Here is a 113200-nt window from a genome sequence, read left to right as displayed (position 1 = left end):
CCGGAAAGCCGCGATGCCAGAGGTCCATCAGCAGGAAGGCCAGATCGTAAAGCACATCGATGCTGGCGATCTGGTCGTTGAATTCGATGCAATCGAAGAGGCGGGGCTCTCCGTCGAAGAGACAGATGTTGCGCAGATGCAGATCGCCGTGGCATCGCCGGATCTTGCCTGCCGCTTCCCGCCGGTCGAGCAGTTCGCGATGACGGGCAAGGGCGGTGCTGAAAATCCCGGTGAATGCGTTGATCTCGGCTTCGTCGAAAACATGGCTGGTGGCAAAGCCGGCTTCGTTGATGGCGAGCACGCCTGCCAGGTTCGAGGATCCGCTGCCCTTGTGGACCTCCGGCGCGCCGCGATGATAGCGCACGATCATGCGCGCGACCGCCGTCATCAGCGCAGGCGTCAGTTCACCACCGACTGCCATTCGATCGAGCAGCTTCGACTGGTCGAAGCGGACCATTTCGATCGTCGCATCGACCAGTTCGCCGCTCCCGTCGAAGGCGAGCTTGCCGTCGGCCTCTCGCGTGACGCGCCGCACACCCAGATAGAGGCCGGGCGCGGTCTTGGAGTTAAGCTCCACCTCCTTCTCGCAAGCGGCGAGCCGCAGCACCGGGGTCGAGAAGTCGACATAGGGCAGCTTTACAGCTCGCTTGATCTTGTAGGCGCGCTGGCCAATCAGGAAGATACGCGAGATATGGGTTTCGATCGCCTCGACCGGCCCAATCTCGCCATATGCGGCAGGGTCCATCAACATCGCGACCACGGATTCCTGATCTTCGACGATCATCGGACGCCTCTTTGTCTGTATCCACCCTGGAATCCGATTGGCGTGGTCGCTGAAATTCCGCGCCATCGGGCCCTTCCTGCTGCAGCGTCTGGATATAACCAGCCAAGTCACGGATGCGTTCCCTAGTGCGACTTCTCCGGCGTTCGGCCGTATTTGTTGGCGTCCTTCGGAAGACCTTGGCGGCCCCACAACGGCATATCGCGATCGCCATGTTTCGGCACGACGTAGCGGCCTGCGCCTGTTAGCGTCGGCACGTGGGCATGTTGATACGGATCAAAATGATGCGCGGCGACGTTCTTGTCTCAGCGCTAGGAACGCGCCGAGCCGTCTCGCTGTTGTTGCAACGACGATTGGACTTTGAGGATCGGGAGCAGCCGCTATGGCTTTCAGGACGATACTTACCGTTGCGGGACCGAACAAGGGTGACGGTGATCTCAAGCTCGCCGCCGGCCTGTGCACCGAAATCGGCGCCCATCTTGCGGTTCTGGTCGTTGCCGTAGCTGCGCCGCCACCGGTCGGGGAGTATGCCGCAGTCGTTTCGGAAGCCTGGCTCGAGGAGCGTCGGGCCGACGAGAATCTGTTGAAGAAGCGAACCGCTGCCGTGTCGGCTTTTCTCGCCGGCAGGGTGCTTTCGGCCGATGTCTCCAACGAATATCCGGAAGCCGGCTGGGCCGACGACACCATTGGCCGCCGTGCCCGCTACGCCGACATTACGGTTATTGGACCGGAGTTGCTTGCCAATGAAACGCTGAAAAGCAAAGCGATCGAAGGCGCGTTGTTTTCTTCAGGAAAGCCCTTGCTGCTCATCCCCGTGGGATCGCGGCCGACACTGAAGCCGAAACGCGTTCTGATTGCATGGGACGCTCGTCTGGAGTCGTCGCGTGCCGTCCGCGAATCTCTCGACATGCTGCCAGGTGCCGAAGAGGTGCACCTTCTCATGGTCGATCCGGTGGAGGACCAGTACCGTCACGGGGCCGAACCCGGAGCCGACGCCGCTGCCTATCTCGCGCGGCATGGCGTGAATGTCACGGTCGACCGGCTGCCCAGCTTGGATCATTCAGTCGCCGACGTGCTTCGCAGGCACGCGGTCGACATCGCCGCCGATCTGATGGTGATGGGCGCCTATGGTCATTCCCGGTTGCGCGAGCGCATCTTCGGCGGCGTCACCATCTCGATGCTTGAAGACCCGTCGATGCCGATCCTTATGGCGCGTTAACCGCCGGCCAATACGGCATGGTCAAGCCCGAAAACGCGCAGAAGGGTTGGGCTTGCGAGTGAGTCTCAGGTAGGGTTTCAGGTGGGAGGCGCTTCGGGAAAAAGCTAAGTGCTTGTTTTTTCTGGCTCGGAGTGGCAGGATTTGAACCTGCGACCCCATCGTCCCGAACGATGTGCGCTACCAGGCTGCGCTACACTCCGTGACCAGACCGCGGGCTTATAGCCGCCGCACTTCGTTCCTGAACGCGTCGGGTCAGAAGCCGCGACCAATTGACCCGACACCCGCGCTTGCGCTGGCACGGGACAGGCCTAGGCTCCCCTTCGGGATCAAGCGTTGCCACGGAACATTGCCGATGACCGACAAGACACATTTCGCGCAGAAACCTGTTCTGGCGCTGAAACCCCTCAATGCTCCGGGCAACAGCTTTACGGGTCTCTTCTCCGGCCACATCGACGGCACAAGCTTCGAGCGGGTTCCGTTCGACTGGGAGCACCTGGGCCGCGGCCGCTACGACATCGTCCTCTTCCACTGGCCGACTGAATTCTTTCGGCCGAGCAGCCGCAAGGCGACGCTCAAGCTTCTCGGCCGCATGCTCTGGGACAGGGTCTTTCACGGAACCAGGTTTCTGTGGGTGGTACACAACCTGGAGCCCCATGACGGCGGCAGCTTGAAATCGGGGCTGACCACCTACCTGTTTCTGAAGCTGCTCGACGGCGTGATCCTCCTCTCCGAACATTCCCGCCGCGAGTTGCATCGCCTGCATCCCGCGGCCCGTTCGCTCGCCACGCTGGTCACGGTCCATGGTCGTTATGAATCGGTCGCCGAACCGCCGCGGGACGCCAGACCATCCGAGCGACACAACAGGCTTCTCTTCTTCGGACTGATCAGGGAGTACAAGAACGTCGAAAAGCTGGTTACCGAGGCCCGCAAGGCGACGGCCGCGTTTTCGCTCACGGTGATCGGCGTTTGCCCGGAAGAGGATCTCGAACGCAGGATCCGCACAGCCGCGGGCGACGACAAGCGGATCAAGCTGGACATCCGAAGGGAGTTCGTGCCGGACGACGAGTTAGAGCGCGTCATCGATTCACACGACGCCGTCGTGCTGCCATACCGCAACATCCTGAACAGCGGCGTCGCCTTGCATTCACTCGGGCGCAACAAGCCGCTCCTGGCCCCGCGGATCGGCAGCCTGCCGGAGCTTCAGGAGGTGGTCGGAGCCGAGTGGGTGCATCTGTTCGACGGCGAAATATCGGCCGCCACTCTCGAGAGCTTCCTCGCCGCACTCCGCAAGTCCACGTCGCCGCGCCCGGATCTGTCGCCATTTGAGTGGACGAGGGTCGGATCGGATGTCACGCGCTTCCTGAAATCGCTGACCGCGCGGCGCGCTGCTGTCGAGCCGACCCCGACGGCCTCTCAGCAATCCCAGAGATCGTAGGGGAAGCTCGCCTTCAGCCTCGCGAGATCTGGCCGGGCCGTGCCCATCGGGCTCGCGCGGACGGCCTCCTCGCGCGATCGCGTGATGTCCAGTCGCGCGCGGCCGACGCCGAGGACATAGTCCTCATATTTCAGTGTGTTTTCTTCTTCCGACAGGCGCAGATACGTACAGGGAATGCCGAACGCGTCGGCAATAACCAGCCCGTGGAGCGAGCTCGAGATGACATGGCTCGCTTCCGAAATGCGCCGTACCACGCTCGCCCAATGGTCGAGTGGAGAGACGACGTTTTCCCATCCCTCCATCTTCGGCAGGTCGTGCAAGTTGGGGACGAACGCGACCGGCGTCTTGCGCTCGGCAGGTTTCGGAAAACGGGAACCCAGAAGATCGGCAACGAGGATCCCGGGGTCGCCGAACACCTCGGGCACGTCGATGCCACGCCGCATGAGAAAATCGCGGGTGAGGGGACCACGGACGGCGCGCACGTCGAGCGAGCTGAACACGTGCCGTTCGTCTCGGATCTTGCCGTTGATGCCGGAACCCCAGACGACGTCGCCGTTGCGCGCGAAATGCAGGATCGAGCCTATGCCCAGGAGCCTCACCGGCCTCGGACGTTCCTCGTCCAGGAAGCAGCCGGCGTCGGCCGCCATCTTGTTGACAATCACCGAGGAGAGATAGTCGCCGAAGTTCACGCCGAGGGGCGACTTCCAGTAGAACAGCTCGATCGTGTTCGGCTGGAACGGGGGAGGGGGCACGTAGCCTCTGTCCCGTCGAGCAAGACCGCGCACCTTGCGGACAATTTTCCTCACACCTTGAGCCACGGCGGCCTCTTCCAGCAAAACGAACACCTCTTCCCTCGGGCTTGCTCTCTGCCAGACCCGCCACCGGAAGCGGTGTAGCACATTCGACCGCGGGTGTTGCCTCATTCTCGACCAACGCGAGCCGTTGTGCAGTGCGGCAAATCGGCGCCACCGCAAATGTGAAAAATCCGCTCCGCGCCGGCTCTCCACGGTAATTGTGCGGTGCGGCAAATGGGCGCTGATCTTTGTTCTCGTTACCCGTCTTCGTTCGCGGTATAAGCGCTGCGGCTCGGGGTGCAACAAGAGCGCCAAATGGCGCTGAGAGTATCGGGAATCGCCTGCAGCATGAGCAGTATCACCGGGCGGCTCATCAAGGGAAGCATGTGGCTCAGCCTGTCGCGAGCGATCGTGAACGGGCTGGCGACGCTCAGCACCTTCGTGCTGGCGTGGTACCTCTCGCCTGCCGATTTCGGCCTCGTTGCATTGGCGACGACGATGCTCCTGATCGTCACCACAGTCACCGAACTCTCGCTCACCCAGGCGCTCATCCGACATGAGGCGCCCACCGAATCGCATTTCAGCGCTGCCTGGACCCTCAATGCCACGCGCGGACTGATACTGTGCCTTTTCTTCGCGGCCTGTGCCTGGCCGGCATCGGTGGTCTATGAAGACCCGCGCCTGTCCGGCGTCATGGTTGCGCTGGGCTTCAGCGTGCTGCTCGGCAGCATGACGAATCCGCGGCTGATCATGCTGCAGCGCAAGCTGATCTTCTGGCAGGAATTCGTGCTGAGCGTTTCGCAGAAGTTCGTCGGGGTCGTCGTGGCGGTGGCCATCGCGATGATCTTCCACAGCTACTGGGCCCTCGTGGTGGGTACCCTCGTGAGCCAGGCGACCTATCTCGTCACCTCCTATCTGGTGGTGCCGTTCCGCCCGAGGATCGTCTTCAAGCACATGCGGGAGTTCTTCTCTTTCTCGGCCTGGTTGACGGCCGGCCAGATCGTCAACACGCTCAACTGGCGCTTCGACCACCTGCTGATCGGCAAGGTGCTCGGCAATGCGCAGCTTGGCTACTACACCTTCGGCAGCAATCTCGCCCGCCTGCCGACACGCGAGGCGACGGCGCCGCTCACCCAGACGATCTACCCGAGCTTCGCCACAATTCGCGACGACCCAGGCCGCCTCGCCGCCGCCTATCAGCGCGTCCAGGCACTTGTCGCCGCGATCGCGCTTCCTGCCGGCATCGGCGTCGCGCTGATCGCCGATCCCCTGGTCAGGCTGACGCTGGGTGAAAAATGGGCGCCGGCAATCTTCATCATCCAGTCGCTCGCCTCGGTGTACGCCCTGCAGACGCTGGGCTCGCTGGTGCAGCCGCTCGGCATGGCGAAGGGCAAGACGAGGCTTCTATTCGTCCGGGACACGCAGATGCTGTTCGTCCGCGTACCGATCATCTTCGGCGCCCTCATGCTCTACGGGCTCGAAGGTGTCATCTACAGCCGAGTGTTCACCGGACTGCTCGGAGCGCTCGTCAACATGGTGCTGGTCAAGCACTTCATCGGCGTAACGGTGCTGGAGCAGCTGGCCGCCAACGGGCGTGCGCTCGCAAGCATCGCGATCATGGCCGCGGGCGTCTTGTTCGCCTCGACCTGGCTGCCCGCGGCGAACGACAGCGTGGGGCTTGCCTGGCAGCTGGCGATCCTCGTTCCGTTGGGCGCGGTCCTCTATTGCGGGTCGAGCTTCGGGTTGTGGCTGTCGATGAAGCGGCCCGACGGCCCCGAGCGGGAAATCCTGAACATCTTGGGCAAGATACTGTCGAAGGTTCGCCATGGCTGAAGCTAGCACGTCGGATTTGCTGCAACACGAGCCGAACGGTCGGCCAGATGGAGGAAGAGGAATGCCAGTGGAAACGCCTCCGGTTCTGATCGACAGGTTGCAGGACATGATCCATGACTGCCTGAAGGACTATGTCCGGGCGGACGAGCCGCTGGCGATCCTCGACTTTCCGGATATCCGTAATTGCGGCGACTCAGCCATCTGGCTCGGCGAGATGGCCTACCTGAAAGACCGCTGCGACAAGCGACCGGCCTATGTCTCGCGCATGCGCGACTTCTCGGCGGAGGATCTCGAACGGGCCGTCCCGACTGGACCGATCTTCATCCATGGCGGCGGCAATTTCGGCGACCTCTGGATCACGCATCAGGATTTCCGCGAGCGCGTGCTCGAGCAATTCCCCAACCGCCGGATCATCCAGTTTCCGCAATCGATTCACTACAAGTCGCAGGAGCGCCGCGAAAGGAGCGCGCGCATCATCGGCAGGCACAAGAACTTTGTTCTCCTGGTGCGCGACGAGGAATCGAAGGCGTTCGCGGAGAAGCACTTCGATTGCGAGGTGCGGCTTTGCCCCGATATGGCATTCTGCATCGGCGCGCTCGAACCGGAAGCATCCGAGTTTCCGGTGCTGGCGATGTTGAGGGCGGACCTCGAGAAGGCAGGTGACGCGGATCGCTCGGCCTATCCCGACATTCCGATGGAGGACTGGATCACCGAATCTGCGCGGCAGGTGCGCGTCGCCAAGGCGATTGGTGCTGCCTCCGCGCTGCTGGCGCTCAAGCCGGCAGAGGTGCGGCTGCGCAAGCTGGACGCGGCCGCGCACAATCGCTTCCGGCGAGGCATCCGGCAGATTTCGCGCGGGCGTGCGATCGTCACCGATCGCCTGCACGTCCATATCTGCTCGCTGCTGATCGGTCGGCCGCATGCGGTCCTCGACAACAGCTACGGCAAGATACGGCGGTTCATGGCGGCATTCTCGGGGGGATCCGACCTTTCCTACAAGGCGACCTCGCTCGACGACGGGATCGGCTGGGCGCGGCAGGCAGCCGCTGTCGCCGCCTGATCTTTGGCACGCAGAAGACATTTGCTGAGGTTGAGATGACACTCGTCACCTTCATCATTCCCGTGCGCCACCAGGACAATGCGCGCGACTGGAGTAGGCTCAAGGCGAATCTCGCCCAGACGGTTCGCTCGATATCGAGCCAGACCAACGACGACTGGCGGGGCATCATCGTCGCAAACGAGGGCGCCGATCTACCAAATCTCCCCGAGCGCTTCAGTGTCGAACGCGTGACCTTTCCGCCAAACGATGCGCATGAGCGCGGTGGGGCGAGCAAGGAGGACTTCTACGACGCCTTCCGCGTCGACAAGGGCCGCCGCGTGCTGAAGGGCATGCTGCGGGCACGCGACAGCCGCTTCTTCATGATCGTCGACGACGACGATTTCGTGAGCGCCCGCCTTGTCCAGCACGTGTCGGAGAACCGAAACGCAAACGGATGGACCATCGACCGCGGCTATGTCTGGGACGACGGCGGCAAGCTCCTGCTCGGCTATGACGACTTTAACCATCTTTGCGGGACGTCATTGATAATCCGGTCGGACCTCTATGGTCTGCCCGACCGTTACGGGGATGCCTCTCCCGACTGGATGAAGTCAATGCTCGGCAGTCATATCCGGATTGCAGACATTCTGGCCGAGCGCGGTACGCCTCTGGCGACGCTGCCGTTTCGCGGCGCCGTCTATCGCGTCGCCCATGCCGGCTCGCACAGCAGGACGCCCGGTATCATGGCCAAGTATTTCCTGAACTGGGGCGCGCTCAAACGACCCAGGCGACTGCTTCGCAATGCCTCACGGCTGCGGCTGGTCGGTGAGGCCGCGAAACGCGAGTTCTTCGGCAAAACCGCTGTTCGCCGGGATACATGATCACCCCGGGCAGGCCAACTTGATGGGAGAGGAGAGGAGCTTCTGGTCGGAGTGGCAGGATTTGAACCTGCGACCCCATCGTCCCGAACGATGTGCGCTACCAGGCTGCGCTACACTCCGTGACCAGACCGCGGGCTTATAGCCGCCGCACTTCGTTCCTGCAAGCGCCAATGGCGGCGCTTCTGTCGCATTTCTTCCGCTTTCGCTTTAAGGTCATACAGGTTTCAGTTTCCTGCGCGATAAACACTGCTTAAAGGCTCGTGTATAGGTATCGGCCACCCGCCTTGAAACACCCTGATTCCAGCCGCTTGGAGTTGCTGTCTTGCCCCTGAAGATCGTTAGCGAAGCCCGCCCCAACACCTTCGAGTTTGAAACCTCGGCGCTGATCAAGGCGTCCGGCTTTCGTGAGTATGATGCGCGCTGGTGGTTCGGCCATCCTGGCTCTGCGGAGCCGCCTGAGCTCAACCTGATCGGTGTCCAGGCGCTGGGCATGGGGCTCGGCACGCTGATCCGGCGCCTGGGCGCCGGGCCGGATATCGTGACCGGTCATGATTTCCGCTCCTATTCGCTTGCGATCAAGCTGGCGCTGGTTTCCGGGCTGATGGCCGCCGGCGCGCGAGTTAAGGATATCGGGCTGGCGCTGTCGCCGATGGCCTATTTCGCCCAGTTCGCGCTCGATACGCCGTCCGTGGCTATGGTCACCGCTTCTCACAACGAAAACGGCTGGAGCGGCGTCAAGATGGGGGCGGCGCGCCCCTTGACCTTCGGTCCGGAGGAAATGAGCGCATTGAAGACGATCGTCCTTGCCGGCGACTTCGACCTTGTCGGCGGCGGCTCCTATGACTTTGTTGCGGATTTCCGCAAAACCTATCTGGACGACCTGACCCGGGACAAGCGCATAGCAAGAAAGCTCAAGGTGGTCGCCGCCTGCGGCAACGGCACCGCCGGCGCCTTTGCACCTGAAGCGCTGGAACGGATCGGCTGCGAGGTGATTCCGCTCGATGTCGAGCTCGATCATACGTTTCCGAACTATAATCCGAATCCCGAAGACATGAAGATGCTGCACGCCATCCGCGACAAGGTGCTGGAAACGGGAGCCGACGTCGGGCTTGGCTTCGACGGCGATGGCGACCGCTGCGGCGTGGTCGACAATGAAGGCAACGAGATCTTCGCCGACAAGGTCGGCGTCATGCTCGCCCGCGACATCGCGCGACTGCATCCCGGCTCGACCTTCGTCGTCGACGTCAAGTCGACCGGATTGTTCAACACCGACGCCGCCCTGCGTGCCGACGGCGCCGTCACCGACTATTGGAAGACCGGCCACTCCTACATAAAACGGCGCGTGGCCGAGCTCGGCGCCATCGCCGGGTTCGAGAAATCCGGTCATTTCTTCTTCAATCCGCCGATCGGGCGCGGCTATGACGATGGTCTCATCACGGCTATCGCCATCTGCCAGATGCTGGATCGCAGCCCGACCAGCAGCATGGCCGATCTCTATCGCGCCCTGCCGCTGACCTTCGGCACGCCGACCATGTCGCCGCACTGCGCCGACGAGCTGAAATACGGCGTGGTCGAGCGAGTCGTTTCCGACTTTCAGGCAATGAAGCAGGATGGCACTGTCTTCGCTGGCCAGAAGATCGCCGATCTGATCACCGTCAATGGCGTTCGCGTCGTTGCCGAGGACGGCACCTGGGGCCTGGTACGGGCGTCGTCGAACAAGCCGGAGCTGGTCGTGGTGGTAGAGAGCCCGGTGTCGTCCGAGCGGCGCCGGCAGATGTTCGAAGGCGTCGATGCGGTGCTGCGCCGCAGCCCTGAGGTCGGCGCCTACAACCAGACGTTCTAGGTTCTCTCATTTCATCGCGGCGCGAGAAAGGCCACGATGGGGAAGCGGATCACGGGTTTCCGGTTGCAGCTGGTCCGCTCCCCCAGGTTTTCATCGGCCGATGATCTTTACAGGAACTCAGGCAGCGGAATAAGCCCGCTCAAGGCCACGCCAGTCGAACTCCCGCGCCCAGTCGGCAAAACTGTGCCAGCGGACCTCCGGGAAATCTCGGTGTAAAGCCGCGATATCGACGTCATAGCCGACGCGGTCGAACCACTCGAACATCAGCGCCGTATCTTCGCTTTGTTGGCGGGCCACCGCGATTGGAATTGCCGATAGTTGATCGGGCGGCCGATGGACTGCGAAAGGATCTTGGCCTGGTCTTCGCCGGACAATTCGCTCCCGGCGAAATCGAAGCGCTTGCCGAACACGCGCTCGCGCCGCTCGACCAGGGCGGCAACGAAGGCTCCGATATCGGCAAGTGCGACCAGCTGGAGGACACGTTTGGCAGGCATCGCAAAGGCATGCGTGCCTTGGATGAGCGCGCCGATCGACCACGGCGCGACGATATTCTCCATGAAGGCAACCGGCGCGCTGATCGTGTAGGGGATGCCGAGCCCGGCGACATGTTGCTCGACAAGATATTTGCTCTCGAAATGCGGAATGCCGGTGTTCTTGTCGGCGTCGGCAACGGATGAATAGATCAAATGCCCGACGCCGGCAGCCTTCGCCGCGTCGGCGGCAAGGATCCCCTGGCGGGTTTCCTGTGCTATGCCAGCCTCGTAGCTGTTGCCCATCAGGAACATGGTATCGACGTCTTTTGCTGCCTTCACAACGGAGGCCGTATCGCCAAGATCGCTGGCCACGATCTCGACGCCTGCCGACGCCAATTGCCGCGCAGCATCGCTGTCCGGCCTGCGCGTTAGTGCCTTGACGCGGTGCCCACTCGACAGCAAGGCACGCGCAACTGCGCCGCCTTGCTGGCCTGTGGCACCGGTCACCAGAACGCTTCGTTTGGTGGTCATGTGTTTGCTCCTTCTTTTTCCGATGGAGCAAAATTAGGGTTTGTCACATTGATGCATAATTGCCTACAATTGGAAAACTTTGTGCCAGGCAAGGATACAATGCTCGATCTTAATGATATCGTGGTGTTCGCTCGCGTAGTCGAAGCTGGCAGCTTCACCGCTGCTGCGCGGCTGCTTGCCATGCCCAAGACGACGGTCAGTCGACGCGTTGCCGCGCTCGAACGTGAGGTTGGGGTTCGCCTGCTGCAGCGCACGACGCGCAGCCTCAACGTGACGGATGCCGGGCGTCTCTATTACGAGCAGAGCAGCCAGGCCCTGCGGACGATCGAGGAAGCAAATCTGCGCCTCGCGGAAGCGAGGGCGGAGCCATCGGGCACAATTCGCATCTCGGCGCCCGTCGGCTTCGGGGGTCATTTCCTCACAGCTGCTGTGGTCGACTTTCTGGCAATGTATCCGAAGACCAAAGTCGAACTTCGCCTGACTGACGACAAGCTCAACCTGGTCGAGGACGGCATAGACCTCGCTTTCCGCACCGGGGTTCTTCAGGATTCGACGCTGATCGCCCGCAAACTCGGCTCCACGCACAGGCTGCTCTGCGCCAGCCCGGACTATCTCGCAAGGCGCGGGATGCCGGAATGCCTGGCGGATCTCGCACACCACCAGTGCGTCATCGCAGGCCCTTCGACCTCGGGCACCCATTGGGTGCTGGACGGGCCACACGGTCAGGAAACGGTCACGGTGGCCGGGCGCTTCGCCGCTAATGAAATGCAGGCGGTCGTTGCGGCCACGCTCGCAGGCTTCGGCATCGCCCAATTGCCGCACAGCATCGCCGAGCCCCTCATCAATGGAGGGCGGCTGAGCCGCGTTCTCCGGGACTACACGACGCCGGTCGGCGGGCTGCATGTTCTATATCCGAGCAGCCGGCATCTTTCGCCCCTCGTCAAGGCATTCATCGTGCTTGCATCCGACCGGATTTCCAGTCGGGCAAATACAGCGGCTGACCAGCAGTAGCCGCGAGCCTCAATACGGGCTCGCCACATCGCCGATCTCGACATAGACCGACTTCAGCTGCGAATAGAGCGCCAGCGCCGCCAGCGAATTTTCGCGGCCGATACCGGACTGCTTGAAGCCGCCGAACGGGATTTCGACGGGGGTCAGATTGTAGGCGTTGATCCAGCAGGTGCCGGCCTGCAGCTCGGCGATGACGCGGTGGGCGCGTCGCAAGTCGCGCGTGAACACGCCGGCGGCAAGGCCGAATTCGGTGTCGTTGGCGCGATCGATCACCTCGTCCTCATCGTCGAATTTCAGCACGCTCATCACAGGCCCGAAAATCTCCTCGCGGGCGATGCGCATCGTGTCGGTGACGCCGGTGAAGACCGTCGGCTCGACGAAGAAGCCGCCTTGGAAACCCTGCAGCGAGGGCACGTTGCCGCCGCAGGCGAGCACGGCGCCATCCTGCTTGCCGGCTTCGATATAGCCGATGACCTTTTCCTGCTGGTCCTTGGAGACAAGCGGCCCCATCTGCGTCTCTTGGTCGAGCGGATCACCGATACGGATCTTCTTGGTCCGCTCGACTAGCCGTTCGACGAAACGGTCGTGGATACCCTTCTGCACGAAGACCCGCGTGCCGTTGGAGCAGATCTGGCCGGTCGAATAGAAATTGCCGAGCATGGCGCCGCCAATGGCGTTTTCGAGATCGGCGTCGTCGAAGACGATCAGCGGCGACTTGCCGCCGAGCTCCATCGTGGCATGCTTCATCTTCGAGCCGGCGAGCGACAGCACCTTGCGGCCGGTCGGCACCGAACCGGTCACCGAGACCTTGGCGACGACATCGTGCCCGACGAGGCCGGCGCCGACATCGCCGTAGCCTTGCACGACATTGAACAGCCCGTCGGGCAGCCCAGCTTCGGTATAGATTTCGGCGAGCGCCAGCGCCGACAGCGGCGTGTTCTCCGACGGCTTGAACACCATGGCGTTGCCCATGGCGAGCGCGGGTGCCGATTTCCAGCCGGCGATCTGGATCGGGTAGTTCCAGGCGCCGATACCGACGCAGACGCCGAGGGCCTCGCGCCTTGTATAGGCAAAGGGTCCGCCGAGATCGAAGGACTCGCCATTATAAGCAGCGACCGCGCCGCCGAAATATTCGAGGCAGTCGGCCGCCGATGGCGCATCCGCCACCAGCGTCTCCTGGATTGCCTTACCGGTATCCAGCGTCTCGATGCGCGCCAGGTCGGCGTTGCGCGCACGCAATATGTCGGCAGCGCGGCGCAGGATGCGCCCGCGCTCGACCGGCTTCAGCCGCGCCCAGGCCGGTTGTGCTGCACGCGCGGCTTCGATCGCGAGTTCCAGCACGTTCGGCGTCGCCGAACGCAGCATCGCGATGGTCTCGCCGGTTGCCGGATAGATCACCGGCAGCGGCGCACCTTGCTCGTCGTCGATGTAGCGTCCGTTGACATAGTGCGATGCCTTTGGCTGGGCGCGCATGGGAGCTTCTCCAAATTGTCTTTCGCCGGGGGCCGGCGGGCGGACAGTCCGCCGGATCGATCGCCTATCTGTCCGACACCTGCCAGCGCGGATTGATCCATGGTTCCTGGTTGGACGGCGCCTGCGGCGTGCGGCCAAGAATGTGGTCGGCGGCCTTCTCGCCGGTCATGATTGACGGTGCGTTGAGATTGCCGTTGGTGACGCGCGGGAAGATCGAGGAATCGGCGACCCGCAGCCCCTCGACGCCGATGACACGGCATTCCGGATCGACGACGCTCATCGGATCATCCTTGCGGCCCATCTTGCAGGTGCCGCAAGGGTGATAGGCGCTTTCGGCGTGATCGCGGATAAAGGCGTCGAGATCGTCGTCTGACTGAACGTGCGAGCCCGGCGAGATCTCCTTGCCGCGATAAGGGTCGAATGCCGACTGGCCGAAGATCTCGCGCGTCAGCCGGATGCAGTGGCGGAACTCGGTCCAGTCGTCCGGATGCGACATGTAGTTGAAGCGGATCACCGGCTTCGACTTGGGATCTGGCGAGCGCAGCGTGACAGTACCGCGCGACTTCGATCGCATTGGCCCGACATGCGCCTGGAAACCGTGCGCCTTCGCCGCCGCCCTGCCGTCGTAGCGGACCGCCGCCGGGATGAAATGATACTGGATATCGGGATAGTCGACGCCGGCGCGCGAGCGCACGAAGGCGGCCGCCTCGAAATGGTTGGTTGCGCCGAGACCCGACTTGAAGAACAGCCATTGCGCACCGATCATTGCCTTGGAGAAGGGATTCAGCACCGAATTCAGCGTGATCGGCTGCGTCGATTCCTGCTGGATGTAGAGCTCCATATGGTCCTGCAGGTTGCGACCGACGCCGGGCCGGTCGGCGATTACCTGAATGCCGTATCCCCTGAGATGTTCGGCCGGGCCGATGCCGGACAGCATCAGGATCTTGGGCGAATTGATCGAGGAGGCGGCAACGATCACTTCACGTCGCGCCTTGACCACCTGAATCCGTTTGCGCGTTTCGATCTCGACTCCGGTGGCGCGTTGATTCTCGACGATCACCCGCCGGGCGAAACCCTTGACCAGGCTAACGTTTTTCCGCCTGAGCGCCGGCCTGAGATAGGCGCTCGCCGCCGACCAGCGGCGGCCGCCGCGAATGGTCTGTTCCATCGGCCCAAAGCCTTCCTGCTTCGCGCCGTTGTAGTCGTCGGTCAGCTCGAAGCCGGCCTGACGGCCTGCCTCGACGAAGGCGCCGTAGAGTGGATTCGTCCTTGAGCCGCGCTGCACGGTCAGCGGGCCGCCGTGGCCGCGCCAGCCATTCTCACCGCCGTTGGCGTCCTCCATGCGCTTGAAGTAGGGGAGCACGTCGGCAAACCCCCAGCCAGTTGCGCCCTGTTCGGCCCAGTGGTCGAAGTCGCGGGCGTGGCCGCGCACATAGACCATGCCGTTGATCGAGGACGAGCCGCCGATGACCTTGCCGCGCGGCGTCGCCAGCACGCGGCCGCCGAGATGCGGCTCCGGCTCGCTGGCAAAGCCCCAGTCGTAGAGGCTCATGTTGAGCGGGATCGACAGCGCCGACGGCATCTGGATCAGCGGCCCGATGTCGCTGCCGCCAAATTCGATGACGATCACCGAATATTTGCCGTCTTCCGACAGCCGGTAGGCCATGGCCGAGCCGGCCGAGCCGGCGCCGATGATGACGAAATCCGCCTCAAGCATGGTTCATATGCGCCATGAAATCGGTGAGCGAGACATTGCCGCCGGTTGCCACCACGAGCACCGTCTTGCCGCTCACATCCACCTTGCCGCCGAGCAGCGCCGCCAGCGATGCAGCGCCCGAAGGTTCCAGCACCAGCTTCATCCGCTCGAAGGCGATCCGCATCGCACAGCGCACCGATTGGTCGTCGACGGTGATGCCGCGAACGCCCGCGGTCCTGACCGCTGCGAAAGGGGCGTCGCCGGGCTTTCGCGCCATCAGCCCGTCGCAGATCGATTTCGGCCCGATCGGCATGGTCTCGATGGCTCCATTCGCGAGCGACGCGCCCATGCCGTTGAAACCTTCCGGCTCGACGCCGATGATCTCGGTCGCCGGCGACAGATAGTGGAAAGCCAGCGAAACGCCGCCGATCAGCCCGCCGCCGCCGACCGCGCAGAACAGCAGATCGGCGCTGGCATTCCTGGCATCGAGTTGCTCGAGCGCCTCCAGCCCCGCACCAGCCTGGCCGGCGACGATCTCGGGGTCGTCGAACGGATGCAGCAGCGCCAGCCCCTCGGTCTCGGCGATCTCGCGCGCCTTGGCGGCGGCAACCTCCTCACGCGCGCGTTCGCCATGGTCGGTCAGCACCACGCGCGCGCCATAGCCGGCCGTTGCGTCGCGCTTGGCGGCCGGCGCGTCGATCGGCATGACGATGGTGACCGGAATGCCCAGCGCCTGGCCGGCGGCGGCCAGTCCTTGCGCGAAATTGCCGGAGGAATAGGCGACGACGCCCTTCCCGGCTTCATCGGGCGACAGCCGCTTCAGCCGCCAATAGGCGCCGCGCACCTTGAACGATCCCGCCCATTGGAGCGATTCCGGCTTGACGAAGACACGGGCAGCTCCGGTCTCCCTGGCGAGCGCCGCCGATTCCAGCAATGGCGTGACCTGCGTCGCCTTGGCGGTGACGGCATAGGCCTGCCTGAGATGATCTAGGGAGGGCACAAGGGGTGTCATCATTCGCCTCGCGGATACCTTTTGCTCTCTTCGAGATTGTCGAGGTTCATGTGATTGCGCATGTAGCGCTCAGATGCCTTCTGCAGCGGCTGGAAATCCCAGGGGTAATGGGTGCCGTTGCGCAGCGCCGGATAGACCACCCAGCGGCGCGCCTGGCTGGTCCGGACGGCGGCGTCGAAAGCGGCCATGTCCCAGCGCGCCCGGACCTTTTCGGTGAAAGCAGCCAGTAAGGGGGCATGAGCCGGGTCGGCGGCGAGATTGGTCAATTCCCGCGGATCCGAGTCAAGATCAAACAGTTGCGGCGGATCGATCTCGCAATGGATGAATTTGTTTCGGTCGTCGCGGATCGCCACCATCGGCGCGTTGGAGCCTTCGGCCGCATATTCCATCAGCACGGGTGCGGTGCGCGTCTTGCCGTCGAGCAGCGGCAGCAGCGACTGGCCGTCGGTCCATGGCGCAATCGCGCTCATGTCGATGCCGGCGAGGTCGCAAAGCGTCGGGGTGACATCGAGATTGGAGACTGGGGCCTTGATCAGTCCTGCTGGTATGCCCTTGCCGGCGATCATCAGCGGCACCCGCGCCGAGCCCTCGAAAAAGCACATCTTGAACCACAGGCCGCGCTCGCCGAGCATGTCGCCGTGATCCGAGCAGAACAGGATGATCGTATCGTCGAGCATTCGCGTGCGTTCGAGCACCGACAGCAGTTCGCCGACCTTATCGTCGAGATAGGAGATGTTGGCGAAGTAGCCGCGCCGCGCGCTGCGGATCTGCTCCGGCGTGATCTTGAAGCTGTCATAGTCGCTGGCCCGGTAGAGCCGCTGCGAATGCGGATCCTGCTTGTCGTAGTGAATGAAGCCCACCTTGGGCTCAAGCGCCGGGCAGTCCTCGTAGAGATCCCAATAGCGCCGCCGGGTGACATAGGGGTCGTGCGGATGGGTGAAGGAAACGGTCAGACACCATGGCCGGCGCGAAGCGTCGTCGGAGACGCGGGCGAAATCATAAAGCTTCTGCACCCCATGGAAGGCAACCTCGTCGTCATACTCCATCTGGTTGGTGATCTCGGCGACGCCGGCGCCGGCCACCGAGCCGAGATTATGATACCACCAGTCGATCCGCTCGCCGGGCTTGCGATAATCCGGCGTCCAACCGAAATCGGCCGGATAGATGTCGGTGGTCAGCCGTTCCTCAAAGCCATGCAACTGGTCCGGCCCGACGAAATGCATCTTGCCGGAGAGACAGGTATGGTAGCCGGCGGCGCGCAGATGATGCGCATAGGTCGGGATCGACGAGACGAATTCGGCGGCATTGTCGTAGACTCCGGTGCGCGATGGTAACTGCCCGCTCATGAACGAGGCGCGGCCCGGCGCGCAGAGCGGCGAGGCGGTGTAGTTGTTCTTGAAGCGCGCCGAACGAGCGGCCAGTGCCTTCAGATGCGGCGCATGCAGGAAGTCCGCCGGCCCGTCCGGGAACAATGTGCCGTTGAGCTGATCGACCATGACGATCAGGAAGTTGGGTCGCTTGGACGTCACTGTGCGCTCCGCCGGCTGAGTTTCGTTTCGAGATAATCCTCGATCAGTGCGATCGCCGTCGCGGCATTGGGCACGCCGTCCTTCAGCGCGCGCCTGATATAGAGCCCGTCGATCAGCGCCGCTGTCGCCTCGGCGACGCGGTCGGCTTCGCTTCTTGGCAGGATGCCGGTCAACCCGCTCAACAGATTGGAATGCAGGCGCCGCGCATAGACCTTGAGCAGCCGGCGAAGTGCTGCTGATTTCTGCGCCTCGACATAGAAGGCGAGCCAGGCGGCGATCGTTTCCGGGCGGAACTGGACGTCAGAGAAATTGACGGCGACCACCGCCGAAACGCGCTCGCGCGCCGTGCTGGCCGATCGAAGCGCGCGCCGCATATCGGCGGTCAGCTCCGCCAGGATGTGCCGCATCGTCGCCAGCAAAAGTTCGTCCTTGGCGCCGAAATAGTGATGGGCAAGCGCAGAGGACACGCCGGCGCGCCCGGCGATTTCCGACATGGTCACATCAAGCGAGCCGCGCTCGCCGATCGCCGAGATCGTCGCGTCGATGAGCGCCTTGCGGCGCAACGGTTCCATTCCAATTTTCGGCATCTTTGCTCCGGCCTGTGGCGACAAGGTTATTTTTTATTGACGGATCAATCAACAAAAATCCGGGCTGAATTGGTGGCAAAAGTCAGGTGCCGTGACCAGATATCAAGATCAAGCGATTGTGTGCTTCTGGCCCTTCACGAAGTCGCAGGAACGGTTCATGCTTGAACAATGCTTTGGCGCGCCGCGACGTCGCGTAGCCCGGCCCGCAGGATGGAGATAGCTATGACAGCATGCATCGTCGGCTGGGCGCATTCGCGCTTCGGCAAGCTCGAAGGCGAGACGCTGGAGGGCCTGATCACCAAGGTGGCTAGCGAGGCGCTCGATCATGCCGGCATCGGTCCGGACGAGGTCGACGAGATCGTGCTAGGCCACTTCAATGCCGGCTTTTCCGCACAGGATTTCACCGCAAGCCTAGTCCTGCAGGCCGACGACCGGCTGCGCTTCAAGCCGGCGACGCGCGTCGAGAACGCCTGCGCCACCGGTTCGGCGGCGGTCAGGCAAGGCATCCGCGCCGTCGACGCCAATGCCGCCCGTATCGTGCTGGTGGTCGGCGCCGAGCAGATGACGACGACGCCTGGTCCAGAAATCGGCAAGAATCTTCTCAAGGCCTCGTATCTGCCCGAGGAGGGCGACACGCCGGCAGGCTTCGCCGGCGTTTTCGGCAAGATCGCCCAAGCCTATTTCCAACGCTATGGCGACCAGTCGGACGCGCTGGCGATGATCGCCGCCAAGAACCACAAGAACGGCGTCGACAATCCCTATGCGCAGATGCGCAAGGATTTCGGCTATGAGTTCTGCCGGCACGAGAGTGAGAAGAACCCCTTCGTCGCTGGCCCTCTGAAACGCACCGATTGCTCGCTGGTTTCGGACGGCGCCGCAGCTCTGGTCCTTGCCGACACGGCGACGGCGTTGAAGATGCGCCGCGCCGTTGCCTTCCGCGCCAACGAGCATGTGCAGGATTTCCTGCCGATGTCGAAGCGCGACATCCTGGCGTTCGAAGGCTGCGAGCATGCATGGAACCAGGCGCTGAAGAAGGCCGGTGTGACGCTCGATGATCTATCTTTCGTCGAGACGCATGACTGTTTCACCATCGCCGAGCTGATCGAGTATGAGGCGATGGGCCTGGCGAAACCGGGCGACGGCGCAAAATTGGCGCTGGACGGCGAGACGGCGAAGGACGGCCGCCTGCCGGTCAATCCGTCCGGCGGGCTGAAGGCGAAGGGGCATCCGATCGGTGCCACCGGCGTCTCGATGCACGTGCTGAGCGCCATGCAGCTCGTCGGCGAAGCCGGCGGCATCCAGGTGCCGGGGGCCAAGCTCGGCGGCATCTTCAATATGGGCGGTGCCGCGGTCGCCAACTACGTTTCCATTCTCGATCGGATCAGATAAAAGCGGCCCGCCTTACAGCGCCGCGCGCCCTTCCGGCGCGCAAAGGACGCTGTAACACTTTGATTTACGCATGATCCTTTCGAAAATCGATTCCGATTTTCGAGGGTCATGCGCTAGAGCATTTTGCAGCCAAAAAGTGGAATCGCTTGGCGTCGCAGAAATGCGGCTAAACAAAGAGATAGAGCGGGATGCCAAAGTTCCATCGAACGCATCCCGCTCTAGCGGGGAATTCATGACAAATCCGGTTCTGGTCGAAGTTTTGCGCGGCGCCGTGGTCGAGAGCGCGCATCGTGGCGCTATTGCGGTCTTCGAGGCCGACGGAAAGCCGGTCTGGGAAATCGGCGATACGGCTCGCCCGGTGTTTCCGCGCTCGGCGGTCAAGGCGATCCAGGCGCTGCCGCTGGTCGAAAGCGGCGCGGCCGATGCGTACGGTTTCGGCAACCGCGAATTGGCGCTTGCCTGCGCTTCGCATTCCGGCGAGCCGGCGCATGTCGAACTTGCGTGGGCGATGCTGGCGAAGGCCGGGCTGGACGAGACCGCGCTGGAATGCGGCGCCCATTGGCCGTCCAGCCATGCGGCGACAGTTGCGCTCGCCCGTGCCGGCAAGGCGCCAAACGCACTGCACAACAATTGTTCTGGCAAGCATGCGGGCTTTCTCTGCACCTGCGTCCACGCCGGCATCGCCCATCGCGGCTATGTCAAATCAGGCCATGCCTCGCAGGAGATGGTGCGCGACGCAATGCAAGCGGTGACAGGTGCTGCCCATGATTTCGATCATTGCGGCACTGACGGCTGCTCGATCCCGACCTATGCCGTGCCGCTACGCAGCTTCGCGCTCGGCTTTGCCCGCATGGCGACCGGTGTCGGCTTTGAACCCGTGCGCGCCAAGGCCGCAAAGCGGCTGCTTTCCGCCTGCATGGCCGAGCCCTTTCTGGTCGCCGGCACAGGCAGGGCTGATGTAGCACTGATGGAGGCCGCACCCGACCGGATTTTTGTGAAGGGAGGGGCTGAAGGCGTCTATTGCGCGGCACTTCCGGAGCTTGGCCTTGGCATTGCGCTCAAATGCGATGATGGCGCTGGCCGCGCCGCTGAAGTCATGGTCGCGGCATGCATTGCCAGGCTTTTGCACGCCGACAAGGCGCTGGCGGCGAAACTGATCGAACAGGCACATCCGCCCGTCGAAAGCCGGATCGGCGCCAAAGTCGGCGCACTCCGCCCCACCGCCGCATTGAGCTGAGAACGGCTTTAGCTCACATGATTGCGCTCGACAGTCAGATGCGCATAGCCGGCATTGCCTGATGAGGCGAGATCGCCGGTCACCGGCTCGGCCCAGCGGTGGCCGACGATCGCGCCGTTTTGGGCGCCGTCGATGACATTGTCGGAGATGACCGCCGTCCCGGCGCCCTCGACCACGGTGACGGCGATGCCGGTTCCGGCCTTGCGAATGATGTTGGCGGTAGCGACCACATTGCGCATGAACGGCCCCCAGCCGATGTGCATGCCGTAGAGCGGCGCATTCTCGACGACGTTGCCGGAGACCGTGGTATCCGCCTCAACGCTGATGCCGACGCCGAAACCGGGCGCATCTGCATGGTAGGGGCCGCTGGTCGAGAGGTTGCGGACGATGTTTCCGGAACACACGCCCATGCGGCCGCCCTCGTTGAAATTGACGATGGAGATGCCGTTGGCGGCGCCATCGACGATGTTGTTGCTGACGATCGCTCCCTCGAAGGAGAATTCGGAATAGAGTGCCGTTTCGCCGGACCGCGAACAGGTGTTGCCGGTGATGTGCAGATTGCTGGCGCTGTTGGCGCGGATCGCCGAAAACGCGCAGTCCGAGACGATATTGCCCGAGATGACGACGTTGCCGGCGCGGAACGCATTGATGCCGTTGCCGTTCTGGCCGGTTCCCCCGCTACGCGCCTGAATGCGTTCTACGCGGTTGCCGCTGACGATGGTGCCGTCCTCGGCCGCTTGCCAGCGGTGCACCAGGATACCGCCATTGGCGCAGTCGGACACGGTGTTGCCTGATATCTCCAGGCCGGCGGCTTCGACCGAATAGATTCCCGCGTCGGCCGCGCCCGATATTTCCGAGCGCTCGATGCGGCCCGAAGCGTGCTCGAGCGCCAGGCCGCTCTTGCCGCTGCCTGATATCTGGCAATTGTCGATGACGAGGTGAGCGACGCGGCGGAGGTCGAGCAGGCCTTGCGCGTAATCGCCCATCCAGCGGTTGGTGCCGTCGAACACCAGCCCGGTGAATTCGATGTGCCCGGCCTGTTCGGCCATGAGCAGATGGCCGTTGCCGCCATAGACGATCCGCGATGCGCCCGGCACGCCGGAAAGCCTGACGCGGCTGGGCAGCGACAGGTTGGATACGACATAGGTTCCCGGCGGCAGGAACACCGGCATGTCGCGGTCGTTTGCGTCGCGCAGCAGTCTGGCGAAGGCCTTGCTCTGGTCGTCAAGCGCGCTAGGCCGCACGCCGAGGTCGGCAGCGTTGATCGAGCCGCGCATCGAGGCATTGTCGATTCCGGGCAGGCTGCCCGCAGCTGCCTTGCCGAGCGAGAGGCCCAGGACGGTAAAGCCGGCGGTTCGTGCGAGAAATTTTCGTCTGTTCAACATCGGGACAGATCCCCTGCGTTCGGCCGTCGCGCCGCAGGAATCGTGCCAGACCGGATCGGGCGATCCGGTTTGCCGGCAATAGCTTGTGAAGTCGCCGCGCGAGGCATAAGCTCGACTAATGAGCAGAGCCTTCACGCGCGAAGAGGATAGCGAAAACGCCATCGCCGGCATCGGCGAGCGGCCGATCAGTCAGCACCGCAATCTGGTGACGCAACGCGGCCTGGCGCTGATCGACGCCGAACTGGCGGCCCTGCGTGATGATCTGGCCAGAGCGGAAAAGAGGGCCGACCGCGAGCGTATCGCGCTCATTTCGCGCGACCTGCGCTACTGGACCGCGCGGCGTGAAAGCGCCGAGCTGTCCGTGCCGGAATCGGGCAGCAATCTGGTTCGGTTCGGCATGGGCGTCACGCTGGAAGGCGATGACGGCAGGAAGGTACACTGGAAGATTGTCGGCGAGGATGAGGCCGATCCGGGCAAGGGCACAATTTCCCATGTTTCACCGATGGCCCTGGCCTTGTTCGGCAAGAAGGTCGGCGAAATTGCCGTGGTGAACGGCAAGGAATGGGAGATTGTGAAGCTGACTGCCAGTTAGGCCTCGACCTTGACGACATGGTCGCGGAAGAACGCTGCCGCGCCAGCCTCGTCGATCTCGCCGGCCGCGACCATCATGACCAGTTGAATGATGTCCGCCTGCTCGGCTTCGATGCTTAGCCCATTGAAATAAAGAAAAAGATCGGCTGCGGCAAAAGCGGTGCGCTTGTTGCCGTCGACGAATGGATTCTTGACGATGCCGAAAAGATAAGCGGATGCCAGCTCGCAGAGGTTGGGTTCGCCGTAGATCTCCCTCTCCGGTGTCAGCCGACCTGCAGCAGCCGGTCCATCAGCCGATCCGCCGCTTCCGGAATGACCGTGCCAGGCGGGTAGATTTCGGTGGCACCTGCCTGACGTACCGCATCGTAATCCTGCGGCGGGATGACGCCGCCGGCGACGATCAGAATATCGTCGCGGCCGAGCTTCTTCAGCGCGTCCTTGAGTTCGGGAATGAGCGTCAAATGTCCTGCCGCTAACGACGAGGCGCCGATGATATGCACGTCGTGCTCGACCGCGAGCCTGGCGATTTCCTCCGGCGTCTGGAACATCGGCCCAACGGTGACGTCGAAGCCGAGATCGGCAAAGGCCGTGGCGATGACCTTCTGGCCGCGATCGTGGCCGTCCTGTCCCATCTTGGCGACGAGAATGCGCGGCTTGCCGCCGGACTTCTCCTCGAATGCCACGATCTTGTCCTGCAGGCGGTCGACCACGGGATTGTCGCCGAGCGCCTTGCGATAGACGCCGGAGATCGTCTGGACCGAGGCGACATGACGGCCGAAAACCTTTTCCAGAGCCAGCGAAATCTCGCCGACCGTGGCGTTGGCGCGCGCGGCGCGAATGGCGAACTCCAGCAGATTTTCGCCGCTCTCCGCGGCCCGGCTCAGCGCACTCAGTGCGCTCTCGACGGCGCCGACATCGCGCGTGCCTTTCAGCCGTTGCAGTTTCGACAATTGCCGGGCTCTGACTTCGGCATCGTCGATCTTCAGCACGTCGACTTTGATGTCCGTCTCGGGACGATGGGCGTTGACGCCGACCAGTATCTGCTCGCCGGAATCGATCCGCGCCTGCGTGCGCGCGGCAGCCTCTTCGATGCGCAGCTTCGGTATGTTTTTTTCGGTTGCGACGGCCATGCCGCCCAGGCTCTCGACCTCTTCGATATGGGCAAGCGCGCGCGCCGCCAGATCATGCGTCAGCCGTTCGAGATAGGCAGAGCCTCCCCACGGGTCGATGATGCGGGTGGTGCCGGATTCCTTTTGCAGGATGAGCTGTGTGTTGCGGGCGATGCGGGCCGAATAGTCGGTCGGCAGCGCCATCGCCTCGTCGAAGGAGTTGGTGTGCAGCGATTGCGTATGACCCTGCGTCGCCGCCATCGCCTCGATCATGGTGCGCATGATGTTGTTGTAAGGATCCTGCGCCGTCAGCGACCAGCCCGAAGTCTGGCAATGGGCTCGCAGAGACAGCGAGCGCTCGTCCTTCGGCAAGAAGTTCTTCAGCATCAGGGTCGACCACAAAAGGCGGGCTGCCCTCAGCTTGGCGACCTCCATGAAGAAATTCATGCCGATCGCCCAGAAGAAGGAAAGGCGCGGCGCGAAACGGTCGATATCGAGACCCGCCGCGACCCCAGCGCGGGCATATTCGATGCCGTCGGCGATCGTGTAGGCGAGCTCGAGGTCGGCGGTCGCCCCTGCTTCCTGCATGTGATAGCCGGAGATCGAAATCGAATTGAACTTCGGCATGTGCTGCGACGTGTAGGAGAAGATGTCGGACACGATCCGCATCGAAGGCTTTGGCGGATAGATGTAGGTGTTGCGCACCATGAACTCTTTCAGAATGTCGTTCTGAATGGTTCCGGCGAGGTCCTTCTGCGCAACGCCCTGTTCTTCCGCCGCCACGATGTAGAGCGCCATGATCGGCAGCACCGCGCCGTTCATGGTCATCGACACCGTCATCTCGTCAAGCGGGATGCCGTCGAAGAGCTGGCGCATGTCGAGGATGGAATCTATGGCGACGCCCGCCATGCCGACATCACCGGCAACACGCGGATGATCGCTGTCGTAGCCGCGATGCGTGGCGAGGTCGAAAGCGACCGACAGTCCCTTCTGGCCGGCTGCAAGGTTGCGCCGGTAAAAGGCGTTCGACTCTTCCGCCGTCGAGAAGCCGGCATATTGCCTGATCGTCCAGGGCTGCTGGACATACATGGTCGGGTAGGGGCCGCGCACGAATGGCGGCAGGCCCGGATAAGTGTCGAGATGCGGCAACCCCTTGAGGTCGCCCTGGTTGTACAGATGCTTGATGGCCAGTCCTTCCGGGGTCATCCGCTGGCCCTTTACCTCGATCGGCGACCTGCGCGGCGCCGACCAGCCGATTTGGCTAAAGTCCGGGATCATGGCGCTGCTCCGATCGATTGATCGAGGCGGATCGGAAACAGCGGCTCGCACACCGCCACGCCCTCGGTGACGGCAGGCCGCCGCTCCGCCGCCAGCGTTTCGACCGGACGTTCGGTCTTCGAAGGGTGAAGCGTCGTGCCGATGATGGCCCGCTCGCCCGCTTGATAGACAGCATTGCGGCGGGCGGAGGCCGCCTGAACTCGTTTCTGGATGTGTCCTTGCTGCAGGCTGGACAGCACGCCGCCTTCCGCCTCGATCCGCTGGAATTCTTCCCACGCCGCTTCGCCGAGTTCGGCGGTAAGCGCTTCAACAGCGCCCGAACCGCAAGCAGGGTCGGCGACATGATCGATATGGCTTTCGTTGGCCATGATCAGTTGCGTATTGCGGGCGACACGGCGGGCAAAGCCCGTCGGCAGGCCATGCGCGATCGTATGCGGCAGGATGGAGATCGAATCCGCCCCGCCGGCTGCCGCGGCAAAAGCGGCGATCGTGGTGCGCAGGATGTTTGTCTCCGGGTCCGCCAAAGTCATCATGCGGAAGGAGGTCTCGGCATGGATGTTGGCGGTGGACGCGGCGATCGAACATGCCTCCTGGACCCGCGCCCACAGCCTGCGCAGGGCCCTGACCTTGGCCATCGACACGAACTGGTCCTGGTCGACGCTCAGCGCGAAGCCAATATGGGGCGCCGCATAGACAAGCGGCTGGCGCGCCTCCTCGAACATCCTGAGATAGGAGACCGCCGAAGCCATCATGGTGCCCAGCTCCTGCGCTTCGGTGGCGCCGGCATTGTGGAAGACGCGTCCGTCTGCCTCCAGCAGGACCCCTGGCACGCCCATCGAGAAGAAATGCGCCAGGGACTGCGGCATCGACGCCTGCAGGGCCTCGATCGACATGCGCAACCGGCCGGTTCCGGCAAAGATCGCCGCCGGATCGATACCGAAGGACAGGTTGAGCTTTGCCGGGTCTGACCGGCGCTTGCTCAAGAACGCAACCAGCCAGTCGGCCACGGCGCGGCTCCAGGGATGCGCGTCGATGCGAACCTGGATGCGGTTGAGCGGCACGCCGTCGAGCACGGTCTCCAGCGCCTCGGCAGTCCTCGGCAGGCCGTAGCCGAACGCATTCGGCGCGCCTTCGAAAACAAGCGACAATCCGGTGGCGCCCTGTGCGACGTCTTCCAGGGCCTGGGCTTTGGCGCGGCCGATATCCGGATCATCGATACGCTGGCTGACGATCCACGGCGAACCGGGATTTGCCCGCGCCAGAGGCTCTGCGGTGACCGAACGGTCGTAGAGCGGTTCGATGCGGATGCCATCGTCTGTATGCGATACGAGCTTTTCCTCGAAGGATCCGCCGGCCAAGGCTTTTTCCGCAAGGCCCAGCCACCGCTGCCGGTCAGGGTTCGGAAGTTCGGCATCGTGGTTCAAGGCACCGGCGCCCATCCGCTCTCCTCGTCTTCTCGGCCGATAGGCCTGGAACGTCAGTCTACGGTTCCCCGTCCCATATCACAATGCAACACGCGTCCTGCGACGATGAACCGTCAACCGATTGCCAAACATGCGCAAAATCCGCAAGCTCCAAAAACTCAATTTCGACCATGGCCATTGTCGCTGCGCAATGGCGTCATTATACCTGCGGCGAGCCCCGCTACTTTCAATAGACCAGGGCTTCAACACTTCAGGTTTGCGGAGACCGGACACATGGCTGACGACACCAGTATTTTCATAGGAGCCAGCCGAAAGCCCGACGACAGCTACCAGCGCGCCGAAAATCTGCTGCTTCAGTATGGCAATCGTCACGGCCTGGTCACCGGTGCGACCGGTACTGGCAAGACCGTGAGCTTGCAGATTTTGGCGGAAGGTTTCTCCAATGCCGGCGTGCCGGTCTTCTGCGCCGACATCAAAGGCGACCTGTCCGGTATCGCCATGATGGGCACGCCACAGGATTTTCTGGTCAAGCGTGCGGAGCAGGTCAAGCTAGATCCCTATGATTTCCAGGAATTTCCGGTCATCTTCTGGGACTTGTTCGGCGAGCAGGGCCATCCGATCCGCGCCACCGTCTCGGAAATGGGGCCTCTGCTTCTGTCGCGCCTGATGAACCTCTCCGAGGCGCAGGAAGGCATCATGAACATCGCCTTCCGCATCGCCGACGAGGAAGGCCTGTTGCTGCTGGACCTGAAGGACCTGCAAGCGCTTCTTGCCAACATCGCAGAACGCGCCGAAGAAATCGGCGCTCGCTACGGCAACGTGACCAAGCCCTCGGTCGGCGCGATCCAGCGCACGCTGCTGGTTCTGGAGCAGCAGGGAGCGATGAATTTCTTCGGCGAGCCGGCACTACGGATCGCCGACATCATGCGCACCACCCGCGACGGCCGCGGCGCCATCAGCGTGCTGGCTGCCGACAAGCTGATGATGAATCCCCGGCTCTATGCGACATTCCTTTTGTGGCTGATGTCGGAACTGTTCGAGGAGCTGCCCGAAGCCGGCGATCCCGACAAGCCGAAGCTGGTCTTCTTCTTCGACGAGGCGCACCTTCTGTTCGATGATGCGCCGAAGGTGCTGATCGACCGCGTCGAACAGGTGGTCCGCCTGATCCGTTCGAAGGGCGTCGGCGTTTACTTCGTCACCCAGAATCCGCTGGATATCCCCGAAACGGTTCTGGCCCAGCTCGGCAACCGGGTGCAGCACGCCTTGCGCGCCTACACGCCGCGGGAGCAGAAGGCCGTGAGAACCGCCGCCGAGACCTTCAGGCCAAATCCCGACTTCGACTGTGCAACCGTGATCACGCAGCTCGGCACCGGAGAGGCGCTGGTCTCGACTCTGGAAGCCAAAGGTGTTCCGTCCATGGTCCAGCGTACGCTGGTTCGCCCGCCGTCTTCACGTCTTGGCCCGATCACGCCTGACGAGCGCCGCAAGCTGATCACTGAGAGCCCGGTTAGCGGGCAATACGACCAAACCATCGATCGTGAATCGGCTTTCGAGATGCTGCAGAAAAAAGCCAAGGACGCTCTCGACGCAGAGGCGCAGCAGCAGGAGAGCGGCCGCTCACGCTGGACTATTCCAGGCTTCGGCAATGACGATTCCGCCCCCCAACCCACCGGCGGCAGGCGGGCACCGGCGCCGCGATCCTCCAATCGCCAGACGGTGGCGGAGGCGGCGATCAAATCGGTGGTTCGCTCGGTCGGGTCGTCCGTGGGCCGGGCGATTGTGAGGGGTATCCTCGGCAGTCTGGCAAGAGGGCGCTGACAGTATTGGACCCCGGAATTTCCGATGCTCAAGCACAAGAGCGTCGGGTTCAGAGGTACGCCGGCCGCTCCGCTTTCAATCAGCTCAGAAGATCGAGTCCGAGATCGACCTTGCCGGGCCGAGCAGGATGGATCCATCCGGGACGCCCGCATCGATTGGAATGGCTTTGCGGTCTGCCGTGGCAACCAGCTCCTGACCGACACCGGCGGTAACGATCACCGGCGTCTTGTTGGGCACACGGTCATAAAGGTCGATAATGTCCTGATTTATCAAGCGAACGCAGCCAGATGACACCGATTTGCCTATGGAATACCACTCCGGCGAGCCGTGCAGGCGGTAAAGCGTGTCCTCGTTGCCCTCGAAGAGATACAGCGCCCGCGCTCCGAGCGGGTTGGTGAGCCCGCCGGGCATGCCGCCATTTTCGGCGCTGTATTTCGCGAGCTCGGGCTGGCGGGCAATCATTTCGGCCGGCGGGGTCCATTTCGGCCACTTCTGCTTCCACTGGACGACGGCGTCGCCAGACCATTCGAAACCGGCGCGACCCAGCCCGACACCATAACGGATAGCTTGTCCGCCCGGACGCACGAGATAGAGGTGGTGGCCGGCCGTATCGACGATGATGGTGCCGGGCGGTTGGCCGGTCGGATCGGGAACGATCTGACGCAGAAATTGCTCGTCGATTTTCTCGTACGGTATGCCCGGGAGCTCGAACCCACCGTCGCTGACCGGAGCGTACATTGTTGCATAATCCAGGAGCGGCGGCTCGACATTGGTTGGCGGCGGCGGCTCGACCGGCTGCCCTCCCACCGTGGTGCAGGCGGAAACCGCAATCGAGGCGGCACCGAGCGCAGCGGCGTTGAGAAAGCCGCGACGGCTCAGGCGATAAGATTCGATTTCGGTTGTGAACATGGTTGCCTTTTTAGTCTCAAATCGAAACAAAACATAAATATGCCGATCAGTACGGCGCCAGCCCTACCAATGCCTGGCGCGATAGGCGGTTCCGATTCTGGCCTGACGGAGGACAAACAAAGGCAAAGCTGTGACGGGTCCGCCCCTGTTGCGCCGAGGCAACAGGCCTACAGCGCCGTGCGCCCATTTGGACGCGTAAAGGACGCTGTAGCACTTTTACTTTGCGCATGATCCTTTGCAAATCGAACCCGATTTTGGGGTCATGCGCTAGCCCGCAATTCTCACACTCGATGTGGCCTGCGCCGGTCCAAGAAGCCGGCAGGGTAGGAGCCGCGCGCAGAGCGATGCAGTCCCATCGTGCAAGCGCCGCGACACAGCCTGCGGCTTCTTCAACCGGCCCTTCGGGTTACTCTTCGGCGGGCAGATACGGTGTGGCGCTGCTCAACCGTAGGTCTCTATACGCTTTTGGCAGGCCGACACCGTATCTGCCGCGCCGAAGAGCAACGCAGGCGACATGGAGTGTGAGAATTGCGGGCTAGCCTCCGGCCAGCAGGCCTTCGAGCGAGGGCAGGATCAGGGCCGGCGGAAAGTCCCGGTATTCCTCGGGCTGGTTGGAACGGTTGATCCAGACTGTCCGGAAGCCGAACTTGGTGGCGCCGGCGACGTCCCAGCGGTTGGATGACTGAAACGACACCGCACCCGGATAGAGGCGCCAGCCTGTCGTGACCATGTCGTAGACCGACGGATCGGGCTTGAACCGCTTGACGGCATCGACGGAATAGATGTCGTCCAGAACCTGGTCGAGCGCGGCCGATTTGACCGCCGCCTCCAGCATTTCAGGCGAGCCGTTGGAAAGGATCGCCAGCTTTGCGCCCGACGCCTTGAGCGCCTTGAGCACGGCCGGCACCTCCGGATAGCAGTCCAGCCGCCAATAGGCGTCGAGCAAGTTGGCCCTGAGCCCCTTGTCCGCGGAGGGAACCTTGCGCAGAGCGAAATCGAGCGCCTGCTCGGTGAGTTGCCAGAAATCGGTGTAGGCGCCCATCAGCGTCCTGACCCAGGAATATTCAAGCTGCTTGGCGCGCCAGATCTCCGACAGGAGCTGGCCGTCCGGCCCGATCTGGTCGGCATGACGGCGCACGGCGGCATGGACATCGAACAGCGTGCCGTAGGCGTCGAAAACGTAAGCCGCATGGTGCATGGTGATAGTTTTGCGGCGAGGCAAGGCGAGGCGCAAGCACAGATCGCAATTCACATACCGCTGGCCTCAACAAATCTCAGCAAACCCCGTTGACGGCAGACGCCAAAGCATCTTCCAATGGCGAGACAGGACAAGTCTGTAACGGAAACAAGCGATGACACTGGCAACTGCGGCGCAATCCGCGACATGGACCTTCGTGGACGGCGACTGGTATGAAGGCAACGTCGCCATCCTGGGGCCGCGCAGCCATGCCATGTGGCTCGGCACCAGCGTGTTTGACGGCGCCCGCTGGTTCGAGGGCGTTGCCCCGGATCTCGACCGCCACGCCGCGAGGGTGAACGCATCGGCGATCGCGCTTGGTCTCAAACCATCCATGAGCGCCGAAAAGATGGTCGGGCTGACCTGGGACGGGCTAAAGAAATTCGACGGCAAGACGGCGGTGTATATAAGGCCGATGTACTGGGCCGAGCATGGCGGCTATATGGGCGTGCCGGCAGATCCGGCCTCGACCCGTTTCTGCCTTTGCCTCTACGAATCGCCAATGATCTCGCCGGCGGGCTTTTCGGTCACCGTCTCGCCGTTCCGGCGCCCGACCATCGAAACCATGCCGACCAACGCCAAGGCCGGTTGCCTCTATCCCAACAATGGTCGTGCCATCCTCGAAGCCAAGATGCGCGGCTTCGACAATGCCCTGGTGCTCGACATGCTGGGCAATGTCGCCGAGACCGGAACCTCGAACATTTTCCTGGTCAAGGACGGCCATGTCTTGACGCCGGCGCCGAACGGCACGTTCCTGTCCGGCATCACCCGCTCGCGGACGATGACGCTGCTTGGCGAGTATGGGTTCAAGACCACCGAGAAGACGCTGTCGGTGCGCGACTTCCTCGAAGCAGACGAGATATTCTCGACGGGAAACCATTCGAAAGTCGTGCCGGTCACCCGCATCGAGGATCGCAATCTCCAGCCTGGGCCTGTAGCCAAGAAGGCGCGCGAACTCTACTGGGATTGGGCCCATTCGACTTCGACCGGCTGACTGGCGAAAAAGCGAACCGGCGCTTCATTCCGGAGTTGCTCCATATCAATCCAGACCTATGTTAGTCCGGTATCGCACCGGATTTTTCCACGAGGAGTACGACCGATGGCTTTTGAACTGCCTGCCTTGCCCTATGACTACGAGGCCTTGCAGCCTTACATGTCGAAGGAGACGCTGGAGTATCACCACGACAAGCACCACAAGGCCTATGTCGACAACGGCAACAAGCTGGCTGCCGAAGCTGGGCTCGGCGATTTGTCGGTCGAAGAGGTTGTGAAACAGTCCTTCGGCAAGAACCCCGGGCTCTTCAACAATGCCGGCCAGCATTACAACCACATTCATTTCTGGAAGTGGATGAAGAAGGGCGGCGGCGGCAACAAATTGCCGGGCGCGCTGCAAAAGGCGTTCGACAGTGACCTCGGCGGCTACGACAAGTTCAAGGCCGACTTCATCGCCGCCGGAACCACCCAGTTCGGTTCAGGCTGGGCCTGGGTTTCGGTCAAGGACGGCAAGCTGGCGATCTCGAAGACGCCGAACGGCGAGAATCCGCTGGTCCACGGCGCGACGCCGATCCTGGGCGTCGATGTCTGGGAGCACTCCTATTACATCGACTATCGCAACGCCCGGCCGAAATATCTCGAAGCCTTCGTCGACAGTCTCATCAACTGGGACCATGTCCTTGAGCTCTACGAAAAGGCGTAGGCCTAACTGAGTTGCAGAAAAGCCCCGGTAAAACCGGGGCTTTTCTTTTGGCTCAAGATCGGCCGCCCTTTTTCCAGCACAGAACGACTGTCGCAAAAAATTCACACAAGCGTGAGGCGAATTTCCGGAATTTTTAAGCCAATTTTGCCGTTATCGATCAGTGCCGACTTTCATCCGAAACGTCTTCACCATGGAGCCAATTGAATGAGAAAGCTTATCCTCGCCATCTCGACGCTCGCCTTCGCCGGTTCGGCGGCATTCGCCGATCCGATCCAGGAGCGCCAGGCCCTGATGAAGGAACGCGGAAAGATCGCCGGCCAATTGTCGAAAGTGGTCAAGGGCGAGGCCGCCTATGACGCCGCGGCCGTGCTGGTGGCGTTGAAGGCGCTGCAGGCCAACGCCGAGAAATTCCATGCAAACGTCGAGACCCTTTTCCCGGCTGGCAGCGAAACCGGCGACACCACCGCTGCCCCCAAGATCTGGGAGGATATGGCCGGCTTCAAGGCGATTGAGGAAAAATATCTCGCCGACGTCAAGGCTGCGGCGGCCGCCGCCCCGGCCGACGTCGATGCCTTGAAGGCGGGATTCAACACCATAGGCGGCGATTGTGGCACCTGCCACCAGACATACAGGATAAAGAAGGGCTGATCGCGGGCGATGCGCCTGCTGAAAAAGCTCGTCGGCGCCGCCCTCGTCCTGGGCGCCGCCGGCGCTGTCGCCGGCTGGGTCCTGTCGGCGCCGGTCAGGCTCGACACTGGGACCCTGGCGCAGCTCGGCCCCGGCGATGCCGCCAGGGGCAAGCGCATTTTTTATGCCGGAGGCTGCACATCGTGCCATGCGAAGCCAGGTTCACAAGGCGATGCCCGCCTTCAACTTGCAGGCGGTCTCGAACTCAAGACGCCGTTCGGCACCTTCGTGCCACCGAACATTTCGCAGGATGCCAAGGACGGTATCGGCGCCTGGTCGGTCGAAGACCTCGCCAACGCCATGATGAAGGGAGTGTCGCCGAGCGGCGAGCATTTCTATCCGGCGTTTCCTTATGCATCCTACGCGCGCATGAAGCCGGCCGACATTGCCGATCTCCATGCCTTCATGAAAACGCTTCCGGCGGTCGCCGGCAAGGCGCCGGCCAATTCGCTGGGATTCCCGTTCAACATCCGTCGCGGTATCGGGCTGTGGAAACGTCTCTATTTGAGTGACCAGCCGGTGGTTTCCTTCCCCGAGGGCACGCCGGCTCCGGTGATGGCCGGCCGCTACCTGGTCGAAGGGCCGGGCCATTGCGGCGAATGCCACACGCCGCGTGATTTTGCTGGCGGCACCAGGAAGAGCGAGTGGCTGGCCGGAGCCACTGCTGCCGAAGGCAGCGGCATCGTGCCGAACATTACTTCGGGTGAAGGCGGGCTTAGTGACTGGTTGGAGGCTGACATCGCCAACTTTCTCGAGACCGGCTTCACGCCGGATTTCGACACCGTCGGTGGCGCCATGGTCGACGTGCAGAGAAACATGGCCCAACTGACGCCCGAGGACCGGGCGGCGATATCAGCCTATCTGAAGGCCATACCGCCGCATCCCAATGGCTATCCGGCGCGCAAGCAGCCTTCGAACTGACGCGAAAACCGAACGGGATGGCGGCGCGTCAGCGGTCGCCGAGGAAATCGAAGCCGGCTTCGAAGAAATGATTGTAGTTGCAGGTCATTTCCTCGCCGGGCGCGATGTCGCGCGACGCATACGTCTCCTCGGGCGAGGAGACGTCGCAATTCGGGTCATCGGCATGGTTCATGTAGCGTGCGTCGTCGGCTTCGAAGACGATGTAGTTCGGGTCGCGCCGGTCGGGATAGGAATAGCGATCGAGATAGGCTTTGATCGGCCCGGTTTCGCGCTCATAGGTCTCGACGGGAATGCGCCGGTCGTAATTGGGATCGAGCTTCCAAACCAGAGTGCCACGGGGAATGTGGTTCTTGGCAAAGACTCCGATGCCCTGGATACGCGATTTGTCGAGATAGACGTCGACGAGCAACATGGCAGACCTTTGGCGTGACTGGATGATTTTGGTGGCGCGGCTGCGAAAAGCCGCGCATTGGGTAGCGCGCGGCCATCGCAATTGCGAGCGGAAAATCAGCCAGGCCGTGACCGGAAATTGGAATCGATTTTCCGCAGGGGATCGTGCGCAAGATCAAGCTCCTACAGCGCCCTTTGCGCGTCCAAAGGGTGGGTGCCGCTGGTGGTGGCAAGGTCGGCCTTGCCCGCCACCTTCAGCGCAAACGCGTAGGTGAAGGCGATTTCCTCGAGCCTGGAAAACCGGCCGGATGCGCCGGCATGGCCGGAGTCCATGTTGATCTTGAACAGCACCGGATTGTCGCCGGTCTTGCGGTCGCGCAGCCGCGCCACCCACTTGGCCGGCTCCCAATAGGTGACACGCGGGTCGGTGAGACCGGCAAGCGCCAGAATCGGCGGATAGTCGAGCGCGGCGACATTGTCATAGGGGGAGTAGGCGGCGATCGTTCGGTAGTCCTCCTCCGAAGCGATCGGATTGCCCCATTCGGGCCATTCCGGCGGCGTCAGCGGCAAGGTCGCGTCGAGCATGGTGGTGAGCACGTCGACGAACGGAACCTCGGCGACAATGCCGCCGAAGCATTCCGGCGCCATGTTGGCGATCGCGCCCATCAGCAGGCCGCCGGCCGAGCCGCCCTGTGCGACGATGCGGTCATGTTGCGTATAGCGTTCGGCGACGAGGTGGTGGGCGACCGCGACAAAATCGGTGAACGTGTTCATCTTGTGCGTCCGCTTGCCGTCATCATACCAGCCATAGCCCTTGTCCTTGCCGCCGCGGACATGGGCAATCGCGTAGACGAAGCCGCGGTCGACCAGCGAAAACAAATTGGTGTTAAAGGCGGCCGGGACTGTGATGCCATAGGAGCCGTAGCCGTAAAGCAGGCAAGGCGCTGATCCGTCGAGCGGCGTGTCGCGATGGTGGATGAGCGAGATCGGCACCAGTTCGCCGTCGGCGGCGGGCGCCATCAGCCGCCGTGTCACATAATGGTCCGGGTCGTGACCGGACGGAACTTCCTGCGTCTTCAGCAGCACGCGCTCGCGGGTCCGCATGTTGTAGTCGAAGATCTGCGCCGGCGTTGTCATGGACGAGTAGGAAAAGCGCATGATCTCGGTGTCGTATTCATAGGATCCCGACAGGCCGAGCGAGAAGGCTTCCTCGTCGAAGGAGATGAGGTGTTCCTCGCCGCTCTTGCGGTCATGCACGACGATGCGCGGCAGGCCTTCCTTGCGCTCAAGCCTGACCATATGGTCCTTGAAGCCGATCACCGAAAGGATCAGCCGGCCCGCTTCGTGCGGCACCAGTTCCTGCCAGTTGGCGCGCACCGGGTCGCTCGCCGGCGCAGTCATGATCTTGAAATCCTTGGCGCCGTCGGCGTTGGTGAGAATGAAGAAGATATCGCCGCCTTCTTCGAGGTCGTATTGCAGGCCGGTCTCGCGCGCCGAAACCAGCTTCGGTTCGGCGAACGGCTCGCTGGCGCTCATGATGCGATATTCCGAGGTCTCGTGGTCGTTGATGCCGACCATGATCCACTCGTTGGAGCGCGTGCCGCCGACATTCATGAAGAAGCCCGGATCGGTTTCTTCGTAGATCAGCCGGTCGTTCTCAGGACTGTCGCCAAGGGCATGGAACAGCACCTTGGAAGGACGGTGGTTGGGATCGAGGCGGGTGTAGAAAAATCCGTCATTGTCAGCATTCCATACGCCGCCGCCACCGGTAGCCGGGATCCTATCCGGCAACTCCTTGCCGTCGGCGAGATCGCGGACGCGAAGCGTGTAGAATTCGGAACCCTTGTCGTCGAAGGCCCAGAGAAGCTTGCGGTGGTCGGTCGAATGGTCGACACCGCCGAGGCGGAAATAGGCCTTGCCTTCGGCCTCGAGATCGCCGTCGAGCAGGATCTGCTGGTCACCGCCATCGCGCGGCGTGCGGAAATAACGCGGCTGCTCGCCGCCAAGCTTGAAAGATGAGCCATAGGCGTACGGCCCATCCTTCATCGGCACGGAAGAATCGTCTTCCTTGATGCGGCCCTTCATCTCCTTGAAAAGCTGCTTCCGCAACTGGGCGGTGTCGGCCATCAACGCCGCCTGATAGGCGTTTTCGGCTTCGAGATGGGCGCGGATTTGGGCGTCGAGCAGGGACGGATCCCTGAACATCTCTTGCCAATTGTCGGCTCTCAGCCAGGCATAGTCGTCCGTCCGGGTTACTCCATGATGCAGATCGAAGACCGGCCGCTTCTCGGGTTGTGGCGGGCTGACAGTCGGAAATGCTGGGGTTCGGGTCATTGCGTCTCGCTGTGGAAGTTATTTGAATGGAGAATGAACACGCCGATCAGCGCAGGTTCAAGAGCCGGAATATATGTTTTGCGCTGGGCTCCAGAAGATGAGCCGGAGGAGAGAGAAAAATGAAATTCCGTTTTCGCGCTGCCGCGGCTTTCGTCGCGGCTTCGACAGTTTTGGCCTTTACCGGCCAATCTCATGCAACCGTGTTCGCAGCTTGGCAAGTGACCAACGTTCCGTTTGGCGACACGCTCAACGTGCGCAAGTACCCGGCGGGGTCATCCCAGAAGCAGGCCGCCTATCCCAACGGTGCCGTTTTGCAGATGACCGGGAAATGCACCGGCGGCATAAACCTGCTCGACCTCGCCAAGCAACCGGTTTGGAAGCAGGAACAGAAGATCCGCTATCGCTGGTGCGAAGTCTGGCATGATCCGGCACACAACGGCAATTTTGTCACCGGCTGGGTCTACGGAAAATACATTACCCCACATTGATGGATCGGCGCCGATCCGCGGCGCTGATTTCTGGTTTGTTTGCAAACAGCAAATCGCAACCTGTGGTTTTGCAGATTCTGAAAACAACCAGATAGCCTGCGCCACAACCAAGCATAGCCAAGCATTGAGAACTTTTTACTGGCCATCGAGGATGTAACGGCAGCCCGACGGGGCGTCAGCCGTTGCTGGTCGGACCAGAAAATATCGCAAAATTACAGAGTGCACGAAAGGTTGAAGCTGATCGTGGAATATTTTATTAACATCGATGAATACAGCGCAAGAAGCGAATTGACTTACTTGGTTCACTGGCTCATTAGGATGTTGTGACGCGAATCGCAGAGGCTCTTTCCTGCAAAAATTTCGCGCGATGCCCGACCTGTCAAAAATAGGGCGCAGATAGAAACAACTCTCGTTGGGGTCATGAAGCCATGGATATTATCGAAACACCTTCCAGAAATAGTGATGCGCTGATCGAGTTGACGGCCGACGTCGTGGCCGCCTATGTCAGCAACAATCCGGTGCCGGTCGGCGAGCTGCCGAGCCTCATCGCCGATGTCCATGCCGCCCTCGGGCGCGTGGGCGGGACCAGTGAACAACCTCCTGCCGACAAGCAGAAGCCGGCAGTAAACCCGAAACGCTCCGTCCATGACGACTACATCGTCTGTCTTGAAGACGGCAAGAAGTTCAAATCGCTGAAGCGCCATTTGATGACCCACTACGGTCTGACGCCCGACGAGTATCGTGAAAAATGGGGCCTGGACGCAAGCTATCCGATGGTTGCTCCCAACTATGCTGCCGCCCGCTCCCAGCTCGCCAAGAAGATGGGTCTCGGCCGCAAGCGCAAGGGACGCTGATATCGGCTCTGCCCAACGTGGGTTGAACGATCAACGGCGCCTCCGGGCGCCGTTTTGCTTTGGAGGCATTGCTGGTGCAATACGCCTTGGCCGAGGTGCGGGGCTCACTGCCGTGCGGGGGCAATCGCGCGCTGTTGTCTAATCAGGCGGTCTGCCTCAACGCCGCCTCGGCGTCGCGCTTAATGCGCTTGACCATGGAACGAAGACCATTGGCGCGTTGCGGCGACAGGTGTTCGTCGAGGCCAAGTGCCTTCAGCGTGGCTTCCGCGTCGGTCTCCTGGATCTCGCTGGCCGGTCGTCTGGAAAACAGCGCCAGCATGATAGCGACGAGGCCGCGCACGATATGGGCGTCCGAATCACCGGCGAAGGTGACGACTGGATCGGGACCCGGTCCATATTCGGTTGTCAGCCAGACCTGGCTGACGCAGCCGGGCACCTTGTTGGCGGCGTTGCGTTCCTCATCGGGAAATGGCGGCAGGGCCTCGCCCAGTTCGATCACATAGCGGTAGCGGTCTTCCCACTCGTCAAGCAGGGAGAAGTCGTCGCGGATCGTTTGGATCGTCGTGCTCATCACCTCGGATATAGTCATCCGGCGACGCCGCGTCACGGAAAAAGAGGAAAAACACCATAGGCGTCGAGGTGCGGACGGCCTGCGGTGCAGTGACAGATGCGCTGAAAATATCTCAGTTTTTCGCCGGCAACTCGACTTTCGCGGGCAAGTGGACTTTCGCCGGTAAGACGATGTCTTCCGGCACGCTGCCGGTCGTTGTCGCCGTGTCGGGTTCGGCGGTCTTGTCCTCCAACATGGCGGCCGCGATCTTGGCTGTCTCCTTGGCCCGGGCGGTGATCGTGTGCATTGCGGACTTGCCGGTCTGGCAGACGTCGGGCTTGCGCTCGCATATGCCGGCAATATCGCCAACGGCTTCGCGTGCCGCAAACAACGCCTGGATCGGCCCGACGCTTTGGTGGCCTGTCTCGTCGGAGCCGACATTCAGCGGCAGCGCCAGAAGCACCAGCGAAAACCAGAAAGCCATTCTGATCAGAAAGCCCATCTGTATGCCCTCATCTTTGACCGGATCATGCATTCGGCGACATGACCTCTTTTATGGGGTACGATAGTGGCATAGACGCTCAAAGGACGGCTTGCCCGGTCAGCGAAAATTTTCCTCGAATTTTAGGCAAGCTCGAAACGAAGTATTTTGCAATGGACTTGTGTCAAATCCAGCCGATTTTCTTCACTTAAGGTTAACTATCCATCTGTCTGTTTTCCTTAGTTATTTCCCGGAAGCGCGGGCGTGCCGGTGGCGACTGTCAGAGGCGAAAAGGGCGGTCCGCCCGGATAACGCTCCATTTACTATGGCCGCAATTGCCAAGGTTTTGCCGCGCCGGCCTCCCAATATTTCCCTCAGGCTGGGCATTGATCGGTCCCGCCTTATCCATTCCTTAAACGCTGGATGCGAGTTTCAGATCAACAAAAGCAACCTGCGAAGCAGGGCTGTTCACGACCAGGTGCGAGTGCGTTGAGTTGAGTTCGATAAGGGCCAGATACGTTGAGTTGCCCGGCGCGATGGCAGCCGGTTGCGAACGTATGGTTCATCCGTCGATCCTCGGAAAGAACGACCGCCGGTGCCAGGGGCGGTTTATAGGTGTCATGCTGGCCGCTCCGTTCTTTGCCGCAGGTGCAGCAGTCACGCTGGTTACCTCGGGCATGGGCGTGGCCGTGACCATGGCTGCGATCTTTGCGACATTCGGCCTCTGCTGGTTTGCTGCCTTGCTGGTGGCAGCATCGGGCAAGATGGCGTTCGCCGGCCAGGTCGCCCTGGTGATGGGCAGTCTTGCTCTTGCCGGTGTCATTGCCGCGGCGGGCGGGATGGCCTCGCCGGTCGCCATGCTTGTCGTGGCGCTGCCGTTCGAAGCCTGGTGGATCGGCGCGTCTCGTCGCACTGCACTCTGGGGTGCCGCATCCGCATTTGTCGCTATCCTGCTGCAGGCTTTTGCCGGTTCTGTTTTCCCGTTCGGCCCGGCGGAAACCGCTGCTTGGCACTGGCTGCTGCCGCTGGCTTGGGCGCTCACCTTGGTTCCCCGCGTAGCAGCACTTGGCAGCCCGGCCGGCGCGCAGCTAGATCCGGCGACCGATGACCGGCTCGAGAACATCATCGACGCCGTTGTCCTGCGGGCCGGCAGGCATGGCGAGGTTCTGGATGCGTCGGCAAAGGCGCGCACGATCCTGAAGCTGCAGCCTGAACTGCTGTTCGGAACCGGCCTGTTCGACCGTATCCATCTGTCCGATCGCGTCGCGTACCTCAGCGCGCTGGCCGACATGCGCGACGGCGCGTCGGCGCGCCGGCTCGATCTTCGCGTCCGGCTGCCGCAAAACGGCCATGGCCCGACGGCGGACAACTACCGGCCGTTTTCCCTTGAGCTGATGCGGGCGGAGCATGAGGATGTCTTCACGCTCGTCCTGCGCGAAAACGACGAACTCGCCGGCTTGCGCGAAGAGCTTGCCGCTGCGAAAGAGGCGGCCGCGTCTGCCGAAGTGGCGAAGGGACGGTTTCTGGCGGTCGTCAGCCACGAGCTTCGCACGCCGTTGAACGCCATCATCGGTTTTTCCGACATGCTGCTGCATGAGATGTTCGGCACCTTCAAGGATCCGCGCCAGAAGGAATATGTCGGTCTGGTCAAGGAGTCCGGCCAGCATTTGCTTGCCGTCGTCACATCGATACTCGACGTGTCGAGGATCGAAGCCGGCGCCTACGCAACCGAGCCGGAACCGTTCCGTTTCGTGGAAGCCGTCGAAATGTGCCAGTCGATGATGCGGCTGCAGGCAGAGGCAAAGAACATCGATCTGCAAGCTCAGATCGCACCGGATGCAGGCGAGATAAACGCTGATCGTCGTGCCGTGCAGCAGATACTCATCAACCTAGTCTCCAATGCTATCAAGTTCACGCCCGATGGCGGCGATGTCGTCGTCGGCGCCAAGCGGATCGGCTCGCGACTGCATTTCTGGGTCAGGGACACCGGTATCGGCATCGCCGAGGAAGACTTTGCCAATCTCGGCAAGCCGTTCATGCAGATCCAGAACGACTATACGCGCCGCTTCGAGGGAACCGGGCTCGGCCTGTCGCTGGTGAAGGGCCTTGTGGCGCTGCACGAGGGCACGATGTCGATCGAAAGCATGCCGGGCGAGGGCACCACGGTCACGATCAGCTTGCCTGTGAACGGACCGAAGGGACGTTCGACCGACAAGCCCGGGGTGCTGCCGATGCCTGCAGCCAAGGCGGAGACGAAGGGGGACAGGCATGGCTCGCTCCGCAAAACAGCCTAAGGCGGTCAAGCGCCGTGGCAATGCCTTCCAAGGTAGCGCGGTCGCCGTCGGCAGCCTGATCTCGCGCAATCCGGTTCTGGTCGGCGGTTCGACCGCCTTCCTGGTGACGCTGTTCTACGTCTCGGCGAATGCCCTGTGGTATCAGCCTTTTCCTCATGCCGGCGCGTTTTTCGCGACCAGGAGCATCGAGGGCTTTCCTCGAGCCGGCGCCGAGGAACCCGAAACCACCATCAACATCGTGCGGCCGGGCTCGGCTCCGATCAAGAGCGATCCGGTCGTCGAGCAGATCCAGGGCATATTGAAGGATCTGGACTTTTATTCCGGTACCGTCGACGGCATTTCCGGCCCCAACACGCGTAAGGCCATACAAGCCTATCAGCAGAAAGTCGGGCTCAACGCTTCCGGCGAGATCGACAGCGTTCTGCTCGATCAACTGGGCGCCACGCCAACCGCCTCGACGGTCGTGCCGCATCCGGCACCTCGTCCGGACGACATGGCCGCAATTCCCGTCTCCGCTTCGGCGCCGGCAGATGCGCCGGCGCAGGCACCCGATGCCCGCATCATCAAAATCCAGGCCGGGCTGAAGGCATTCGGCAATGACGACATGCAGCTCGATGGCGTGGTCGGGGCCCGCACCAAGGCAGCGATCAAGGAGTTCCAGTCGCTGTTCGGGCTGCCGGAGACCGGCGAGCCCGACGAGGTCGTCTACGTCAAGATGCGCGAGATCGGCCTGACCAACTGAGGCTTTGGCCTACTAATAGTCGAAGCGATCGCTCGCGGATTGGCGATAACCTCGCTAAACAGCATCCGGATCTCGTCCGGAGTCTTGTAATGCGCGTAACCACCGATCTGTGGGTGTCGGCCCTATTGCGCCGGGTTTTCGGCGCCGGCGGATTCGCCGCCGTGGTCAAGCGCGGCGCAACTGAGGCCGGCGCCGTCTTCGTGCTGGCGCGTGGCCGCCTGGGCGAGGTTGCTTTGTTTGGACCGGCGCCGCAGACGAGCTACGATTCAGCGAAACCCGACGACCGTTTCTTCAGTCTGCTCGGCGCCGGCGACGATGCCGCCGTCTTTGACGCGCGACTGGAAAGGGAGAAGAAATTCGATCCCGACATCTGGGTGGTCGAGATCGAGGCCGGCGCTGCTCCCGTCGAGGAGTTTATTTCCGTCAAGTCGCTCTAACGATTAGGGATGAAAACAAAGGCTTAAAGCGTTCGCTTGAATCTCTTTCAGACGTGACGCGCCTTAGGCCTGGCGGCAGCATTATCGCTGTCCGCTTTACGGATGTCGGCGTTTGCCGAGATGGGTCCGGCATTGCGAATGGCCTTCGACAGTATCTCCGCCTTCCAGCCGCGTAGCCTGTCCAGCGCCGCGTCGCGATGCAGCAGTCGGTAGCGGTCGAGAAAGATGCGGATGGCCTGCGGATGCGGAAACTCTGTGGGATAGACGGCGGCGGTGATCAGGAACGCCCTCTCTTCGCCGAAATCAAGCGCGCGCAGGGCGGCCAGCAGCGACGTGTAGTTCTGGTTTGCGGTGAGCGCCCGCGCCGTTGAAAAATCGATTTCGAGCGCGTCGGCCAGTGCTGTCTGGAAGAATGCGGCGTTTCCGGTCAGCGCCGTCTCGCGCAGTTTGACATAGGTTTCAGCGCCGGCGAACGGATTGACGGTCGCGCCGCCGCTCTCAGCATCGGCACGCATCAACGACCGCAGCCGGCGCCGTGCATTCTCGGCGGCGGCGCCGGGCACCTGCTGGCTGTCGGGGCTGGGCGCGACGATTTCGGCGCTTTCAGGCGCCGTCTTGGCCATTGCCTCCGGCTGCCGCACGCGCACCAGCGTCGGCTTTTCAAGCGCCCTGATCAGCTGGGCGATGGTCGGGTTCAGATCCTTGCGGCGCGCGATGGCGCGCGCATGCGGCAGGCCGTGCCGTCCGATCAGCGCGATCAGGTCGATATCGCTGAGCGCGCACGAGCGGATGAGCAATGGCGCGGCAACGTCGACCGGCTCCTGGCAAAGCCGCCGGACCAGCGCAGCGGGCGCATATTCGCATTCGGAAAGGGCGGCGGCGACGTAGCGGCGCGATTCGACCGACACATTGGCGAAAAGCGGAAGCGTCAAATCCTCAAGTTGCGCGATCTCCCGGCGCGAAGGGCGGGTGAGCGAACAGAACGCCGACACCGCGGCGCGGAACAGCCTTTCGGCCTTTCCCGATTCAGCCCGTATAGCGATTTGCCTGAAATCCGAAGCTGACACGAAGGATACGCCCGATACTCGACACAATCTGGACCATGCTCGACCGGGACTGTGTCGGTTTCGCATTTGCCTCGGGTCAAGAATTCCTGACCTCAGAACAAACATCAAATTAGCGGCGATCCGTTAGCGTTCCGTTAACCTACTGCCGTCCTTAATCAGATTGGAGGCGTTGCGTTGTGCTCCGGGGCAACCGAGAGGAATGCACGAACCATGGGCATGGTACTGACTTTCGTGCCGCGAACGGCGGCAACCAATCGAGCAGAACGAAACACCGGAACGCCGGCAGCGGTGATCATTTTCCCCGGCGTCCGCTACGAGCCACGGACGGGCGAAACGCGGCCAGGCGCCGGTCTGGACAAGCCGGGCTCGTCAAGGACGATGCCGGGATCGTCGGGGACGATGCCTGTTCCGCATCATTAGAGCGCCGCGCGCCCTGCTGGGCGCGCGCAAAGGAAGACCTTGAATGAGCGCCGCGGCCCGGTCCGACGCGCAAAGGATGCTCTAACACTTTGAAAGCGGGCCGCGCGCCCTGTTCGGCGCGTACAGGAGGCTCTAACTTTGAATCGCTGCAGGCTGGAAACCGGCCGCCGCATACTTCGGTTGACGTCAGTAGCCCTGCAGTTCGCAGGAACTCCGCTCGAGAAACCGCGACACGATCGGCTTCCAGCTGTCATCGGGCACGAACGAGCGGATGACGAACATGCCTTCGTCGATGGGCGCCTCGACGAAGATTGCTCCTTGCAATTCCTCCGGGAGATCCTTGCGGATCTCGATCATCTGGGCCGGCGTCAGTACGATACTGTCCAGCACCCTTCCGGTCGCACTATGGTCGTTGAAGGAATAGATGTTATGTCCGCTGCGGTCATAGACCGATACGGACCAGAACGGGACGTTTCCCGGTGCCTTCACCCGAACCATCCCTTCGGACAGATCGAACCGGCAAGCCGCAGCATAAAACAGCGGATCGACGGATTTCACCACCGGCGTCCCGCCGGCCTCTGCATCCAGCCTGGTCATCTTATAGAGGTCCGATGCCATGGCCAGCCGCGACCACGCATCACGTTCGGAAAATTCCGGAACGAGCAGCAGCACGACGATGTGCACGATGCCGGCGCCAAGCAGGCCGAGTAGGATCGCGTGTAGCAGCCTACGCATTGCAGCCGACCTTCAGGATCTGCGGCAACGTGATATCCGAAAGACCCGTGCTGCTGGCGACCGGCGTGTCGTAGAATGTCAACACGAAATACATCCGGCCGAAGCCGTCGGAAAGCAGCCAGTTGCCTGGTGTGGGGCGGTTGCTGACGGAAATCGCCACCGAATTGTCGGGCTGGCGCAGCATCTGGTAGGATTGAAGTGCCGCAAGCCTTGGTTTTCCGGTCTCGATCACGCCGAGCGATTCATCGGCGGCATAGAGGGTCCAGAACCGGGATGTGGGAAATCCGCCTTCGATCTCATAGGCGCATTGGCGTTTCAATTGTTCGCCGCCGGAATCGCGTTCGGCGATAAAGGACAGGCCTTCTGTCTGCCCGAGTGCAAGGACACCCTCGCGCGCCACGCGCGCTTTCGAATAAGGATCCGCCGCCCGCGTGCCGGTATCGGGGAACGCCGTCCATGGGCCGATCCTGATCGCGCCGATGCCATCCTGCGTCTTGAGAGCGTACCAGACGCTGCCGCCGCCGCCGCCGATGGCTATGGCAAGCGCGAGGAGCGTCAGGAATGCGTTCTTGAGCATGAAGAGCCGCGGGAAAGAGGAGTGCGCTCGGGGATATCGCGGGGGAGGGGGCCATGGCAAGCGGACCTCTGTGGAATTGCCGGCGCGAGGGTGGCCTGGCCCGTGTGCCGGCATCAAAGCGCCGACAGGGTCTCCGGCGTCGCAGGCGCCTGGAGGACGGGCGCCGACTGGAACAATCTTGTGATGTCCCTGAGCGCCCGCGTGGTTTGGCTGGACAGCACCGGCGGGCGCTCGGCGGCGGCGTCGGCCGCTGCCTGCTCGGCATTCTTCTTTTCCGCTTCCTCGGCCTTGGCGGCGATCTCCTCGTCGACGAAGGGATGATCGAGACCGGGGATCGGCTTGAGGTCGATATTCTGGTGCGCATAGACCATCAGCCGCTGCCAAACCATCGCCGGCAGCGAGCCGCCGGTCATGTTGTTGGTCGTGGTGAAGTCGTCATTGCCGAGCCACACGGCAGCCGTGTAGTTGCCGGTGAAGCCGACATACCAGGCGTCGCGGTAAGACTGCGTGGTGCCGGTCTTGCCGGCCGAAACGATATTGGGAAGGGCAGCGCGCCGCGCCGTACCCATCACCGGCACCGCCGCCAGCATGGTGTTCATATATTTCAGCGCCTGTTCCGAGAGCACACGGTGCGGCGGCGGCGCATCCTTGGCGAAATCGTAAACCACCTCGCCGGTACGAGTAACCAGCTGGGTGACGCCATGCCGAGAGCCGACGAAGCCGTTCTGGGCGAACACGCTATAGCCTGTCGCCTGGTCCATCACGGTCATGCCCGATGTGCCGAGCACCATCGTCTTGTGCGATTCGAGCGGCGATTCGACGCCCATGGCTTCCGCCATCGCCTTGATCGGCTTGATACCGAGATGATTCTTGGCCAGCCGCACCGGCACGGTGTTGATCGATTTGGCCATCGCCGTGATCAGCGTGACATTGCCGGCCGATCCGCCATTGTAATTGTGAGGCGACCAGCCGCCCCAGGAGATCGGCCCGCCGGAAACGACGGAGTCCGGCGTGAAGCCGTGCTCCATCGCCGTCGCATAGACATAAGGTTTGAACGATGAGCCACTCTGGCGCAGCGCCTTGGTTGCGCGGTTGAACTGGCTGGCACCGTAGTCGCGGCCGCCGACGATCGCCCTGACTGCGCCGTTGGTTTCGATGACGACCATGGCGCCTTCGGTGACGTTGTATTCCTTGCCGAACTGGCGGAGATGGAACTCCATCGATTCTTCCGCCGCCTTCTGGATGTTGGCATCGAAAGTGGTGTGAGCGACCAGCGAATGCTGGCCGGACTTCGCCGCGATCTTCTTGACCTCTTCGAATGCCCAGTCGAGGTAGTAATCCGGGCTCTTCTGCTCGCCGCGGTCGACGATTTCGGCCGGATGCAGCCGCGCCTGCAGCACCTGACCCTCGCTCATGAAGCCTGCCTCGACGAGATTGGACAGCACCACATTGGCCCGCGCCCTGGCAGCAGGCAGGTTGATATGCGGCGCATATTTGGTCGGTGCCTTGAACAGGCCGGCCAGCATAGCTGCTTCGGCGAGGTTCAGATCCTTGACGCTTTTGCCGAAATAGAAATCGGCGGCCGCTTCGATGCCAAAGGTACCGCCGCCCATATAGACGCGGTCGAGATAGAGCTGCAGGATCTCCTTCTTCGACAGATTGGCCTCAAGCCACAGCGACAGGAAGGCTTCCTTGACCTTGCGCTCCAGCGTCCGTTCGTTGGTCAGGAACAGGTTCTTGGCCAGCTGCTGGGTGATGCTCGAGCCGCCCTGCACCACGGAATTCGCCCGCACATTCGCGAAGATCGCGCGCGAAAGGCCGAGCGCATCAATGCCGTGGTGATCGAAGAAACGCCGATCCTCGGTGGCTAGCACCGCCTTGATGACCTGGTCGGGCATCTCGTCGACCGGCACCGAATCACGCTGGATGATGCCGCGCTGGCCGATCTCGTTGCCATAGCGGTCGAGGAAGGTGACGGCGAAATCGCCCTGGGCACGCCAATCGCCAGCGGTTTCCTGGAAGGCCGGCAAGGCAAGCGCCAGCATGACGACGATGCCGCCGGCGCCGAGCGTGAAACCTTCGCTCAACAGTTCGATGATGCCGCGGCGCCAGCCGGAGACGCGGAAGCGCCGGAAAAAAATGGTGGCCGCTTCCCAGAACCGGCGTGCCTTGAAGCCGATCTCATAGAGCGAGGAATCGAACCACGCATCTGCCGCCAACAGTCGTGCGGCAATCGGACCTCTTCTCTTGCGTGGTTTCAAAGGACTGGCCATTCCAGAATCCGGCTACGGCTACGCCTCCCACTGCTTGCGGGCAATTTCTGGGCGGCGCGCCAGCCAAGACTATTCGTCCATTTTGGCCCGGCTCACAAGAGCGAGTGAGGCTTTCGCGGTACAGTTCGTCGATACGAAGAGTAGAGCTTGCCACTCGCACCGCTTTCAATATTACCGCGCGGCGATAAAGCGCATGAAATGCGCCACATGGGCGTCGCTTGGCTCCTGGCCGGTGAAGCTGCGCAGATAGGCAGCGAGATGACTGACTCTCGCCTCGACCGGTTCCTTGAGGTCGAGCACATAATAACCGATCTGCATGTAGTAGAGCACGCGGGCGCGGATGAAGGCATCCTCATCATCGTAGCCATGCCGGCGATACATGTCGCGGATCGCGCCGAGGCGGTCATTGTCGGCCTGGTCGATGGCCCGGCGAACGTCGTCGGAGCGACGCGCCCATTCCCGGATGGCGAAGTCGAGCCTGGGATCGAACAGGCGCTCGTCCGCCCAGCATTCGAACACGTTCATGACGCCCATGATGATGCTTTCGGCCGGCCGCTGCGCGCGTTCGACGAGCGCCCTGGTGTTGGTGTCCCGCCAATGGGCAAGCAATCGGTCGAGCAGATCCTGACGGCTCTCGAAGTACCAGTAGAAGCTTGAGCGCGAAACACCGAGCTTCTGGGCGAGCGGCAGCACGCGCACGCTTTCGATGCCGTCTGAAATCAATGTCCGGAGCGCAAGATTGATCCAGTCCCAGCGCGTCACCTTGATGTTGCCGGGCGCCGGCTCGTCCTGCGGAGCAATCATGATCATGGCCGCACAATAGGCATGAGGCGAGCTGCATACAACCGTACTAGACACATATGTACAGTACAAGTATCCTGCCCGCTCCAACGAACTGGGCCGAGCGGCCGGCGCGCGTCATCGCGGCTTCTCCCTACGATCCCCAAGGCAGGGCAATACGGCAAGCGTACGACAATGAGGAGAATCCGCCATGATCGATGACGCCGCACGTGATCTCAGGCGCGAACGCAGGCGCGGACGAACCGGCGAGGCCGGCAGCGAGACCAGCCGCCGGCCGGACTATCGTTCGCTGAAGAACCCGTTCCTGCCGCAGCCGATCTTTTCGGTCGACCAGGTCGCCGCGATCCACGACACGGCGCTGCGCGTACTCGAGGAACTCGGCGTCAAGGTGCTGCTGCCGGAGGCGCGCACCATTCTTGCTCGTGCCGGTGCGCTGGTCGACGAGGACAACCAGATGGTGCGCATCGGCCGCGACATCGTCGCGGCGGCACTGGCTTCGGCGCCGAAATCGATCCGTGTCCACGCCGGCGACCGTGCCCGCGACCTGACGCTCGAGCTCGGCTCGATGACGTTTCTGGCGGGATCCGGGGCGCCGAACGTCACCGATCTAGAGCACGGCCGGCGGCCGGGAACGCTTGCCGCTTTCGAGGATTTCATCCGCCTGGTGCAGCATTTCGACGTGCTGCACATGCTGGGACCCTGCATCGAGCCGCAGGACATCGACAACCGCTTCCGCCACTATGCAGTCAACCGCGCGCAGCTGACGCTGTCGGACAAGTTGCCGTTCGTCTTCGCGCGCGGCACGCCGCAGGTGGAGGACGGCTTCGAGATGCTACGGCTGGCGCGCGGCCTGTCGGAGGACGAATTCCGTTCGGGCGCTCATTGCTACACCGTCATCAACACCAATTCGCCTCGCCAGCTCGACATTCCGATGGCGCAAGGCATCATCGACTTTGCCAGGGCAGGGCAGGTGTTGATCATCACGCCCTTCTGCCTGGCCGGCGCGATGGCGCCGATCACTGTGGCCGGCGCGCTGACGCTGCAGCACGCCGAAGCGCTGGCCGGGCTGACGCTGGCCCAGATCGTGCGGCCGGGTACGCCGGTCGTCTATGGTTCCTTCTCCTCCAATGTCGACATGAAGTCGGGGGCGCCGGCGTTCGGCACGCCGGAGCACGTCAAGGCGACGCTCGGCGCCGGTCAGCTTGCTCGCTTCACCGGTCTTCCTTGGCGGTCCGGCGGCGGCAGCGCCGCCAACATATCGGACGCGCAGGCGGCCCACGAAACGCAGTTCGCGCTGTGGGGCTCGGTGCTTGCGGGTGCAACGGTCTGCATCCATGCCGCTGGCTGGCTCGAAGGCGGCTTGAGCGTCTCTTTCGAGAAGCTGATCACCGACGTCGAGGCGCTGCAGACGGTCGCCGAACTCTGCGCGGCGACGCCCGGCGACGAGGACGCGATCGGCTTTGAGGCTATCGCTGAAGTGCAGCCGGGCGGGCATTTCTTCTCGGCCGGGCACACAATGGCGCGCTACCGCACCGCATTCTACGAGCCGCTGGTCGCCGACTGGTCGAATTTCGGCAACTGGACGCAGGCCGGGTCAAGAACCGCCACGGAGCGCGCGACCGGCATCTGGAAACGGCTGCTTGCCGAATTTCGGCCGCCGGCTTCCGCCGCTGCTACATCAGGTGTTCTCGACGAATTCATCGCGCGGCGCACGGAAGAGGGTGGCGCAGCACCGGTGTCGTGATCTAATTCAGTAACTGCGTCAAAGGGGACGCGGTTGCTGCCAGCGCACGTGAGGTGCCACCGCTCACCTCTTTAGAGCCGATGGCTCAAAAATGTTCATGGGCTGGTTGAAACTGTCGAATAGTATTATTCCGCAGTTTATTTTTACGAATCTGGGCGATCAAAGATAGCTCGGAAATTGAATTTTCTGCTCAGAGCTCCTATTTTACGAGGGAATTGCAATTTCATCACCTCGGTCAAAAGGGATATTTTATCGATGGCGGAATTCAATCAAAGTATCACGGAAAAGGCTGAAGCGCGCTTCATGGAGAAGCAGAAGAAAACTGCGGAGCGAAACCAGGCTACGGCCGAATATGTCTCCGAGGCCAAGGCCAGGACCATTAAGACCCAAAAGTTGCGGGCGCTGCGGCTGGCCAAGGAAGAGGCCGACCGCGCGGCGGAAGCCCTCAATCCCGTCGCTCCCAAGAAAAAGCGGGCCGCAGTCAAGAAGGCGGGGGCCGCTTGACGGCCGTCAAGTCATGAGCCTGACATTTCCAAACCTAAGCCGAAGCTACGACGAGGCGAGCCGACGGATCCGCTTCGTCGGCTATGACGGCATGTCCCAGATTTCTTTCTTTATCGATGCAGCCGCCATCTCGACGGCACCGCCGGGGACGGCGACAGCCGAAGCCACATATCTCGCCGCTTTCGATTCGGCCGTCGGTCCCATACATGACGTCGCAAGGAATGCTTATGCCCGTACCGGCAAGAGCATGTATGTGCTGACCGCAGCCGATTTTCGATAATTCCGACGGTCCGCGCGATCGGGGCCTTGGAAATCCCGTGATCTGGCGCCAGAACTTCAACGCGGCTACGATGCAAGCGGAAATCGCTGACGGGGTGAAGGCCTGTTCAGCCGTGACGGGCGAGGGAGAAGACTATGACCGCGCCGGCTGCCGCGCTGCAGAAGGCCTTGTTCGAAGCGCTGAACGGTGACGGTTCCCTGTCAGCGGCATTGGGCGGCGCAAAACTATTCGACCATTCCCCGGAAAATGTCCCGTTTCCCTATGTGACCTTCGGTCGGACCAGCGTCTACGACTGGGCAACAGGCGCGGAGAACGATGCCGAGCAGCTTTTCACGCTGCATTTCTGGTCGAAGTCCGAGGCCAGGAAAGAAATGCTCGATGCGATGGACCTAGTCAGCACCCGCCTCCAGGACGCGGCGCTCGCGCTCGACGAACATCACCGCGCCAATCTCAGGCTCGAATTCACCGAGGCCCGTTACGACGAGGATCTTTCAGCCTATCACGGGCTGCTGCGCTTTCGCGCCGTGACGGAAGAAAACGCCTGACGCGCTTTCAATATGGCTGCAACACAGTCTAGACTGGCACTTGGATGAGTTTGCCGGGTTAGGGCGGCGAATCATAGGGTCGGTTGTCTCGCGTTTCAGGGGGGTGAGATAGGCATGTGTTGCAGGCGTTCACTGTTCATTTCACGTTCAGCACCGATGCGTTAGGACGCTGATCATGAAAACGCTTCGCTCCCATTTCCGAACCGCGACACTGGCGCTCTGCGCTGCCGGTCTGTTTGCGTCGCAGGCGACGGCGCTGCCGGTCGTCGTGCCCGAGCAGAACCGGCCGATCGTCCTGGCTGCCTCCGACTGCTACGCGATCGGTCAGCAGGTTGCCGAGCAGAATGGCGGCACGCTGGCCAAGGCGTCGCAGTCGACGCGCGGTGGCCAGCCGGTCTGCGTCATCGTCGTGCTGGTCCCGGGCAAGGACGGGCAGCGTCCGCGCCGCACCGAGATCGTCATTCCGCTGAACTGATCCCTGCCGTTTCCCAGGCGCTGGAATCGGCCTATAGATGACGCCCAGTTTCTCGACAGGGCAGCCTCTCAAATAGGGCAGCTCTTCAACAGGCCAGTTCTTCAACAGGTATGATCCCCGCATGCGCGTACTCGTTGTCGAAGATGACAAGGATCTCAACCGGCAGATATCGGACGCGCTGGTCGATGCCGGCTATGTCGTCGACCGGGCTTTCGACGGTGAGGAAGGGCATTTCCTCGGCGACACCGAACCCTATGATGCCGTCGTGCTCGACATTGGCTTGCCGCAGATGGACGGCATCAGTGTGGTCGAGCGCTGGCGGCGCGGCGGCCGCAAGATGCCGGTCCTGATGCTGACGGCGCGCGATCGCTGGAGCGACAAGGTATCCGGCATCGACGCCGGCGCCGACGATTATGTCACCAAGCCGTTCCACATCGAAGAGGTGCTGGCCAGGGTCCGAGCGCTGATCCGGCGCGCGGCCGGCCATGCGTCGTCCGAGTTGACCTGCGGGCCGTTGCGGCTCGACACCAAGGCCTCCAAGGCCGATGTCGACGGCGTGCCGCTGAAGCTGACGTCGCTCGAATTCCGCCTGCTTGCCTATTTGATGCACCATATGGGCGAGGTCGTGTCCCGGACCGAACTGGTCGAGCATCTTTACGATCAGGATTTCGACCGCGATTCCAACACAATCGAGGTCTTTGTCGGGCGGCTTCGCAAGAAGATGGGCATCGACATGATAGAAACCGTTCGCGGCATGGGCTATCGAATGCGTGAGCCGGAGGCGTAAGGCGGAACCGCTCAAACAGACTGCAAGAACGCCGCTTTCACTGCGGTTCTGGCCGCGTTCGCTGGCGTTCCGGGTGATTGCCTTTTCCACAGTCTGGGCGATACTCACCCTGATTGTCATCTTCACGCTGATCACAACCCTCTATCGCCAGGCGAGCGAGCGCGGTTTCGACAGCCTGCTGTCGGCGCATCTGTTCAATCTGATCGGCTCGGTCGGCGTGTCCGAAGGCGGTTCGCTGACCGGCGCTCCCGACCTTGGCGACCTCCGGTTCTCGGAGCCGAATTCCGGCTGGTACTGGTCGGTGGAGCCTGCGTCGGAAGGCGTACGCGGTGAGCTGCACTCCTCCTCGATGACCGAGGCAATCCTGTCGCCAAGCGTCGCCGAGGTTCCTTTCAATGCCAGCTTCCAGCGCAGCTATGCGACAGAAGGCATCGATGGCGAGGAACTGGAAGTGTTCGAGAGCGAATTCGTTCTCGACGCGAAAAATCGCGCAGCGCGCTTCCGTGTCATGGGCAACAAGACCGAGCTCGAGCAGGAGATAGGCGCCTTCCAGCGTCGCCTGCTGACCTATCTTTCCCTGTTCGGCGTCGGCATGATCGCCATCAACGCCATCGCGATCCTGTTGGGCCTGCAGCCATTGCGCCGGGTCAGGAACGCTCTCGCTATGGTGCGCGAAGGAACCGCGCAAAGGCTCGACGGTCGCTTCCCGGCCGAAATCGAGCCGCTCGCCAACGAGACCAACGCGCTGATCGAAAACAACAAGCGTATTGTCGAGCGCTCACGGACGCAGGTCGGCAACCTCGCCCATTCGCTGAAGACGCCGCTGGCGGTGCTGATCAATGAGGGGCGGGCGCTCGGCGGCGCCAAGGGCCAGCTCATAGCCGAGCAGGCCGCGTCGATGCAGAAGCAGGTTGACCATTATCTGCAGCGCGCCCGCGTTGCGGCACAACGCGACAGCGTCGTCTACCGCACGCCGGTGGCGCCGCTGGTCCAGCGCATGGTACGCGTGCTGCAAAAACTCAACCCGCAGACCGCTCTCTCGCTGTCGCTGCCCGCAGTCGATATCGTCTTTGCCGGCGAACGCGAGGATTTGGAAGAATTGCTTGGCAATCTGCTCGACAACGCCATGAAATGGGCAAAGAGCGCGGTCGCCGTGTCGGTGGCGCCGATCTCCGGCAAGAAGAGTGGCGTCGGCAAGGAGGGTGCTGTCGATCTGTTCGAGATCAGCATCGAAGATGACGGCCCGGGCATTCCCGAAGACAAGGCGCGCGAGGCGCTGAAGCGCGGACGGCGGCTCGACGAGACAAAGCCGGGGACCGGGCTTGGACTTGCCATTGTCGCCGACCTGGTCAACGAGTATGGAGGCGTTCTGGCTCTGGAACGGTCGAGCATGGGCGGGTTGAAGGCGGTGGTTCGATTGCGGAGCCTTCACTAGACTTATGCTTTTGCTGGGCTAGTCGACATTGATCGACCGTGCGTGATATTGCGGCATGTCGACTGGTCCCGGAGCCGTCGGCCGCGGCCAAATTTCCGACAAACATCGACACTATGGCCACGCCGACTTCCCCCGATGGCGCGGCCCAGCTCTAACTCAAGAAAACTGGTTGTTGGCATGAAGATTCGCGTCGCGCTCGTTTCCGCACTGCTGGCCGTTTCCGGCTGCACGACGCTGGGCAGGAGCCCTGGCTCCACGGTGGCGCCGCAGCCGGCCGCCACGCCGCAAAGTGACGGCAAGATCGCGACGACGATCATTTCCGCCATGGGGGGCGGCCTCGTCAGCGGATCGATCGGTACCGGCTTGAGCGATCCCGAAAAGCGCAAGGCGCTGGAGGCGGAATACAGGGCGCTGGAGTACACGGCGAGCGGCCAGAAGGTGAGGTGGAAAAGCGATCGGTCGGCGCATTACGGTGAAGTCGTGCCCGCCCAGCCCTATCGTGTCGGCTCGCAGGATTGCCGGCAATACACCCATACAGTCTTTACCGGCGCCGCCGGCGCCACCGCGCGCGGAACCGCTTGCCGCAACGCCGATGGCAGCTGGACGCCACTGACATAACGACCGGCCGAATGCTCCGGTTGACATCAATCAAGGACATGCGACGCTCCTGCCGTCAAAGCGTCGCAGGACCGCTGTGTTGGCAGGGCAGGGCTCTGCCGTTATTGGAATAAGCATGCTGTTCTGGGTCATAGCTGCCATTCTCACGCTGGGTGCAAGCCTGGCGGTTCTGATACCGCTGGCCAGCGGCTCGAAGGGTGGTTCGGCAAGCAGCGATCATGACCTTGAAGTCTATCGCGACCAGTTGTCCGAGCTTGACCTGGACGTGGCGCGTGGCCTGATCCAGCCGGCGGAGGCCGAAGAGGCGCGTGCGGAGATCGCCCGCCGGATCCTTCGACTTGACAATGCCGCCGACAAGTCAGCGGCGCGGCAGCCGTCAATGGCGACCAGGCTGGTTGCGACGGCCGCGGTCCTGGCGGTTCCGCTGGTCAGTTGGGGCTTGTACAGCCAGCTCGGCTCGCCCGATCTGCCGTCGCAGCCGCTCAGCGAGCGGCTGGCCAAGAATCCCGCCGATAGTTCGGTGGACGAGCTGGTGGCACGCGCCGAGTCCCACCTTGCCGCCAATCCGTCCGATGGCAGGGGTTGGGATGTTCTGGCGCCGGTCTATCTGCGCATGCAGCGGTTCTCGGATGCAGTGACGGCCTATCGCAACGCCATTCGCCTCGACGGCGACAGCGCCGCCCGCCAGGCCGGCCTCGGCGAGGCGATCGCCAGCGCAGCGGGCGGCATTGTCTCGGCCGACGCTCAGGCCGCTTTCGAGGCGGCGCTGAAGCTCGATCCGGCAAATCCGAAGGCCAGCTTTTATCTGGCGATGGGCATGGCACAGGAAGGCCGCATTGAGGAGGCGACAGCGGCCTGGCAGAAAATGCTAGCGGCCTTGCCGCAGGACTCAGCCTGGCGTGGCGCCGTCGAGCAGGCGCTGGCCGAATCCGCCAAGCGGACCGTCGCTTCGGGAGAGCCTGCAAAAGGCCCGGACGCCGGGGATGTCGGTGCCGCCTCGTCGATGTCGCCGCAGGACAGGGAGGCGATGATCAACACCATGGTTGCGGGACTTGATGAAAGACTTCGCCAAAACCCGCGCGATGCGGAAGGATGGATGCAGCTTATTCGTTCCTACGTCGTGCTGGGCAAGGCCGATCAAGCACGCGACGCGCTCAATCGCGGTATCGCCGTTTTTGGCTCAGATAGTGAGGAAGCGAAGAAATTCACCGCCTTTGCCGTCTCGCTCGGCCTGACGGCGACGGAGTAAAACATGACGCGCAAGCAGAAAAGACTGTCGGTGATCGCCGGAGGGTTGGCCTTCCTCGGTGCCGCCACCGGCCTGACCTTCTACGCGCTCGGCCAGAAGGCCTCCTACTTTTACATGCCCGCCGATCTGACCACCGCCAGCCTGCAGCCTGGGCAGCGTATCAGGCTCGGCGGCCTCGTCGAAAAAGGTACGATCGAGCGCGGTCAGGGGGCTACCGTCGCTTTTTCGGTGACCGACAACCAGAAGCAGGTCAAGGTCACCTACACCGGCATTCTTCCCGACCTTTTTCGTGAGGAGCAGGGCGTCATCACAGAAGGCACGTTTCGCCCGGACGGCGTCTTCGTCGCCGACAGCGTGCTGGCCAAGCACGACGAGAACTACATGCCCAAGGAGGTGGCCGACGGCCTCAAGTCCAAGGGCGTGTGGCAGGAGAGCAAGAGTGACTAGGCAGGTTCCGCAAAAGTGTCTCACGGTTTTGCGGCAAGAACCTGTGGCAAAACGAAAACCTGGCGGGCGCCACAATGGTTGAAACCGGACATTTCGCGCTGGTCCTGGCGTTCGCGCTGTCTTTGGTGCAGACGCTGGTGCCGATGTTCGGCGCGCACATGAACAACCAGAAGATGATGGCCGTCGGCGGTCCGGTCGCGGTGACCGGCTTTACCTTGACCGCTCTGTCCTTCGCGGCGCTGGCCATAGCCTATGCGACGTCCGATTTTTCGGTGGCCAACGTCTGGGACAACTCGCATTCGCTGCAGCCGCTGATCTACAAGATCACGGGCACTTGGGGCAATCACGAGGGCTCGATGCTGCTCTGGGTGCTGATCCTGACCTTTTTCGGCGCCCTCGTCGCGGCTTTCGGCCGCAATCTTCCCGCGACCCTTCGAGCCAATGTGCTGGCCGTGCAAGGGGCGGTCGGCGCCACCTTTTTCCTGTTCATCCTGGCGACGTCAAACCCGTTCGCCAGGCTCAATCCGGCGCCGATCGAGGGCCGCGATCTCAATCCGATCCTGCAGGATCTCGGCCTCGCCATCCATCCGCCGCTGCTCTATCTCGGCTATGTCGGGTTCTCGATCTGCTTTTCCTTCTCGGTCGCCGCCCTCATCGAAGGCCGCATCGACGCGTCGTGGGCCCGCTGGGTGCGGCCATGGACGCTGGTCGCCTGGATGTTCCTGACCGGCGGCATCGCCATGGGTTCCTACTGGGCCTATTACGAACTTGGCTGGGGTGGTTTCTGGTTCTGGGATCCGGTCGAGAACGCCTCCTTCATGCCTTGGCTGGGGGGCACGGCGCTGCTCCATTCGGCGATCGTCATGGAAAAGCGCTCGGCCCTGAAGATATGGACACTGTTGCTGGCGATCCTGACCTTCTCGCTGTCGCTGCTCGGCACCTTCCTGGTGCGCTCAGGCGTGCTCACTTCCGTCCACGCCTTCGCCACCGATCCGACGCGAGGCGTGTTCATTCTCTGCATCCTGACACTGTTCATCGGCGGATCGTTGGCGTTGTTCGCCCTGCGCGCCTCGAGGTTGACGGCCGGCGGCCTGTTTCATCCGATCTCGCGCGAAGGAGCGCTGGTCCTCAACAACCTGTTCCTGACCACGGCCACTGCCACCGTGCTGATCGGCACATTGTATCCGTTGGCGGTCGAGGCCGTTTCAGCCGATAAAATTTCGGTCGGCGCGCCGTTCTTCAACCTGACATTCGGACCGCTGATGGTGCCGCTATTGGTCGTGGTCCCGTTCGGACCACTGCTGGCCTGGAAGCGCGGCGACATCTTCGCCGTCGCCCAGCGCCTGATGGCGGCCTTCGCCGCAGCGCTTCTGGCCGTGCTGGTAACGGCCTTGTTCATCGATGGCGCCTCGGTGTTCGCGGCACTTGGCGTCGGCCTGGCCTTCTGGCTGATCTGCGGCGCGCTCACCGATATTGCCGTCAAGTCCGGCTTCGGCACTGTCGCGCCCGGCGTCATGCTCAGGCGCTTCGCCGGCCTGCCGCGTTCGGTCTTCGGCACCGCACTCGCCCATCTTGGCCTCGGGCTGACGACGCTGGGCATCGTCGGCACGCTTTGCTTCGGCACCGAGAAGATCTTGTCGATGCATGCTGGCGAGACCGTGCAACTGTCCGGCCACATGCTGCGTTTCGAAGGGCTCTATCCGGCCCAGGGACCTAACTATAGCGAGGATCGCGGCCGCTTCGCTCTGCTCGGCGTCGATGGAAGCACTACCGCTGTAATCACCTCCGCCAAGCGCTCCTATCCGGTCCGACAGATGACGACGACCGAGTCCGGTATCAAGACGATCGGTTTCAGCCAGCTCTATCTCTCGCTTGGCGACGAGGGGACCGACGGTTCCGTCGTGGTGCGGCTGTGGTGGAAGCCGCTGGTGACGCTGATCTGGGGTGGCGGCCTTGTCATGATGGCGGGTGCCGCGATGTCGCTCATGGACCGGCGCCTGCGCGTCGGGGCACCGTCCCGCCGTCGCAAGTCGGCGGGCGCCGTACCTTCCGCGAGCCTGCTATGACTGCAAGATTTTCACTGGCCTCCTTAGTCTTGCTGCTGACGCTGTTGTTTGCCGGCGCCGCACTTGCGGTGAAGCCCGACGAGGTTCTGGCCGACCCGGCGCTCGAGGCGCGGGCGCGGACGCTTTCGGAGCAGCTGCGCTGCATGGTTTGCCAGAACCAGTCGATCGACGAATCCGATGCCGACCTTGCCCGCGACCTGCGCGTGCTGGTGCGCCAGCGCCTCGTCGCCGGCGACACCGACCGGCAGGTGATAGACTACATCGTTTCCCGCTACGGCGAGTTCGTGCTGTTGAAGCCGCGCTTCAGCCTGCGCAATGCGCTGTTGTGGGGTACGCCGGTGTTTCTGCTCTTTGCCGGCGGGATTTTCATAGTATTGACCGCCCGGTCGCGCCGATCGACGGCAACCAATGCGTTGACCGCCGAGGAGCAGGCGGAGCTGGACACTATTTTGCACCGGGACTGAAGGCGGCGGCCGCCCGCAAACATTACAAAAGTTTCATGCACCGGAAATGGCGCCGTAATGTGCGCGCCCCTATTTCTCTTGCCCGAGGATGCCGACCGAAGCGCATCCCTTGAAAGAGGATACGAGACCCATGAATATTGCCCCCAATTCAAATCCCCGCACCCGCAAACGCCTGTTGGCTGCCGCCGCTTCAGTGGCCATTGCCGGCGCGATCGGCTTCGGCGCGGTTGCCACCGGGACAGCCCCGGTCCTGGCCGAGGCGGTGCGTGTCGAGGCACCGCAGGTCCCGAGCTTCGCCGACGTGGTCGAGCGCGTTTCGCCGGCGGTCGTCAGTGTCCGCGTCAAAGCCAAGATAGAAACGACCGCCGACGACGGCTCCGACCTGCCCGACGCCTTCGGCAATCTTCCCGACGATCCGCAATTGCGCCGCTTCTTCAGGGAGTTCCGTGGCTTTGGCGATCAGGATGGCCGGGATGGAATGCGGCGTTTCGAACGCCGTGACCGCCAGCCGCGGCCGGTCGCCCAGGGTTCCGGTTTCTTCATCTCCGAGGATGGCTACCTCGTCACGAACAACCATGTCGTCGGAGACGGCTCGTCCTTCACGGTGGTGATGCATGACGGCAAGGAACTCGACGCCAAGCTGGTCGGCACAGATCCGCGCACCGACCTCGCTGTGCTCAAGGTCGAAGGCGACGGCAAGTTCACCTATGTCGACTTCGCCGACGATTCCAAGGTTCGCGTCGGCGACTGGGTCGTGGCCGTCGGCAATCCGTTCGGCCTCGGCGGCACGGTCACCGCCGGCATCGTCTCGGCCCGTGGCCGCGATATCGGCGCCGGCCCCTATGACGACTTCATCCAGATCGACGCCTCGGTGAACCGCGGCAATTCGGGCGGCCCGACCTTCAACCTCAACGGTCAGGTTGTCGGCATCAACACCGCGATCTTCTCGCCGTCCGGCGGCAGCGTGGGCATTGCCTTCGACATTCCCGCCTCGACGGCCAAACAGGTCGTGCAGGATCTGATGAAGGACGGCACCGTCCAGCGCGGCTGGCTTGGCGTCGAGATCCAGCCGGTCACCTCAGAAATCGCCGAATCGCTCGGGCTGAAGTCCGATAAGGGTGCGCTCGTTTCCAGCGCGCAGGAGGATGGTCCCGGCAAGAAGGCCGGCATCACCGCCGGTGACGTCATCACTCAGGTGGACGGCAAGGACGTCGCTTCGCCGAAGGAACTCGCCCGTCTGATCGGCGCCTACCAGCCCGGCAAGCCCGTCGACGTCACGCTGTGGCGTGACGGCAGGAGTGAGACCGTCAAGGTCGATCTCGGCACGCTGCCTTCGAGCGACAAGCAGGCTTCGGCCGACCAGCAGCCTTCCGCTCCGGCAAAGGCCGATACGCTGGCCGATCTCGGTCTCACCGTCACCAGGTCCGACGATGGCAAAGGGCTTGTGGTAACCGATGTCGATCCCGACAGCGATGCCGCCGATCGCGGCATCCAGCCCGGCGACGTCATCACCTCGGTCAATTCGACGGAGGTCAATGGCACCGACGACGTCGCCAAGGCCATGGCCGATGCGGTGAAGTCGGGCCGCAAGGCGGTGCTGATGCAGATCACCCGCGACGATAGCAACCGCTTCGTCGCGCTGCCTGTCGCCAAGGGCTGAGGTCCAAACTTTTCCGGTGCGGCGGTTTCAAACATCCCCGGGGCCGCCGCACGGGAAAGCACGGGGCTTGAATACATTAGTTAGTCAGTCATCGTGTTCCGCCCCAGCGGCAGCGGGCGATGGAAGCCCGCTGCCGCTCGAACAATGCATGACGGCATGTCAAACAACAAAGCAGGTCGCCCAAAAGCCCGCCTCGGGCTTGATCCGAGGGTGCCGGCGGCTCGGCGTCAGCGACATTCCAAAACAAAGACTTACTGCGTATCCTTGAATCACTTTGTTCGCGAAACGCCCTGATGAAGGCCACGATACATACGCCGGCCACTCAATCTTCCAGCGAAATCGCGTATAACGGTCCCATGAAGATTCTCGTCATAGAAGACGATCGCGAAGCGGCCGATTACCTCCAGAAAGCCTTTACCGAGGCCGGACACACCGCCCATGTCGCCGGCGACGGCGAAACCGGCTTCGCGCTCGCTGACTCCGGCGACTATGACGTGATGGTCGTCGACCGCATGCTGCCGCGCCGCGACGGCCTGTCGGTCATCGCCGGTCTGAGATCCAGGGGCAACACGACGCCGGTGCTGATCCTGTCGGCGCTCGGCGAAGTCGACGACCGGGTCACCGGCTTGCGCGCCGGTGGCGACGACTATCTGACCAAGCCCTATGCCTTTTCCGAGCTTCTGGCCCGGGTCGAGGTGCTGAACCGGCGCGCCAGCGCCAGGGAAGCCGAAACCCTCTACCGGGTCGGCGATCTCGAGCTCGACAGGCTCTCTCATTCGGTGCGACGCGCGGCGCGCGAAATCACGCTGCAGCCGCGCGAGTTCCGCCTGCTGGAATATCTGATGCGCCATGCCGGCCAGGTGGTGACGCGCACCATGCTGCTGGAAAATGTCTGGGACTATCATTTTGATCCGCAGACCAACGTCATCGACGTTCACGTCTCGCGGCTGCGCGGCAAGATCGAGAAGGGCTTCGACAAGCCGATCCTGCACACGGTTCGTGGCGCCGGCTATATGCTCAAGAGCGGGTAGCATGGCTCTTTCCATGCCGGCCATCATGAAGACGACGGCAGCGCGGCTTTCGGCGCTCTATCTCCTGCTGTTCGCCATATGCGCGGTGCTGCTCGTCTTCTACATGACTTCGCTGTCTGCACGCATGCTGACCGGCCAAACGCAAGAGACCATCAACGACGAAGTGCTCGGCCTCGCCCGGGCCTACCAGCGCGGCGGCTTGCCGCTGCTGGTCCGCGTGGTCGAGCAGCGCTCCCGCCAGCCCGGCGCCAATCTCTATTTGATCGCCGACACCAACGGCCAGATCCTGACCGGAAACGTTCAGAGCCTGGAGCCTGGCGTTCTCGAAGCCGAGGGCTGGACGACGGAGCCGTTTTCCTACCGGCGCTTCGGCGAGGGCGAGCTCGAGCGGCAACGCAACCCGGTGGCCGACCCGAACGAACCCAGTCAGAGCGAAGTCCAGATCGAAGGCGAGAAGGGCCACAACGCCATCGCGCTGGTGCTGCGCCTGCCAAACCAGATGATCATGCTCGTCGGCCGCGATCTCGGCGAGCCTGAGCGGTTCCGCGCCGTCATCCGTCGCGCCTTGATGCTGGCGCTCGGCATGATGGCGCTCGGCGGGCTCCTGATCTGGTTCTTTGTCGGCCGCGCAGCGCTGAAGCGCATCGACATCGTATCGGAAGCCAGCCGCCGTATCATGGGCGGTGACCTCTCCGGCCGGCTGCCGGTCACCGGGGCCGGCGACGAGTTCGACCGGCTGTCGGAAAACCTCAATTCCATGCTGGCCAGGATCGCCACGCTGAATGAAGGGCTGAAGCAGGTCTCCGACAACATCGCCCACGATCTGAAGACACCGCTGACCAGGTTGCGCAACCGTGCCGAAGCGACGCTTTCCGGCAAGCACAGCACTACCGACTACCGCCAGGCGCTGGAAGGGACGATCGCCGAGTCCGACCAGTTGATAAAGACCTTCAACGCCATCCTGATGATCTCCAGGTTGGAGGCGGGCTATTCCTCCGAAAGCACCAGCCGGGTCGATCTGGCTGCGTCCGTGCACGATGTCGTCGAGCTCTACGAGCCGGTGGCGGAGGAGGCGGGGGTGACACTCGAGACCTCGGGTCAGGATGGCTTCGCCGTCGAGGGCAATCGCGAGCTGATCGGCCAGGCGCTATCGAACATCGTCGACAACGCGATAAAATATTCGACCGATTCGACCTCCAAGCCGACCGTCCGCGTGGCGCTCGATCGCGTCGGCAGGGAAATCAGGCTTTCCGTCACAGACAACGGCCAGGGCATTCCCGACGATGCCGATCGCGCCAGGGCAACCGAGCGTTTCGTGCGGCTGGAGAAAAGCCGCTCGCAGCCGGGTTCCGGCCTGGGCCTCAGCCTCGCCAAGGCAATCATGACATTCCACAATGGACGGCTTGATCTTCTGCCCGCCGATCCCGGATTGTCCGTCGTCATGAGTTTTCCCGAACGGGAGGATCGCTGATGGCGGTGAGGGCGGCTGGGGAACAGACCAACTGGCTTTTGAAGCCGGCGGCAAAGCTCGCTCCCCTGGATCAGAACCGCGCCAGGCGGGAATTGTCGGAAATCACTTCCGCCGCGCAGGAAGACGGGCTTACCCGGCTCGCGAAATTTCTCGCCGGCAAGGGCGCCAGTCAGGAGTTCCTCGCGGCAGTGTTCGATCTGTCGCCATTCCTGCGGGGCACCGTGCGCCGCCGCCCGCAGATCCTTGATGCGCTTTTCGATGAGACCGTCGAGACCCGGTTGGCGTCGATCGGCGCCGCGATCGACAAGGCGGCGCGGGCGGAAGGCATTTCTGAAAACAGCCTGATGATGGAGCTGCGGCAATGGAAAGCGGAAGCGCATATCCTGATCGCGCTGGCCGACCTTTCAGGCGAGGCTGAAACGGCAATCACAGTACGGCGGCTGAGCGATCTTGCCGACGCCTGCACCCGCGCTGCCGTCGACTTCCTGCTTCGCGACGCGCACGGACAGGGCAAGCTCGAACTTCCGTGCCCCGAGGATCCGGCGCGCCGGTCGGGCTGGATCCTGCTCGGCATGGGCAAGCTTGGCGCGCATGAGCTGAACTTCTCCTCCGACATCGACCTCGTCGTTTTCTTCGACCCGCAGGCGCCTGCCGTCGTCGATCCGCTCGATGCGACGGAGCTGTTTTCGCGCCTGACCCGCCGGCTGGTCCGCATTCTCCAGGACCGCACCGAACACGGCTATGTTTTCCGCACCGACCTCAGGCTTCGTCCCGATCCCGGTTCGACGCCGCTCGCGATCCCGGTCGAGGCGGCACTGCGCTACTACGAGGCGCGCGGCCAGAACTGGGAGCGCGCGGCCATGATCAAGGCGCGTTCGGTGGCCGGCGATCTCGCCGCCGGTGCTGCGTTCCTGAAGGACCTCCAGCCCTACATCTGGCGCAAATACATGGACTACGCGGCGATCGCCGACGTCCATTCGATCAAGCGCCAGATCCACGCCCACAAGGGCCACGGCGAGATCGCGGTGAAGGGCCACAACGTCAAGCTCGGCCGCGGCGGCATTCGCGAGATCGAATTCTTCGTCCAGACCCAGCAGCTCATCGCCGGCGGCCGCTTCCCCGAGCTGCGCGGCCGCGAGACCGTGCCGATGCTTGGTCAGCTTGCGGCACGCGGCTGGATTACGGCCGACGCGCGCGACGCGCTCGCTCGGCAATACTGGTTCCTGCGCCGTGTCGAGCATGCCGTACAGATGGTCGCCGACGAGCAGATCCATATACTGCCGGAAGATGACGAAGGGCTCGAACGCATTGCCCGCATGCTCGGTTTTGCCGATGCGGGGGTTTTTGCCGAGGCCTTCCGCGCCGCACTCCATCAGGTCGAACGTCACTACGCAGCGCTTTTCGAAACCGCGCCCGAGCTTTCGGCCGGCATCGGCAATCTGGTCTTTACCGGCGATGTCGATGACCCCGATACGTTGCAGACCCTGCAGAGACTGGGATTTCAGCGGGCGAGCGACATCTGCCGGGTTATCCGCGGCTGGCATTTCGGCCGCTATCGCGTCACCCAGTCGGCCGAGGCGCGCGAGCGGTTGACCGAACTGACGCCGGCGCTGCTGCAATCCTTCGGCCAGACGCGCCGGGCGGACGAGGCGTTGATGCGCTTCGACGAATTCCTCGCCGGCCTGCCCGCCGGCATCCAGCTCTTCTCGCTGCTCCAGTCCAATCCGGCTCTGCTGAAGCTGCTGGCGACGATCATGGGCGCGGCCCCCCGGCTGGCCGCCATCATTACGCGCCGGCCGCACGTGTTTGACGGCCTGCTTGATCCGGCCCTTTTGACCGAACTGCCGGACCGCGCCTATCTGTCCGGCCGTCTCGCCGCCTTCCTCGAAGGCGATAGAGCCTATGAGGACGTGCTCGACCGCTTGCGCATCTTTGCGTCCGAGCAAAAATTCCTGATCGGCGTCAGGCTGCTTGCCGGCTCGATCGATCCGGCCCGCGCCGGCCGCGCCTTTTCCGATCTGGCCGATCTCACCATCGAAGCGGCGCTGCAGGCGGTCATCGCCGAGTTCGCGCTGCGCCACGGTCGCATCGCCGGCGGTACCGTTGCGCTGCTCGGCATGGGCAAGCTCGGCAGTCGCGAATTGACGGCCGGCTCCGACGTCGACCTTATCCTGCTCTATGATCACGACACCGATGCCGAAGAATCCGATGGCGACAAGCCGCTCGCCCCATCCCACTATTACAGCAGGATGACGCAGCGGCTGATATCAGCCGTGTCCGCGCCGACCGCCGAGGGCGTTCTCTACGAGCTCGACCTTCGCTTGCGGCCGTCCGGCAACAAGGGGCCGGTGGCGACCCATGTCGATGCCTTTAAGAAGTACCAGCGCAAGGACGCTTGGACATGGGAACACATGGCGCTGTCCAGGGCTCGCGCGATCGGTGGCGATCAAACGCTGTGCACCGAGGCCGAGGCCGAGGTGGCGGCGGTGCTTGCCCTGCCGCGCGACAGCGCCAAGGTGATGGCCGAGGCGTCCGAGATGCGCACGATGATCGAGAAGGAGAAGCCGCCACGCGATCTCTGGGACATCAAGCTGATTCCGGGCGGTCTCATCGATCTCGAATTCATCGCGCAGGTGGCGGTGATCACGGGAAACGTCGAAGCCGGCCGCCGAATCACCGGGACGGCGGAAGTCCTGTCGAGGCTGGCGCCGGATTTCGCTGAGGTCCAGGTCAGGCAAGAGCTTTGCGATGCTTATGCGCTTTATCTGGCGCTGACCCAGATGACGCGGCTCTGCATCACCGGCGTATTCGAACGGGACGACGTTCCGCCGGGGCTTTCGGATCTGCTTCTGGCGGTTACCGACCTGCCGGATTTCGGTGTGCTGGAAGCGCACCTCAAGGAGACATCGCAAAAGGTCAGAAAGGATTTCGACCTTTTGCTTCGTGCGAAACGATCATGACAACGCCAAACGGCTGTTTCGAAAAGCATCGGGGGCGCTGTCCATTCGGCGTTTCCGAAAGTTCCAACCGCTTCACGACAACAGAGAGTCAGGCGGCGGCCCTGACCGGCTGCGTCGACTTCTTGATCGGAATGCGCACCGACACGATCGTGCCGGTGCCTTCGGTGGAGCGGATTTTCAAGGCGCCGCCCTGAAGCTCGGCCAACGAGCGTGAGATGGCAAGGCCAAGGCCGGAACCGGCATGGCTCTTGGAAAACTGGTTCTGCACCTGTTCGAACGGCCGCCCGAGCTTGCTCAGCGCCTCCTTGGGGATGCCGCAGCCATTGTCTTCGATCGTCAGGACCAGAGCACTGGACGTGTTGCGGGCCCTTACCGCAATGCGGCCGCCCTGGCCGGTGAATTTCACCGCATTCGACAGCAGGTTAATAATGATCTGCTTGATCGCCCGGCGGTCGGCGAACAGCGTCAGTGAATCGGGGATGCGCGTTTCGACGGTGATCGACTTTTCCGCTGCCTGCAGCGAGATGACGCGCACCGTTTCCCTCATCAGCGGACAGAGGTCGATTTCCTCCTGATCCATCGAGAACTGGCCGGCCTCGATCTTCGACATATCGAGGATGTCGTTGATGACGCCCAGAAGATATTTGCCGCTGCCGTTGATGTCGGTGGCATATTCCTCGTAGCGCGGCGAACCCAAGGGCCCGAACAGCGCCTGTTCCATCAGCTCCGAGAAGCCGATGATCGCGTTGAGCGGCGTGCGCAATTCATGCGACATGTTGGCCAGGAACTCGGATTTGGCCCGGTTCGCCGCCTCGGCGCGCTCGGTTTCCTTCATGTATTTGCGATTGAGCTCGACCAGTTCGCGCGACCGCTCTTCCTCCGCCCGGCGGGCAAGGCTGAGATCGTGGATCGTCGCCATCAGCCGGCGCTCGCTGTCGACCAGCTTCTCCTGGTGCAGCTTGATCTGGGTGATGTCGGAGCCGACCGAGACGGTGCCGCCGTCCCTGGTCCGCAGCTCGTTCACCTGCAGCCAGCGGCCATCGGCAAGCTGCCGCTCGAAGGTCACGCCGCCTTGCTGCCCGTTGGTGTTGGCAAGCCGGCGCTCTGAAGCGAAGGCAAGCATGCGATTTTCGAGAACGGCGCGCGAGGCGCCTGGCATCACGTCGCGATCCGACAGACCGTTGTCCTGCTGGTACTTGGAATTGCACATGATCAGGTGCTGGGCGGAATCCCAGAGCACGAAGGACTCGTTGATGTTTTCGATGGCCGTTCGCAGGCGAAGATCCGCGGCCTCGGAGCGCAGCGCCAGGTGCCGCTGCTCGGTGACGTCAACGGCGATGCCGATCAGCTGGATCTCCGGCGCTTCCGGGTCGATCACCTGCGCCCTTGCGCGCATCCACACCCATTGTCCGTCGGCATGGCGCATCCGGAACACCTGGTCGATGTGATCGATCTCGCGGGCGACGATTCTGTTGGCCAGCTGGAACAGGTCGCCGTCCTCGGGATGGATGATCTCGTCGACCTCCCCGAACGACAGCATTGCGTCGCAGGGCTCATAGCCCAGCATGTCGTACATCGAGCGCGACCAGTACATCTTGCCGCGCACCATGTCCCAGTCCCACAGGCCGCAGCGGCCGCGCACCAGCGCCATGTCGATGCGCTGGTGCGCTTCGAGATAAATGCGGTCGGCCGCCTGGGCGCGCGCCGCCTGGCCGAAATAGGCGTAGAGGATGACGATCAGTACGCCGGCTGTCAGCACGAACAGCGTGACGTTGAGCGAAACAGTCTTGCGCCAGGTGTAGAAGACCGCATCCTGCGGAACGAGCGCTGCGGCAGCACTGTTCCTGCCGTTTGTCAGGCTCACCGCCGCATACCAGTCCTGGCCGCCGATTCTGACCTCCATCACCCCGGCGCGGTCGCCGAACATGAACAGCGGCTGACCGCCCTGGGCGATGGCGTCGAGCGACCGCCCTTCCCAGCCGGTCGATTGCGGTGTCACGGCAACGATCTTGAACGCGCTGTCGGTGACCGCAAGCACGTGGCTTCGGCCCATCGCGCCCTGACGGCTGATGCCCTCCAACAGGTCCTGCGTCGCGCCAGGCGTTGAGCCCAAGTTCGCATCCACGCTAATCGAACTGGCCAGTTGGCCTGCCGCGAGCGAGAGGATCGCCTTGGCGTCGCGTTCCACGTCGTCACGCTCGTTCATCAGCGACAGGAACCGCAGCGCCGCGATGACGACCAGGAAAATGATGATGAGGGCCGGTATCGATCGGCGCAACAATGGCTCGGCTGCCAGAAGCCGTCGGTAGGCGGGTTCGGCGATGAGCCGCGCGTTGCCGGCGAGACCATCGCTTCTCGCCTCACGCCGCTCAAAAGCTGTCCCTCCGGGCGCGCCACACGCGTCCGCCTTCGCCATAAATGGCTCTCCCCGATTTTAAATCTGCTTGATGATCCGGCGACGCCGCACTTCCGAATCTTCAGCTAAAGAATCAAAGGCGATTCGGCTTGTCCATAGGCGCGGCGAAAAAAGATTAAAAATCGACTAAAATAGTTCGGCGCCGACTTTCCCTCCCCCTTTGAGGCCCCTTTGAGGGGAGGGTGGTGGCCCGTAGGGCCGGGAGGGGTCCCCGGCGAAGCGCTCCACCTTTTAAATCAAAGGTCGGGGCGGGTGGCGTCGGTCGAGGCCGCGTACTGCCGCAGTGGCCCCACCCGTCCATCCGCCTTCGGCGGCTGTCCACCTCCCCTCAAGGGGGAGGGGAAACCTCACGCCAGCGTGCGCTCGACGATGTCCCGCAAATCGGCCGATAGGTTCTCGGCATTGGAGATCGAAAGCAGCGCTTCCCTTGCCTTGGCCTGCCGGGCAGGTTCGAGCGAGCGCCATGATCTGAGTGCTGTCGCCAGCCGGGCGGCCAACTGCGGATTGCGCTTTTCGACCTGCAGGACCGTTTCGACGAAAAACCTGTAGCCTTCGCCGTCGGCGCGATGGAAGCCGGTCTGGTTGGCGCTGGAAAACGTGCCGACGAGCGAGCGCACCCGGTTCGGGTTGGCCATCGAGAAGGCCGGATGGCTGGTCAGGGCGCGCACCGCGTAAATGGTTTGCGGGCCGGGCACGCTGGCCTGGATCTGGAACCATTTGTCCATCACCAGCGGATCGGTCGTATATTTCGCTTCGAAGTCGGCCAGCGCCTTGACCGTCTCGGGCGAACCGCTGTGGCGGAGCGCAAGCACGGTCAGTGCGGCGGCGCGGTCCGTCATGTTGGTCGCGGACTGGAAATGCCGGGCCGCAAGCGCCGCACCTCCCGGCAGCAGCGAGAGATAGTCGAGCAGGATGTTGCGCAGCGCCCGGCGCCCGGCGCTCGCCGCATCCGGACTGAAAGCGTCCTTGTCGGCCAGTCGATGGTACAGCTCGGAGAATATCTCGCCGTTCGCCTCGGCGATCGCGGCCGTCAGCGCCTCGCGGGCGGAGAAGATGGCATCGGGATCGATGTTCTTGCCGATGTCGCGGGCGATATCGGCTTCGCTCGGAAGCGCCACAGCCAGCGCCCGATAGGCCGGTTCGAGTGTCTCGTCGCCGGCTATTTTGCCGGCAAGCCCGGTCAACCGTGATGCGAAACCGGGCTGCTGGCCGTCAAGGACCTGGCGGAAGGCTGATATCATCGCCTCGGTCAAAAGCGTGTTGAACGCCTGCCAGCGCGAGAAGGTATCGTTGTCATGGCCGGCAAGGAAGAACTGATCGTCGGCCTTCTGCTCGACCGAAAGCGTCACCGGCGCCGAAAAGCCGCGATTGAGCGACATCGCCGGGCGCTCGCCAACGCCCGAGAAGCGCACCATGTGCCGGCGCCTGCGGATATGGATGACGCCGCCCTCGACGCTGGCGCCCTCGACGCCACTATAGGCTATCGCTTTGCCGTCGGTGCCGACTAGGCTGAAGGCAAGCGGAATATGCATCAGCCGCTTGCGGCTTTCGGACGGCGTCGGCGGCACCGACTGCTCGATCTCGAGCGTGAACTCCTGCGCTGCCGCATTGTGCGTCGAACTGATCGTCAGATTGGGCGTGCCCGCCTGATGGTACCAGAGCGAAAATTGCGAGAGGTCGCGGCCGGACACATTTTCGAACACCTTGATGAAGTCCTCGATCGTCGCAGCCTCGCCGTCATGACGCTCGAAATAGAGATCCATGCCGGCCCGGAACGTCTCGCTGCCGAGAATGGTACGGATCATGCGCACCACTTCCGAGCCCTTTTCATAGACTGTCGCCGTGTAGAAATTGTTGATCTCGCGGTAGCGGCGCGGCCGCACAGGATGCGCCAGCGGTCCCTGGTCTTCGGGAAACTGATGTGCCCGCAATGTGCGCACTTCGGCAATGCGTTTCACCGCTCGCGAGCGCTGGTCGGCGGAGAATTCGTGATCGCGGAAGACCGTCAGCCCTTCCTTCAGGCAAAGCTGGAACCAGTCGCGGCAAGTGATTCTGTTGCCAGTCCAATTGTGGAAATACTCATGCGCGATGATCGCTTCGATATTGGCGAAATCGGCGTCCGTGGCGGTCTCCTGGTCGGCCAGCACATATTTGTCGTTGAAGATGTTGAGGCCCTTGTTCTCCATCGCGCCCATGTTGAAGTCGGACACGGCAACGATGTTGAAGACGTCGAGGTCGTATTCGCGGCCGAACGCCTCCTCGTCCCATTTCATCGACCGTTTCAGGGCGTCCATGGCATAGCCGGCGAGCCCCTCCTTGCCCGGCTCGACATAGATGCCGAGCTCGACCTTTCGGCCAGACAACGTGACGAAGCTGTCCGAGACCTTGCCGAGAGCGCCCGCCACCAGGGCGAACAGATAGGACGGCTTGGGGAAGGGGTCGTGCCAGACTGCGTAATGCCAGCCGTCGGCAAGTTCGCCACCGCCAGCCGGGTTGCCGTTGGAAAGAAGCAGTGGCGCCTCGTGGTGCCGCGCCTCGATGCGCACCGTATAGACGGACAGGATATCGGGACGGTCGAGAAAATAGGTGATGCGCCGAAAGCCCTCGGCCTCGCATTGCGTGCAATAGACGTTGCTGGAGCGATAGAGGCCCATCAGGGCTTCGTTGTGCGCCGGCGCCAACTCGGTTTCGATCAGGAGCTGGAAGCGGGATGCTGCGGGCAGCGTGGTGATCGTCAGCTGATCGGGCGTGGCAAGAAAATCTGCCGGCGTGAGTGTCCGGCCGTCGATTGCGAGGCGGCTGAGCGTCAATCCATCGCCGTCCAGCACCAGCGGCACTGACGCCGCGACACCGTCGCGGCGTTCGACCGTCAGCACGGCGATGACGCGCGTGGCTTCTGGTGACAGGCGGAAAGTCAGGCCGGTTTCCGGAATGAGATAATCGGTGGGGCGATAGTCTTCGAGCTTGAAGACCTGGCCGGTGTCCGTGCGCATTCCGTGGGGTTTCCTGTCGATTCCCGCAGCGGCAGGTGGGTCCGCTGGTCTAAGAAATTTGAAGCACGCGCTCTTTACACGAAACCGTCACTCGACAAAACTGGCGCAGCGCCTATTTCAGGCACTCGTTCTCCCATCATCATCGCGAGGCATTCATGACTGTCGTCACACCGAAATTCGGCATGGGCGCCTCTGTGCTGCGTCGCGAGGACCAAGCCTTCATCAAGGGTCTCGGTCGCTACACGGACGACATCCAGCCGGCTGGCCTCCTGCACGGCTACGTCCTGCGATCGCCGGTGGCCAAGGCAAGCTTCACCATCGGTTCGACCGAGGCGGCCAAGGCGGCACCTGGCGTCCATCTGGTGCTGACTGGTGCGGATCTTGCTCATCTCGGCAAGCTGAAATCCGGCGTCATGCAGAGGCAGCCGGACGGCACCAAGGCGCCGACCCGCGACATTCCGGTCCTTTGCTGCGACCGAGTCAATTATGTCGGCGACGCCGTTGCCTTCGTCGTCGCCGACAGCCGCACCCTGGCGCAGGACGCGGCCGAATTGATCGAGGTCGATTACGAGGCCGAGGATGCCGCGTCCGGCACCGCCACGGCGCTTGACGAAGGCACGCCGCTGGTCTGGCCGGAACTCGGCTCCAACCGTGCCTTCAGCTACCACATCGGCGACCAGGCGAAAACCGCGGCGGCATTCGCCAGGGCGGCGCATGTCACCCGCATAGAGTTCATCAACAACCGGCTGGTCTGCAACTACATCGAGCCGCGCTCGGCGATCGGCGAGTGGAACACGCAAGAGAATCGCTTCGTGCTGACCACGGGCTCGCAGGGCGTGCATTCCATGCAGTACATCCTGGCCGACGTGTTCAAGATCAGGAAGAACCAGCTGCGCGTCATCACGCCTGATGTCGGCGGCGGCTTCGGACCGAAAAGCTTCGTCTATCGCGAACATCCGCTGGTGCTCGAGGCCGCCAGGCGCCTTGGCCGCCCGGTGAAATGGGCCGGCGACCGCACCGAGCATTTCCTCACCGATGCGCAAGGCCGCGACAATGTCGTGACCGCTGAGATGGCAACGGACAAGGACGGCCGCTTCCTCGGCATGAAGGTCGATCTTCTCGCCAATATCGGCGCCTATGTCTCGCAATACGGCCCATTCATCCCCTATATCGGCGTCACCATGTCCACCGGCGTCTACGACATCCAGGCGCTCGATGTTTCGGTGACCGGCCTCTACACCAATACCTGCCCGGTCGATGCCTATCGCGGTGCCGGCCGCCCGGAAGCAGCATTCCTCCTGGAAAAGCTCGTCGACGCCTGCGCCCACGATCTGGGCTTGCCAGTCGAAGAGATCCGCCGGCGCAATTTCATTCGGCCTGAGCAGTTTCCCTATCGCACGCAGACGGACCGCCTCTATGATACTGGCGAATTCGCAGGCCATATGGACCGCGCCATCGAAGAGGCGGAGTGGCGGGCGTTTCCGGAGCGGCTGGCGCAGTCGAAGGTGGCCGGCAAAATCCGCGGCATCGGCATGGCGACCTATATCGAGGCCTGTGCCTTTCCGGGCTCTGAACCGGCCTTTGTCGAATTGAACGGCGACGGCACGGTGACGCTGAAGATCGGCACCCAGACCAACGGGCAGGGCCACGCTACGGCTTATGCGCAGTTCCTCTCGGAAAAGCTTCATCTCGACATCGACAAGATCCATGTCCGCCAGGGCGACACCGACGAACTGAAAGCCGGCGGCGGCACCGGCGGCTCGCGCTCCATACCCCTTGGCGGTGTATCAGCTTCTCGCGCGGGCGAGGATCTGGCCAACAAGATCAAGCGTATCGCAGCGGATGAGCTGGAAGCCTCGGCCGGCGACATCGAATTGTCCAACGGCGTTGCCCGCATCGTCGGCACCGACCGCATGATCGATTTTTCGGCCATCGCCAAGGCCGCCAAGAACCCGGACGATCTCAAGGGCTTTGGCGAATTCGCGCAGGACGAATGCACCTATCCGAACGGCACCCACATCTGCGAAGTCGAGATCGATCCCGACACCGGCATGACGGAGATTGTCCGCTATACGATCGTCGACGATTTCGGCGTCACCGTGAACCCGATTCTGCTGGCCGGCCAGGTGCATGGCGGCGTCGTCCAGGGCATCGGCCAGGCGCTGACGGAGAACACCGTCTATGACGACGACGGGCAGCTGTTGACGGCGAGCTTCATGGATTACGCCATGCCGCGCGCCGACGATTTCCCGTTCTTCCATTTCGAGACCCGCAACGTGCCCTCGACCACCAATGCACTTGGCATCAAGGGAGCAGGCGAGGCGGGCACGATCGGAGCAACGCCGGCCGCGCTCAACGCGGTGACGGATGCGCTCTATCGCGCCTACGGCATCAGGCATATCGAAATGCCGGCAACGCCGGCGCGCATCTGGGCAGCGATCCAGGAAGCAGCTGCTAAGTGAACCCGGCGGACCATCCCGGCGGGCACAACACGCTGACCGGGATCATGCTCAAGATCGTGTCGGTGGCGGTCTTTGTCGCCATGTCGTCCTGCATCAAGGCGGCAGGCACGGTGCCGGCCGGCCAGATCGTCTTCTTCCGCTCCTTTTTCGCCATCTTTCCGATCGTCGTCTTCCTGGCCTTCCAGGGAAAGCTTGGCACCGCGTTTTCGACCAAGCGCCCGCTCAACCACATTGCGCGCGGCGTTGTAGGCGTCTGCGCCATGGGGCTTGGCTTCTTCGCGCTGATACGGCTGCCGCTGCCGGAAGCGATCACGCTGAACTACGCACAGCCGCTGCTGGTGGTGGTGTTCAGTTCGATCTTCCTCGGCGAAGCGATCCGCGTCTATCGCTGGAGCGCGGTTGCGGTTGGACTGGTCGGGGTGCTGGTCATCTCATGGCCGGAACTGACGCTGCTGGGTTCGGGCGCAGCACTCGGCGATCAGGAGGTGCTCGGTGTCATCGCCGCCCTGGTCGCGGCAGCGATCTCGGCTGTCGCCATGCTGCTGGTGCGCAATCTCGTCCAGAGCGAGCCTACGGCAACCATCGTGCTGTGGTTTTCGGTGACGGCGAGCGTCCTGGCGTTGCTGTCGCTGCCGTTCGGCTGGCAGGCGCTGACCCCGGTCCAGGCGGGCCTGCTCATTGCTGCAGGCTTTTGCGGCGGGGTCGCTCAGATTCTGATGACGGCAGCCTATCGCCATGCCGAGGCCTCGGTCGTGGCGCCCTTCGAATACACGTCGATGCTGCTTGGCATAGTCGTCGGCTATCTCGCTTTCGGCGACGTCCCGACGGTTCATATGCTCATCGGCGGCCTGATCGTCGTTGCCGCTGGCATCTTCATCATCTGGCGCGAGCGACAGCTTGGCCTCGAACGTGCCCGCACCCGCCAGGCGACCCCGCCGCAAGGATGATCAGGGCAGCTCCGCCCGGTCTTTCGCCAATCGCACCAGCACCGTCCGCGTTTGTTCGTCGGCGGGGAAAAAGGATTCGATCGCCAGTTCCGACAGCGTCACGTCAAGCGGCGTGCCGAACACTGTGATGGTGCTGATGAACGACAGCACGGCATCGCCATGCGCGAGCCGCAGCGGGTGCACGATCGCGTTCGGCTCGACCGGCACCGGCCGTGCGCCGTTCAGGCCGGACGGATAGGTCCGAAGCTCGCGCTCCAGTTCGACCAGAACCGGATCGCCAGTAGCGTCGTTCTGGCGTTTCAGCCGATCGAGAAGATGCGCGCGCCATTCGGCGAGGTTGACGATGCGCGGCGCGACGCCACCGGGGTGCAGACTGAGCCGCAGCACATTGACCGGGGGCGTCAGCAAGGACGCCTCGGCGACGTCGGCGAGGAACGGGCCGATGGTGGCGTTTGCCGATACCAGGTTCCAGTGCCGGTCGACAGCGAGCGCTGGGAAGGGTTCGTGCCCCTTGAGCACGATCTCGACGGCTGCCATCGCCGGCGCCAGCGAGGCATCGGTGAGCGAACGCTCGCTGAAGCTAGGGGCAAAGCCCGCGGCCAGCAGGAGCTGGTTGCGCTGCCTCAGCGGGATCGACAGCTGCTCGGCCAGATGCAGCACCATGTCGCGCGAGGGCGCCGCGCGGCCGCTTTCCACGAAGCTCAGATGCCGCTGCGAGATTTCGGCTTCCATGGCGAGATCGAGTTGGCTCATTCGCCGGCGCGTGCGCCATTCGCGAATAAGGCTGCCGGCGGAAGTCTGGGTTGCTGTCATGAGCGCATGACTAGGCCGGCAGCGGATGTATTTCAATTACCGGGCAGGTTATAGCGCTTCCTCTCCCCTCTTTGCGGGGCGAGGAAACGCTGGTCGTCAACCGAGCGCTCGCAGCTTCGCTTTCACCTCGAGGAAATCCCGCCACGCCAGCTTCTTGTGAGCGGGGGTTCGCAAGAGATAGGCCGGGTGAAGGGTCGGCATGGCGGGAATGGCAATACCGGAGGCGGTCGTGTGGACGCGCCAATTGCCGCGCAGCCGCAGGATGCCCTCGGTGGTGTTGAGCAAGGTCTTTGCCGAGGGGCCGCCCAGGTTGACCAGCACCTTCGGCTTGACCAGCTCGATCTGCCGTTCGATGAATGGCCGGCAAATCTCGGTCTCGTGCGGTGTCGGCGTGCGGTTGCCCGGCGGTCGCCAGGGAATGACATTGGAAATGTAGGCCGAGGTCCGGTCGAGTCCGATCGCGGCCAGCATTTGGTCGAGCAGCCGGCCCGAGCGGCCGACGAACGGCAATCCCTCGAGGTCCTCGTCGCGGCCGGGCGCCTCGCCGACCAGCATCACCGCGGCATTCGGATTGCCGTCGGCGAACACCAGGTTCTTGGCGGTGAATTTGAGATTGCAGCCGTCGAATGCCGCCATGTGCTGGCGAAGCTCGTCCAGGCTCGTCGCCGTCGTGGCCAATTGCCGCGCCAATGCCGCTTGTTGCTCATCGGGCACCGTCGCCGTACCGGACGGGGCGCGCACCGCCGGTGCCGCAGCTTGCCTTTCGCCCATTCCGGCGCGTGACAGGCTTGTCGAGCGTGACAGTGCGGCGTTTTCACCAGTTGTCGGCGTAACTGTCGCTGGCGCCGGCTCAGGCGACTTTGACGCAGCCTCGGCAAACCTATTCAGCGGCTCCTCTTCGAGCGCTTCATCGACGCCGGCGCTGGCGTAAAAGGCCAGCAGGTCGGCGATAGCAGGTCGGTTGTCTCGGGAAACGGCAGTCATGCTTTCACATTCGGCCGCGCAGCAAGAATTTGCAAGTAATGCATGTCGCCCGAAAGCATGCCCTCGGGCCTGACCCGAGGGTGCATAGCGGTTTTGGGAACGACATAAACAGGACCCTTAGCTCGACGGTATACGCGGATCCTGCACCAAATAGAACGTCCAGCGCGGTGTGTAGTCGGTGATCAGGTAATCGAATTTTGCTGTCGTCAGCGGGTCGATCTTGCCACTCTTGAACAGCAGCCGATCATAGGGTTCGAAGTCGCGATCGAAATCGGCAAAGCTGCTCGACCAGATGTTGTCAGGTGTCTTGTTGCGCTGGTCGAATGACAGGCCGTCGCCGAACACGCTCGGCCGGTGGAGCACCTCCTGGAGCTCGAACTGGAACTCGACCCAGGCCTGGCCGCTGTTATTGAGCACGTCGATGCGCATATACATGAGGCCGTTCGCAAATTGGCCCGCGGTGCCGAAGGGGTGGATCGGCTTCGTCGTGCGGATAGTCAGTGTCACCGGTGTTGCCGAGTTCAGCTCTTCGGTGATGACAAGCGGGTCCTCCTTTGTCCCGATGCCCGAGGCGCTGGTGATGCGGAAGCCGCCCAGCTCGTCGGAAAAGGAGTAGGCTCCGGCCGCCCAGACCCTCTGCGGCTCGGCATGGGCGCCAACGGGCGTCAGCGGCAAAAGGGCCAAAACGAGCGCCCGGCAAATCCGTCCGGGCGCGGAAAAAAAGCGCGTCGATGAAAAGCCAATTGGCCCGTATATGCGCATGGTGCGAAGTATGGCCGATAAGCAAGCCGTCGAACAATTAAAAACGTCAGGGCGCCGGCTCTCCTTGAAATGGGGCCTGGCCCGGATCGATGTTCCGGTGGACCGCAAACCGTGATTTTGTAGTACGATGCGCGACTTTTTGACGAAATCGGCATTGTCACGTCAGCGCCGGTTTCGCGTCGCGAATTGATGCGCTATGCAGCGGATAAGCCAGCAAGATGCGCAAATGCGGCAGCCAGTGAGGGGTTGATGAGCGAGATCGAACGCGAAAGCATGGAATTCGACGTGGTCATCGTCGGCGCTGGTCCGGCCGGCCTCGCCGCGGCGATCCGTCTCAAGCAGGTCAATCCCGAGCTTTCCGTCGTCGTCCTGGAAAAGGGCGGCGAAGTCGGCGCCCACATCCTGTCTGGCGCCGTAGTCGACCCGATCGGCATCGACCGGCTGCTGCCGGGCTGGCGTGACGAAGAGGGACATCCGTTCAAGACGCCGGTTACGGCAGACCATTTCCTGGTCCTCGGCCCTGCCGGTTCGTTCCGTCTGCCCAACATCCTGATGCCGCCGCTGATGAACAACCACGGCAACTACATCGTTTCGCTCGGCAATGTCTGCCGCTGGCTGGCGACCAAGGCCGAGGCGCTGGGCGTCGAGATCTACCCGGGCTTTGCCGCGGTGGGCCTCATTTACAGCGACGAGGGCGCGGTCACCGGCGTTGTTACCGGCGATATGGGCGTCGAGAAAGACGGCACGCATGGCCCGGGCTTCGCGCCGGGCATGGCGCTGATGGGCAAATATGTGCTGATCGGCGAGGGCGCGCGCGGCTCGCTGGCCAAGCAACTGATCGCCAAATACCATCTTTCCGACGGCCGCGAGCCCGGCAAATACGGCATCGGCCTCAAGGAGCTCTGGCAGATCAAGCCGGAGCACCACCGGCCAGGCCTTGTCCAGCATTCCTTCGGCTGGCCGCTCGACACGAAGACCGGCGGCGGCTCCTTCCTCTACCATTTGGAAGACAACCAGGTGGCGGTCGGCTTCGTCGTCCACCTCAATTACAAGAACCCCTATCTGTCGCCTTTCGATGAATTCCAGCGCTTCAAGACCCACCCGGCGATCAAGGGCACATTCGAGGGCGGCAAGCGGCTGGGTTATGGCGCCCGTGCCATCACCGAGGGCGGCTGGCAGTCGGTGCCGAAACTGTCCTTCCCCGGTGGCGCGCTGATTGGGTGTGCTGCCGGCTTCGTCAACGTGCCGCGCATCAAGGGTTCGCACAATGCCGTGCTCTCCGGAATGCTGGCGGCCGAGCATATCGCCGAGGCGATCGGCGCCGGCCGTGCCAATGACGAACTGGCTACTTACGAGGCGGCATGGCGGGCGACCGATATCGGCAAGGATTTGAAGAAGGTGCGCAACGTCAAGCCATTGTGGTCGCGCTTCGGCACCGTCGTCGGCGTCGGTATTGGCGGCCTCGACATGTGGCTGAATTCGCTGTTCGGCTTCTCGCCTTTCGGCACGCTGAAGCACGGCAAGGCCGACTATGCGACGCTGGAACCGGCCGCTAAGCATAAGAAGATCGCCTATCCGAAGCCGGATGGCGTGCTCACCTTCGACCGCCTGTCCTCGGTGTTTCTCTCAAACACCAACCACGAGGAAAACGAGCCTGTCCACCTGCTGGTCGCGGATATGGACCTGCAGCAGCGTTCCGAACACGATGTCTATGCCGGGCCCTCGACACGCTACTGCCCGGCCGGCGTCTACGAATGGGTCGACAAGGATGGCAACGCCGCCGCCGATCCCGAGGCGAAGGACGTGCGCTTCGTCATCAACGCGCAGAACTGCGTCCACTGCAAGACCTGCGACATCAAGGATCCGAACCGAAACATAACCTGGGTGCCGCCACAAGGTGGTGAGGGACCAGTCTACCAGAACATGTAGCCTGCCAGAACGGCCCCGCCGGCCATCTCGACGTCGACCAAATGAAAGCCGGTAAAGGCCTATTATATTTGCGGTGTCTAAAAAAAGTTGAAGCGGCGCGGCGCTTGTGGTTCCTTTCCCTTCTGACCGGGGAGATGTCCATGCGCCTGGCGGTTTTGACGTGCCTTGTGGCGATTGGTGGCTTGTGCGGCTTCGCACCGTCGGCATCGGCTGACACGAAGGTGCTGGTCAAGACCCGGACGTACGACATATCAGGAACCACGGGCGCCGCCCTGATCGAGGCCATGGACCGCAACGGCCCGAAGCGGCACGGCTTTATGACGCACGCCATCGCGCTAACCGCCTATACCGTAAGTTGGGACCTTGAGATCAGCAGGGAGGGTGGCGTCTGTCGACTGCGGCAGGCCAATGGGACACTCGATCTCACCTACACCTTACCCCGCATGGTCTCAGCCGCGACACCGGCGCTTCAGAAGCGCTGGAAGCGGTTCTTCGCCGGCGTTCGTGCTCACGAGCATAACCATGGCCGCATCGCCAGGACAATGATGCGGGCGACCGAAAGATCGATCACGGGACTGGAGTTCGCCGACAACTGGGTTTGCAGCAAGACGCACCGCGAGGCGAGGCGCCGGATCAAGGCCGTCTATGCCGAATACGAGGCGAAACAGAACGCCTTCGACGCGCGCGAGCATCGCCGCGGCGGCCATGTCGAACGCCTCATCGGTGCCCTGTTGCGCAAGCAGTAGGCGCTCAGCCTCGAGTCTTGCCGTGCTATGTCACGGATGCGGTCGCAGTTTCATCTTCATCGACCGGCTTTTTCTGTTCCGGCCTGAGCGAGAATTCCACCATCAGCGGAAGATGGTCGGAGCCGGTGCCTTCCAGCCTCGACACCGAATGGATAAGAACCGCGCCCTTGCTGAAAACCTGGTCGATCGGCAATCCGGCGAAGCGCAGGAAATCCGGCAGCTTGATGGAGAGCCAAGTCGGCCCCGGCGAAGGCGCCACGGTCAGCTTGCCAAGATCTGCGACGCGCCGGACGGCGGCGCTCCACGGCACTGCATTGCAGTCGCCTGCCATGATCGATGTCTCGCCAAGGGATGCGAACTCTTCCGACAATCCGCCGATCTGCCGTGATTGGTTGTACGGCCATGGCCAGGTGAGGTGCACGGCTGCGACGTCGACGTCGGTTCCGCCAAAATCGACTGTCGCGATGGCAATCGCGCCGCGCCTGTCGCAGCGTGGTTGTGTGCCGGCGGCAAACGGCCGTCTGGACAGCAGCGCAACGCCGAACACGCCATTTGGGTAAGGGCAGAGGATCCGGTAGGGGTAGGCGCTGGACAGCAGTCCAAGCTTTGCCTTCCACATGTCGGATACCTCGTCGAGGGTAATCACATCAGGCTGGGTCCGGCCGATCAGCGACAGTACCTTTTCAGGCGTTGGGTTGTTGAACCGCAGGTTCATCTGCAGCAGGCGATAGACCGCCTTGTCACCGGGATAGACCGACTGGTCGCCGGGGTAACCGGGCTGGTCGCCGGGGTGGGCTTCGAAGGCTGCCTGGACTGGCCACAGGCGGGGCACTGGCAGGAGGTTCGACGTGCTGGCAAAGGCAGCCCCCGCAAAGAGCAGCGCTGCGGCGGCCTGCAGGCGAAACGAGGTCACAAGCAAGGGCAGCGCGCAAAGCGCCATCAGCACGGCAAGATGAACGCGGAAATGAGCGAAGGAATCGAAGGCCGGATGCAGCGTTCCGAAAAACCCAGCCACCAGCGCGACCGAGCAGCCGAGCATTGCGACGAATGCCGCCGATGTCATCATGTTTCGAACGCGTGCCATCTACTTTGCTTATCGGTAGAAATGCGGCCCAATCAAGATGGCGAAATGCCCTGCTGCGCTCTTACCAAGCTCCGGCCGTGCTCCGGTCGATCGATCTGTGCTACTGGAATGCCGTTTCCGAAAAGCTTCTGAGCTTGCGCGAGTGCAACCGTTCCATCGGCATCTCGGCCAGCTTTTCCATCGCCCTGATGCCGATGGTCAAATGCTGTGCCACCTGGCGCTTGTAGAACTCGGTCGCCATGCCGGGCAGCTTCAATTCGCCATGCAGGGGCTTGTCGGACACGCAAAGCAGTGTGCCATAGGGCACGCGGAAACGGAAGCCATTGGCCGCGATCGTCGCCGATTCCATGTCGAGCGCAATCGCCCGTGACTGCGACAGCCGCTGCACCGGCCCGCGCTGGTCGCGCAACTCCCAGTTGCGGTTGTCGATGGTGGCGACGGTGCCGGTGCGCATGATACGCTTGAGGTCGTAGCCGGAAAGACCGGTGACTTCGGCGACCGCCTCCTGCAGCGCCACCTGGATTTCGGCCAGCGGCGGGATCGGCACCCAGACCGGAAGATCATCGTCCAGAACATGGTCTTCCCGCACATAGGCATGCGCCAGCACATAGTCGCCCAGTGCCTGGGTGTTGCGCAGCCCGGCGCAATGGCCGAGCATCACCCAGGCATGCGGCCTGAGCACCGCAATGTGGTCGGTGATCGTCTTGGCGTTGGAGGGGCCGACGCCGATATTGACCATCGTGATGCCGCCATGGTTCGGCTTCTTCAGATGATAGGCCGGCATCTGCGGCAGGCGCGGCGGCGCCACGCCATGGCAAGGCGCGCTTTGTCCAGCCTTGGTGACGACATTTCCCGGCTCAACGAATTCGACGTATCCGCCGCCGCCTTTCGCCATCAGCTCGTGCGCACGGGCGACGAATTCGTCGATGTAGAACTGGTAGTTGGTGAACAGCACGAAATTCTGGAAATGCTGGGGACTGGTCGCCGTATAGTGCGACATTCGGTGCAGCGAGTAGTCGATGCGTTGCGCCGTGAACGCCGCCAACGGCCTGGCTTCGCCTAAAGCCACTTCGAACGTGCCGTTGGCGATCTGGTCGTCGGTGCCGTCGAGATCCGGCACGTCGAACAGGTCACGGATCGGCCGCCTGATGCGCTCGGCTGCCGCGCCGTCGACATGGGAGCCTTCCAGGAACGCGAAATGCAGCGGGATGGGCGTCGTCGATTCCGAAACCGTGACCGGAACGCCGTGATTGCGCATGATCAGGCGAAGCTGTTCGATGAGATAGCGTTCGAAAAGGGCGGGCTGGGTTATGGTGGTCGAGAAATGCCCAGGCGTCGGCATATGGCCGTAAGCCTGCCGCGAGTCGATCTGGGTGAACGAAGTCGTGGTGACGCCGACCTCGGGGTAAAAGGCCCGGTAGCGCTTGTTGTTGTCGCCGCCTGCGGCGAGCGCCGTAAACGAATCGCGCAGGAATTTGGTGTTGCGGTCGTAGAGGGCCTGCAGGGCCGCGACGGCCTTTCCGGCATCATTGAAGATCTGCCGGCCAAACGGCTCCGGCATCACGACTGAGTCTATGGCTTGGGGATAGATTCGCTTTTCCATGACCCAATATAGAGGCTTGGCCATACGGTTGGGAGGGGCCAAAGGGTCGTTTTTCATTATCGAATGGATTCAATGAAGGCCGATCGACCTAGCCGCGCCGCAGGCTGACCAACAGCACAAAGCCGACGCCGTTCTTCTTCAACGCCGGCGCTTCGATCGTCGAGCCGGCATCGGCGCGCATCGTGGGCACGGCCAGAACCGGCGCTGCAAGAACCGTCAGGATGAGCGTCGCCCGCGGCACAAGCCGAAGGGCCTTGAGGGCGTTGGCGACGATGCGGTTCATGGTATGTTGCCTCTCTCTAAGGTTTTTGCCGGCTTCAATGGCGAAGGTGGCTCGGGCAACCGAACCGGCAGGAATTGGCCTGGTCCCAGGAGCGGGCCGGGCGGCCGGCCTCGGCAACCAGGATGGCGAACAACATGCCGAACAGGCCCATCAGCAGGCAGACGATGGTGAAGCGGCGGGCGAACATTGCGTGGTCTCCTTCAACACGCATGAGAATGCCCTGATGCAACTGAACCGGTTCTGATGCCGGCGTTCATCTGCGGTTCAAATTTATCGACGGAGTGTTGAGTGCCCGCCGCCACCGGGGTCCGGCCCGCAGTCTTGCTGCCCCCCAAATCTTGGTGACAGGGACGAAGGATGCACAAAAATTGCTGTTAGCTAGGGCGCAGAAGGCGCGGCCCGCCCGATCGATCCGGTGTCTCAAACAGACGGCGCAAACAAAAACGGGGCCTTCGCGGCCCCGTTTTCATTTTGTGGCAGTCAAAACGATCAGAGCTTGTGCCAGGTCTGGCTCCTGCAGATCAGCCCGCCGAGCACGCAGCCGCTCATCTTGAGCGAAGCGCCTGAAACCGAGGCCTTGCCCGAATAGGTCTTGTCGGTCTCCGGGTCGGTTATGGTCCCGGTATATTTGTTGGCGCCGGACACCTTGAACGAACCAATGCGCTTGCCGGAAAATTTGCCTGATTTAAGGGTGATGGAGAATGTCCCGCCGCCGCCGGCTATGGCGGCGGTCGCGCCGGCCTGCGTTTTCCAGTTGCCCTCGATCGGATCGGCCCAAGCCGTGCCGGCCATGATCAATGTGGCCGCCAAGGCCATGCTGATTTTGCGAAACATGTTTGTCCTCCCTGTGGAAATCCGGCCGGATGTTCCGCCCGCCGGTCTGCCTTTTACGCAAACGTAAGCTAATTCACGTCCCGGCAAAACAAAAGCGGTGCCGCTGCGGAAGACTTCAGGATTTTCTGGCCGCCCGAAGCGGTCTCATCGGTGAGAAATGAAACGTTCGCAACTCCGTCTTTGTCTCCTGTGGTTAGCGGAGTCTTGATCTTCGCCTCGCAAATTTTCGTCAAATTTAGTGCAAACCGGCGAAATTGCTGGCTTCGCATCCTTAACGAATTCTCGCGTTTACCTCTTGTTTTAGCTTTGTTTTCCTCAAATTAAGCACGCCACTTAACGACGGATTCAAGCCTCCGGTTCATTCTCGAAAACATCGAAAGAGCGGCCACCCCCAAGGTTTATCAACAGATACCAAGGGACAGAACGAGGCAGCTCTCGGGAGCCTGACAGGGGCTAGAACAGGGGATTGAAATGGCACGTTTTGAAATGCCTGAAGCCGGCTTCGGCGCCATGGGGGCAACTGCCCAGGCCGACATTCTTTTCGAACTGGGCATGATGTATGCGACTGGCCGCGATTGCGAGACCGATGTCGTCGCCGCCCACAAATGGTTCAATATTGCTGCGATCAAGGGTTCGGTCCGCGCTGCGGAACTGCGCTCGGAATTGTCGGCCGCCATGTCGAAGGTCGAGATCGCCAGGGCTCTGCGCGAAGCCCGCGAATGGATGACAATGCACTAAGTTGGCCCTGAGTTCATCAGGCACTGAGATACCGACAGGGACGCTTCAGGTCGAGGCCGCGCAAGACGGCCGGGCCGGCAAGAACAAGGCCGCGCAAGACGGTCGTACCAACAATGACAAGAACGCGGCAGGCCGGATAGGGCCAGGCTGCGCGACGGACAGGGAAGGCGAGCGGTTTTCGGGCGCGTGAGCGTTCGGGATTGTTCGATCGACAAAGCCGCGACCGGCCGGAACAAGGCAGGCGCGGCTTTTGCGTTTTCTGACCATGATCCCAAAAAGTGGAAACCGGTTTTTTTGAAAAGATCATGGTCAAACAGAAAGGCTGCAGGCCCAATTGAGTGCCGCCGATGCGCCTAGACAGGCTTGGCGAAGGGTGAGATTCTCCCGGCCACTCTGGAAGAGGCGCGGCCGGAGCGGCCGCGCGAGAGTGGAGGAGTTGTGTCACCATGAAAAAGTTGGGTATTTTGAGCGCGGCCATAATCGGCCTGATGATGAGCGCGCCGGTTGCGTTCGCCGAAGACATCACCTTTTCGGTGGTCGGACCAATGACCGGACAGCTTGCCACCATCGGCGACCAGTTCAAGCAGGGCGCGCAAGCCGCCGCCGACGCGATCAACGCGGCTGGAGGTGTCGAAGGCCGCCAGATCAAGCTCGACGTACAGGATGACCAGTGCGATCCGAAACAGGCGGTTTCGGTCGCCAACCGCATCGTTGCCAACGGTGTCAAGTTCGTCGATGGGCATGCCTGCTCGGGCTCGAGCATTCCGGCGTCGGCCGTCTACGCCGAAGCCGGGACGTTGATGATGAGTCCGGCTTCGTCGAATCCAGAGCTGACCGACGCGGCCGCGAAAGCCGGCTGGCCGACGATCATGCGCCTTTATACGCGCGATGATGCGCAGGGCGCTTTCATCGGTCCATGGATCGCCAAGAAATATGCCGGCAAGAACGTCGTCATCATGCACGACAAAAGCGCCTATGGGCAGGGCGTCGCCGACGCCGTCAAGGCAACGATGAACCAGAACGGTCTCAAAGAGATCCTTTACGAGGGCATCAACGCCGGTGAAAAAGACTACGCGGCGCTTGTCACCAAGCTCAAGGACCTGAAGGCGGATGTGGTCTATTTCGGCGGCTACCACCCCGAAGCCGGCCTCATCCTGCGCCAGTCGGCGGAACAGAACCTGAAGTATCAGCTGATCATGCCGGACTCGATCGCCACGCCGGAATTCTGGCAGGTCGCCGGTCCGGCCGGCGAAGGCACCATGTTTGTCTTCCCGTCGGATCCGCAGGCGAAGCCCGAAGCGAAGGAAGCCATCGAAAAGATCAAGGCGGGCGGCTTCGTGCCCGAGGGCTTCACGCTGTTCTCCTATGCCGTGATCCAGGCCTTTGCCGAGGGTATCAAGCGCGCCGGCAGCGACGACCCGGCCAAGGTTGCCGAAGCGCTGAAGAATGGCGAGCCGATCAGCACCGTCGTCGGCCCTGTCACTTTCGATGAAAAGGGCGACCTCAAGAACGTCAGCTACGACATCAACCAGTGGCACGACGGCAAATACGCGCCGATCCAGCCGTAATGGCTAATGCATGTCGCGCAAAAGTGCGCAGCGGTTTTGCGATAACGACATCCATAAAACAAGAACTAAAGCGCGTCGCATGAGACGCGCTTTAGCGCCTGGCGACAATCGGAGATGGCCGGGGCAGACCCGGCCATTTCATTTTGGGCACGCGTTTGTGGCGCGTGTCTTCCACGTCGCCTCGTGGATGAAGGAACAGCGGTCAGACGTGGGCTTCCTCGGCAAAACGCACCAGCACGGTCCCGTCGGTGACTTGTGCGCCTTCCGCTGCGATCTCGGCGATGGTCCCGTCATGAGTGGCGGAAATCGTGTGCTCCATCTTCATCGCTTCCAGGATCAACAGCGGCTGACCCTTGATGACGGCCTCGCCTCTTGCCGCGCGCACCAGCTTGACCAGGCCCGGCATCGGCGCGCGCAGGCTGTCAGAGCCGGCGGCGATTTCGTCGCCCCTCGCCAGCGGGTCCGGCACCGCGAAGCTGTAGCCGATGGCGCCCGAAAAGACAGTGACATGGCCCGGCCAGCGGGCGAGGCGAGGGTCGGCGCGAAGATCGAGCGGACTGGCGCTGTCATAAGGTGCGTCCAGTGCCACTTGGAAGCGCTTGTCCGGCCGCACCGACAAGAGCGCGACGATCTCATCATTGCCGTATCGTAGCCGCGTGCGCCGCGGAACAGTGTGGAAATGCGAATAACCGGCAAGCGACGACCACGGATCGTTGGACGGCGCCTGAGTCACGGCGCCGGACGCCGCAAATGCGGCTGCGGCGACGATCTCGCTGCTCGGCGGCGGGACTGCGGTCAGCGCTTGCTGATGCCTATCGATCAGGCCGGTATCGACATCGCCTGCCGAAAAGTCCGCATCAGCGGCAAGAGCAGCGAGAAAGGCGGTGTTGACAGTCGAGCCGGCGATCTCGGTCTGCGAAAGGGCTATGCCCAGCGCTTCGAGTGCCGCCTGCCTGCTCTTGCCGTGCACGATCAGCTTGGCGATCATTGGATCGTAGAAGGGCGAGATGGCATCGCCGGCCCGCACGCCGGTCTCGATCCGCATGCTGGCGCCCTCGGGCGCGGAATCCGGAAATTTCAGGTGATGCAGCGTGCCCGTCGCCGGCAAAAAACCCTTTGCCGCGTCCTCGGCATAGATGCGCGCTTCGAAGGCATGGCCGGAGAACGTGATCTCGCTCTGCATCTTCGGCAGCTTCTCGCCGGACGCTACCCGCAACTGCCATTCGACCAGGTCGATGCCTGTGACCATTTCGGTGACGGGGTGCTCGACCTGCAGGCGGGTGTTCATTTCCATGAACCAGAAGCGGTCGGCCTTCAGCCCTTGCGAGGCATCGACGATAAACTCAATCGTGCCGGCGCCGGAATAGTTGATCGCCTTGGCGGCCTTCACCGCCGCCTCCGTCATCGCCTTGCGCAATGCCGGCGTCATGCCGGGGGCAGGGGCTTCCTCGATCACCTTCTGGTGGCGGCGCTGCGCCGAGCAGTCGCGCTCGTAGAGATGCACGACATTGCCGAAGCTATCGCCGAATACCTGAACCTCGATGTGGCGCGGCTTGTCGATATATTTCTCGACCAGCACGCGGTCGTCGCCGAAAGCGGCCTTGGCCTCGCGCCGCGCACCCGACAACGCTTCGGAAAAGTCGTCGGGATGTTCGACGCGCCGCATGCCCTTGCCACCGCCACCGGCGCGCGCCTTGATCAGCACGGGATAGCCGATCTCGCGTGCCTTGGAGGCGAGCAGCACGATCTCCTGCGCCTCGCCGTGATAACCCGGCACAACAGGCACGCCGGCCTTCTCCATCAGCCGCTTGGCCGCGTCCTTCAGTCCCATGGCGCGGATCGAGGCCGCCGACGGGCCGATGAAGACGAGCCCCGCCGCCGTCACCTGGTCGACGAAATCAGGGTTTTCCGACAGAAAACCGTAGCCCGGATGGATGGCTTCCGCGCCGGCGGCCAAAGCCGCCGCGACAATCTTGTCGCCGCGCAGATAGCTTTCGCCGACAGGCGAGGCGCCGATATGCACAGCTTCGTCGGCCATCGCGACATGCAAAGATTTCGCATCGGCATCCGAATAGACCGCGACCGTGCGCACGCCCATCTTGCGCGCCGTGCGGATGACCCGGCAGGCGATCTCACCGCGATTGGCAATCAGGATCCTGGCGAACATGGGACCTCCGCGAGTAAGGTTCCAACCCCGCGGGGGGCAGGGCGCTTGAACACCCCCCTCTGTCCTGCCGGACATCTCCTCCTCAAGGGGGCAGATTGGCAGCTTCGCCCTCCAGTCGAACTTTCAACGTCGCAGTTTGGCGGAAGCAGTAGCGACAGCCGATCTCCCCTCTTGAGGGGGAGATGTCCGGCAGGACAGAGGGGGGTGCTGTCCCGCCAGCCTGTCCTTGCGGAAGCAGCGCCTACTTCGACGCCGCGATCGCGCAGCCGCCGCTGGCGGTCTTGACCTTCCACCTCGTCAAGCCGGACTGACAGTTGCGCAGCGCCATCTCTTCCGCAGCCTTCTGGGACGGCGCATTGAGTCTCGAGCCACAGATGATATAGAGGTCGACCACGCGCGAATAAAAGCTCGTCGCATAAGCGGAATGCCCGCTGGCTGCAACATAGGCTTTGTAGGCCTTCGGGCAGTCTCCCGTCGAACCTGGCGGAAAATGGACTGCGAAACGGCGGTCGCCTTTGCTTCCCGCCAGCGATTCCGCTGTGCCAACGGCTGGCGCCGCTAATATAAGCAACCCCGCAAGTATAGATACAGTTGTTTTCTGAAAAAGTCGCAGTCTCATCTTCGCCCAATCCCCATTGGTATTTGCAAAGAGCAATAGCCGCAATTTTTCCGCGTGACCAGTACCCTGGTTGTAAATGAGTCTGAATAATGTGGATCGTACTTTTCATCGGTGCAGATCACCCTTCGCCAGGGCAGCAACGGTTTGCCGGTACAGTTCTGCCGTCTGCTGGTCGAAGCAGCAGAAGGTGACGGTTTCCGGAAGCGCGTTGTGGCCGATGAAGGCGCTCACCGTGCCAACGGCGATCTGCGTCGCCTGGTCCTTTGGATATCGGTATACACCGGTCGAGATCGCCGGAAATGCCACCGTCCGGCAATCCTTGGCGGCGGCGATTTCGAGCGACCGGCGGTAGCAGGAGGCGAGCAGCTCGGCTTCGCCCTTGTCGCCGCCTTGCCAGACCGGGCCGACCGTGTGGATGATGTAGCGTGCCGGCAGCCTGTAGCCCTTGGTGAGTTTTGCGTCGCCGACCTTGCAGCCATTTAGCATCCGGCATTCAGTCAGAAGTTCAGGCCCGGCCGTCCGGTGAATGGCGCCGTCGACGCCTCCGCCGCCTAAGAGCGAGGTGTTGGCGGCATTGACGATGGCATCGACCGCCAGCTTGGTGATGTCGCCGGTATGAACGCGAATTCTGTGGTCGATTTCGCTCATCTCACATCCTGAACACGCCGAACCGTGTATCCTCGATCCCGGCGTTCAGCGCCGCCGATAGGCTGAGCGCCAGCACCTCGCGCGTCTTGGCCGGGTCGATGATGCCGTCGTCCCAGAGCCGGGCGGAGGAATAGAGCGGGTGGCCTTCATGCTCGTATTTCATCAGGATCGGTCTCTTGAATTTTGCCTCTTCCTCTGCGCTCCATTCTCCGCCTTTGCGCTCGATCCCCTCGCGCTTGACGACGGCCAGCACGGTGGCCGCCTGCTCGCCGCCCATTACCGAAATGCGGGCATTCGGCCACATCCACAGGAAGCGAGGCGAATAGGCGCGTCCGCACATGCCGTAATTGCCGGCGCCGAACGAGCCGCCGATGATGATGGTCACCTTCGGCACGCGCGCCGTGGCGACGGCCATCACCAGCTTGGCGCCGTCCTTGGCGATGCCGCCGGCCTCGTACTTTCGCCCCACCATGAAACCGGTGATGTTTTGCAGGAAGATCAGCGGGATCTTGCGCTGGCAGCACAGCTCGATGAAATGCGCGCCCTTGAGGGCGCTTTCGGAGAACAGCACGCCGTTGTTGGCGATGATGCCGACCGGCATGCCGTTGAGATGGGCAAAGCCGGTGACCAGCGTGGTGCCGTAATTCTGCTTGAACTCGTCGAACTCGGAGCCGTCGACGATGCGCGCGATCACTTCACGCACATCATAGGGCTGGCGCAGATCGGTCGGCACAATGCCGTAGAGATCATCGGCTGCATGAAGCGGCGGAATCGGATCGCGAAGTGCCAGCCCGATCTCCTTCTTTCGATTCAGGTTCTTGACGATGCGGCGGGCGATCGCCAGCGCGTGCTCGTCGTCCAGCGCATAATGGTCGGCAACGCCGGAAAGCCGCGTGTGCACATCGGCGCCGCCCAATTCCTCCGCGCTGACATCCTCGCCGGTAGCGGCCTTCACCAGCGGCGGACCGCCGAGGAAGATGGTCGCCTGGTTGCGCACCATGATTGTCTCGTCCGACATCGCTGGCACATAAGCGCCGCCCGCCGTGCACGAGCCCATGACGCAGGCGATCTGCGGTATGCCTGAAGCCGACATGTTGGCCTGGTTGTAGAAGATGCGGCCGAAATCGTCGCGGTCGGGAAACACCTCGTCCTGGTTTGGCAGATTGGCGCCGCCGCTGTCGACCAGATAGACGCAAGGCAATTTGTTCTGCAGCGCGATTTCCTGTGCGCGCAGATGCTTCTTTACGGTCAGCGGATAATAGGTGCCGCCCTTCACCGTGGCGTCGTTCACGACGACCATGACTTCGGTGCCTTCGACGCGGCCGATGCCGGCGATGATGCCGGCCGATGAGATGTCTTCGCCATACATCGACCACGCCGCGAACTGGCCGATTTCGAGGAAGGGCGAGCCGGTGTCGAGCAGTTGGGCCAGGCGTTCGCGCGGCAAAAGCTTGCCGCGGCTCTGGTGCCGTTCCCGCGCTTCCTCCGAACCGCCACGCTCGACGGTTGCCGCCTTTTCCGCAATGTCGGCGACCAACGCCCGCATGCGCTCGGCATTGGCGCGGAACGTGTCGGATGCTGGCGAGATCTGGGACTGGAGCGTAGCCATCTTATACCCCCTCCGCCATGATTTCGCGCCCGATCAGCCAGCGACGGATTTCGCTGGTGCCGGCGCCGATCTCATAGAGCTTGGCGTCGCGCAGAAGCCGGCCGGTCGGATAGTCATTGATGTAGCCGTTGCCGCCCAGCAGCTGAATGGCGTCGAGCGCCATCTGCGTCGCCTTCTCGGCAGCGAACAGCACGCAAGCGGCGGCGTCCTTGCGGCTCGTCTGGCCGCGGTCGCAGGCGGCGGCGACGGCATAGACATAGGCGCGCGCGGCATTCATCGTCGTATACATGTCGGCGAGTTTGCCCTGCACCAGCTGGAACTCGCCGATCGGCTGACCGAACTGCTTGCGCTCATGCACATAGGGGATCGCCACATCGAGGCACGCCGTCATCAACCCGAGCGGGCCGCCGGCGAGCACCGTGCGCTCGTAATCGAGGCCCGACATTAGCACCTCGACACCACGCCCTTCCTCGTGAAGCACGTTGCCGAACGGCACTTCGACATTCTCAAACACAAGTTCGCCGGTGTTCGAGCCGCGCATGCCGAGCTTGTCGAGCTTTTGCGCGACGGAAAACCCGGCCATCGATTTTTCGACGATAAACGCGGTGATGCCGCGCGAATGGAGCTCCGGATCGGTCTTGGCGTAGACGACCAGTGTTTCGGCGTCCGGGCCGTTGGTGATCCACATCTTGGTGCCGTTGAGAACGTAGCGGTCGTTGCGCTTTTCGGCGCGCAGTTTGAGCGATACGACGTCGGAGCCGGCGCCGGATTCCGACATTGCCAGCGCGCCGACCTTTTCGCCGGTGCATAGAGCGGGCAGATGTTTCTCCTTCTGCGCCGGCGTCGCCCAGCGATTGATCTGGTTGACGCAGAGGTTGGAATGGGCGCCGTAGGAGAGGCCGACCGAGGCCGAGGCGCGGGAAATCTCTTCCATAGCGACAACATGAGCGAGATAGCCCATGCCGGTGCCGCCGAAATCCGGATCGGCGGTGATGCCGAGCAGCCCGAGCCCACCGAGCTCGGCCCACAGATGCGCCGGAAATTCGTTCGAACGGTCGATCTCGGCGGCGATCGGCGCGATCTTGTCCTGGGCGAAGCGCCGCACCAGGTCGCGCAACGCCTCGATTTCTTCGTCAAGCCCGAAGTTAAGTGTGTGCGTGTACATGCCGTTCCTCCCGGCGCATGACCCCGAAAATCGAATTCGATCTTCGCGGTGGATCATGCGCAAAACCAAAATGCTACAACGTCCTTTGCTCGCCGGAAGGGGCTGCGACGCTGTAGGTCTTTGTCGCGCCGTGGGCCTTTGCTCCAACCAGGCGCATCGTCATTGAAAGATATGTGGCGGTTACCTCCGAGATCGATAGCCGCTCGCCCGGCCGGAACCAGACGATGACCCCGGTCATCATCTGGATCAGCGCCATGGCAGTCAGACCTGTGTCTTCGACGCTGAAGTCGCCGGCCTCTGCGCCGTCGCGCAGAATGGCGCGCAGCTCCTTTTCATAGGTCGTGCGCAGGCGCAGGATCTGCGTCAGGCGATCATGCGAAAGGCTGCGCAATTCCATGTTCGAGACATGGGTGGAATGGCGGCGTTCGATGTGGAAGGCGATGTGGTTTTTGACATAGGCGGCGAGCCGCGTCGCCGGATCGGCCGCGGCCGGGCGCGCCGCCTCCCACGCCTCGATCAGCCCTACCATGTGCTCGCGCAACAGCGTGAACAAGAGGTCTTCCTTGGTCGGGAAATAGCGGTAGAGCGCCGCCGCCTGCACGCCGACCTCGGCGGCCAGCTGGCGCATCGACATCGCCTCGTAGCCAAGACGCGCGATCAGGCTGACCGCCGCCTCGCGGACCGCAGCTTCGGTCTTTTCCCCGTCCGAACCGGTCGTGCGCGCCATGGTCACCTCATCGAGAAGCGTGATAATAAAATGAACGTTCAATTAATTCAAGGGATGTGGATCGAACGTTCCGGCAGGCGAGACGGCGCAAGCCGCGCGGCTCTTCCTTCTCCCCTTGTGGGGCTGTTGCACAGTTGCGAGCGAAATCTGGCGGCGGCGAGATTGCAGCGGTTGTTCGCTTGTTTGCGGGGGATTTGGCGTCTTGTTTGGGTTCAGGCGGCGGTCCGGCCCTGTGTGGCCGGAATCCGGGCGCACCTATCCCGTGATGGCCACCCATCGGCGCATGTTGAAGGCGATTGCTGCCATCGTCACCTGGCCTGCTGCCCTGGCCAGTCCGACATAGCGGATCGTGGTCAGCTTCCTGCGGTTCTTGAGCGTGGCGAAGGTGGTTTCCACTGTCGCCCGGCGTCTGGCGATGAGGCGGTTGTAGTGCTTGATCCGCGGCGGCAACTCGGGATGGTGCTTGTTGGGACGGCGCGCAATGCGGGCTTTCTTACCCTCGGCCTTGAGCCGGGCGCGGCGCGCATGGGTGTCATAGGCGGCGTCCGCCCAGATCTCCCTCTCGTCGCCACGGATCAAGGCATCGGCCATCACCGTGTCGTTGACGTTGGCCGGTGTGGTGATCACCGTGCGGATCAGTCCCGAGCCCTCGTCGACGCCGACATGGGCCTTGTAGCCAAAGGTGAACCCGCCCTTGCCCTGCCGTGCGGTGAAGCGGGCATCCGCATCCTTCGACGGCCGCTCGCCCGTCGGCGGCGACGAGACCGCATCGATCAGCGTTGCATCCAGCATCGTGCCGCGCTTCAGGATCACGCCGGCCTTCTCCAGCTGCCGGTCCAGTTCGCCAAACAGCTTCTCCAGCAGCCCTTCGCTGACAAGCAGGTTGCGAAAGCGCGAAAGCACCGTGTGGTCGGGAATGCTCTCCTCAAGACCCAGCCCGACGAAGCGCCGGAACGACAGCCGGTCGCCAAGCGCTTCCTCCAGCTCCCGTCCGAGAGCCCATAGAGCGACTGCAGCAGCAGCGCCTTGAACAGAACCAGCTGCGGCCAGGCAGCCCGACCGGGACCGCCATCGCGCAGCGGTGCGAGCAGCTTCTCGAAGCGATACCACTTCACCAGATCCGACAACCGGTCGAGCTGCGAAGAACCGCCCGCCAGCTTGCTGCCCAGAAAAGCCTCCGCAAGACTCAACTGACCCGTCCGCTTCACCGCCATCGTGATTCCCTCCGAACTTCCATCTCAGAGAATCACAAACCAAGAATTGTGCAACAGTCCCCTTGTGGGAGAAGTTGGCCTCGCCCACGGGTCTTGCCTCCGGCAAGCCCGAGGACAGGCTCCGCGAGGTCGGATGAGGGGTGTTCCAGCTTGGCACCGCCGGCACTCCGTCCAACACCCCTCAACCGTCTCAGCGCTACGCGCCGATCCACCTTCTCCCACAAGGAGGCCTTTGCACAGAATCTGATTGTGATTCTGTAGTGTTGGTCACTACGGGAGATTCGCGGATGGTTGATCGTGTGCTTGGTCAGTTGAGCTTGGCGGACGGTCTTGCGGTGTCGGATGAGACGATCTTCGATCTTGTTGCGAAAGAGATCGACTGGGGTCCGATCGACGGGCTTTTGGGCGCACGCAGCGGAGCCGGGCCAGGCACGGCCAGCTATCCGGCACCGGTGCTGATGCGCTGCCTGTTGTTGGGTGTATGGCATGGGCTGAGCGATCCGGCGCTGGAGGCACAGATCCGCGACCGGCTGTCGTTCCGCCGCTTTGCCGGCTTCAGCCTCTCGGATCGCACGCCTGATCATTCGACGCTGTGGCGCTTCCGCGAGGAGCTGACGCGCGAGCGGCTGATCGACAAGGTGTTCGAGGAGATCAACCGCCAGCTTGAGGAGAAGGGCCTGACCGTCAAGCGCGGTACTCTGGTCGATGCCTCGTTCTTGCAAGCTCGCGGCCGCCCGCCGAAACAACCCAAGAAGGGCCACCAGGGCCCGGTCAAGCCATCGGCGGACAAGGATGCGCGCTGGGGCAAGAAGGGCAAGAAGGGCACCTTCGGCTACAAGATGCACATCGGTGCCGACCAGGATCATACGCTGATCCGGCGCGTCGAGGTGAGCGACGCCTCGGTCACCGACACCGAGCCGGCCGACGCACTGATCAGCGGCGATGAAAAGGCGGTCTATGGCGATCAGGCTTATTATACCCACGCCAGACATGCCCGGTTGATCGAGGCAGGCATTAAGGACCGCCTGATGCGGCGACCCAACAGACATCATCCCAAGCTGCCGCCGCGCCAGAAGCTGCGCAACCAGCTGATCGCCAAGATGCGGGCGGCGGTCGAGCGGCCCTTCGCCGTGTTCAAGGAGACCTATGCCATGCGGCGTCTGCGCTTCTTCAACCTCGCCGCCAACCGCACGCAATGCATACTGGCCGCCTGCGCCTACAACCTGCGCCGCATGATCAGCGCCCTCCATCCGCCTGGCGAGAAGCCGGCATAAGCAGGAGTCCGTCCACAATCGGCCGGATCGGCCGATTGCTCTGGCAAATGTCTTGCCGAACGGCCAAGCAGCGCTTCGCCGGCCCCCAAAGGAGGCCGATGCCCCCACCCGACGTCCATACGCCTTCTCTGCAAAGGCCTCACAAGGGGAGAAGGTGGAGCGCCTTCAGTTCCCCCGTGCCGCCGCCAACGCGCCCGGAAGTTCCTCAGCAAAAATGTCGAGCTCGTGGTCGAGGCCGACGCTGACCCGGATGCAGCGGTCGAGCACCGGCACCATCGGCTTGCGGATGAACACGTCGTGCGACAGCAGCGCCTGCAGCACGTTCAGCGCGAAGGCGCCGTCGCCGCCGCAGTCTATGGTGACGAAATTGGTCGCCGAGGGCAGCGGCTTCAGCCCGTTGGCCTCGGCGATCTCGGCGATGCGCCGGCGGCCGGCAGCGACCCGCGTCACCACGCTTTGTAGATAGTCCTGATCGGCAAGCGCCTCGACGCCGGCGATCTGCGCCATGCGGCTGACGCCGTAATGGTTGCGGATCTTCTCGAAATCGCGGATCACCTGGGCCTCGGCCACCGCATAGCCGCAGCGTATACCGGCCAGCCCGTAGGCCTTCGAGAAGGTGCGCATGCGGATGACGTTCGGCTGCGCGACATCGATCGGCGGCAGCGCCGAGGCCGGGCCCAACTCGCCATAGGCCTCGTCGAGCACCAGCATTGTGGTCTCCGGCAGGGCTTCGATAAAGCGGATGAGTTCGGCCGCTTCCCACCAACTGCCCATCGGGTTGTCCGGGTTGGACAGGTAGACCAGCGCCGCATTTTCTTTGCGCACCGCAGCCAATAGGCCGTCCAGGCTTTCCCGGTCGTTCTCGTAGGGAACCGGGACCAGCCGGCCGCCGACGCCGGCAATATGGAAATTGAAGGTCGGATAGGCGCCGCGCGAGGTGACCACCGCGTCGCCCGGCGCCACATACATGCGCGCCACCAGGCTGAGCAACCCGTCTATGCCTTCGCCGACCACCACGTTTTCGGCACTGACGCCAAGATGCGCAGCGACAGCCACCTTCAAATCGTGATTGTCGGGGTCGCAATACATCCACATGTCGCGGGCGAGGCCGGCCATGCGGGCGACGACGCGCGGCGAAGGGCCAAAGCTGCTCTCATTGGCGCCGATGCGGGCGCGAAACGCACGACCCCGATCACGTTCCTGTGCCTCCGGGCCGACAAACGGCACCGTCGAGGGAAGCGCACTGACGATCGGCGTGAGGGGAGGGCGCTGGCGCATGGCAAAGGCTCGTTCGAAAAGGGCCTTCTTGCTAGCGCGGCACAGTTGGCCGCGCAAGCTCCCGCCTTGGCTGCAACCAGCATGCTGGATTTCCCCCGCTCTTTTTGCTAGCGAGATATCTCTTTTTGCTAGCGAGATATCATGAACAATCGACTCCCACCTGCTTGGTCAAAGCACATCAAGCCCGGACCCGCGCCGAAAGCGAAGGGGCCGATAGCGAAGCCTTTAGTGAACCTGCAGAAAGGAAACGCCCAATCGCGTGCGCAGGCCGACGACGCGCTGCTGAAACAGGCTTATGCCCTTCAGCAGGCCAAGCGGCTTGACGAGGCTCAGGACCTTTGCCTTCGGGTTCTGGCGCGCACGCCAAACCATCCGCTCGCCTTGTACATCCTGGGGACCTTATATCTGGGTTACAATAATGAGATGGCCTTGCGATATTTCGCACGGGCGGTCGGCGAGGAGCCTGGAAATCCCTATTATCACCTCAGCCTGGGTGAAGCCTATCTGAAGGTCAGCGAATATACGCCAGCAATCAAGCATATGCAGTATGCCTTGAAACTGCAGCCCGGCCTTATCGAAGCACTTTGTGCATTGGGGCGAACTTATATTGCGTTCGACAAACCCGACATGGCATTGCCGCTCTACGAGAAGGCGCTGAAAATCAACCGCGACCATCCCAAGGTTCGAGCGGGTCTGGCCAGCGCGCTCAGCGGCTTGGGGCGTATGGATGAAGCCGCCGTCTACCTGAAAGAAGCGATCGAACGTCGCATCGAGGTGCCGGCTGCCTACAACGACCTTGTACAGACACGAAAGTTCACCGAAGAGCCCGAGGAACTCCAATCCATCCTTCGCGAACTCGGTAATCCGAAACTTGGTTCGGAAGCCGCCCAGCAACTCCATCACGCCGCCGGTAAGGTGCTGAACGACCTCAAGCGCTATGAAGAGGCGTTTGCCCATTTCAACAGGGCGAAACAGGCCTCTGGCTATAAGTTCGATCTCGACTCGTATAGTCGCTGGATCGACTCGATGATTGAAACGTTCACGCCGGATTTTTTAGCTGCCAGGGCGGGCTATGGAAATCCTTCCGCAGTGCCTGTATTCGTGGTTGGCATGCCCCGTTCGGGGACGACGCTCACGGAACAGATCTGCGCCAGCCATCCCGATGTTCATGGTGCAGGGGAGCTTAGCAAACTAAGGCGGGTCGCGAATGCGATCGGTCTCAAACCCTCATCGGCTAGAGATTTGAGCCGGCCAATCATGTCGATCACGGAGGACCTGTCCAGAACGCTGGCTGAAGAGCATCTGTCCTATTTGCGGGAGCGGGCACCTGCCGCACTTCGTGTAGTGGATAAGACGCCGCACAATTTTGAACTGATCGGCCTGATCGGCCTTCTGCTTCCCAACGCGCGCATCATTCATTGCCGTCGTGACGCCATCGACAATTGCGTCTCTTGCTTTGTCCTGAACTTCAGCGATGGACACAGCTACAATACCGATCTGCGAACACTAGGCCTGTATTATCGCGAATATGACCGCCTGATGCAGCATTGGAACAAGGTTTTTCCGGGCCTTATCTTCGAAAATCGCTACGAAACGCTGGTTGATGACCAGGAAGCGCAGTCGCGCCGCCTCATAGATTATCTTGGGCTGCCTTGGGACGACGCCTGCCTGCGCTTTTTCGATCGGGATGGTTCGGTCAACACGCCCAGTCGCTGGCAGGTTCGTCAACCGATTTACAAATCGTCGGTCAAGCGCTGGAAGAATTATGAAAACGAAATTCAGCCGCTTATACAGTCGTTGGGCGATCTTGCAGAGATTTGACTTGAGGTCGGCAATCCACATTGCGTGGACCGCGAGGTCGCAAGCGCATTAGGCTTGCTCCCAACCGACCTTCAGCCGCCAATCCCAACGAACAGCTAAATGCCAGTAGCCGTCTTCCCCCGAAAGGGCGGGAACGAACTCCCTATTCTGTTCCTTGGCAAGCGCTGCTGCGGTGCAGAATCTTTCGAGAGGGATAGCGCCCCCCTCTGTCCTGCCGGACATCTCCCCCACGAGGGGGGAGATGGCCGTCATTGCGGCTTTCGCTGATTCTCCAACCTTGATGAACAGGCGCTGTCAGCGAAGCTGCCGATCTCCCTCCTTGTGGGGGAGATGTCCGGCAGGACAGAGGGGGCGCGATAGATCGCTGCTGCTTTCATTCTGCGCAGCCGATCGGCTTCCAACTGTCAGAAATCACAGACCAAGATCCAGCACAGAACGACCATGGCCGGTATCGGCCGCGCCATACATTCCGCCCTTGACAGCCACGCCGATACGAAAAAACCCGGCGGTTGCCCGCCGGGTTCGATTTCAGTCAAAACGCTGCTGATTAGAACGAGCGCTGGAAGCGGAGCTGGCCGCCGAAGTTGTCGTCGTCATCGGCACCGGTCCAGTTGCTGACGCTCTCATCACCAAGATGGAAGTAGGAGGCTTCAGCCGTGATCGTCAGGCCGGGGACGATATCGTAGGCGATGTTCGCCACGACGCCGAGATTCTCGCCCTCGTCATACGAGATCTGGGTGTTGAACGAGGTCTTCTCGTTGATGGTGTAGGTGCCACCGCCCCAGAGTGCCCAATTGCCGCTCCACAGCTTGTACATGCCGCGGCCGCCGGCGGGGAATGCGAAGCCGCCATCCGTGTAGTTGTCGTCCGTGCCGTAGCCGGCCATGATGAACAGCGACAGGTTCTCCATCGGGGTGACGTCGAGGCGAACCTTGCCGGCCACTTCTTCATAGTTGCTGTCGTAGGCAATGACGCCGGTGATCGCGCCCCAGCCCTGCGTCCACTTCACACCGCCGACGACATGCGGGACGTAGCTATCGATCGTGAAGTCGCCGTAACCTTGTTCGAGCGAAACCACGGCGGAGAAGCCGTTGCCGGCGTCGAAATAGTACTGGACGACGTTGGTGTCGAAGCCGCCGTAGGGAACCAGCGTATCGTTCATGACGCTGCCGGCGTAGCCGATGAACGTATCGAAGGCCGATTCGTCCTTACCGACACGGAGACCACCGAGCTGGATCCAGGCGAAGTTCAGCGAAACGGTGCGGTTCTCGGCGTTGTTGGGGAAAAAGGTCGTGACGTAATCCCCAACGTCTGGGTCGTATACGGTTTCGCTGCCGGCGCGGCCTTGAGTGTTGCCGAAGTTGAAGCGGGTCTCGGTGTAGGTCTTCAAGGTGCCGAGCTCGGTTTCCTGGCCGGTCCAGGTCTTCAGCGTGAAGCGAGCGCGCTTCCAATAGGTGTCGTTCTCGTCACCGTCCTCTTTGTCCCAGTTCGTCGCACCGGTGAACGTGCCGACGTCGCCGACGCCGATGTCATAGCGGACATAGCCGCCGATGCGCAGGCAGGTTTCGGTGCCGGGGATGTAGAAGTAGCCAGCGCCGTAGACGTCACAGATGCGGACGTATTCAGCGGGTTCCGGCTCGGCAACGACGACGGCGTCGGCGGCGCGCGCACCAGAAACTGCGACCAGTGCCGCAGCGGAGCCAAGAAGAAGGCTCTTGATGTTCATTTTCTGACCTCCAGTCAAAAGTTAAAAAACGGGTCTGGGTATTCTTTGCTGAAGGACAGCGTTCCCTGCCCCATCCCCACTACCGAAAAAGATGCGCACCGCGCCGCTCCTTCGAATTCGACATTACCCATGAGGCGGCGGCGTTCAACCACCATCGTATCGGCGAAAGGTCTGCGCAGGCGCTATCCCCCTGCCTTGTTGCACAAATGACACGATTTGGCCTCACTCGGAAAGCTCCCGTTAACCATTGAGCTATCGGAAACCCTTGGGCGAGACCTTTGCAATCCGGCCGATTCCGACAATTGCCCGCCGGAATTTGCCCGCCGGAATTGCGACGATGTCGTGAGTCGCCGGCCGAGGGATTGCCGCAGAATCGCCGCATGGCGAAAGCGCCATTTGGCGGAAGCCGGTTTTTTCAATGATAATCGCGCCGGCTTGTTGATTGTGCCGGCGCTTTTCTTTATCCACCGGCGCAACGGAGAGGTGGCCGAGTGGTCGAAGGCGCTCCCCTGCTAAGGGAGTAGAGGTCAAAAGCTTCTCGTGGGTTCGAATCCCATCCTCTCCGCCATCCTGCTTCGCGCTGGGCGCTTCGCAGGATAAGTCCCCCTTTCCGCGAAAGCATGATGCGCTGCGGCACTGCCTCAAACAAATTCCTCAGTTGTCGAGCATTAGCTCGAGCCGATGCGTTGCTCGGCCATTTCAAGAAAATTGGCGATGGCGCCGGGCAGGCCGCCGGTCTCGAGGAAAGGCGCATGGCCCTGGCCCTCGACCGTAATCGTCTCGACCCAAGGGTGACGCTTTCGCATCTGTTCGAGCGTCTCGGCGGAAAGCAGCTTCGAATTGGCGCCGCGGATGGCGAGCAAGGGTATGGCCGCCAGCGCCTCGAACTGCGGCCACAGATCTGCCAGTGGCTGAGTAAGATCGAGACCCGCCAGCGTATCGACCAGCTTCGGGTCGAAATCCGGCACCAACCCCTGATCCGTCTCTCGGTAGAGGGCCGATACCATCCGCTCCCAATCCGCCTCGGTCAGAGCTGGAAAGTCGCTGCTATGCGCGCCGCACTGGGCGCCGATCGCCTCGGCATGGGTTTTCGGCTTTGGTGTCTGCTCGAGATAGGAGCGGATATAGGCGAGACCGCTAGCCTCGACCACCGGGCCGATGTCGTTGAGGACGACGGCTTTAAGGACGGCCGGCCGCATCGTGCCGAGCACATGGGTGATCAGCCCGCCACGCGACGTGCCGATGAACGCCGCCGCCTCGATGCTCAGCGCCGCCAACCCGGCGAGGATATCACCGGCTTCAACGCCGATATTGTAATGGCCGATATCGGGGTCGTAGGCGGATTGCCCGCGCCCGCGGTAGTCGAAAGCGACAATTTTTCGCGAACCTTCCGCCCGTCGCGACAGGTGCAGCGCCAGCTCATGAAAATCGCGGCAATTGCGGGTCAGGCCAGGCAGGCAGACGACCGGCCAGTGTTCGGAATTCGCTTCGCCGTAGACACGGGCGTGAAGTTGCAGCCCGTCCGGCGAGGCGTAGAAGAAATCGGAGAAACCCTGGTCGCTGGGCATCTAGACGTGGTTCCTCGCTGCTGCCGGATAGTCTCCGACTGCTACAGGCGAGGGAAGGTGCGGTCAAATCGGGAAGGCTGACCGGCGAAACTGCCGATCTCCCCCTCGTGAGGAAGATTGGCCGTCATCGACGCATTCGCCAAGCTCGAACGCCGTCGACGCTCTTCAACTCCGCCCGTTCACCAAATCTCCAACGATATCGTACTTGCCGGAAATGCGCATCTTGTAGACTTCGTAATTCTCCATCACGCGCTGGACGTAACTTCTTGTTTCCGTATAAGGAATCCGCTCGATCCAGTCGACTACTGAGTCGATGTCCTTGCCGCGCGGATCGCCATATCTAGCCACCCACTGGGCGGCGCGGTTGGGGCCGGCATTGTAGCCGGCGAAGGTCAGCACATAGGAACCGTCGAAGCGGCCGAGCTGCTCGCCCAGGAAGGCGGCGCCAAGCGTCGCATTGTAGCCGGCGTCGGTGGTCAGCCGCGCCTGCGAGAAGGTCATCCCGGCCTTCTTCGCCAATTGCCTGGCGGTCCCCGGCATCAGCTGCAGCAGCCCGCGCGCGCCGGCGCTGGAGACGGCGCCGATATTGAATTCGCTTTCCTGGCGAGCGATCGCATAGGCCAGCGCCTTGCCGGAGCCGGAAATGTTGGCGGTGGCGGGAATGACGCCGAGCGGATGCGACAGCGCGCCGACATCGATGCCGCGCGCGCCGGCGATCTTGCCGATTTTCAGCGCCAGGAAATGGTTGCCCTGCTTTTCCGCCATAGCGGCGAGCAACGCCAGCTCTCCGGGACTGGTCAACTGCCCGGCGAGGTCGCGATAAAGCGTGTCGGCGTAGCGCTCATAGCCCGCCTCCTGCAGCCGCTTGATGGCGCTGACCGCCTCGCGATTGGCGAAATTCCGCTGATCGGCGGCGCTCGGCTGCGGATGGGCGATGTTGAGGACCTGCCGGCCGACGCGCTCGCCGGCGAGCTGGCCGTAAAAGGTCGTGCCGTAACCAGCGGCACGGGTGAAATTATCCTTCGCACTGCCGGGACCGCCGGCTGCGGCGGCACGGCCGAGCCAGTAATAGGCGCGCGACAGCGAGATCGGCCCCTGGGCGAGATCGGCGATCCGTGCGAAATGCCTGGCAGCGGTGTTGGGCTCGTTGAGGCCGCGCAGCGCGTACCAGCCGGCATGAAACTCCGCATCCGCCGCGTTGGCAGCACTTTCGGCGGCGTGGGCTGCGACTATTTTGTAGGCGGTCTTCATGTCGCCCTGGTCGACCAGTTCGCGCGACAGCACCCGGCGCTCGGCCCACCAGGCATCCGGATCGATCAGTGCGCTGCGGTCGCTCGGCGCCTTCATCATCACTGCGGCGGCGTCGGAAAACTTCTGCTGCTTGCGTAGATATTGGGCTTGCGCGAAGAGATAGCCGGCCGAACGCTGCGCAGCGGGCACCGCCTTCAGCAGTTTGGCCGCTTTCTTGTCGCCCCTGTCCGCCGCTGCCCAGGCATCGGCCAGCTGTTGGGCGCCGGCAAGGCCGGCGACGCGCAGCGCGGAATTGACCCGGTCGGCATAGAACATGCGCTCCATGCGAAAGCTGTGGTCGGCGGCGGCGATGAGCTTGCCGAATTCCCAGATGATCGCCGCTTCGTCCTTGGCTTCCAGTTTCTCAGTGCGCCAGAAAGGCGACAGCACCGAGCGCGCTGCCTCGACGTTGCCCTGCGAAACATAGGAGCGGGCGAGGATGACCACGCCCTCGACTGTCTGCGGTTGGCTGCCGCCGAATGCCTGCACCACGATCTCAGGCGCGGGGTTTTCGCGATAGAGCGCGCGCTCGCTGTTCTTGCGCAAGGCGATCAAGCCCGGCCAGTTCGGCAGCATTTTCGCAGCATCGGCGATGTCGCCGCTTGGCACCTTGTCGCCGCCGTAGAGTGCGATCGCCCAGGCAAGGATGTGCCGGTCGAGCGAATTGACCGGCAGGGTTTCGCGCACTTGAAGCGCACCGGCGATGTCGTTTGCCGCCAGCGCATCGAGGCCGCTTTTCAGCCTGGCGACACTGACGGATGGAGATCCCGTATCGTGCAGGCCCGTATCCTGCAGGTTTGGTATCGGTATGGCCGACGTGACCTGCACATCGATCTTGCCCGCGGCCACAAGGCTCGGCGTCAGCAGGAGAATTGCGCCAAGCAGCGCAAAAAAATGAGGCTGCCTGGTCGGCATGGTCTTCATCATTTCCTGTCTACACATTACCAACAGGCACAGATCAACCGAAGCCTAGTTGGCTGTGATGAAGAGCCCGTAAACAACGCTATCGAGGCCTTTCAAATTGCGCTTGCTGGCATTACCACCATGCTTGCCGCGCAACAGTGTCGAGACTATGGTGCGCCGCTTCGCTTTCGGCTAGAAGGCGCGCACGACAAAACACCTACAGCGCCGTGCGTCGTCTCAGACGCGCAAAGGACGCTGTAGCACTTTAAATTTGGCGCATGATCCCCAGCGAAAATCGACTCCGATTTTCGGGGTCATGTGCTAGTCCCAGGGAGTTGGACGACATGCTGAGAGGCTCGCTTACCGCGCTCGTGACACCGTTCGAAAAGAGCGGCCGTTTCGACGAGAAAGCCTTTCGCGCTCTCGTTGCCTGGCAGATCGACGAAGGCACGACCGGTCTGGTTCCGGTCGGCACCACCGGCGAGTCGCCGACGCTGTCGCATGACGAGCACCGCCACGTAGTCAAAGTGTGCATCGAGGTCGCCAAGGGCCGCGCTCCGGTCGTCGCCGGCGCCGGCTCCAACAACACCGAGGAGGCGGTTGGCCTGGTGCAATATGCCGAGAAGGCGGGCGCCGACGCTGCACTCGTCGTCACGCCTTACTACAACAAGCCGACGCAGCGCGGTCTCTACGCCCATTTCGCCGCCGTCGCCAAGGCGACCAGCCTGCCGATCATCATCTACAACATTCCGCCGCGCTCGGTGATCGACATGACGCCCGAGACGATGGGCGAGCTGGTGCGTGACTTCAGGAACATCATCGGCGTCAAGGATGCCACCGGCAAGGTCGAGCGGGTTTCCGAGCAGCGCGCGACCTGCGGCAAGGATTTCATCCAGCTTTCCGGCGAGGATGCCTCGGCGCTCGGCTTCAACGCCCATGGCGGCGTCGGCTGCATCTCGGTGACGGCGAATGTCGCGCCGCGGCTGTGCGCCGATTTCCAGGAGGCGACGCTTTCCGGGGAGAACGCCAAGGCGCTGGACTTGCAGGACCGGTTGCTGCCGCTGCACAAGGCGATTTTCCTGGAGCCCGGCGTGTCCGGCGCGAAATATGCGCTGTCGAAGCTCGGCAAGGTCGAGAACGTGCTGCGTTCACCGCTGGTCACCGTCGAGCAGTCGACCGCCGAGAAGATCGATGCAGCCATGAAGCACGCCGGCTTGATTAATTAGGGATGAGGCGCCACCTCTCCGCATCATGAATCAAGTCAGAAAAGCCGATCCCAACAACAAGACCGTTGCGGAAAACCGCAAGGCGCGGTTTTCCTATGAGGTGCTCGACACGATCGAGGCCGGCCTGGTGCTGACCGGCACCGAGGTGAAATCGCTGCGCCAGGGCCAGGCCAACATCCAGGACTCTTACGCCTCGGTCGAGGGCGGTGAGATCTGGCTGATCAACTCCTATCTGCCGGAATATCTGCAAGCCAACCGCTTCAACCACGAGCCGCGCCGGCGCCGCAAACTCCTGCTCAACAAGCGCGAGATGGCCAAGCTGTCGCAGAGTGTCGATCGCGAAGGCATGACGCTGGTGCCGCTAAAAATCTATTTCAACGACCAGGGCCGGGCCAAGCTGCTGCTTGCCGTTGGCCGCGGCAAGAAACTGCACGACAAGCGCGAAACCGAAAAGCAGCGCGACTGGTCGCGCGAGAAGGGCCGGCTGCTGAAGGAGCGTGGGTAGGCTGGGAGCCACTCTTTTGAAGGACCGGATGAAGAACCGGATCGTCCTTTGGGGTGCGGCCAGCCTGATCCTGGCGTGCCTCGTCGCGGCCGGCGGCTATTTCTACCTCCGTCCGTTTTCTCCGGATCGCGGCAAGTATCCGGTCAGGGGCATCGACGTTTCCCATCACCAGCGGCAGATCGACTGGCAGCGTGTTGCCGCCGACGATGTTGCCTTCGCCGTCATCAAGGCAACCGAGGGCGGCGACCACGTCGATGATGCCTTCGACGCCAATCTGCGCGAGGCCCGCGCGGCTGGTTTGGCAGTCGGTGCCTATCATTTCTTCACCTTCTGCAGGCCTGGCGCCGATCAGGCGAAGAATTTCATCTCCGTCGTGCCGCGCGATCAACCGCTGCTGCCGCCGGTGGTGGATATCGAGTTCGTCGGCAATTGTCCGCGGCGGCCATCGCCCGAAGAATTGAATGTCGAACTCTCGGCTTTCCTCGGCCCTGTCGAGGCAGCTTTCGGCAAAACGGCGATCCTCTATGTGACCGACGAGGCCGCACGGGCCTACGCCGGCCAGATCGTCGGTCGCCCGCACTGGGTTCGTTCACTGGCGCTGTGGCCAGGTCATGACGACTGGATCTATTGGCAGTACCACGACAGCGGTCGCGTCGACGGCGTCAGCGGCGATGTCGATCTGAATGTCCTTCAGGGCGGGCAGGAAATGCTGACTACGCTGTTCGCGGCGCCACCTGAATCCATCCCTTCAGAAACCCGCGAACACCCTGAACGGATTCAGGGACATCGCTTCCGGTAAGGTGCCTCTCTGCCGCTCTTACGCCGCGGCTTGCGACGTCTGCGGACCGAGGGCCACATTTGCATCGCCCCAGGTTTTCAGGGCGGTGATCACCGGTTCCAGGCTCCTGCCGCGCGGCGTCAGGCTGTATTCCACTTTCGGCGGCACCTGCGGATAAATCTTGCGGGCGATCAGCCCATCCGCCTCCAGCTCGCGGAGCTGATTGGTCAGCATGCGTTGCGTGCAATTCGGTATCCGCCGGCGAATCTCGTTGAAGCGCAATGTGCCCTCGAACAGATGGTAGAGCACGACGCCTTTCCACTTTCCGTCGATATAGCGGAGCGTTCCCTCCACGGTGCAGCCCGAGCTGCAATCAAATCGCTCGTGGCGAATGCGCGGCATAACGGTATCCTTTTCTACACTATGTGCTTTATATGTGCATTCTTGCGCATGGTGATCGTAGACAGCATTTCTATCCCTTACAACAGCGATCACGGAGATGAAGATGCGCGCCGTCGGTTATCAAATTCCAGCTCCCATCACGGACGAGGCCTCCCTCGTCGACATCGAACTGCCGAAGCCGGACCCCAAGGGACGCGACCTGCTGGTCGAGGTGAAGGCGATCTCGGTCAACCCGGTCGACACCAAGGTGCGGCGCAACATCGCTCCCGAAGCCGGCCAATGGCGGGTGCTCGGTTGGGATGCCGCCGGCCGGGTTGTCGCGACCGGCCCGGGCGCTGAGCTCTTCAGGGTCGGCGACGATGTCTTCTATTCAGGCGCCCTTGCGCCGCAAGGCACCAATGCCGAGTTCCATTGTGTCGACGAGCGGCTAGTCGGCCGCAAGCCGACCTCACTCGGCTATGCGGAAGCAGCAGCGCTGCCGTTGACGGCGGTCACTGCCTGGGAGACCCTGTTCGATCGTCTCGACGTCAGAAAGCCCGTTGCGGGTGCGGCACCCGCCATCCTGATCATCGGCGGCGCCGGCGGCGTCGGATCGATCGCAGTGCAGCTTGCGAGACAGCTGACCGGTCTGACGGTGATTGCCACCGCGTCGAGGCTCGAAACACGGGACTGGGCGCTCGGGCTCGGCGCCCACCATGTCGTCGATCATTCCAAGCCGCTGGCGGCCGAAGTCGCAGCACTGGACATCGGTGCCCCTAGCTTCGTGTTCTCGACGACGAACACTGACGAGCATCTGGCCCAGATCGCCGAGTTGATCGCGCCGCAAGGACGTTTCGCGGTTATCGACGATTCGAAATCGCTCGACATCAATCCTTTCAAGCGCAAGAGCGTCTCGGTGCATTGGGAGTTCATGTTCACCCGCTCGATGTTCGAGACGGCGGACATGGCGGCGCAGGGCGAATATCTGAACGAATTGGCGAGGCTCGTTGACACTGGCGCGATCCGGACGACGCTTGGCGAGACTGGCGGCCTCATCAATGCCGCCAATTTGAAGCGCGCCCATGCGCTGATCGAGAGCCGCAAGGCCAAGGGAAAGATCGTCCTGGAGGGCTTCTAGCCAACTGACGGCGGCGCGTCCGACTCTTATTTCTGCAAAAACTCTTCTATCTGGCTGAAGACGTAGACGAACATCTCTTCGGTCAGGACGCCGGTGTTGGTGTTGTAGCGCGAGCAGTGATAGCTGGAAAATAGCGTCACGCCATTGGTTTGCTGCTGCCCGCCATGCTTGAACGGATAAGCAGCAACACGTTGGCCGAGCGCCCGCACCGTCGACTGGTGCGCGATCGAGCCCAGCGCCAGCACGGCGCGCAGGTTCTTGAACCGCGCGATCGTCGGCACCAGGAACGTCCGGCAGGTGGCAATCTCGGCGCCGACCGGCTTGTTGTCCGGCGGCACGCAGCGCACCGCATTGGTGATCGCCGTGCCGACAAGCTCCAGCCCGTCATCGGGCCGCGCCTTGAATTGGCCGCGCGCAAAGCCGTGCGCGATCAGCGTGTTGTAGAGGAGGTCGCCGGCATAGTCGCCGGTAAAGGGACGTCCGGTGCGGTTTGCACCGCGCAGGCCCGGCGCCAGTCCGACGATCAGCAGCCGCACCGCATCCTCGCCTTCGGGCGGAAGGAAGGTCGGCACCGGCGCATTGAACCAGGACGGCTCGCGCTGCCGCCATTGCGCGATAAAATCGTGCAGCCGCGGGCAGAGCGGGCAGTCGCGATCGGGCTCGGGGGAGGCGACCAAGGGGGCGGTCAAGACCCCCGCCGTCAAAAATCGTCCTCGTCGACTTCAGCCGGCTCGGGCCGGCGCACCGGCCGCTCGGAGGGATCACGGCCGACTTCGTTTTTCAGCGTCATCAGATCGATGAAATGGTCGGCCTGGCGGCGCAGGTCGTCGGAGATCATCGGCGGCTGCGATGCCATGGTCGAGACGATCGACACCTTGCGCCCGCGCCGCTGCAGCGCCTCGACCAGTGTGCGGAAATCGCCGTCGCCGGAAAAGATGACATAGTGGTCGACGACATCGGCAAGTTCCAACGCATCGACGGTCAACTCGATGTCCATATTGCCCTTAATCTTGCGGCGGCCGGTCGAGTCGGTGAATTCCTTGGCCGGCTTTGTTACTACCTTGAATCCGTTGTAATCGAGCCAGTCGATCAGCGGCCGGATCGAGGAGTATTCCTGATCCTCGACCAGCGCGGTGTAGTAGTATGCACGCAGCAGGTAGCCGCGCTTCTGGAAGCTCGACAAAAGCCTGCGGTAGTCGATATCGAAGCCGAGCGCGCGCGACGTGGCGTAAAGATTGGCACCGTCGATGAAAAGAGCGATTTTTTCACGAGGGTCGAACATGGAAATGTTCCTTTTCGAAAATAAGCGGTCGTCTAAATGCGCGTGCCTATCGGTCGGCTTGAAATAACCGGCTGACCTTCGTCATTCGAGATAACGCCGGTTTTACGGCAATCCAAGGGTATGATGCTGTATAGCAAGCAATTGTGATCGGTGCCGTATCGTCGCAGGCGGCGCCCCCAGACTCGCCTTGGCCCGGCCTTACTCCGCCCCTGACCTGGCCCCGGACTTGGCCCCAGACCTGAGATTGCCAAAAAGCTTGTATTTTGGCGGCGTCCGGGTTATGGACCGCGCCTGTTTTCCATCAAATCCAGGCATGAAAGGGGCAGCTCATGGCCCGCGTAACCGTTGAAGATTGCATCGACAAGGTCGACAACCGCTTCGAGCTCGTGCTTCTGGCCGGCCATCGCGCCCGTCAGATCAGCCAGGGCGCGCAGATCACCGTCCCTCGTGACAACGACAAGAATCCGGTCATCGCGCTGCGCGAGATCGCCGAGGAGACATTGTCGCCCGACGACCTCAAGGAAGATCTGATCCACTCGCTGCAGAAGCATGTCGAGGTCGACGAGCCGGAAGCCGATGGCGAGGCGATCGCCGACCAGACCGGTACCGCCGCTGCGGCAACCGATGCCGACGACACCGAGGACAACATCACCTTCGACCGCATGACCGAGGAAGATCTCCTGGCCGGCATCGAAGGTCTGGTGCCGCCGGAAAAAAGCGACGACTATTGATCTTCGCAACGGCTGCCGACACTTTCGCGTCGGCGGTTTCGTGGTTATCTATGACATGCGCCGTACGCCAGTGCGGCGCATGATTCGTTTCAGCACTGCGAGATCCCGCCCATGATGCGTCAGTATGAGCTTGTCGAGCGCGTCCAGCGCTACAAGCCTGACGTCAACGAGGCGCTGCTCAACAAGGCCTATGTCTACGCCATGCAGAAGCATGGTCACCAGAAGCGCGCCTCCGGCGATCCCTATTTCTCGCATCCGCTCGAAGTCGCCGCCATCCTCACCGAAATGCACATGGATGAGGCGACCATCGCGGTTGCCCTGCTGCACGACACGATCGAGGACACCACGGCGACCAGGGCCGAGATCGACGAGCTGTTCGGTCCGGAAATGGGCAAGTTGGTCGAAGGCTTGACCAAGCTGAAGAAACTCGACCTCGTCTCCAAGAAGGCTGAGCAGGCGGAAAACCTGCGCAAGCTCTTGCTGGCGATCTCGGAAGACGTTCGCGTGCTGCTGGTCAAGCTCGCCGACCGCTTGCACAACATGCGCACTCTCGACCATGTGCCTGAAGCCAAGCGCCTGCGCATCGCCGAGGAAACGATGGATATCTATGCGCCGCTTGCCGGGCGCATGGGCATGCAAGGCATGCGCGAGGAGCTCGAGGAGATCGCCTTCCGCTTCATCAATCCGGAAGCCTACCGCGCCGTCACCGCGCGGCTAGCCGAAATCTTCGAACGCAACAAGGATGTGCTGTCCGAGATCGAAAGGGCGCTGTCCACGCTGTTCGAGAAATATGCGATCAAGGCCGAGGTCAAGAGCCGCCAGAAGAAGCCGTGGTCTGTGTTCCGCAAAATGGAGGCCAAGGCGCTGTCCTTCGAGCAGCTATCCGACATTTTCGGCTTTCGCGTCGTCGTCGATACCGTCGAGGACTGCTACCGGGCGCTCGGCGCCATCCACACGGCATGGTCGATGGTGCCAGGCCGCTTCAAGGACTACATCTCGACGCCGAAGCAGAACGACTACCGTTCGATCCACACCACCATCGTCGGACCGTCGCGCCAGCGCGTAGAGTTGCAGATCCGCACCTATCAGATGAACAAGATTGCCGAATATGGCGTTGCCGCGCATTCGATCTACAAGGACAGCGGCGGCAAGATGAACGGCGCTGCCCACGCGATCTCGAAGGAGACCAACGCCTATGCCTGGCTGCGGCGCACCATCGAGCAGCTTGCCGAAGGCGACAATCCCGAGGACTTCCTCGAAAACACCAAGCTGGAACTGTTCCAGGACCAGGTGTTCTGCTTCACGCCCAAAGGCATGCTGATCGCGCTGCCGCGCGGCGCCACGCCGATCGACTTCGCCTACGCCGTGCACACCGATGTCGGCGACACCTGCGTCGGTGCCAAGGTCAACGGCCGCATCATGCCGCTGATGACCGAGCTGAAGAATGGCGACGAGGTCGAGATCATCCGCTCCAAGGCGCAGGTGCCCCCGGCGGCGTGGGAGTCGGTCGTCGTCACCGGCAAGGCGCGCTCGGCGATCCGCCGCGCCACCAAGAATGCCATCCGCAAGCAGTATTCGGGTCTCGGTATCCGCATACTGGAACGCGCCTTCGAACGATCCGGAAAGATCTTTACCAAGGAGAGCCTGAAGTCGGTGCTGCATCGGCTGGCGCGCAAGGACATCGAGGATGTGCTGGCCTCTGTCGGCCGCGGCGAACTTGCCTCCACCGATGTCATGAAGGCGGTGTTTCCCGACTACAAGGACGAGCGCGTCACGCTGGCCGCGCCCAAGCAGCGCGAGGAGGGCTGGTCGAAGATCCGCAACGCCGCCGGCATGCTGTTCCAGATTCCGGGCCGCGCGGCACGCAAGGACAAGGACCAGCCAAAGGACGGCGCCGTGCCGATCCGCGGCGTCCGCGGCGACCTGCCGGTGCGCTTCGCGCCGGAAGGTGCTGTCCCCGGCGACCGCATCGTCGGAATCGTGCAGCCGGGAACCGGCATCACCATCTATCCGATCCAGTCGCCGGCGCTGCAGGCTTTCGACGACCAGCCCGAACGCTGGATCGACGTGCGCTGGGACATAGACGAGCGCACCAAGGAGCGGTTTCCGGCGCGAGTCTCGGTCACCGCCATCAACGCGCCGGGTTCACTGGCCGACATCGCGCAGGTCGTTGCATCCAACGACGCCAACATCCATACATTGTCGATGGTGCGCACCGCGCCCGATTTCACCGAAATGCTGATCGATCTCGAAGTCTGGGACCTGAAGCACCTGAACCGGCTGCTGTCGCAGCTCAAGGACAATTCGAGCGTCAGCGATGCGCGACGCGTGAACGGCTAGAAATCATCAGCGTGCTGGAGACAAGGCAGAGATGAACACCGACGAAGTGCTGGGCATTTTCCGTGAAGCCGGTGCCGTTCTCGAAGGGCATTTCATCCTGACGTCGGGCTTGCGAAGCCCGGTCTTCCTGCAGAAGGCGCGGGTCTTCATGCATGCCGACAAGACCGAGCGCCTGTGCAAGGCGCTGGCCGAGAAGATCCGCGCTGCTGTGTCCGGCAGGATCGATTATGTCGTCGGTCCGGCGATCGGCGGGCTGATCCCGGCCTACGAGACCTCGCGCCATCTTGGCGCGCCGGCGATCTGGGTCGAGCGGGAAGGGGGCGAGTTCAGGCTCCGCCGCTTCGAGATCGCCAAGGGTTCGCGCGTCGTCATCGTCGAGGACATCGTCACCACCGGCCTGTCGATCCGCGAGACCGTTGACTGCCTGCGCGCGCTTGGCGCCGAGGTCGTTGCCGCTGCCTGCATCATCGACCGCTCGGCCGGCAAGACCGATGTCGGCGTACCGCTGATCGCGCTCGCCGAATACGAGGTTCCGGCCTACCCAGCCGACAGGCTGCCGCCCGAGCTCGCCGCCATACCGGCCATCAAACCGGGCAGCCGCAATATCTGATGCATATCGCCCAAAAGTGCGCAGCGGTTTTGGGACAACGA

At 62.5% G+C, this 113200-nt stretch carries 95 protein-coding genes, 3 tRNA genes and 3 pseudogenes (1 of these 101 only partly in view); 52 read left to right on the top strand and 49 right to left on the bottom strand.

From position 1 onward, the window contains the following. Positions 1-784: the 5' portion of a bifunctional aminoglycoside phosphotransferase/ATP-binding protein gene (locus tag ACWTU7_RS01085; RefSeq protein WP_455837374.1), read on the bottom strand. The gene continues 779 nt to the left of window position 1, outside the view; 784 of the gene's 1563 nt are visible here — the first part of the coding sequence; the start codon lies at positions 782-784; its stop codon lies beyond the left edge, outside the window. Positions 785-1163: 379 nt separating this feature from the next. Here ACWTU7_RS01085 and ACWTU7_RS01080 point away from each other — a divergent pair, with 379 nt between their 5' ends. Further along, positions 1164-2000 carry a universal stress protein gene (locus ACWTU7_RS01080; RefSeq protein WP_455837373.1) on the top strand — a complete coding sequence of 279 codons (837 nt, stop codon included), beginning with the start codon at positions 1164-1166 and terminating at the stop codon, positions 1998-2000. A gap of 126 nt (positions 2001-2126) precedes the next feature. On the opposite strand, the gene ACWTU7_RS01075 is transcribed toward ACWTU7_RS01080, so the two are convergent. Next, positions 2127-2200, bottom strand: a tRNA-Pro gene (locus ACWTU7_RS01075). Between the two features lie 152 nt (positions 2201-2352). Between ACWTU7_RS01075 and ACWTU7_RS01070 the strand changes: the two genes are divergently transcribed. Continuing rightward, the gene (locus tag ACWTU7_RS01070; RefSeq protein WP_455841711.1) at positions 2353-3435 is read left to right on the top strand and encodes a hypothetical protein; all 1083 of its coding nucleotides are present in this window, start codon (positions 2353-2355) and stop codon (positions 3433-3435) included. On the opposite strand, the gene ACWTU7_RS01065 is transcribed toward ACWTU7_RS01070, so the two are convergent. Continuing rightward, positions 3414-4280, bottom strand: coding sequence for a polysaccharide pyruvyl transferase family protein (locus ACWTU7_RS01065; RefSeq protein WP_287098150.1), 867 nt, complete (start codon positions 4278-4280; stop codon positions 3414-3416). The genes ACWTU7_RS01070 and ACWTU7_RS01065 overlap by 22 nt on opposite strands. Positions 4281-4577: 297 nt before the next feature. Here ACWTU7_RS01065 and ACWTU7_RS01060 point away from each other — a divergent pair, with 297 nt between their 5' ends. The 3 genes from ACWTU7_RS01060 to ACWTU7_RS01050 all read left to right on the top strand — a co-directional run bounded on the left by ACWTU7_RS01060 (position 4578) and on the right by ACWTU7_RS01050 (position 7982). After that, positions 4578-6062: a lipopolysaccharide biosynthesis protein gene (locus tag ACWTU7_RS01060; protein ID WP_455841712.1), complete on the top strand. Its 1485-nt coding sequence runs from the start codon at positions 4578-4580 to the stop codon at positions 6060-6062. Positions 6063-6123: 61 nt separating this feature from the next. Then, the gene (locus ACWTU7_RS01055) at positions 6124-7122 is read left to right on the top strand and encodes a polysaccharide pyruvyl transferase family protein (protein WP_455841713.1); all 999 of its coding nucleotides are present in this window, start codon (positions 6124-6126) and stop codon (positions 7120-7122) included. A gap of 35 nt (positions 7123-7157) precedes the next feature. Beyond that, entirely contained in the window at positions 7158-7982 is an 825-nt protein-coding gene (locus ACWTU7_RS01050; protein ID WP_065010395.1) for a galactosyl transferase, read from the top strand. 43 nt (positions 7983-8025) lie between these two features. On the opposite strand, the gene ACWTU7_RS01045 is transcribed toward ACWTU7_RS01050, so the two are convergent. Further along, positions 8026-8102, bottom strand: a tRNA-Pro gene (locus ACWTU7_RS01045). 202 nt (positions 8103-8304) lie between these two features. Here ACWTU7_RS01045 and ACWTU7_RS01040 point away from each other — a divergent pair. Next, a complete protein-coding gene (locus ACWTU7_RS01040; protein WP_455837372.1) occupies positions 8305-9825 on the top strand; it encodes a phosphomannomutase/phosphoglucomutase in 1521 nt (506 codons plus the stop codon). Between the two features lie 117 nt (positions 9826-9942). On the opposite strand, the pseudogene ACWTU7_RS01035 reads toward ACWTU7_RS01040, so the two are convergent. Beyond that, positions 9943-10829: pseudogene (locus ACWTU7_RS01035) on the bottom strand (NmrA/HSCARG family protein). 99 nt (positions 10830-10928) lie between these two features. Here ACWTU7_RS01035 and ACWTU7_RS01030 point away from each other — a divergent pair. Beyond that, positions 10929-11840, top strand: a complete 912-nt coding sequence (locus ACWTU7_RS01030; RefSeq protein WP_065010398.1) for a LysR family transcriptional regulator — start codon at positions 10929-10931, stop codon at positions 11838-11840. Positions 11841-11849: 9 nt separating this feature from the next. Here ACWTU7_RS01030 and betB read toward each other — a convergent pair whose 3' ends face one another. The 5 genes from betB to betI form a co-directional block, all read right to left on the bottom strand. Further along, positions 11850-13313, bottom strand: coding sequence for a betaine-aldehyde dehydrogenase (gene betB, locus ACWTU7_RS01025; protein WP_455837371.1), 1464 nt, complete (start codon positions 13311-13313; stop codon positions 11850-11852). A 64-nt stretch (positions 13314-13377) separates the two neighbouring features. Then, positions 13378-15030 carry a choline dehydrogenase gene (gene betA / locus ACWTU7_RS01020; RefSeq protein ID WP_455837370.1) on the bottom strand — a complete coding sequence of 551 codons (1653 nt, stop codon included), beginning with the start codon at positions 15028-15030 and terminating at the stop codon, positions 13378-13380. Beyond that, complete coding sequence (locus ACWTU7_RS01015; RefSeq protein ID WP_455837369.1) at positions 15023-16024, bottom strand: threonine/serine dehydratase; 1002 nt, start codon at positions 16022-16024, stop codon at positions 15023-15025. Before ACWTU7_RS01015 ends, betA begins: the two co-directional genes overlap by 8 nt. Next, positions 16021-17550, bottom strand: a complete 1530-nt coding sequence (betC, locus tag ACWTU7_RS01010; protein WP_455837368.1) for a choline-sulfatase — start codon at positions 17548-17550, stop codon at positions 16021-16023. The genes ACWTU7_RS01015 and betC overlap by 4 nt, the downstream gene beginning before the upstream one ends. After that, positions 17547-18137 (bottom strand): choline-binding transcriptional repressor BetI, encoded by a 591-nt coding sequence (gene betI, locus ACWTU7_RS01005; protein WP_455837367.1) that lies wholly within the window; start codon positions 18135-18137, stop codon positions 17547-17549. Before betI ends, betC begins: the two co-directional genes overlap by 4 nt. 222 nt (positions 18138-18359) lie before the next feature. On the opposite strand from betI, the gene ACWTU7_RS01000 reads away from it, so the two are divergent. Both ACWTU7_RS01000 and ACWTU7_RS00995 read left to right on the top strand, forming a co-directional pair. Further along, positions 18360-19526, top strand: coding sequence for an acetyl-CoA acetyltransferase (locus ACWTU7_RS01000; protein WP_455837366.1), 1167 nt, complete (start codon positions 18360-18362; stop codon positions 19524-19526). 232 nt (positions 19527-19758) lie between these two features. After that, a complete protein-coding gene (locus ACWTU7_RS00995; protein WP_455837365.1) occupies positions 19759-20763 on the top strand; it encodes an asparaginase in 1005 nt (334 codons plus the stop codon). An 8-nt stretch (positions 20764-20771) separates the two neighbouring features. On the opposite strand, the gene ACWTU7_RS00990 is transcribed toward ACWTU7_RS00995, so the two are convergent. After that, positions 20772-22148 carry a TIGR03808 family TAT-translocated repetitive protein gene (locus ACWTU7_RS00990; RefSeq protein ID WP_455837364.1) on the bottom strand — a complete coding sequence of 459 codons (1377 nt, stop codon included), beginning with the start codon at positions 22146-22148 and terminating at the stop codon, positions 20772-20774. A 118-nt stretch (positions 22149-22266) separates the two neighbouring features. Here ACWTU7_RS00990 and ACWTU7_RS00985 point away from each other — a divergent pair, with 118 nt between their 5' ends. Beyond that, positions 22267-22740, top strand: coding sequence for a GreA/GreB family elongation factor (locus ACWTU7_RS00985; RefSeq protein WP_029354644.1), 474 nt, complete (start codon positions 22267-22269; stop codon positions 22738-22740). Here the strand turns inward: ACWTU7_RS00985 and ACWTU7_RS00980 are convergent. The 3 genes and pseudogenes from ACWTU7_RS00980 to ACWTU7_RS00970 all read right to left on the bottom strand — a co-directional run. Then, positions 22737-22985, bottom strand: a pseudogene (locus ACWTU7_RS00980) (type II toxin-antitoxin system death-on-curing family toxin); the annotation flags it as partial. The gene ACWTU7_RS00985 and the pseudogene ACWTU7_RS00980 sit on opposite strands and share 4 nt — an antisense overlap. Before the next feature lie 17 nt (positions 22986-23002). Then, on the bottom strand, positions 23003-25126 hold the full coding sequence (scpA, locus tag ACWTU7_RS00975) for a methylmalonyl-CoA mutase (RefSeq protein WP_455837363.1): 2124 nt from the start codon (positions 25124-25126) through the stop codon (positions 23003-23005). Further along, positions 25123-26565 (bottom strand): methylmalonyl-CoA mutase subunit beta, encoded by a 1443-nt coding sequence (locus tag ACWTU7_RS00970; protein ID WP_455837362.1) that lies wholly within the window; start codon positions 26563-26565, stop codon positions 25123-25125. Before ACWTU7_RS00970 ends, scpA begins: the two co-directional genes overlap by 4 nt. Before the next feature lie 258 nt (positions 26566-26823). On the opposite strand from ACWTU7_RS00970, the gene ACWTU7_RS00965 reads away from it, so the two are divergent. Further along, positions 26824-28368, top strand: coding sequence for a helicase HerA-like C-terminal domain-containing protein (locus ACWTU7_RS00965; protein ID WP_455837361.1), 1545 nt, complete (start codon positions 26824-26826; stop codon positions 28366-28368). 84 nt (positions 28369-28452) lie between these two features. On the opposite strand, the gene ACWTU7_RS00960 is transcribed toward ACWTU7_RS00965, so the two are convergent. After that, positions 28453-29277: a L,D-transpeptidase gene (locus ACWTU7_RS00960; protein ID WP_455837360.1), complete on the bottom strand. Its 825-nt coding sequence runs from the start codon at positions 29275-29277 to the stop codon at positions 28453-28455. Positions 29278-29812: 535 nt separating this feature from the next. After that, positions 29813-30475 (bottom strand): haloacid dehalogenase type II, encoded by a 663-nt coding sequence (locus ACWTU7_RS00955; protein WP_455837359.1) that lies wholly within the window; start codon positions 30473-30475, stop codon positions 29813-29815. Between the two features lie 154 nt (positions 30476-30629). On the opposite strand from ACWTU7_RS00955, the gene ACWTU7_RS00950 reads away from it, so the two are divergent. The 4 genes from ACWTU7_RS00950 to ACWTU7_RS00935 all read left to right on the top strand — a co-directional run bounded on the left by ACWTU7_RS00950 (position 30630) and on the right by ACWTU7_RS00935 (position 33818). Next, positions 30630-31508, top strand: coding sequence for a branched-chain amino acid aminotransferase (locus tag ACWTU7_RS00950; protein WP_127211997.1), 879 nt, complete (start codon positions 30630-30632; stop codon positions 31506-31508). 105 nt (positions 31509-31613) lie between these two features. Next, complete coding sequence (locus tag ACWTU7_RS00945; RefSeq protein ID WP_029354634.1) at positions 31614-32210, top strand: superoxide dismutase; 597 nt, start codon at positions 31614-31616, stop codon at positions 32208-32210. A 204-nt stretch (positions 32211-32414) separates the two neighbouring features. Then, on the top strand, positions 32415-32858 hold the full coding sequence (locus ACWTU7_RS00940; RefSeq protein ID WP_065010411.1) for a c-type cytochrome: 444 nt from the start codon (positions 32415-32417) through the stop codon (positions 32856-32858). A 9-nt stretch (positions 32859-32867) separates the two neighbouring features. Beyond that, positions 32868-33818 carry a c-type cytochrome gene (locus ACWTU7_RS00935; RefSeq protein WP_455837358.1) on the top strand — a complete coding sequence of 317 codons (951 nt, stop codon included), beginning with the start codon at positions 32868-32870 and terminating at the stop codon, positions 33816-33818. Between the two features lie 28 nt (positions 33819-33846). Here ACWTU7_RS00935 and ACWTU7_RS00930 read toward each other — a convergent pair whose 3' ends face one another. Then, on the bottom strand, positions 33847-34230 hold the full coding sequence (locus ACWTU7_RS00930; RefSeq protein ID WP_029354629.1) for an SET domain-containing protein: 384 nt from the start codon (positions 34228-34230) through the stop codon (positions 33847-33849). Between the two features lie 161 nt (positions 34231-34391). Next, a complete protein-coding gene (locus ACWTU7_RS00925; protein WP_455837357.1) occupies positions 34392-36542 on the bottom strand; it encodes a S9 family peptidase in 2151 nt (716 codons plus the stop codon). A 119-nt stretch (positions 36543-36661) separates the two neighbouring features. On the opposite strand from ACWTU7_RS00925, the gene ACWTU7_RS00920 reads away from it, so the two are divergent. Both ACWTU7_RS00920 and ACWTU7_RS00915 read left to right on the top strand, forming a co-directional pair. After that, positions 36662-37030: an SH3 domain-containing protein gene (locus ACWTU7_RS00920; protein ID WP_455837356.1), complete on the top strand. Its 369-nt coding sequence runs from the start codon at positions 36662-36664 to the stop codon at positions 37028-37030. Positions 37031-37458: 428 nt separating this feature from the next. Further along, entirely contained in the window at positions 37459-37884 is a 426-nt protein-coding gene (locus ACWTU7_RS00915) for a MucR family transcriptional regulator (protein WP_029354623.1), read from the top strand. Positions 37885-38026: 142 nt separating this feature from the next. On the opposite strand, the gene ACWTU7_RS00910 is transcribed toward ACWTU7_RS00915, so the two are convergent. Both ACWTU7_RS00910 and ACWTU7_RS00905 read right to left on the bottom strand, forming a co-directional pair. Further along, entirely contained in the window at positions 38027-38455 is a 429-nt protein-coding gene (locus tag ACWTU7_RS00910; protein WP_455837629.1) for a SufE family protein, read from the bottom strand. Positions 38456-38567: 112 nt separating this feature from the next. Then, positions 38568-38936 carry a DUF5330 domain-containing protein gene (locus ACWTU7_RS00905; protein WP_455837355.1) on the bottom strand — a complete coding sequence of 123 codons (369 nt, stop codon included), beginning with the start codon at positions 38934-38936 and terminating at the stop codon, positions 38568-38570. A gap of 536 nt (positions 38937-39472) precedes the next feature. Between ACWTU7_RS00905 and ACWTU7_RS00900 the strand changes: the two genes are divergently transcribed. The 3 genes from ACWTU7_RS00900 (at position 39473) to ACWTU7_RS00890 (ending at position 42388) form a co-directional block, all read left to right on the top strand. Further along, positions 39473-41209: an ATP-binding protein gene (locus tag ACWTU7_RS00900; RefSeq protein ID WP_455837354.1), complete on the top strand. Its 1737-nt coding sequence runs from the start codon at positions 39473-39475 to the stop codon at positions 41207-41209. Then, positions 41184-41951, top strand: coding sequence for a peptidoglycan-binding domain-containing protein (locus ACWTU7_RS00895; RefSeq protein WP_455837353.1), 768 nt, complete (start codon positions 41184-41186; stop codon positions 41949-41951). The genes ACWTU7_RS00900 and ACWTU7_RS00895 overlap by 26 nt, the downstream gene beginning before the upstream one ends. A gap of 89 nt (positions 41952-42040) precedes the next feature. Next, a complete protein-coding gene (locus ACWTU7_RS00890) occupies positions 42041-42388 on the top strand; it encodes a DUF1491 family protein (RefSeq protein ID WP_095519690.1) in 348 nt (115 codons plus the stop codon). 47 nt (positions 42389-42435) lie between these two features. Here the strand turns inward: ACWTU7_RS00890 and ACWTU7_RS00885 are convergent, their stop codons facing one another. The 5 genes from ACWTU7_RS00885 to ACWTU7_RS00865 form a co-directional block, all read right to left on the bottom strand. Further along, positions 42436-43455 carry a hypothetical protein gene (locus ACWTU7_RS00885; protein WP_455837352.1) on the bottom strand — a complete coding sequence of 340 codons (1020 nt, stop codon included), beginning with the start codon at positions 43453-43455 and terminating at the stop codon, positions 42436-42438. A gap of 606 nt (positions 43456-44061) precedes the next feature. Then, a complete protein-coding gene (locus tag ACWTU7_RS00880; RefSeq protein WP_128344420.1) occupies positions 44062-44610 on the bottom strand; it encodes a DUF1254 domain-containing protein in 549 nt (182 codons plus the stop codon). Next, complete coding sequence (locus tag ACWTU7_RS00875; protein WP_455837351.1) at positions 44603-45187, bottom strand: DUF1214 domain-containing protein; 585 nt, start codon at positions 45185-45187, stop codon at positions 44603-44605. Before ACWTU7_RS00875 ends, ACWTU7_RS00880 begins: the two co-directional genes overlap by 8 nt. A gap of 113 nt (positions 45188-45300) precedes the next feature. Continuing rightward, on the bottom strand, positions 45301-47460 hold the full coding sequence (locus ACWTU7_RS00870) for a transglycosylase domain-containing protein (protein ID WP_455837350.1): 2160 nt from the start codon (positions 47458-47460) through the stop codon (positions 45301-45303). Positions 47461-47631: 171 nt separating this feature from the next. Continuing rightward, entirely contained in the window at positions 47632-48270 is a 639-nt protein-coding gene (locus ACWTU7_RS00865; RefSeq protein WP_455837349.1) for a TetR/AcrR family transcriptional regulator, read from the bottom strand. A 181-nt stretch (positions 48271-48451) separates the two neighbouring features. Between ACWTU7_RS00865 and ACWTU7_RS00860 the strand changes: the two genes are divergently transcribed. The 16 genes from ACWTU7_RS00860 to ACWTU7_RS00785 all read left to right on the top strand — a co-directional run bounded on the left by ACWTU7_RS00860 (position 48452) and on the right by ACWTU7_RS00785 (position 65997). Further along, on the top strand, positions 48452-50005 hold the full coding sequence (locus tag ACWTU7_RS00860; protein ID WP_455837348.1) for a trimethylamine methyltransferase family protein: 1554 nt from the start codon (positions 48452-48454) through the stop codon (positions 50003-50005). 255 nt (positions 50006-50260) lie between these two features. Further along, a complete protein-coding gene (locus ACWTU7_RS00855; protein WP_029354601.1) occupies positions 50261-50509 on the top strand; it encodes a hypothetical protein in 249 nt (82 codons plus the stop codon). A 13-nt stretch (positions 50510-50522) separates the two neighbouring features. Then, complete coding sequence (locus tag ACWTU7_RS00850; protein WP_287338044.1) at positions 50523-50789, top strand: DUF1488 family protein; 267 nt, start codon at positions 50523-50525, stop codon at positions 50787-50789. A gap of 134 nt (positions 50790-50923) precedes the next feature. Beyond that, positions 50924-51334: a DUF3168 domain-containing protein gene (locus tag ACWTU7_RS00845; protein WP_455837347.1), complete on the top strand. Its 411-nt coding sequence runs from the start codon at positions 50924-50926 to the stop codon at positions 51332-51334. A gap of 175 nt (positions 51335-51509) precedes the next feature. Next, positions 51510-51809 (top strand): hypothetical protein, encoded by a 300-nt coding sequence (locus ACWTU7_RS00840; RefSeq protein WP_455837346.1) that lies wholly within the window; start codon positions 51510-51512, stop codon positions 51807-51809. Between the two features lie 121 nt (positions 51810-51930). Next, positions 51931-52596 carry a response regulator transcription factor gene (locus ACWTU7_RS00835; RefSeq protein WP_029354594.1) on the top strand — a complete coding sequence of 222 codons (666 nt, stop codon included), beginning with the start codon at positions 51931-51933 and terminating at the stop codon, positions 52594-52596. Further along, a complete protein-coding gene (locus ACWTU7_RS00830) occupies positions 52580-54031 on the top strand; it encodes an ATP-binding protein (protein ID WP_029354592.1) in 1452 nt (483 codons plus the stop codon). Before ACWTU7_RS00835 ends, ACWTU7_RS00830 begins: the two co-directional genes overlap by 17 nt. A gap of 177 nt (positions 54032-54208) precedes the next feature. Further along, positions 54209-54649: a hypothetical protein gene (locus ACWTU7_RS00825; protein WP_455837345.1), complete on the top strand. Its 441-nt coding sequence runs from the start codon at positions 54209-54211 to the stop codon at positions 54647-54649. A gap of 115 nt (positions 54650-54764) precedes the next feature. Further along, positions 54765-55898 carry a c-type cytochrome biogenesis protein CcmI gene (gene ccmI, locus ACWTU7_RS00820; protein ID WP_455837344.1) on the top strand — a complete coding sequence of 378 codons (1134 nt, stop codon included), beginning with the start codon at positions 54765-54767 and terminating at the stop codon, positions 55896-55898. A 3-nt stretch (positions 55899-55901) separates the two neighbouring features. Next, positions 55902-56345 carry a cytochrome c maturation protein CcmE gene (gene ccmE, locus ACWTU7_RS00815; RefSeq protein WP_065010432.1) on the top strand — a complete coding sequence of 148 codons (444 nt, stop codon included), beginning with the start codon at positions 55902-55904 and terminating at the stop codon, positions 56343-56345. Positions 56346-56419: 74 nt separating this feature from the next. Beyond that, complete coding sequence (locus ACWTU7_RS00810) at positions 56420-58411, top strand: heme lyase CcmF/NrfE family subunit (RefSeq protein ID WP_455837343.1); 1992 nt, start codon at positions 56420-56422, stop codon at positions 58409-58411. Then, positions 58408-58875, top strand: a complete 468-nt coding sequence (locus tag ACWTU7_RS00805) for a cytochrome c-type biogenesis protein (RefSeq protein WP_029354584.1) — start codon at positions 58408-58410, stop codon at positions 58873-58875. The genes ACWTU7_RS00810 and ACWTU7_RS00805 overlap by 4 nt, the downstream gene beginning before the upstream one ends. Positions 58876-59005: 130 nt before the next feature. After that, positions 59006-60535: a DegQ family serine endoprotease gene (locus ACWTU7_RS00800; protein ID WP_065010479.1), complete on the top strand. Its 1530-nt coding sequence runs from the start codon at positions 59006-59008 to the stop codon at positions 60533-60535. 356 nt (positions 60536-60891) lie between these two features. Beyond that, the gene (locus tag ACWTU7_RS00795) at positions 60892-61566 is read left to right on the top strand and encodes a response regulator transcription factor (protein ID WP_029354580.1); all 675 of its coding nucleotides are present in this window, start codon (positions 60892-60894) and stop codon (positions 61564-61566) included. A gap of 1 nt (position 61567) precedes the next feature. Beyond that, positions 61568-63037 (top strand): ATP-binding protein, encoded by a 1470-nt coding sequence (locus tag ACWTU7_RS00790; protein ID WP_455837342.1) that lies wholly within the window; start codon positions 61568-61570, stop codon positions 63035-63037. Beyond that, positions 63037-65997, top strand: a complete 2961-nt coding sequence (locus tag ACWTU7_RS00785; protein ID WP_455837341.1) for a bifunctional [glutamine synthetase] adenylyltransferase/[glutamine synthetase]-adenylyl-L-tyrosine phosphorylase — start codon at positions 63037-63039, stop codon at positions 65995-65997. The genes ACWTU7_RS00790 and ACWTU7_RS00785 overlap by 1 nt, the downstream gene beginning before the upstream one ends. Before the next feature lie 88 nt (positions 65998-66085). Here the strand turns inward: ACWTU7_RS00785 and ACWTU7_RS00780 are convergent, their stop codons facing one another. Together ACWTU7_RS00780 and pepN are read right to left on the bottom strand one after the other, a co-directional pair. Beyond that, positions 66086-68413: a PAS domain-containing sensor histidine kinase gene (locus tag ACWTU7_RS00780; protein WP_455837340.1), complete on the bottom strand. Its 2328-nt coding sequence runs from the start codon at positions 68411-68413 to the stop codon at positions 66086-66088. A 347-nt stretch (positions 68414-68760) separates the two neighbouring features. After that, positions 68761-71406, bottom strand: a complete 2646-nt coding sequence (pepN, locus tag ACWTU7_RS00775; protein ID WP_455837339.1) for an aminopeptidase N — start codon at positions 71404-71406, stop codon at positions 68761-68763. 155 nt (positions 71407-71561) lie between these two features. Between pepN and ACWTU7_RS00770 the strand changes: the two genes are divergently transcribed. Together ACWTU7_RS00770 and ACWTU7_RS00765 are read left to right on the top strand one after the other, a co-directional pair. After that, entirely contained in the window at positions 71562-73868 is a 2307-nt protein-coding gene (locus ACWTU7_RS00770) for a xanthine dehydrogenase family protein molybdopterin-binding subunit (protein WP_455837338.1), read from the top strand. 44 nt (positions 73869-73912) lie between these two features. Next, positions 73913-74815 (top strand): DMT family transporter, encoded by a 903-nt coding sequence (locus ACWTU7_RS00765; protein ID WP_095519922.1) that lies wholly within the window; start codon positions 73913-73915, stop codon positions 74813-74815. On the opposite strand, the gene ACWTU7_RS00760 is transcribed toward ACWTU7_RS00765, so the two are convergent. The 3 genes from ACWTU7_RS00760 to ACWTU7_RS00750 form a co-directional block, all read right to left on the bottom strand. Beyond that, positions 74816-75628: a helix-turn-helix domain-containing protein gene (locus ACWTU7_RS00760; RefSeq protein WP_455837337.1), complete on the bottom strand. Its 813-nt coding sequence runs from the start codon at positions 75626-75628 to the stop codon at positions 74816-74818. It abuts the gene before it with no gap. Between the two features lie 96 nt (positions 75629-75724). Then, on the bottom strand, positions 75725-76612 hold the full coding sequence (locus ACWTU7_RS00755; protein ID WP_455837336.1) for a uracil-DNA glycosylase family protein: 888 nt from the start codon (positions 76610-76612) through the stop codon (positions 75725-75727). Between the two features lie 117 nt (positions 76613-76729). Then, on the bottom strand, positions 76730-77374 hold the full coding sequence (locus tag ACWTU7_RS00750; protein ID WP_029354563.1) for a hypothetical protein: 645 nt from the start codon (positions 77372-77374) through the stop codon (positions 76730-76732). Positions 77375-77623: 249 nt separating this feature from the next. On the opposite strand from ACWTU7_RS00750, the gene ACWTU7_RS00745 reads away from it, so the two are divergent. Together ACWTU7_RS00745 and ACWTU7_RS00740 are read left to right on the top strand one after the other, a co-directional pair. Then, positions 77624-79303 carry an electron transfer flavoprotein-ubiquinone oxidoreductase gene (locus ACWTU7_RS00745; protein WP_455837335.1) on the top strand — a complete coding sequence of 560 codons (1680 nt, stop codon included), beginning with the start codon at positions 77624-77626 and terminating at the stop codon, positions 79301-79303. A gap of 140 nt (positions 79304-79443) precedes the next feature. Continuing rightward, positions 79444-80049 (top strand): DUF922 domain-containing protein, encoded by a 606-nt coding sequence (locus ACWTU7_RS00740; protein ID WP_455837334.1) that lies wholly within the window; start codon positions 79444-79446, stop codon positions 80047-80049. Between the two features lie 25 nt (positions 80050-80074). On the opposite strand, the gene ACWTU7_RS00735 is transcribed toward ACWTU7_RS00740, so the two are convergent. The 5 genes from ACWTU7_RS00735 to ACWTU7_RS00715 form a co-directional block, all read right to left on the bottom strand. Next, entirely contained in the window at positions 80075-81133 is a 1059-nt protein-coding gene (locus ACWTU7_RS00735; RefSeq protein WP_455837333.1) for an endonuclease/exonuclease/phosphatase family protein, read from the bottom strand. Positions 81134-81233: 100 nt separating this feature from the next. Then, complete coding sequence (locus tag ACWTU7_RS00730; RefSeq protein ID WP_240992499.1) at positions 81234-82694, bottom strand: AMP nucleosidase; 1461 nt, start codon at positions 82692-82694, stop codon at positions 81234-81236. Positions 82695-82824: 130 nt separating this feature from the next. Next, the gene (locus tag ACWTU7_RS00725) at positions 82825-83019 is read right to left on the bottom strand and encodes a hypothetical protein (RefSeq protein WP_065010445.1); all 195 of its coding nucleotides are present in this window, start codon (positions 83017-83019) and stop codon (positions 82825-82827) included. A 34-nt stretch (positions 83020-83053) separates the two neighbouring features. Then, entirely contained in the window at positions 83054-83206 is a 153-nt protein-coding gene (locus tag ACWTU7_RS00720; protein WP_165778487.1) for a hypothetical protein, read from the bottom strand. A gap of 302 nt (positions 83207-83508) precedes the next feature. Beyond that, a complete protein-coding gene (locus ACWTU7_RS00715) occupies positions 83509-83853 on the bottom strand; it encodes a DUF2147 domain-containing protein (RefSeq protein ID WP_455837332.1) in 345 nt (114 codons plus the stop codon). 471 nt (positions 83854-84324) lie between these two features. Between ACWTU7_RS00715 and ACWTU7_RS00710 the strand changes: the two genes are divergently transcribed. Both ACWTU7_RS00710 and ACWTU7_RS00705 read left to right on the top strand, forming a co-directional pair. Then, positions 84325-84591 (top strand): SEL1-like repeat protein, encoded by a 267-nt coding sequence (locus ACWTU7_RS00710; RefSeq protein WP_027152750.1) that lies wholly within the window; start codon positions 84325-84327, stop codon positions 84589-84591. A 446-nt stretch (positions 84592-85037) separates the two neighbouring features. Then, a complete protein-coding gene (locus ACWTU7_RS00705; RefSeq protein WP_095519661.1) occupies positions 85038-86159 on the top strand; it encodes a branched-chain amino acid ABC transporter substrate-binding protein in 1122 nt (373 codons plus the stop codon). A 202-nt stretch (positions 86160-86361) separates the two neighbouring features. Here the strand turns inward: ACWTU7_RS00705 and ACWTU7_RS00700 are convergent, their stop codons facing one another. The 7 genes and pseudogenes from ACWTU7_RS00700 to ACWTU7_RS00670 all read right to left on the bottom strand — a co-directional run bounded on the left by ACWTU7_RS00700 (position 86362) and on the right by ACWTU7_RS00670 (position 94308). Beyond that, positions 86362-88326: an acetyl/propionyl/methylcrotonyl-CoA carboxylase subunit alpha gene (locus ACWTU7_RS00700; protein WP_455837331.1), complete on the bottom strand. Its 1965-nt coding sequence runs from the start codon at positions 88324-88326 to the stop codon at positions 86362-86364. Between the two features lie 241 nt (positions 88327-88567). Next, positions 88568-88945: a hypothetical protein gene (locus tag ACWTU7_RS00695; RefSeq protein WP_455837628.1), complete on the bottom strand. Its 378-nt coding sequence runs from the start codon at positions 88943-88945 to the stop codon at positions 88568-88570. A 105-nt stretch (positions 88946-89050) separates the two neighbouring features. Next, positions 89051-89593 (bottom strand): O-acetyl-ADP-ribose deacetylase, encoded by a 543-nt coding sequence (locus tag ACWTU7_RS00690; protein ID WP_127211893.1) that lies wholly within the window; start codon positions 89591-89593, stop codon positions 89051-89053. Between the two features lies 1 nt (position 89594). Next, positions 89595-91202 carry a carboxyl transferase domain-containing protein gene (locus ACWTU7_RS00685; RefSeq protein ID WP_455837330.1) on the bottom strand — a complete coding sequence of 536 codons (1608 nt, stop codon included), beginning with the start codon at positions 91200-91202 and terminating at the stop codon, positions 89595-89597. A gap of 1 nt (position 91203) precedes the next feature. Continuing rightward, positions 91204-92367, bottom strand: coding sequence for an isovaleryl-CoA dehydrogenase (locus ACWTU7_RS00680; protein ID WP_455837329.1), 1164 nt, complete (start codon positions 92365-92367; stop codon positions 91204-91206). Positions 92368-92440: 73 nt separating this feature from the next. Then, positions 92441-93094, bottom strand: a complete 654-nt coding sequence (locus ACWTU7_RS00675; RefSeq protein ID WP_455837328.1) for a TetR/AcrR family transcriptional regulator — start codon at positions 93092-93094, stop codon at positions 92441-92443. A gap of 255 nt (positions 93095-93349) precedes the next feature. Then, positions 93350-94308: pseudogene (locus tag ACWTU7_RS00670) on the bottom strand (IS5 family transposase). A gap of 287 nt (positions 94309-94595) precedes the next feature. Between ACWTU7_RS00670 and ACWTU7_RS00665 the strand changes: the two are divergent. Next, positions 94596-95582, top strand: coding sequence for an IS5 family transposase (locus ACWTU7_RS00665; RefSeq protein WP_455837327.1), 987 nt, complete (start codon positions 94596-94598; stop codon positions 95580-95582). Positions 95583-95747: 165 nt separating this feature from the next. Here ACWTU7_RS00665 and ACWTU7_RS00660 read toward each other — a convergent pair whose 3' ends face one another. Continuing rightward, positions 95748-96860, bottom strand: a complete 1113-nt coding sequence (locus ACWTU7_RS00660) for a pyridoxal phosphate-dependent aminotransferase (RefSeq protein ID WP_455837326.1) — start codon at positions 96858-96860, stop codon at positions 95748-95750. 141 nt (positions 96861-97001) lie between these two features. Between ACWTU7_RS00660 and ACWTU7_RS00655 the strand changes: the two genes are divergently transcribed. Continuing rightward, the gene (locus tag ACWTU7_RS00655) at positions 97002-98681 is read left to right on the top strand and encodes a tetratricopeptide repeat-containing sulfotransferase family protein (RefSeq protein ID WP_455837325.1); all 1680 of its coding nucleotides are present in this window, start codon (positions 97002-97004) and stop codon (positions 98679-98681) included. Positions 98682-99228: 547 nt separating this feature from the next. Here ACWTU7_RS00655 and ACWTU7_RS00650 read toward each other — a convergent pair. Next, on the bottom strand, positions 99229-100407 hold the full coding sequence (locus ACWTU7_RS00650) for a porin (RefSeq protein ID WP_455837324.1): 1179 nt from the start codon (positions 100405-100407) through the stop codon (positions 99229-99231). A gap of 477 nt (positions 100408-100884) precedes the next feature. Between ACWTU7_RS00650 and ACWTU7_RS00645 the strand changes: the two genes are divergently transcribed. Beyond that, a tRNA-Ser gene (locus ACWTU7_RS00645) sits at positions 100885-100975 on the top strand. Between the two features lie 100 nt (positions 100976-101075). Here the strand turns inward: ACWTU7_RS00645 and ACWTU7_RS00640 are convergent. Continuing rightward, positions 101076-101975, bottom strand: coding sequence for an alpha/beta fold hydrolase (locus tag ACWTU7_RS00640; protein ID WP_455837322.1), 900 nt, complete (start codon positions 101973-101975; stop codon positions 101076-101078). 165 nt (positions 101976-102140) lie between these two features. After that, positions 102141-104180: a lytic transglycosylase domain-containing protein gene (locus ACWTU7_RS00635; protein WP_455837321.1), complete on the bottom strand. Its 2040-nt coding sequence runs from the start codon at positions 104178-104180 to the stop codon at positions 102141-102143. Positions 104181-104512: 332 nt separating this feature from the next. On the opposite strand from ACWTU7_RS00635, the gene dapA reads away from it, so the two are divergent. From dapA to ACWTU7_RS00620, 3 genes are read left to right on the top strand one after another with little or no spacing between them, the layout of a single operon-like run. Further along, complete coding sequence (gene dapA / locus ACWTU7_RS00630; protein WP_455837320.1) at positions 104513-105394, top strand: 4-hydroxy-tetrahydrodipicolinate synthase; 882 nt, start codon at positions 104513-104515, stop codon at positions 105392-105394. Positions 105395-105419: 25 nt separating this feature from the next. Next, positions 105420-105899 (top strand): SsrA-binding protein SmpB, encoded by a 480-nt coding sequence (gene smpB, locus ACWTU7_RS00625; protein WP_006202221.1) that lies wholly within the window; start codon positions 105420-105422, stop codon positions 105897-105899. Positions 105900-105927: 28 nt separating this feature from the next. Beyond that, entirely contained in the window at positions 105928-106698 is a 771-nt protein-coding gene (locus ACWTU7_RS00620; RefSeq protein ID WP_455837319.1) for a glycoside hydrolase family 25 protein, read from the top strand. 18 nt (positions 106699-106716) lie between these two features. On the opposite strand, the gene ACWTU7_RS00615 is transcribed toward ACWTU7_RS00620, so the two are convergent. Continuing rightward, positions 106717-107079 (bottom strand): winged helix-turn-helix transcriptional regulator, encoded by a 363-nt coding sequence (locus ACWTU7_RS00615; protein ID WP_455837318.1) that lies wholly within the window; start codon positions 107077-107079, stop codon positions 106717-106719. A gap of 103 nt (positions 107080-107182) precedes the next feature. Between ACWTU7_RS00615 and ACWTU7_RS00610 the strand changes: the two genes are divergently transcribed. Further along, positions 107183-108196, top strand: a complete 1014-nt coding sequence (locus ACWTU7_RS00610; RefSeq protein ID WP_455837317.1) for a zinc-binding alcohol dehydrogenase family protein — start codon at positions 107183-107185, stop codon at positions 108194-108196. Positions 108197-108222: 26 nt separating this feature from the next. Here the strand turns inward: ACWTU7_RS00610 and ACWTU7_RS00605 are convergent, their stop codons facing one another. Then, a complete protein-coding gene (locus ACWTU7_RS00605; RefSeq protein ID WP_455837316.1) occupies positions 108223-108885 on the bottom strand; it encodes a uracil-DNA glycosylase in 663 nt (220 codons plus the stop codon). Between the two features lie 11 nt (positions 108886-108896). Further along, the gene (locus ACWTU7_RS00600) at positions 108897-109478 is read right to left on the bottom strand and encodes a LabA-like NYN domain-containing protein (RefSeq protein WP_029354483.1); all 582 of its coding nucleotides are present in this window, start codon (positions 109476-109478) and stop codon (positions 108897-108899) included. A gap of 329 nt (positions 109479-109807) precedes the next feature. Here ACWTU7_RS00600 and rpoZ point away from each other — a divergent pair, with 329 nt between their 5' ends. The 3 genes from rpoZ (at position 109808) to pyrE (ending at position 113159) form a co-directional block, all read left to right on the top strand. Beyond that, entirely contained in the window at positions 109808-110209 is a 402-nt protein-coding gene (rpoZ, locus tag ACWTU7_RS00595; RefSeq protein WP_029354482.1) for a DNA-directed RNA polymerase subunit omega, read from the top strand. A gap of 111 nt (positions 110210-110320) precedes the next feature. Next, positions 110321-112549 (top strand): RelA/SpoT family protein, encoded by a 2229-nt coding sequence (locus tag ACWTU7_RS00590; RefSeq protein WP_455837315.1) that lies wholly within the window; start codon positions 110321-110323, stop codon positions 112547-112549. Positions 112550-112580: 31 nt separating this feature from the next. Further along, positions 112581-113159: an orotate phosphoribosyltransferase gene (gene pyrE / locus ACWTU7_RS00585; RefSeq protein ID WP_029354480.1), complete on the top strand. Its 579-nt coding sequence runs from the start codon at positions 112581-112583 to the stop codon at positions 113157-113159. The last annotated feature ends 41 nt before the right edge of the window (positions 113160-113200 follow it).

This window comes from Mesorhizobium sp. BHscii (genome assembly GCF_053848065.1).
This window is presented reverse-complemented; position numbering and strand designations above follow the sequence as displayed.

Excerpts from the sequence above, each read along its gene's own strand:
- ACWTU7_RS01015 (WP_455837369.1), bottom strand. The coding sequence starts at position 16,024 with ATGATGACACCCCTTGTGCCCTCCCTAGATCATCTCAGGCAGGCCTAT.
- ACWTU7_RS00860 (WP_455837348.1), top strand. The coding sequence starts at position 48,452 with ATGATCGATGACGCCGCACGTGATCTCAGGCGCGAACGCAGGCGCGGA.
- ccmI (WP_455837344.1), top strand. The coding sequence starts at position 54,765 with ATGCTGTTCTGGGTCATAGCTGCCATTCTCACGCTGGGTGCAAGCCTG.
- ACWTU7_RS00905 (WP_455837355.1), bottom strand. The coding sequence starts at position 38,936 with ATGGGCTTTCTGATCAGAATGGCTTTCTGGTTTTCGCTGGTGCTTCTG.
- ACWTU7_RS00780 (WP_455837340.1), bottom strand. The coding sequence starts at position 68,413 with ATGGCGAAGGCGGACGCGTGTGGCGCGCCCGGAGGGACAGCTTTTGAG.
- ACWTU7_RS00730 (WP_240992499.1), bottom strand. The coding sequence starts at position 82,694 with ATGCCGGAGCCGTTTGGCCGGCAGATCTTCAATGATGCCGGAAAGGCC.
- ACWTU7_RS00755 (WP_455837336.1), bottom strand. The coding sequence starts at position 76,612 with ATGACTGCCGTTTCCCGAGACAACCGACCTGCTATCGCCGACCTGCTG.
- ACWTU7_RS01050 (WP_065010395.1), top strand. The coding sequence starts at position 7,158 with ATGACACTCGTCACCTTCATCATTCCCGTGCGCCACCAGGACAATGCG.
- ACWTU7_RS00760 (WP_455837337.1), bottom strand. The coding sequence starts at position 75,628 with ATGACAGCAACCCAGACTTCCGCCGGCAGCCTTATTCGCGAATGGCGC.
- ACWTU7_RS00850 (WP_287338044.1), top strand. The coding sequence starts at position 50,523 with ATGAGCCTGACATTTCCAAACCTAAGCCGAAGCTACGACGAGGCGAGC.
- scpA (WP_455837363.1), bottom strand. The coding sequence starts at position 25,126 with ATGATCCCGGACTTTAGCCAAATCGGCTGGTCGGCGCCGCGCAGGTCG.
- ACWTU7_RS00910 (WP_455837629.1), bottom strand. The coding sequence starts at position 38,455 with ATGAGCACGACGATCCAAACGATCCGCGACGACTTCTCCCTGCTTGAC.
- ACWTU7_RS00745 (WP_455837335.1), top strand. The coding sequence starts at position 77,624 with ATGAGCGAGATCGAACGCGAAAGCATGGAATTCGACGTGGTCATCGTC.
- betI (WP_455837367.1), bottom strand. The coding sequence starts at position 18,137 with ATGCCGAAAATTGGAATGGAACCGTTGCGCCGCAAGGCGCTCATCGAC.
- ACWTU7_RS00865 (WP_455837349.1), bottom strand. The coding sequence starts at position 48,270 with ATGATCATGATTGCTCCGCAGGACGAGCCGGCGCCCGGCAACATCAAG.
- ACWTU7_RS00890 (WP_095519690.1), top strand. The coding sequence starts at position 42,041 with ATGCGCGTAACCACCGATCTGTGGGTGTCGGCCCTATTGCGCCGGGTT.
- ACWTU7_RS00990 (WP_455837364.1), bottom strand. The coding sequence starts at position 22,148 with ATGTTGAACAGACGAAAATTTCTCGCACGAACCGCCGGCTTTACCGTC.
- ACWTU7_RS00995 (WP_455837365.1), top strand. The coding sequence starts at position 19,759 with ATGACAAATCCGGTTCTGGTCGAAGTTTTGCGCGGCGCCGTGGTCGAG.
- ACWTU7_RS00785 (WP_455837341.1), top strand. The coding sequence starts at position 63,037 with ATGGCGGTGAGGGCGGCTGGGGAACAGACCAACTGGCTTTTGAAGCCG.
- ACWTU7_RS00735 (WP_455837333.1), bottom strand. The coding sequence starts at position 81,133 with ATGGCACGCGTTCGAAACATGATGACATCGGCGGCATTCGTCGCAATG.
- smpB (WP_006202221.1), top strand. The coding sequence starts at position 105,420 with ATGAATCAAGTCAGAAAAGCCGATCCCAACAACAAGACCGTTGCGGAA.
- ACWTU7_RS01030 (WP_065010398.1), top strand. The coding sequence starts at position 10,929 with ATGCTCGATCTTAATGATATCGTGGTGTTCGCTCGCGTAGTCGAAGCT.
- ACWTU7_RS00875 (WP_455837351.1), bottom strand. The coding sequence starts at position 45,187 with ATGCTCAAGAACGCATTCCTGACGCTCCTCGCGCTTGCCATAGCCATC.
- ACWTU7_RS00675 (WP_455837328.1), bottom strand. The coding sequence starts at position 93,094 with ATGGCGCGCACGACCGGTTCGGACGGGGAAAAGACCGAAGCTGCGGTC.
- rpoZ (WP_029354482.1), top strand. The coding sequence starts at position 109,808 with ATGGCCCGCGTAACCGTTGAAGATTGCATCGACAAGGTCGACAACCGC.
- ACWTU7_RS00950 (WP_127211997.1), top strand. The coding sequence starts at position 30,630 with ATGACACTGGCAACTGCGGCGCAATCCGCGACATGGACCTTCGTGGAC.
- ACWTU7_RS00915 (WP_029354623.1), top strand. The coding sequence starts at position 37,459 with ATGGATATTATCGAAACACCTTCCAGAAATAGTGATGCGCTGATCGAG.
- ACWTU7_RS00940 (WP_065010411.1), top strand. The coding sequence starts at position 32,415 with ATGAGAAAGCTTATCCTCGCCATCTCGACGCTCGCCTTCGCCGGTTCG.
- ACWTU7_RS00965 (WP_455837361.1), top strand. The coding sequence starts at position 26,824 with ATGGCTGACGACACCAGTATTTTCATAGGAGCCAGCCGAAAGCCCGAC.
- ACWTU7_RS00935 (WP_455837358.1), top strand. The coding sequence starts at position 32,868 with ATGCGCCTGCTGAAAAAGCTCGTCGGCGCCGCCCTCGTCCTGGGCGCC.
- ACWTU7_RS00895 (WP_455837353.1), top strand. The coding sequence starts at position 41,184 with ATGGCTCGCTCCGCAAAACAGCCTAAGGCGGTCAAGCGCCGTGGCAAT.
- ACWTU7_RS00700 (WP_455837331.1), bottom strand. The coding sequence starts at position 88,326 with ATGTTCGCCAGGATCCTGATTGCCAATCGCGGTGAGATCGCCTGCCGG.
- ACWTU7_RS00695 (WP_455837628.1), bottom strand. The coding sequence starts at position 88,945 with ATGAGACTGCGACTTTTTCAGAAAACAACTGTATCTATACTTGCGGGG.
- ACWTU7_RS00810 (WP_455837343.1), top strand. The coding sequence starts at position 56,420 with ATGGTTGAAACCGGACATTTCGCGCTGGTCCTGGCGTTCGCGCTGTCT.
- ACWTU7_RS00955 (WP_455837359.1), bottom strand. The coding sequence starts at position 30,475 with ATGCACCATGCGGCTTACGTTTTCGACGCCTACGGCACGCTGTTCGAT.
- ACWTU7_RS00900 (WP_455837354.1), top strand. The coding sequence starts at position 39,473 with ATGGTTCATCCGTCGATCCTCGGAAAGAACGACCGCCGGTGCCAGGGG.
- ACWTU7_RS00945 (WP_029354634.1), top strand. The coding sequence starts at position 31,614 with ATGGCTTTTGAACTGCCTGCCTTGCCCTATGACTACGAGGCCTTGCAG.
- ACWTU7_RS00680 (WP_455837329.1), bottom strand. The coding sequence starts at position 92,367 with ATGTACACGCACACACTTAACTTCGGGCTTGACGAAGAAATCGAGGCG.
- ACWTU7_RS00825 (WP_455837345.1), top strand. The coding sequence starts at position 54,209 with ATGAAGATTCGCGTCGCGCTCGTTTCCGCACTGCTGGCCGTTTCCGGC.
- ACWTU7_RS00590 (WP_455837315.1), top strand. The coding sequence starts at position 110,321 with ATGATGCGTCAGTATGAGCTTGTCGAGCGCGTCCAGCGCTACAAGCCT.
- ACWTU7_RS01080 (WP_455837373.1), top strand. The coding sequence starts at position 1,164 with ATGGCTTTCAGGACGATACTTACCGTTGCGGGACCGAACAAGGGTGAC.
- ACWTU7_RS00600 (WP_029354483.1), bottom strand. The coding sequence starts at position 109,478 with ATGTTCGACCCTCGTGAAAAAATCGCTCTTTTCATCGACGGTGCCAAT.
- ACWTU7_RS00620 (WP_455837319.1), top strand. The coding sequence starts at position 105,928 with ATGAAGAACCGGATCGTCCTTTGGGGTGCGGCCAGCCTGATCCTGGCG.
- ACWTU7_RS00740 (WP_455837334.1), top strand. The coding sequence starts at position 79,444 with ATGCGCCTGGCGGTTTTGACGTGCCTTGTGGCGATTGGTGGCTTGTGC.
- ACWTU7_RS00960 (WP_455837360.1), bottom strand. The coding sequence starts at position 29,277 with ATGTTCACAACCGAAATCGAATCTTATCGCCTGAGCCGTCGCGGCTTT.
- betB (WP_455837371.1), bottom strand. The coding sequence starts at position 13,313 with ATGCGCGCCCAGCCAAAGGCATCGCACTATGTCAACGGACGCTACATC.
- ACWTU7_RS00710 (WP_027152750.1), top strand. The coding sequence starts at position 84,325 with ATGGCACGTTTTGAAATGCCTGAAGCCGGCTTCGGCGCCATGGGGGCA.
- ACWTU7_RS00840 (WP_455837346.1), top strand. The coding sequence starts at position 51,510 with ATGAAAACGCTTCGCTCCCATTTCCGAACCGCGACACTGGCGCTCTGC.
- dapA (WP_455837320.1), top strand. The coding sequence starts at position 104,513 with ATGCTGAGAGGCTCGCTTACCGCGCTCGTGACACCGTTCGAAAAGAGC.
- ACWTU7_RS00855 (WP_029354601.1), top strand. The coding sequence starts at position 50,261 with ATGGCGGAATTCAATCAAAGTATCACGGAAAAGGCTGAAGCGCGCTTC.
- ACWTU7_RS00870 (WP_455837350.1), bottom strand. The coding sequence starts at position 47,460 with ATGGCCAGTCCTTTGAAACCACGCAAGAGAAGAGGTCCGATTGCCGCA.
- ACWTU7_RS00685 (WP_455837330.1), bottom strand. The coding sequence starts at position 91,202 with ATGGCTACGCTCCAGTCCCAGATCTCGCCAGCATCCGACACGTTCCGC.
- ACWTU7_RS00800 (WP_065010479.1), top strand. The coding sequence starts at position 59,006 with ATGAATATTGCCCCCAATTCAAATCCCCGCACCCGCAAACGCCTGTTG.
- ACWTU7_RS01070 (WP_455841711.1), top strand. The coding sequence starts at position 2,353 with ATGACCGACAAGACACATTTCGCGCAGAAACCTGTTCTGGCGCTGAAA.
- ACWTU7_RS00770 (WP_455837338.1), top strand. The coding sequence starts at position 71,562 with ATGACTGTCGTCACACCGAAATTCGGCATGGGCGCCTCTGTGCTGCGT.
- ccmE (WP_065010432.1), top strand. The coding sequence starts at position 55,902 with ATGACGCGCAAGCAGAAAAGACTGTCGGTGATCGCCGGAGGGTTGGCC.
- ACWTU7_RS00930 (WP_029354629.1), bottom strand. The coding sequence starts at position 34,230 with ATGTTGCTCGTCGACGTCTATCTCGACAAATCGCGTATCCAGGGCATC.
- ACWTU7_RS00715 (WP_455837332.1), bottom strand. The coding sequence starts at position 83,853 with ATGTTTCGCAAAATCAGCATGGCCTTGGCGGCCACATTGATCATGGCC.
- ACWTU7_RS00765 (WP_095519922.1), top strand. The coding sequence starts at position 73,913 with ATGCTCAAGATCGTGTCGGTGGCGGTCTTTGTCGCCATGTCGTCCTGC.
- ACWTU7_RS00665 (WP_455837327.1), top strand. The coding sequence starts at position 94,596 with ATGGTTGATCGTGTGCTTGGTCAGTTGAGCTTGGCGGACGGTCTTGCG.
- betA (WP_455837370.1), bottom strand. The coding sequence starts at position 15,030 with ATGCTTGAGGCGGATTTCGTCATCATCGGCGCCGGCTCGGCCGGCTCG.
- ACWTU7_RS00660 (WP_455837326.1), bottom strand. The coding sequence starts at position 96,860 with ATGCGCCAGCGCCCTCCCCTCACGCCGATCGTCAGTGCGCTTCCCTCG.
- ACWTU7_RS00795 (WP_029354580.1), top strand. The coding sequence starts at position 60,892 with ATGAAGATTCTCGTCATAGAAGACGATCGCGAAGCGGCCGATTACCTC.
- ACWTU7_RS00655 (WP_455837325.1), top strand. The coding sequence starts at position 97,002 with ATGAACAATCGACTCCCACCTGCTTGGTCAAAGCACATCAAGCCCGGA.
- ACWTU7_RS00705 (WP_095519661.1), top strand. The coding sequence starts at position 85,038 with ATGAAAAAGTTGGGTATTTTGAGCGCGGCCATAATCGGCCTGATGATG.
- ACWTU7_RS00970 (WP_455837362.1), bottom strand. The coding sequence starts at position 26,565 with ATGGGCGCCGGTGCCTTGAACCACGATGCCGAACTTCCGAACCCTGAC.
- ACWTU7_RS00880 (WP_128344420.1), bottom strand. The coding sequence starts at position 44,610 with ATGCGTAGGCTGCTACACGCGATCCTACTCGGCCTGCTTGGCGCCGGC.
- ACWTU7_RS00720 (WP_165778487.1), bottom strand. The coding sequence starts at position 83,206 with ATGTTCGCCCGCCGCTTCACCATCGTCTGCCTGCTGATGGGCCTGTTC.
- ACWTU7_RS00985 (WP_029354644.1), top strand. The coding sequence starts at position 22,267 with ATGAGCAGAGCCTTCACGCGCGAAGAGGATAGCGAAAACGCCATCGCC.
- ACWTU7_RS01060 (WP_455841712.1), top strand. The coding sequence starts at position 4,578 with ATGAGCAGTATCACCGGGCGGCTCATCAAGGGAAGCATGTGGCTCAGC.
- ACWTU7_RS01000 (WP_455837366.1), top strand. The coding sequence starts at position 18,360 with ATGACAGCATGCATCGTCGGCTGGGCGCATTCGCGCTTCGGCAAGCTC.
- ACWTU7_RS00835 (WP_029354594.1), top strand. The coding sequence starts at position 51,931 with ATGCGCGTACTCGTTGTCGAAGATGACAAGGATCTCAACCGGCAGATA.
- ACWTU7_RS00610 (WP_455837317.1), top strand. The coding sequence starts at position 107,183 with ATGCGCGCCGTCGGTTATCAAATTCCAGCTCCCATCACGGACGAGGCC.
- ACWTU7_RS00750 (WP_029354563.1), bottom strand. The coding sequence starts at position 77,374 with ATGCGCATATACGGGCCAATTGGCTTTTCATCGACGCGCTTTTTTTCC.
- pepN (WP_455837339.1), bottom strand. The coding sequence starts at position 71,406 with ATGCGCACGGACACCGGCCAGGTCTTCAAGCTCGAAGACTATCGCCCC.
- ACWTU7_RS00920 (WP_455837356.1), top strand. The coding sequence starts at position 36,662 with ATGAAATTCCGTTTTCGCGCTGCCGCGGCTTTCGTCGCGGCTTCGACA.
- ACWTU7_RS00845 (WP_455837347.1), top strand. The coding sequence starts at position 50,924 with ATGACCGCGCCGGCTGCCGCGCTGCAGAAGGCCTTGTTCGAAGCGCTG.
- ACWTU7_RS00805 (WP_029354584.1), top strand. The coding sequence starts at position 58,408 with ATGACTGCAAGATTTTCACTGGCCTCCTTAGTCTTGCTGCTGACGCTG.
- ACWTU7_RS00615 (WP_455837318.1), bottom strand. The coding sequence starts at position 107,079 with ATGCCGCGCATTCGCCACGAGCGATTTGATTGCAGCTCGGGCTGCACC.
- ACWTU7_RS00790 (WP_455837342.1), top strand. The coding sequence starts at position 61,568 with ATGGCTCTTTCCATGCCGGCCATCATGAAGACGACGGCAGCGCGGCTT.
- ACWTU7_RS00650 (WP_455837324.1), bottom strand. The coding sequence starts at position 100,407 with ATGAACATCAAGAGCCTTCTTCTTGGCTCCGCTGCGGCACTGGTCGCA.
- ACWTU7_RS00635 (WP_455837321.1), bottom strand. The coding sequence starts at position 104,180 with ATGCCGACCAGGCAGCCTCATTTTTTTGCGCTGCTTGGCGCAATTCTC.
- pyrE (WP_029354480.1), top strand. The coding sequence starts at position 112,581 with ATGAACACCGACGAAGTGCTGGGCATTTTCCGTGAAGCCGGTGCCGTT.
- ACWTU7_RS00690 (WP_127211893.1), bottom strand. The coding sequence starts at position 89,593 with ATGAGCGAAATCGACCACAGAATTCGCGTTCATACCGGCGACATCACC.
- ACWTU7_RS00925 (WP_455837357.1), bottom strand. The coding sequence starts at position 36,542 with ATGACCCGAACCCCAGCATTTCCGACTGTCAGCCCGCCACAACCCGAG.
- ACWTU7_RS00725 (WP_065010445.1), bottom strand. The coding sequence starts at position 83,019 with ATGAACCGCATCGTCGCCAACGCCCTCAAGGCCCTTCGGCTTGTGCCG.
- ACWTU7_RS00640 (WP_455837322.1), bottom strand. The coding sequence starts at position 101,975 with ATGCCCAGCGACCAGGGTTTCTCCGATTTCTTCTACGCCTCGCCGGAC.
- ACWTU7_RS01055 (WP_455841713.1), top strand. The coding sequence starts at position 6,124 with ATGCCAGTGGAAACGCCTCCGGTTCTGATCGACAGGTTGCAGGACATG.